The organism is Bacillus sp. NPDC077027 (genome assembly GCF_050269555.1).
In the GTDB taxonomy this organism is placed as follows: domain Bacteria; phylum Bacillota; class Bacilli; order Bacillales; family Bacillaceae; genus Bacillus.
This window is the reverse complement of sequence record NZ_JBNNIO010000003.1, coordinates 613,809-729,151: the sequence shown is the minus strand read 5'-3', so window position 1 is coordinate 729,151 and position 115,343 is coordinate 613,809. Positions and strand designations below refer to the sequence as shown.

Genomic DNA, 115,343 nt, shown 5'->3' with positions numbered 1-115,343 from the left:
CCCACCAACATTTAATTGATACGTATTGGTTATTTCAATTCCACGTGATTGAAGAAGTTCAATTAATGCGGTATGAAGCGTTGTTGCTCCCAAATGACTTCTTAGGTCGTCACCTAAAAGGGGTGTTCCTGTTTTTTCAAACATGCTGACAAATTCGGGATCATTTGCAACGGGTTCAGGTGTAGAATTAATAAAGGCTGTATTTGATTTTGCACAAGCTTCAGCATATACACGAACTGCCTCAAATGAACCTGTTGGTAAAAAGCAAACAAGTACATCAGCAGCAACTTCTGTGAGTCTTTGTACTACATGGTCTGTATTGATATGAAGTGAGTCTGAATGTGGCTGAATACATGCTGACAAATCACCTTCAAGTCCGTCACATAGTGGTCCTGCCTCAACAGTTACTTGTAAGAATGGGAGTTCTATATGTTTTACAGCAGCTGTTGGCTCAGTAAATACAGCCTCTGATAAGTCTTTTCCTACTTTATTTGAATCGACTTCAAACGCCGCCACAAATTCTACATCTGACAATTTGTATCCGCCAATCTCTTCATGCATAATGCCAGAAAGAACTCTCGTATTTTCTTTGGCCTTTTCGACGAACTGAACGATACTTGAAGCACAAGAACCTACTCCTGCAATTGCTACACGAACTTTTGTCATTTTTTCTTCACCCTTTTTTTTAGATTTTATAGAGCTATTTTCCGCTTTTGACGAGATTGTAAGATATACCATTCTTGATAACCGATTTCTTTTAACATGTTCTTCACTTGCAACCAATCATCCGCCACGCGGTTCGGATGATGCGCATCAGATCCATACGTCACTTGAACGCCATAAAATTTGGCACGTTCTAACATATCAATTGCTGGATACCAGCCCCCGCAATCCTTTGTTTTTCCTGACGTATTGATTTCTATGACAGAACCACTCTCCGCAATGGCTTTGAGCGCTTCATCGACTAATTCTGTCTTCACATGTTCAACCTTAGGATAAAATCCTTTCAGCGCATCAATGTGTCCAAGAATATCGAACATATGACTCTCAGCAGATTTTTTGATCAACCGGTAGTATTCTTCCTTTTCTGCTATCAGCTGCTCCTGAGTGATGTTTTCCCAACGTGTTCTATTAAATAAGTCAATCCCATTCGTGACATGAACAGAGCCAATAATATAATCAAATGGATAATGGCGATAAATATTTTGATACAATGCTTCGAATTCAGGGAAATAGTCAGATTCAACCCCTAAAAGAACCTCAATTTTCCCTTGATACGCCTCCTTTAACCGCAGCACTTCCTCCACATAAGATTGAAATTCACTTTTTGCCATTGCAACCCATGGCTTAAAATGATCCAATTTTTCTCCAAAAAATGGAGAATGATCTGAAATGCCGATTACTTGAAGACCCAATTTTATCGCTTCGTTGATATAATCGCTTATACTCCCTTCTGCATGTCCGCAGCGGTTATGGTGTGTATGCAAATCAAACTTCATACCGTTTTAGCTCCTCTACATTGCTGTATAACCGCCATCAATCATAAGGTTTTCTCCCGTTATAAAGCTTGCTTCATCAGAGAGAAGAAAGATGATGGCTGACGCAATCTCTTCCGGATCAGCTGTTCGTTTAAGCATGTGCATCCCCCCGATTTCCGGATGCTGATTCGCTTCATCTCTTGTTAGTCCAAGTTCTTCCAAATGGTAGCGTTCGTTATTTTTGTTCCAAACAGTGCCAGGATTGACTGCATTCACCCGAATGCCCGAATCCGCTAAATCCATTGCCATGCATCGTGTCATATTTGCAACCGCCGCTTTTGTTGCGTTATAGGTTAAATATTTAGGCTGAGCAATGTGACCTGAAATTGATGCAATGTTGACAATCGATCCTTTACCTGCTTTCTCCATGTATGGTGCAGTATGCTTCACACAAAGAGCTTGTCCCATAATATTCATGTCCATAATACGTCGCCATTCTTCAACAGTTGCCTCAAGCCCTCTCATAATAAAGACAGCCGCACAGTTGACAAGCATATCAATTTGTCCAAAATGTGTAGCCGTTTTTTCAGTCATTGACACGATGGCTGCCTCGTCAGATATATCTGTTTCAACAAATATGACATCATGTCCATTCTCTACTAGATGCTGTTCTGCTTCTTTTCCGAATTCAACATGATTATCAGCAATGACAACTCGTGCACCTTCTTTTGCTGCACGTTCAGTGACTGCATAGCCAATTCCTTGTGCACCGCCAGTTACGATCACAGACTTCCCTTTCATTCCGCGCAAATTAGCTCACCTCCTTTACCACTCTAGTTTTTTTCCATCTCTAAAAAATTCACCACTCGGTCCGTCATCAGGAAGCCTCGCAGCCCAGACGATCCCTTTTGCTCCATCCTTTGGGGTTTTCATGCCTTCCCTTGTCCCCATTTCAGTTTGAACCCAGCCAGGGCAAACCGCATTAGCCAGAATAGAAAATGGCTTTCCTTCAAGAGCTGTTACTCGCGTAAGGACATTTAAAGCCGCCTTTGACATTCTGTAATATGGACCGCTTTTTCCATCTCGCCTTACATCTTCAGCATCTATCATTGTGCCAAGTCGCCCCATCCCGCTTGATACATTCACAATTCGCCCAAAACGAGCATTTTTCATATGGGGGAAAAATGCCTTTGTCATTCTGACAGCACCATACACATTTACATCCATCGTTTCGTATAGCTGTTCCATCGAAAGTGAAAAAAGGGAAGGAAATATGCCATCTGATATGTTGTCATGAAAAACGCCTGCATTATTTATCAGCACATCAATTCGTCCAAAGGTGTTGATGACATATTTGGATAAGTCGTCAACAGATTGATCGCTTGTCACATCAAGCTGCAGGGGAATGACCTCTCCGCTCATATCAGACGCTGCTACTTGTGCACTTTCATATTGTCTTGACGTTAAAATGACCCGCATTTGATCCTGAGCCAGCTGTTTGCATACTTCTTTTCCAATGCCTCTATTACCGCCTGTCACAACAGCTACCCTCATGTCGTCATCCCCTTTTTGTGATACCAGCCATCTTTAAGCTGATGAGCGGCTGATTGAAGTGCATGAAAGGACCACTCGATATACCAGCTTAGGAGGTGTGGGACATGTGTGTGCATTAACGTTAAATATCGACCTGTTGGTAAATAGAGAAGCTTTATAAAAGCTGATATAGAGTGCCACTCGTTTTCTGTGACGCTGAAGCCTTGACTATAATCACTTAGAAAACGGACCGTTCTTGGTAAGTCTAAACAAAATGTTCCTCGCTTGACCCTCGTTAGCAAATAAGCTGAAATGGCCACATCATATATACGTGGTCTATAACCAGCTGTATCGAAATCAAGTACCATACACAATCGGTTATTGCGCATTAGTAAATTTCCAGCATGAAAGTCGCCATGTGTGACAGCATGTGGCAGTGAGTCATATAAGCTAGGTGTTAAACATAATAGAACGTCTTCCAGTTGCTTTTCATATTCTCTCAGTAGAGAAACAGCTTTTTGAGAAGAAACGCACATTTTCAATGCACTAGCTGTATGTTCAAGCGTTTTTTCAGGCTGAGAGATCCAGTTTTTCAATTCACAATTCGGATTTTTAGGTCCTTTCGGCAAATCCTTCAACGAATGAAGCTCTTTTAAGACCCTAATTGCTTCTTGTTCATCCGCTTGATTGCCCATCTCATAAAACCTTCCTTCTGAAAACGGCCGAAGCTGCCAAAAAGCACCTTTTTGCAAAACAGTTCTTTTATGATGCTTTGATAGGACCATTGGTTGAATAGGAAAGCGGTGGCGAATCAAAGCATCCGTTAAATCTTCTAAATAGTGAAGCCATTCATGATCATGATTCCTTACACATTTTTTTAGGACAAACCGATTATTTGCATATTCAACAAGCCACCCGAGATTCGGACTTCTTCCATTCAAAGGAGACAGTTTTAGCGGTAATTCGGTAAACCAATGACTTAGCACTTCTTGAATTTCAGGCACGTTTTGACGCTCCATTGCATTTGCCATGTCATCACATCTTTTCTTCAAGGTGTGCGGATTGACTTTTCATTTCCTCTACGATTTGCTTGAGGCAATCAGGCTTTCTCACTCGAAGGCATTGCACACTTGATTTTTGATCTAGTGTGTGAAAAAGTTCTTCATTATGACGGATCACCTTTGGATAAATATGAAAAGCATACGCAAAAAATTGGAGTGCGTTGGTTACTTTTTCCCGATTTCCATTCCATAACTTCTGCCTTGTAACAAGCCGTTTAAAAGTCCGCTTGACTAGCCGTGGGAACGTATTTCTCCTTTGGAAATCAAGCCAAATAATCGTATCGGCATACTCGGCTAATATGTTGTGCACAGATGTATATTGACCATCTACTACCCATTTGTCTTTTTTCGCTAGGTGGTCTACAGCATCTAAAAATTGTTGCTTCTCTGTCTTTTCCCAGTCTGCCTGCCAAAAAAGTGCATCTAATTCATAATGCGGTATATCTAAATCATGCTCTATTTGATCTGCTAGTGTGGTTTTACCAGAGCCAGGAGGACCAACAATCCAAATTCGGTTGCCAAAGGTTCTTTTGTTCATGATGTTTTCCTCCGTTACAATATGCTCATACGTTTAGGGATGGCATGTTGTACTTTCAACAAAAATTGGATGGCTTGATCCCAATTGAGACTCTCTGTCAGTTCAAAAACAGGTGTCTCATTCAACGTATCTGTTCCGATCAAAGCATCATCACATAACGAATCTAATTCTTCTTTTGAGAAGCCGTTCATCTGCAATAGATGCCCAAATTGTGTTTGGTGTGGTGTGAGAGAATCTCCAGACTCACTAAAGTATCGAATGAGTCCTGCCATTGCCTCTACAGGCCCAGGTGATAAATGAATGCCATTAAATCGTGTACAAATATTTGATAGACCTAGCCTTTTTTGATCGTTCAAAAGCATATGCTTGAAAGAACCCGCTCTTGCTTCCTTTGGATCTGTTGCACCAATGAATGTTTCTCTCATGTCATGTACCGATACTTTTGAGAAACACTCAAATACAACAATTGATTGAAATGGTGCGGTGAACCATTCAACTTGACAAGGATGAAATGGATTGAGCACCAGTATTTTTTCACCATCAATATCAACATGAATGGCATACGTACCTGCACCAAGTTTGTCTACTTTTACATTTCTCGTTAATAGCTCTAATCCATAAGGAGTCAGCTCTTGATGTTTTGCTAAAAATTGATGGCCACCATATATGAGATGTTCTTGTTTCTCATATTCAGGGTATCGTTTAGCAATCACTGTTTTTGCTGCTTCAGATACTTTTGCTAAGCCATGTCTTGAAATTGCGTTTAACATCCCATATTGTTTTTCTAACAAATGCTCTTTTTTCAAATATAAGGATGATAAAACACGTACTGCTCCCACTTCAATGCCGGTTTTTGATAGGCGTGTAAACAATTCATCTAAAATCAGATCTAAACGTACACCGTTTGTTATATTTGTCAATTCAGGCTTTAACATCATGAGTACGTGGTTTTGTTCTTTGAATTGATTCTCTTTAAAAACATATGGCTCTATGGTAAAGGCGAGTGGGTCTCTTGTGGCGGCACAAGCTTTAACTGCGTCAATAATTTTCTCTTTCATCATGTGTTACCACATTGTAATCCCTTTAAAGATAAGATCCTTTGTGATATCTCCCATCGCATGAACTGCACTTGTCACAATTTCCTCTACTCTTTTCTTCTCACTTGCATCTTCGTTCCAATTCTGGATACGAACAGCAATCTCATCAGGATTGTGAAGTGGAGCCTCTTTCGAAGTGAAGATGTGCACTTCTGCCGGCTTTTGAATTTCTTCATAAATTTGATCTGCAAGTCTTTGAGCAAGAACGCCATATAATTTCCCAGTATGATCAAGAGGGTTTTTGCCAGCAGGTGCTTCAATACTCATTGAACGCATTGGAGTAATAAGACCATTCAACCTATTGCCTCTTCCGACAACACCCACATCTCCAGTATCAGCTACCGATCCAAGTGCCGTTAAATATGGACGACCATTACGATCTGTAGCATTTAACATCAGATCTGGCGTCAACCCTAATGTTTCGTGGATATAATGAGCTATTTGCTCCTGACATTCTTTTTTACGTTCAAAATATTGGTCGAGGCTATGAATATCCTTGGCTAAAAATGGCATATTGACGATCAACTTAAAGTCTTCTTGTCGTCTACTTCCAAAGATTTTCACGTCCCAGCCTGTATCAGGATTTTCCTTTTTGAAGATGGGCCCATTCACATATCGCTCTGTATATAACACTAGTTTCTCAAGACGGCTGAGCGGTGCGTGAGCATGAAGTAAGTTACAGTCATTCGAGACAAGCTTTTGATCACCAATTTCAATCAATTCTTCTTCTTTCATTGGGCGGTATCTAGAATTTTTTCGTCCAGCTCCTTGATGATCAACAATTCTGCAATCTATCACAAGATGATTCTCCGGATCAAAACCAGTTGTCACCTCTGACAAAACATCCTTTGCTGCATCAAATAGAATCTGTTCAAGTGGAATCGGGTGATCGGCATAAGCATATGCACCTTTACCAGCAAACACAACTTGATACGGTTTCACCATTGTCCCCTTACCGTACTGAACATCGGCATCGCCGCCAAGAAGCATCACCTTGTCAAACCAGTGGTGCGCCACTCTACCGAAATGCTTCATGCAGTATTGCGCGTAATATTGAGAGGCTCTCTCTGCGATCGCATCACACATCGTATCGGGATGCCCCACACCTTTTCTTTCCACAAGTTCATAAGGAATTTGTTCAATATCCTGACTATCGTCCTTTAAAATATCAAGAATTGTTTTTGGAATTGTTATCATCACATCTCGCCCGCTTTCTTTTGATTTAAATGAGTAAAACATACATATTTTTCAATAATTAAAAAATGACACTTTTTAAAAACAAGACATTTGGTAAAATATATATATTCTAATGGAAAGAGGTGCTCATGTTGGAAGATGAAATGATGATTGAGCGTTTACAAGAAAAAGAAGCAGAGTTGAAGGAATTGCTCAAACAGCATCAAATTCCAGGATGTTCCATTTGTGTTTCTCACAATGCTCAGACAATCTGGTCTTTACATCATGGCTTTGCTCATACGCAAGACGATATACCAGTCACAAAAGACACCATTTATCGTGTAGGTTCTGTAACAAAACCTTTTACTGCCATGTTAATGATGCAATTACGAGACAAAGGGCTGTTTAGGCTCGACGAATCGCTTTCTACATATGAACCATTGCTAGATTTAGTGAAAAGAAACTTTTCAGATTCTGTTCCTATTACCTTTCGAATGGTAGCATCACACATCTCGGGTTTACCTAAAACAATCGAACAGGCAGAGGATATGCGGCAGATGACAATGGAAGAATGCATTGAAATGTTGACGATCCTCACACCTCCGTGGTCTATCATCAATTATTCTAGTCTTGGCTACTCGATTTTAAGCAAGGTGCTAGAGAGGGTAGCTGGATCATCATATCGACAGCTTGTCGCATCCAATATTCTTGAACCTCTACAGTTGAAACAAACAGGTTTTATCGAAACCGCCAATGTAGCGCAAGGTTACACACTTTCTCCATCCGGACTAAAGCAAATCTCCTACCCAAGTACTCAGCATCCCTCATGGGAAGACGGTACAAGTGGTCTTTTTTCAACAGCTGAAGATTTGATTCGATTTATCCATGCCCAATTTGAAGGAAGTAAACTGCTCAATCGCTATTCATTAAAAGAGATGCAAAGTCCAGTGATGCTTGAGCAGGATTTCAGTAGAGGGACTGGCCTTGCTTGGTTTTTAAGACCTCTCAATGGCTTCACCATTGCTGAACATGGCGGAGAAGTTAAGGGCTTCACCTCCTATATTGGGTTTGTACCGAACGTAAAACTGGGTGTATGTGTTCTCTTAAATTCTGACGAGCGACTAGCACGGCGCATCGGCCAAATGCTTCTTGACATCATGCTTCCAGCAAACAAAAATGAGAGCAGTAAACGAAAAGAGAGGCTAAATCGTTTACTTAGGCAGACAACAACTTAGAAGGCAGTACTTGCTTTCATTTTTAAAAGCTCAGGGATGGCTTCCTTCAGCTTACGTGGGTCACCTTTTAAGTAGAAACACGGCATTTGAGACAAATGAGTGATCAGCTCAGATGCCTTTTCTTCAAGATAGGTATCTGAGACATCACGAAGGCCTAGCCATCCCTTTAAATAATCCGGATCTTCAGGCTCTCGGATATTTGACAATAAAATGTCCTTCGCTTTTTGATCATCTTCTTCTACTGGAATAAGCCTTATGTCACCTGAACCTATTTGGAGTTCAGGGAAAATAACAACATTGACATTCGTAGAGCTGCGGATGGTTGTTCCAGTGATTTCAGCTGCTTCCTTTGGTGTAATTTCAAATTTACAGTCACTTGCCCACTTCTGTTTTGCTTCTTCTTCAGTGGAGATGGCTTCACTCCAAATTCTTTCATCTTGTTTTCGGCTAAATGTTCTATTGCGCAATTCTCCTAGGTCCACAGTCGCTTGAACAGTACCTAACCCAAGTGCTAGACACATCGGCCAGCCGTACACAGTAAGCGTATTGTTTTTTAAAAGAGAGATGGAACGGTCATTTGTAATAAAATCCGCTTGTCCAAAAAGCAGAAATTGCCACATTGTTGTTGATTTGCCTGCTCCTTTATCTCCTATAATCAATGCCCCTTTTTTTCCTTCTTCAAAGGAAACTGCTGCCGCATGTGTAAAGCAGCCACCTCTGTTTTCTAATGTTCTAAGCGCAACCTCTCTTACAATTCGAAGTGGGCATCGAATGGCCGACTCCGTTTTGCTCTCTCCAATCACTGCAAAACGTCCGTCATCAACCACCACACTGTGAGGCGTATCTCCTTCATAAGAAGCAAATAACACGGTAGATTTCCTTTGAAGGCGCTTGTAAGTAAATTTTCTTTTCGCTGTGATGGTCTCACCTTTAAAACACTGTGATCGGATCTTTTGTTCAAGCGATTGATCCACAGCGAAACGTATTTCAATGAATGAATCATGAATATTTTCCAAATTCAAAACTTCAGGCGAAATATAATGGTCAATATCTTGAATGACTTCAGGTTCCATTGATAGCACCTTGAAATGGATACCGGCAAAAACAAAAGATTTTTGATACGGAAAGTCACTTTCTGGCTTTGTTAAAAACACTTCTAACTCCATAACGATCCCTCCTATTTAGCGGTTGTTACCTCTCTCTGGAAAAAGCTGTACTTCCGGGATTTCTTCGATTTCATCTCGGTTATCAAGGCTGAAAAACCGCTCAACAAAGGATTTCTTCCAAACCTTAGATGAACCGTAGTCGTTCATACCATATCCTTCTAAAAACGATTGATCGTTGATATGAAGGAGCTTAATTTTATCAACATAGTGTTCATGATAGAGCTCATCTAAAAAAGTAAACGTGTAATAGAGCGCCTCATTTGCTCCCACCTCTATTGCCCTTTTTTGCAAAGCATCCCAGTCAAGCTGACCCTTTTTTTCCAGATACAGCATGTATTCTCTTACATCACAAAACTTGATCATGTTTAAATCGGCATGTAGATACACATACTGTACATTTGTTGCCTCCTTATATAAATGAAAGGCAAGATGGATCAGAAAATCGAGCGGTTGAAGTAGATAAGGAGTTGTATCAAATAATTCATTTTCTTCAGCAGCTTCAAGCAGTGCACCAGTTGCTTTATAATCTTTCTTTAGTTCAACATCATACGAAAAGTCTACACGGTGTACTTTTAAAAATTCTTCTCCGCTTCGTTTGATGTGCGAATAGAGGTTGCCAGCATTCATTCTCCACATCATTTCCTCTTCACGGTTGACGGGTATCTCTTCATCCTTCACCCAGTCATATTTACCAATGGTATAGCCTTCATCTTTTAGCAATTGCGAAGCTTTTTTTCGATCTTCTGGACGAATTAAAAAGTCAATGTCTGACATCATCCTCAGTCCATAGTCTTTGTAAATAAGTGGTGTCAAAAGAGCACCCTTTAGCGGGATCACTTTCATCTTAGAACGCTTAAACAAGTTCAGTAATCTCTGGAATTCTTTAAATCTTTCTACATTCTTTTGACGGTTGCCTATATAGTTGTAATGGAGCAAAAATTTGTAGGATGTACTGATATGTTTCCCTTCATCTAGCCGGATCAAATGCGGTGTGATGAGCTGAAGCACTTTATGTCTGACCGCAAGTGCAATCAGTTTTGGCATTTCAATTCCATCTTTCAGGATGTTCTTTACAGCTTCTTCTTCTTGTTCAGTTAATTGAATACGTGAAGCTAACAGTAACAAAAACTGCTCCTTTGTTAACGTCGTATGATCCAAAGTGAAGGTCATGTGCATTCCTCCTTTTCATAAAGCTGCTTAAACCTGCTTAAAAAACGAGTTCTCTTGCCCTTTCGATTTGTCGGTATTTCTAAACCATCTGTTAATTTTAAAAACCAACTCTTTGCTTCCTCAGATTTCTCACTTTCAAATTCAATCTCAAGCTCATAATCTGTTACACCAAGATAACTACTTTTATCTAGATCAGCTTTAACCCCCTCTTCTAAAAAGAAGGTCTGCCGCTCAGTGACCAATAAACCGAGCAGATCGGCATCACATGATACTGTGGCAGGCAGAGTGTTCAGCCAGTCCTTTAAAACAAGTTTTTGCGGAAAGTAATCAATAGGTATAGAAGTTTCATCTCTCATTCTTTTGTATCCCTTTGTATGACTAGGGCTTTTGACATCAAGTGTTAGCTGGTCATGAACTTGACGAATGCGAACGGTGTAGCCATTCTGTTCAAATGCGAAATCTGGCGTATCATAGTAGTAATTGAAATTCAGTACATACAATGGCTCATATGATTTCTGTAGCAATTGGTGAATATCATCATACGCTTCCTTTAAAAGTAAATATTTATATTCTAGCTCGATCATGCCTCACCTCCAGATTGCTTTAGACCACTATGTCAGATCGTTCAAATAGTTCACTAATAAGAGCTGTCCCTTTCTCCAAAGAGGAAAAAGATTGTTTTAATGAGTAGCAAGGAATCCGCTGCGACAGTTTTTCAAAGAATGGCACCATGGATTCTTTTTCTGGGAGTGAAAAAAATGGCAATAAAAATTCATTATGTCTTCCGGGGTTAATCACTGCATGCTGTTTTAAACGTTCTGCTGCTTCTGCTTGAGTAATTCTTTCGAGAGTCGCCCCGGTTTTCTCGTAAGGTAGAAACGTTGGAAAAACAATCGCATGAACCCTCCCATCTGTTTTAATAGGTCGTAAAAACCATTTTTCAAGCTCCTCAGGGTATACAAAATGATATTGTTTGTTCTCTTGATTGTAAGGGTGCAAAGAACTGGAAAGGCGATACTTGGACCCTAAAGATTCAATGGCATCAAATGAATCTTTTCGAATGCTCATCGACCGAGGCCATCCCGTTCCAAAATAAGCTTCATTCTTGTGTTCAATCCCAATATCATCATTTGTGATGTAACGGGCATCAGTTAACGCCAATAAAGATAGAATGGTAGAAGTCTTTCCTGCTCTTGATCCGCCAATAAACACAATCCCTTTTTCATTCAACTCCATCATTCCGCCGTGCATATAGATAATTCCACTTTGATAGCACATAAGCCGAAGCAGTACCCTGATCAAACGAAGGGCATGCTGTGCGACCCAGCGGACATCATCAGGTTGATCGATCATGATAATTTTTTTCTCCCCGTTATACAAATAGCGACAGCGTGGCTCCATTTCAGTGTCATAGAACACTTCTTTTAAATGGATCTCCTTGTTCAGCTGAAGCTGATATGATCCTGTTAGAATGGTCCAAGCGGATGATTCGTGTTTTCTGTCGGTTTGCCTGTATTGAATATAGGGCCGAACTTTACTCATCACAATCTCTTGAACCTCTGTTTCTGCACCTAAAATGACGTTGACATCGTTTTTTTGATAGCTTACATATGGCAATGACATCACAACCCCTTATAAAAGATTTGTAAAACCAATTGCATTTTTTTCCTAAATCACCCAAAATATAATAGATATTGATCTTGATAAGAAAGGAGCAGCGACATGAATGAAATGAAAACGTCAGAAGTAGAAAGTAAGATTATCAAACTCATCATGGACAAGCTATCGCTGGCTGAAAAGCCACACAGTGATGATAGCCTAAAAGCATTAGGTTTAAATTCTGTTCAAATTGTCTCCTTTGTTATTTCACTCGAAGACTTATTCCATGTTGCGTTTGAAGATGAAGAATTACATCCCGATCATTTCCGCACCTTAGAGCAAATTGTCACTTTAGTGAAAAGCAAACTTGCTAAGACGCTGTAACGACCTGAGCCTGGAATAAAGCGCGATATCTCGGGGAGTTTTTCATCAACTCCTCGTGAGTACCGCTATTTTCCACTTTTCCATTTTCAATCACATAGATCAAATCTGCATTTTGAATGGTCGACAGTCTATGGGCAATTACAAGCATTGTTTGCCCTTTTTGGTTGTCGTCAATTCCCTGCTGGACAAGAAATTCGGTTCGACGATCAAGTGCAGAAGTAGCCTCATCCAAAATCAACATATCGGCATTTTTCAACATGGCTCTAGCGATTGCTAATCGCTGCCTTTGGCCTCCAGATAAGGAGATTCCTCTTTCACCGATAACGGTTTCATATCCATTTTCAAGCCCTTGGATAAAGCTTAAAATCTGGGCTATCTCACACACATGATCAAGATGTTCATTTGTGATATTTGCAAGACCCATGACCAAATTTACCCGAATCGTATCAGGGAAAAAATAAGGTTCCTGCGGCACAACAGCCATTCGTTTTAAATAAGTTGTGTGATTGATTTTTGCTAAGTCAATGTCGTTCACTAAAATATGACCGCTTGCTGGCCGATAGAGTCCAGTAGCAAGCTTTGAAATAGTAGATTTTCCACTTCCGCTTGCGCCAACGATGGCTACTTTTTTTCCTTGTGGAATACGAAGACTGAGAGAGGCAAGAGCACTTTGAGTTTCTTTTTCATAAGAGAAAGATACATGGCAAAACGCTATGTCTTGAACAGCTTCAGTTAACTCAATCTCTCCCACATTTTCTCTTTCTGTTTTTAACACATCGGCTATACGATGGACAGAAGCACGATTGTTATAAAATTCAAACACAAACTGAAACAATTCTTGATAACTTTTCATCAACTGCGAAGCGTATTGATATACCACTACAAATAAGCCAATCGACATACTGCCAGCTGCGACTTGATAAGTGCCAAAAATGAGAACAGCAAGTATGCCTACCCACTTTAAAGGCTCTGTTAAAAAAAGAAGCTTATTTTGAAATTTCCCTTCTTTGATCACAGAAGCCATCATCTTATTGAACAGTCTTTCATACAGGCTTATTTCCCAGTTGCGTCTGTCGAATGCAACAACTTCCCTTGTCGATGAAATGCCTTCTTCAATGTGAACAAATAAAGCTGACTTTTTTTCTTGCACGTCCTTAGCAATATTCGTTGCCGAATTCCCCATTCTCTTTCCAATCCAAAAATAGCAGGCACTTGTTCCAAGAAGGAGGAAAAATAAGATTGGACTGACAAAGACAAGAATCACTGACAAAATAGTAGCTGTGAAAATCGTTTGTACACTTTTTGGCACATGCAATGCAGCTGTAGCTGCCACTGTTTTCACATCTTGGTTCAGCTTGTGCAAATAATAGCTTGCTGGATGCTTTTTGAATGATTGCATCGGGGTATGTTGCAGACAGTCCATCATGCTTTGTTGTAGCGAGTGATGAATCGCCACATAATTTTTATGCATGACATATGGACTTAGTGTAAACATCAGCACATACGTCAAAAAGATAAACGCAAATTGTAGCAGGATTGTTTGAAAACGTTCACTTCCTCCACTAAGAAGGACATCGTCAATGAGCCATTTTTGTAAACCAATCATCGCTAAATTTGCGACCGCCTCGATTAGAACGAAGATAAAAGATAAGAAAAACAGCCACTTTTGTTTCGCTATAAAGGAGATGAGCCAGTTTTTATTCATGAAACGCCAGCCTCCTTCATCGCTTGATCTGATGCCAATCGATAAAAATGCCCTCTTATACTCATCAGTTCTTCAAAGCTACCAGTTTCCACGATGCGACCACCTTCCATAAACAAAATTCTGTCAAAATGTTTGATGGTTGATAGTCGGTGAGCAATAGCAATAACCGTCCTGTTTTTAAAAATATTCTGAAGTGCTTGCTGCACTTTTTGTTCACTTGCGCTGTCAAGAGACGCTGTCGCTTCATCAAGGAGGACAATTTTTGGTTTTCTTGCGATAAGTCTAGCAATGGCGATTTTTTGCTTCTGCCCTCCAGAGAGCTTCATTCCCCTTTCACCAAGTACAGTGTCATAACCGTTTTCCATTTCAGTGATAAAGGAGTCACAATCTGCTTGTTTTGCTGCTTCGATGATTTGCTCATCTGATAGATTAGGCTGACCAAAACGAATGTTTTCCTTCACACTCATGTTAAATAAAAAGGTTTCCTGAAAAACAAATCCCATCGCACCTCGTAGCGTGCTAAAGCTTAAATGACGCAGGTCAACTCCGTCGAGTGATATCACACCAGATGACGGATCATAAAATCTGCCAATGAGCTTGAGCATTGAGGTTTTGCCTCCTCCACTCTCTCCTACGAGGGCAATTTTTTCTCCAGACTTTATATGTAAATGGATGTCTTTCAAAAGAGATGGCTGGCTAGGATAGTTAAAATTCACATGGTGAAAGATAATATCTCCTTTCACATGATCAAGTAAGGTCGGCTCCTCAGGTTCGATGATATCGGGTGTTTTTTTCATAAAGTGATAAAGTGGTTCAATTTGATAAGTTAGGATGCGCTGTTCTGTTAAAATGGTGACAAGAGAAGTCAACATGTGCATTGCGGAGAAATAGTAAAGTGTGTAAGCAACAAATCCACCTGTTGAGAGCTGACCATTTTGAACAAGATATACACCTACACCGAATGTCGCCAGTGCACCAATATAGTATGTTAAACGACGGTTGCTTCCTCGAAGATATGCGAAAAACACATTTTTTTCATGGCTTTTCTGTACTTTTTGATGAAGGTCACGTATTCGTTGCGTATCCCAGTTTAGAAAACCGAGCATTCTGAGTTCTTCCATTGAGGCAAGACTTTCATACAGCTTCGTCTGTAAACTACGAAAACCTTCGGCACTTTCTCTGCCATAAACGGTTGCTTTTTTTTCAAGTAACGGACCAAAGACATAGTAAAGTAAAAAGCTTGGAATCATTAATAAAGTGAGTTGGATGGATATTTGCAACATAAAATAAAGGGAAATAGCAATAAATAGTGCTTGATTAATAAATTGAGGGAAATAACGTCTGTAAATTTCTTGTACAGCTCTTATTTGTGTATTCACGAAGGAGAGTGTTTCACTAACAGAATGTTGTTCGTAATAGGAGAAACCGAGTTGGCGTATTTGCTGAAAGGCAGCAAATTGTGAATCTCTTGAGGCTTTTTCTATTAATTTTCTTTGCCACAAATTGCGTACAGCTGTCATCACGATACCTGTTCCAATCAGGCCTGTCAGACCTAACAGTAGTACATTGACCTTTGAAAAATCTCTGTTTGGCAAAATGGTTTCAATAAAATATTGAATGAATTTAGGGATAACCAGTTCACTGAGGGTGATGACTATACCACTTATGATGATCAGTATCACCTTTCCTGTATAAGGCTTTAAAAATGAGAGTGTCCATAAATACACCTGAAGCAATTGTTTCGACGATTTCTGCGGTTTTTTCAATTCATCACCAGCCTTTTGCTCATTTTCAACAAAAAACGGAATTTTTTTACATAATATATTATCTATATTTGGATTATATAGGATGTTTTTTGACATGACAATGTGCATTTTGTCTCATTATAGAAAAAAAAGCAGTGACTTCCATCACTGCCTAATTGTCCTATAATTCTCACTATTATCTTAATATCGTGCATACCAAATTGGCTCAAGTTGCTTAAATTGTTCATGATCTTTTACTACTTTTTTTAGTCTATCCATCATTTCATTCATTTGTTGTGGATCAAATTTAATGACCCACATAATTGAAGAAAATACACTCATAGCAACATAAACAGAATATAGCAGCCAAAAATCTTTCGGAATGTTATCTGCAAAATATCCATTGATTTGACCAACTGAAAAGGCAACGCTTTTTTCTCTGCTAAACAAGGCGACTTTATAAAAATCATGGATGGGATCTCCCCAATCATAATTGTTAAAGTCAATAGCTCCAGCATATTGCTTTTGATGCACAATAATATTTCCGACATGAAAGTCGTCATGTTGGAATTGATTTGGTCGATCTTTGACGATATTTATGTGCTGTGCAATAAAATCAGCAATCTGTGCATCTCCTTCAAACTTCATTCCGCTTAATTTGTAGGCATCTAAATAGCGATGATGCTTTTTGATCACACGTTTCTCCCACGGTTCAATGTCAGGTGGTGCCGGATACTCGTGCATTCTCTTTAAATCCTTTCCTGCACTCACACCAAGTTGATACTGCTCTTTTTCTGTCAGGTGTGTCAGAATTTCTTTCGCATCCTTCCCTTCTACAAAAGATAAAATATTGTAGGAAAGCTGGGGCTTATCCAATAGACCCAGTTCAATTGGTTGAGGACATTTGACATGGCGTTTTCTCAGCTCAGTAAGTACTTCAAATTCTGTTTTCTTTTTTTCATTATTCGCAGTATCGGTTAGCCTCAGTACGTACTTTTCACCTGACGGCATTGTGACCAAATATTTTTCATCATGTGAATATCCCTTGTGAATTTGTGTAAGCGATTCCGCTCTTTTTAATAATGGTATGTGGTCTGATAGTTCAGCTATATGAATCAATCTCTTCATCCCTTCCCTGCTCTTTTTTATCCACTCTACCAAATTTTTCTTAGAAAGAGAATGACCGTCAGTCACAAATTATTCAGAAACAGCTTTACAATGTTTTTTCATTCTACTATAGTTAATTTATGTAAATCATATCAATGATCAAAGAAAAGGAGCGTTGCTGGTGAGTGAAATGACAAATGTCCAATCGTTGTCCAGTCAAGTAAAAGAATTGGTCCTCCGTTCTTTAGGCCATGAGCCCAAGTCGACAATTGGTGTCGATGAAGAGCTCGCCAATCATGGCTTGGATTCTATTAAAGCAGTCTCCCTGATTTTAGAGCTAGAAGAAGTCTTTGATATTCAATTTGCAGATGAAGAGCTTTTGACAGAACATTTTTCTACGATCAACAAAATTGTCAGCCAGCTTCAAGAGAAAATAGCTACAAATTAATTTTCTGTATTTTGATCATTTTCCACACAAAAAAACGGCAAGCTTCTCATGAAGTCCTGCCGTTTTTGCTTCTTTTTATGCTGATGGCATATCACCTGTTGGGCTAATAAGGGAAAGTGCATAATCTTCTGTGAAGATGCGTTTAGACAATGTATTCACACCGTCTAACGTCACTTTATTAATTTCATCAATGATTTCATCTAGAGTGCGGTGTTTTCCAAGAAGTAGTTCATTTTTACCATTTCGGCTCATTTTACTGTTTGTGCTTTCAAGACTGAGCATCAGATTCCCTTTCATCTGCTCTTTGCTGTTCTCCAGCTCTTTTTTCGTAATGCCATCACGTTTTAAGATGTCTAACGTCTTTAAAATCGTTTCTGAAAGGAGGTTCAACTGATTTGCGCCTGTTCCTCCATAAATTGTGAGCATACCATTATCCGCATAGGAACTATGATAACTGAATACGGAATAAGCAAGTCCTTTATCTTCTCTGACATCCTGGAATAGTCGGCTGCTCATGCTACCGCCAAGTACATTATTCAGTACAATCAGATCGTAAATGCTCTTGTCACCAACTGGAAGACCATTGAAACCTAAACATAAATGTGCCTGTTCTGTTTCTTTTTTTCGTGCCATTTTGCCGTAATGGAATTCAGGTGCCTGCATGGAACGTTTTTGCTCGTTTCCTTCGTAAGAGCCAAATAGCTTTTCAACTTCAGATATAAATGTATCTTCCACATTCCCCGCAACGGAAATGACGACACGATCAGGCGTATAGTATTCGTCCATGTACTTTCTCATCGAGTCACCATTAAACGTCGAAAGTGTCTCTTCCGTTCCTAAAATCGGATACCCTAATGAGTGTTCGCCATAAACCGCTTTGCTTAAAAGGTCATGAACAATATCATCAGGCGTGTCCTCATACATTTTAATTTCTTCATAGACGACATTCTTTTCTTTTTTCAGCTCTTCTTCATCGAAAGCAGAATGAAAGAACATATCGGCAAGTACATCAAGCGCATAGCCAGCGTGAGAGTCAAGTACCTTAGCATAATAACAAGTATACTCTTTTGATGTAAATGCATTTACTTGACCACCAATTCGGTCAAAGGATTCTGCAATATCACGTGCTGAACGAGTTTTTGTTCCTTTGAAGAACATATGCTCTAAAAAGTGTGATATTCCATTAATTTCTTTTGTTTCGTGTCTCGATCCTGTTCCGATCCAGACACCAATTGCTACAGATCTAACAGTGGGGTTGTTTTCAAGTACGATCCTTACTCCGTTTTGGCAAGTATACGTTTTGACCAAATTTTGCTCCTCCTATTCACAAACAGATCCATTTAAGGTTGTCTTTTTTCACTTAGGAGTTCAGAAACGGTTCCTAACTCAAAACCTCTTTTTTTGATTCCTAAAATGAGTGCATCAAGACTTTTAGCGGTTGAATCTGTTGGATGCATTAATATCATCGCCCCATTGTGGATTTTCCCTAGTACCCTGTTTTGTAATACTTGTGGTGATGGTTTTTGCCAATCAATGGTGTCCACCGTCCACATAATGGTTTCCATTCCTTGTTGTGCTGCCAGTTTCACTGTCTCTTGTTTAAAACTGCCACTCGGGGGCGCAAACCACTTCGGTTTTTTCCCTAGGGATTCTTCAATTTGGCGATTTGTTTTCATTAGCTGCTCTTGTGCTCGTTCTCTTGTCAGTGTGCGCATATCCGGGTGATTGTATGAGTGATTCCCAATTTCATGACCATCTGCTACGATTTTTTTTGCAAGCTCCGAGCGATTTTTAACCCATTTCCCCTCTAAAAAGAAAGTCGCTTTGACTTGGTGTTTTTTAAGTGTATCTAACATCACGATTAAATACTCATCACCCCAAGCAACATTGATTAAAAAGGCATTCATCTTTTTATCTGAATGTCCTTTATAAATCGGCTCGGCACCAAGGTCCTTTAGGTGTACGTTCGGTTTTGATTCTTGAAATACGAGCAGTTTTTCATCGAAAGTTGCACTTTTTTTCATTTGTTCATATGATTTTTCAATATCAACCGTACGACCATTTAACCCGGGTATCTTTTTCCACACTTTATCAATCTTAGCATTTTGTGCCTTGACTTCATAGTCAGAAGACTTGGATTCAATTTCTTTATATAAGGCATCTTTTGAAGCCGATGCAGGCACAGTTTGCTCCTTCATCGACTCTATGTATGTCAAAGTTGCCGGCTGTTTCATGGTTTGAAATGACACGAGCAATAAAAATACAAAGACAATGATCGGCAAAGTTCTTTTCAATGTTTGTCCCTCCTCTATAACACAAAATATGTTGGAGAGAAACAAGCTAGAACTAATGATGCCTCTAAGAAAAGAAAGAAGCCCGGCATGAAAACCTGGCTTCTCTCCTTGTCATTCTTAGCTCTTCATGACTCTTGCTGTTCTTTTTCCTTTTCTTCGCGTAAAACGGCTTTACGTGAAAGGTTCACACGACCTTGTTTATCAATTTCAGTGACTTTAACGAGCAGTTCATCACCGATCTTGACAACATCTTCGACTTTTCCAACACGTTCAAGCGCAAGCTCAGAAATATGAACAAGGCCATCTTTACCGCTGAAAATTTCAAGGAATGCACCGAATTTTTCAATGCGTTTGACTTTACCTAAATACATTTGTCCAACTTCGACTTCTCTTACAAGATCTTCAATAATTTTCTTCGCTTTGTGGTTCATGCTTTCATCAGTTGAAGAAATAAAGATGGTTCCATCTTGTTCGATGTCGATTTTAACACCTGTATCTTCGATAATTTTATTAATTTGTTTTCCGCTTGGTCCAATGACATCGCGAATTTTATCAGGGTTGATATGCATTGTTAAGATTTTTGGTGCGTAGCGAGACAATTCTCCTCTTGACGATGGAAGTGTTGCCAGCATGCTATCTAAAATTTCCATTCTGCCTTTTTTCGCTTGTTGAAGGGCTTCTTCTAAGATGTCTTTTGATAGTCCATCAATTTTAATGTCCATTTGAAGTGCAGTTACACCTTTAGATGTACCCGCTACTTTAAAGTCCATGTCTCCAAGAGCATCTTCCATACCTTGAATATCTGTCAGAACAGTGTAATGCTCACCAGATTTCACAAGCCCCATTGCAATTCCTGCAACTGGTGCTTTAATTGGTACACCTGCATCCATCATCGCAAGAGTACTTGCACAAATACTTGCTTGAGATGTAGAACCATTTGATTCTAACACTTCTGAAACTAAACGTACTGTATAAGGGAAATCTTTTTCAGATGGAATAACTGGCTCTAGTGCACGTTCTCCTAATGCACCATGTCCAATCTCACGTCGGCCTGGTCCACGCATTGGGCCAGTTTCACCAACACTAAACTGTGGGAAGTTGTAATGATGCATGAAGCGCTTCGACTCTTCAACACCAAGACCATCTAATATTTGTACATCACCTAGTGCACCTAACGTACAAATACTAAGTGCCTGAGTTTGTCCTCTTGTAAACAAACCGGATCCATGTGTTCTTGGCAAAAGTCCTACTTCTGAAGAAAGTGGGCGGATTTGATCAACACCACGACCATCTGGACGTACTTTTTCTTCTGTAATTAAACGACGAACTTCGTTTTTTACAAATTTGTTCAAAATATTTTTGGCTTGCTTCATTGTATCGTCATCACGTTCTTCTTGCTCAAACTTTTCAATCACTGCTTTTTTCACTGTGTTAATCGCATTTTCACGTGCATGCTTTTCATGAACTTGGATTGCCTTCAGTAAATCAGCTTCAGCAAGCTCTTTTACTTCTTTTTCAAGTGTTTGATCGACTTCATATAGTGGAATATCGACCTTTTCTTTGCCGACTGCTGCAATAATTTCTTCTTGGAAGGCAATTAAGCGTTTGATTTCTTCATGACCAAACATGATCGCTTCAAGCATGGTTTCCTCAGGTACTTCATCAGCGCCTGCTTCAACCATGTTAATTGCATCTTTTGTCCCAGCTACAACAAGGTTGATGTCGCTTTGTTCAAGCTGTTCAACTGTTGGGTTGACCACAAGTTTTCCATCGACACGCCCAACCGTTACACCGGCAATTGGACCTTCAAATGGAATATCAGATACACAAAGTGCTAATGAGGAACCAAACATTGCAGCCATTTCTGATGAACAATCTTGATCCACACTCATCACGATACTGATGACTTGAACTTCATTTCTGAAGCCGTCAGCAAATAGCGGGCGAATAGGTCTATCGATCAAACGGCTAGCAAGAATCGCTTTTTCGCTTGGTCGTCCTTCTCTTTTGATAAATCCACCTGGAATTTTACCTACTGCATATAATCTTTCTTCGTAATTGACAGTAAGCGGGAAGAAATCAAGTGGTTTTGGTTCTTTAGAAGCTGTTGCAGAGCTTAGTACTGCCGTATCCTCGTAGCGTACTAAGACTGCTCCGTTTGCTTGCTTTGCAAGCTGGCCAGTTTCAACTGTCAGTTTACGTCCGGCCCAGTCTATGGAAAAGACATGTTTCTCTTGTCCCATTCTGTGAAAAACTCCTCTCTTATCATGAGATTTTTTAGGTTATACTTATTATTATGAACAAAATGATTTTCACATATCAATATGAAAGCTGTATGTAGAAGGGTATTTGTCATTCTTTCAACATTTTAACCAAAAAATATTGGTGATTATACGATAAAAAAGCGGGAATCCTCCCGCTTTTTACGATTATCGACGTAAGCCTAGTTTGTTAATTAACTCACGGTAACGAGTTACGTCTTTATTACGTAGATACGTAAGAAGATTACGACGTCTACCTACCATTTTCAAAAGACCGCGACGTGAGTGGTGATCTTTCTTATGAGTACGTAAATGCTCGTTCAAGTTGTTAATTGATTCTGTTAGGACAGCGATCTGAACTTCTGGAGATCCAGTGTCAGATTCGTGTGTTTTGAACTCGCTGATTAATTGAGTTTTACGCTCTTGAGTAATAGCCATCCTGATTCACCTCCAAATATTGTTAGCCCCAACTACCTCGCAACCGTCGGTGAAGTCGGCTTGCCAAGTAAGTGGTTTTAAAGCTACAGGAATTATCATACTAAAAATACGCCCAATATGCAAATAATAGAGGGTATTTTCTATGATTTTTTTGATTGATTTGCTTGTTGTTCTTTTGCTTCTTTGAAAAATTGAATAGCTTCCTTTTTGTCACGGGCAATTTGAGCTGTTAATTCTTCAATTCCGCCAAATTTTTGCTCACTGCGAATCCGTTTATACCATTGCAATTTAATCGGTTCACCATATATTTCTTCATTGAAATCAAATAGGTTCACTTCGATTGCTGGTTGGTCTGGACGTTTTTCATAAAAGGTTGGCTTGTAGCCAATATTGCAGACACCGTCATATTGCTTGCCTTTTAATTCCGCTCTCACAGCATATACGCCTGTTGGAGGGATAATGTATTCGGCAGATAATCCAATGTTGGCGGTTGGAAAGCCAATGGTTCGTCCACGCTTGTCGCCGTGAATCACAATTCCTCTTAGCTGATACGGTTTTCCAAGAAGTTCACTTACATATTCTACGTCCCCGTTTTTTAAAGCTGAGCGAATGAGTGTTGAGCTAACTTTACGGTCTTGATTTGATAACTTAGGAACATTTGTCGAAGCAATACGTCCCATTCCATATTCGTCAAACGTCTCCATCGTCCCTGCTCCAAAACGACCAAACGTAAAATCAAAGCCTGCGACTGCATGCCGGACATTTAATTCGACTAAATATTGATCTACAAATGCTTGTGGTGATAAAGCCGCGAAGCTTTCACTAAATTGAACGACATATAAAAACGTTGCACCGAGTTTTTCAATAAAATCAATTTTATCTTCAAGAGGTGTAATTAAATCTTTCGGCTCACGTGCTTTTTGCAACACGTGTGACGGATGTGGGTGAAAGGTCATGACCGAAAGAGCGATCCCCTCTTTGTTTGCGATCGTTTTGGCTGTTTCTATCACCTTTTGATGACCTAGATGCACACCGTCAAAATAGCCTAAAGCCATTACGGATGGGACTTGATCTTGTTTATTCAATGTATGTGGATGTGAAATATGTATGGTTTTCACGAGATGGTCACCTTTTCTTTAAGATTGCTTGTCCTGAGATAAGATCTTTGCGGGCTTCACAAGGCCAGGTTTGGTTGGATGCTTCATATAGATGGCGATGCAATGACCGGTAGAGGTGAAAACAGCCACGCGATCCTCCTCCGTCAGATGAGCCAATTCATCAGATACTGGAAGGACTGCACCGTTCTTCACTTTACTAGCTAATGTATCATTTATCTCCCATTTCGGCAAATGATTGAGCGCCCGTTCTATAGACACAAGATGATCTCCTGCTTTTCCTTCCTCACTCAAAGCCTGGATCTCATCAAGTGTCATACATTCTTCCAATGTAAAGTCACCAGAGGCTGTTCGAATCAGATGAGACATATGAGCAGGATATCCTAGCATTTTACCTATATCGACAGCTAGTGTTCTTACATAGGTGCCTTTTGAGCAAAGGACAGTAAAGCGAAACGTTATTTTGTTGTCTTCAAAAGTGACAGCTGACGTTCGTTTGATTTTGTGAATCGTAATCTCACGACTTGGGCGTTCGATTTCTATCCCTGCTCTTGCATATTCGTATAGCTTTTTCCCACCAATTTTGATAGCTGAATACATTGGCGGAACTTGCTCTATCGTACCTTCTAATCTTTTTAAGACAGCGTCGATTTCAGCCTCAGTGATGGGCTGTTCTACTTTCTTTTCTTCAACCATTTCACCGGTTTGGTCCTCTGTTGTCGTGGAAAAACCAATCGTGATTTCTGCATCGTATGTCTTTGACTTGTCTGTTAAGTATTCGACGATTTTTGTTGCCCTACCTATACAAATTGGCAGTACACCTGATACCTCTGGATCTAAGGTTCCTGTATGTCCCACTTTTTTTGTTCTGAGTAGCTTTCTTACTTTGATGACACAATCGTGTGAAGTCATTCCTCTTTGTTTATGTACTAAAAGAACGCCATTTAACAACTGCATTCTCCCCTTTCATAAACGATGAAAAAGGACAGACGAACATTCGCCTATCCTCATTTCAACGTCTTATTCGTGATCTTTTGTGTTTAGTTCTGCAATCAGACTTTCAATTCGATTACCGTAATCAACCGATTCATCGAATTCAAAGTAAAGCTCAGGCGTTTTACGAAGTCTAATTCGGTTGCCAATTTCAGATCGGATATACCCTTTTGCTTTTTCAAGCCCTTTTAAGGTTTCCTCTCTTTTTTTCTCATCTCCAAGGACGGAAATAAAGACTTTGGCAATTTGTAAATCACCGGTGACCTCAACATCTGTCACCGTTAAGAAGCCAATTCTTGGATCTTTCAGTTTTCTGCTGATGATCTCGCCTAGTTCTTTTTTCATTTGCTCACCAACACGTGTCGCTCTCATACTCATGATCTTATCACCTCTTGTTAAAACCACTCTGTTTTCGTGACCGTTCGTTCAATTTCGGGAAAAGAATCAATAAAGCTTAGTACACGCTGAAGTTCTTTCTCCACCTGAACCCGAGTAGAAGAAACCGCGGCGATTCCAAACAAGGTACGCTGCCATGTATCCTGGTATTCCATTTCAGAAATGGTTACATTGAATTTTTGGCGCGTCCTTGTCAAAATACGCTTTAGAACCGCACGCTTTTCCTTCAGTGACGCTGCATCGTAAATGATGCACTCACATTCGGTATAACCGATCATTTTCTTTCGATTTCTTGCATAACGAATGATTCCATGACATCGCCTTCGCGAATATCATTGTATTTCTTAATCGTAATACCACATTCGTATCCTTGTGAAACTTCTTTCACATCGTCTTTGAAGCGTTTTAAGACATCGACTTCACCTTCAAAGATGACAATACCATCACGGATTAAGCGGATACCGCTGTCTCTCGTAATTGTGCCTTCGGTGACATAGCCACCTGCAATTGTACCAATTTTTGATACTTTGAATATTTGACGAACTTCAACTTGACCAATGACTTTTTCTTCATATTCAGGATCAAGCATCCCTTTCATCGCAGCTTCAATTTCGTCGATGACTTTATAAATGATTCGGTGAAGACGGATATCAACATTTTCTGTTTCTGCAGTGCTCTTCGCATTTCCATCAGGTCGGACGTTAAATCCGATCACAATCGCATTAGATGCACTTGCTAAGATGATATCAGATTCTGTAATTGCACCTACACCCGTATGGATGATCTTCACTTTCACGCCTTCAACTTCAATCTTTTGAAGGGCTGCTGTTAACGCTTCGGCAGTACCTTGTACATCAGCTTTCACAATGAGGTTGATGTCTTTTACTTCACCTTGTTTAATTTGTTCAAACAAGTCATCAAGGCTTAGTTTTGCTTTATCTGTACGCTGTTCATCAAGTTGTTTGGATGCACGAGCTTCCCCAACTTGACGAGCTGTTTTTTCATCTTTAAATACAAGGAATTGATCGCCTGCATGTGGTACCTCGTTTAAGCCAGTAATTTCAACCGGTGTAGATGGACCAGCTGTTTTAACGCGGCGGCCGACGTCATTAACCATTGCACGAACACGTCCAAACGTATTCCCAACAACAATTGGATCTCCAACACGAAGCGTTCCAGTTTGAACAAGAAGGGTTGCAACTGAACCTCTCCCCTTATCAAGCTCTGCTTCGATGACAGTTCCTTTTGCAGCACGATTCGGGTTCGCTTTTAGCTCTTCTACTTCACTGACAAGTAGGATCATTTCAATCAGTTCATCGATCCCTTCACCTGTTAATGCAGATAGCGGAACAAAAATCGTCTCTCCACCCCATGCCTCTGGTACAAGACCATGCTCAGTGAGCTCCTGCATGACACGATCAGGGTTTGCAGTTGGTTTATCCACCTTATTGACTGCAACAATAATTGGTACTTCAGCCGCTTTCGCGTGATTGATCGCTTCTACTGTTTGCGGCATCACACCATCGTCAGCTGCAACGACAAGAATGGTCGTATCTGTTACTTCCGCACCACGTGCACGCATTGTTGTAAATGCCGCGTGTCCTGGTGTATCAAGGAATGTAATTTTCTTACCATTTTCTGCTTCAATTTGGTACGCACCGATATGCTGCGTGATACCACCTGCTTCACCTTCAACAACTTTTGTTTTACGAATGCTGTCAAGAAGGGTTGTTTTCCCGTGGTCAACGTGTCCCATAATCGTTACAACTGGTGGGCGGACTTGCATATCTTCTTCTTTGTCTTCTATTTCATACTTTTCAAGCTCTGTTGCTTCTAAGACGATCACTTCTTCTACTTGAACCCCGTATTCAGAAACAATTAGCTCAACTGTATCTTTGTCAAGCTCTTGGTTAATGGTTGCCATGACGCCAAGCGCCATCAGCTTTTTAATAATTTCTGCTGATTCTTTTCCAAGCTCTTCAGCTAGATGACCTACTGACATTGAATTTGTAAATTCAATTTTTTCAGGCAGTTCTTTCTTTGGCTTTACAGGTCTCGCTTGTTGGTGCTGCGCTTTGTTGCCTCCACGCTTATTTTTATTGTTGTTATTTTTTTTGTTTTTATTAAATTGATTATTCTGCACGTCATTCTTCTTTCTATCATTGATTTTGTTTGTTGATTGTTTTTTTTGTTCTGCGGGTTTCTCGTTAGTTGTCTCTTTCGCATTGCCGCTTTTCTTGAATATGGCATCGAGCTTTTTCACAGTCTCGTCTTCAAGCGTTGCCATATGGTTTTTCACTTCCACGTTCATACCTTTAAGCGCTGCTATAATATCTTTACTTGAAACATCTATGGCTTTTGCGTATTCGTAAACTCTCACTTTAGCCATTCGTTCACCCCCAAATAAATTAATCGAGCAAGCTTATGAGCTTCTTTGCGAAGCCTTGGTCAGTAACAGCGACGACTACGCGGGCTTCTTTCCCGATGGAACGTCCAAGAACGGAACGATCTTCAACAGTTCTAATCGGAACATTGTAAAATTTGCATTTGTCAGATACCTTTTTTTCTGTATTGAAAGAGGCATCTTTTGCAAGAAGAACAAGCTTTGCGCGCGCATGTCTAATCTCCTTGATCACAAGATCTTCCCCTGACACGACCTTACGAGCTCGATTTGCTAGACCAAGCAAAGGATACCATTCAGATTCTGTCATGTGGTTTATTCACCTTTTCAGCTAGTTCTAGTAATTCTTCAAATATTTGTTCGTCGATCTGTGTTTGAAACTGCTGCTCCAAACTGCGTTTGTTCTTCGCCGCAAGAATGGTTTCTTTATCGAGAGAAACGTAAGCACCACGGCCGTTTTTCTTGCCCGTTGCATCAACTGATACTTCGCCTTCCTTAGAACGGACGATGCGAATCATCTCTTTTTTTGGCTTCATTTCTCCCGTGACAACGCATTTTCTAAGCGGGATTTTTTTTCGGCTTTTCACCTTTTATATCACCTCTTATTCGCCAGATTCCTCAGTTTCTTCTGGTTCTGCCTCTAAGAAAAGAGATTCAGAGTCTTCATCTGCTCTTGGGAAAATACCGAGTTCTCTTGCATCTGTTTCGCTTTTAATATCAATTTTCCAGCTCGTTAACTTAGCTGCTAGACGAGCATTCTGGCCTCGTTTCCCAATAGCAAGTGAAAGCTGATAGTCAGGGACAATGACAGTTGTTGCTTTTTCTTCTTCGCTCACGATGACATCAATCACCTTAGATGGGCTTAGAGCATTTGCAACAAATTCTACAGGATCATTAGACCATTGAACGATATCAATTTTTTCGCCTTTTAGTTCATTGACAATTGCTTGTACACGCTGACCTTTTGGTCCGACACAAGAACCGACCGGATCGACATCAGGATCATCAGTGCGAACTGAGATTTTAGAGCGATCTCCTGCTTCCCTGGCCACCGATTTTAATTCTACAGTACCATCATAAATTTCTGGCACTTCAATTTCAAACAAACGCTTTAGGAGACCTGGATGTGTTCTAGATACATAAATTTGAGGTCCTTTTGTCGTCTTTTCTACTTTTGTAATAAAAACTTTAATGCGGTCATGTGGTTTGTATTCCTCATTTGGCATTTGTTCGTTGACAGGAAGAAGCGCTTCGATTTTGCCCAGTGACACGTAAATAAATTTACTGTCAATACGCTGCACGATGCCCGTCATAATATCTTCTTCGCGATCAATGAACTCTGTATAGATGACACCGCGTTCTGCTTCTCTCACGCGCTGCGTAACGACTTGCTTTGCAGTTTGCGCTGCGATGCGTCCAAAGTCTTTTGGTGTGACTTCAATTTCTACAACATCCCCAACTATATAGTTAGGATTGATATTCACCGCATCATCGATTGAGATTTCAAGACGTGAATCATAGACTTCATCTACGACATCTTTTCTTGCAAAAACACGGATTGTGCCTGTATCACGATTCAAATCAACACGTACGTTTTGTGCTTGATTGAAGTTTCGTTTGTATGCAGAAATGAGTGCAGCCTCAATAGCTTCAATAATAATTTCTTTACTAATACCCTTTTCTTTCTCCAGAACAGTCAGGGCATCTAACAACTCACTACTCATTTTTATGGTTTCCCCCTTATATCAATTAAAAGGTTAATTGAACGAAACTGCTAATCTGGCGTTAGCGATTTTTTCGTATGGAATATTGATCTCTTTCTTTCTTGTCTTGATCTTCACTGTCACTGTTGCGATCTCACCATCAAAGCTTGTAAGCTCACCTTCAAATGCTTTTTCACCATCAATCGGCTCGTACGTTTTAATGAAAACATTTTTTCCAAGTGCTTTTTCAAAATCAGCTTTTTTCTTTAATGGGCGCTCCGCTCCAGGAGAGGATACTTCAAGAAAGTAGTTTTGGCTAATCGGATCTACCTCATCGAGCTTTTCACTCAAGGCTTCGCTCACTTTGGCACATTCTTCAATATCGACGCCTGTTTCAGAGTCAATAAACACGCGAAGGAACCAGTTTTGACCCTCTTTGACAAAATCAATGTCAACGAGTTCAAGCTGTAGGTCTTCTACAATTGGCTGCACCATTTCGCTTACGATATCCACTACTTTTTTGCTCATTCTCTTCCTCCTTGTGCTTTCGATAAACGCTCTTATCAATCATTCTGCATAAAAACCCTGCTTTATGTGAGCAGGGGGAGCAGAAACGGATGAATAATGTCGAGACAAAAATTGCCTGTTCAATACAAAAGAGCGGGTTTCCCCACTCTTGTCTCGGTAATCGTTAGCATTTCCATAAAAACTATACCATATCCATTTTTTTTATGCAAATGAAGTTACTTTAAAAAGAACGCTCATTATCGGCTTTTTTCATTCATTTTCTTTGCATGTTCACTGATGAGAGAAGCGGTTGAACTTGGCTGTATAATTCGGAAGCCGTCATAATCCGGATAAAGCGTGTCATCATCTTGAATACTTGTTAAAATCCAGAATTGACTGCCGGCGCCTTCAAGTCGTTCAACAGTCGTCAGCCAGCTATGATAGACCTCATCACGAGCTGACTGTTTTTGATAGCCAAACTCTTCTAACACAACAGGTTTTCCTATCGCATTCCCGCGTGAGATATGGTCTTCAATCCATTTCACTCCCCACTCAGCAGATTTGTTCCAATGATCTGGGTACAAGTGGTATGTGCCGTAATCAATATTCGGAAGTGCCGTCAAACGGTCCCAATCAACGCCTTCTCCGCCTCTGTAAAGCCAGTCTTCATGTCCTTCAATCCTAAAGAATCCTTCATCACCTACTGCCACGAGATGATTTGGATCTATTGATTTGATAAATGAGCTCATTTCATTTGCCCAGTTTACTAATGTGTTTCCTGATGTGTCAGACTGCATGCGAGGTTCATTGGCAAGCTCCCATGTCATGATTGCCGGATCGTTTTTGTATTGAACACCTGTATACGTATTGGTTCTCTCAAGTACATAGCGAACATACTGTTTATAGGCTTGTTTTATATTTTCATTTATATAAAAAGCATCATGTGAACCTGCTTGAAACCACCTGACGTATTGATTCATTCCGCCAAAATCATCCCAGTTGTTGACAAGAGGAATGACAAGCTTAATTCCTTCCTGTCCCGCTTTATGAATCGCATAATCCAGTTTGCGAAAGCCAGATTCTTCATAAACCCCTGGACTAGATTGCAAGACTGAATTCTCCTGAGGTGCGCCGTCATGAAACCCCCAAATACGTATGACCTTTAGATTCATTGCTTTCATATCATCAAAAACAGCATCTACCATTTTTTTTGATTTATAGTGGAAATAATAATTGTTTGTGCCGGCAAAGTAAAAGGGTTGATTGTTTAAAACAAATTGTGTACCTAATGTTTTCACAAATGAGGAGGCTGCACTTACGTTTGACGGGAGAAATCCAGTAAGTACAGTCAGTACAAGCATCAAACATGTCACTTTTTTAAACCATCTAGTCATCCAAATCCCCTCACAATCCATCAACGTGCATGTACGATCATATCTAACTCAAGCGGTGTCGGTTCACTTGAATGAAGATGAATCGTCTGGTGCTTCAATATCTTGCTTTCTTGTAAGATCCGTATCTCATATGTGCCATGAAATGCTTGGCATGTGACTTTGCCACGATTGTCTGTTTTTTCAATTCTCTGTGTCGTCCACTCATTGAGAAGTTTCTCATAACGCTTCCCTGCCTCATTCAGCGACCAATCATAATTCACTATGGCCGCATTTTCACCTCGCCAATGAGCCCCTGCCCAGAAACCCCACATTAATACACCTTTTACTGCAGGATGACTGAATGCGACGCGATATAGAGCCTCTAAGTTATCCGCTCGTCTATTGGCATCTGGGTGAACAGAATCATACTCTGTGACCCAAATTGGTAAACCAAGCTCAGCAAGCACATCCAGCCTCTCTTTTACAACGACTGGATCCACCCGATCACCAAAATGTCCTTGCACACCAATTGCTTGAACGGGCGCACCTAACTGACGAAGCTCATTGATATGGGCTTTATAAGCATGATGCTCACCATAAGAGATCACATTATAATCATTCACAAATAATAACGCCTGTGGATCAATTTTTTTCGTTTCTTCAAACATCCATTTCCAGATGTTTTTTCCAAAACGGTCTTTAAAGAATGACCCATGCATCATTTCGTTGTTCACATCCCAATGACGAAACCTTCCTTTGAAATGATTCCCTGCATGTTCAAGCCGCCTTTTCATTGCTTCATACACTTCATGATTCGGCAATGACCTGAGCCAACTCGGATTAGCATCTTCTACCTCCCAAAACAAAGCATGCCCCCTGACAGGCAGGTTGTGTCTTTCAGTAAAGTTAAGCATTGCATCTGCTTTTTCGTAAGTGATTTTTCCTCTTTCTGGCTCATTTGCATACCATTTCGCCTCATTTTCAAAGACAGCCCAATTAAAATGCCTGACAAAGAAATCCGCATAGGATTGATTAAACAATACTTGATCATTCATTGCCGAACCGAATGCAAATTCATGACGTATTTGCTTTATTTCGATGGCTACACCTGGTATTGGCTTCTTTTCACCATCAGTTACGTTTACAACAAGCTCTCGCTGTCTATGTTGTAAAATCCGGTCATCTGCCTCTTTCCTCCAGCTTTGATCGCCTTGCCCTAGTGAGCTTGTATCTTCAAATTTCAATTGATGATCAATAAAACTTCTCTCTTTGACCATTATGGAGTCACCTTCACTTTCACTTCAAATTGAGTACCTTTCGGGAAAAATTCAAATGTAAATGTGGCATCACTTTTTAACACCTTTAACACTTTTTCCTTTAAAATGACATGCGTCCGATTCGATGTAAAATCGTCTTCTGCATTCATATAAGGGGTCCATGACCACTCATCCTCTAGAACTGGACGGCTTGTCGCATCTGTCACTCCTTTGACAGTGGCAAGGCGTGTTCCATTGAACTGGACTGGGATGTTCAAATCACCAGATATCGCTGATTTAGAAATTGTCACTTCCTTATGATCAGGCTTTGGCTCATCATATAAAATAACTTTCAGTTGCTGATTGGCTCCTTCAGAAAAGATAAAATGAAGTGTGTCTTTCACACCAAAAGAAGAGTTCGTGACAATTCGTTCAATCAATGAACGCTTCAATGTCACTGTATCGCCATCAACTGTATAGTCGACTCCTCTATTTAACTGAGCTGAGCCAAGGACAAGATGTGATAGCGTATTCCCATTTCGTTTCATTTTCATCGTCTGATCTTGATGCTCACGCCCCGTTTTTATCCATAGTTCACCAGGGTCGATGAGGGCATTCTTTTTACCAAGACTTCCTTGAACAATGATGTCTTTGACGACTTCATCACGCCACCTTCTTGCCTCTCGGTCAAACTGGTCATTTCCATTGTCCCACCACATCGTTGCCATTTGATATTCTCCAGCCACTTGAATCAACGTATGATGGTAGAACCTTTTGCTATATTGATCAGTGTCCGCGAGCGTTCCATATTCACCGATGATGACTGGATAGCCCTTTGACACAAAGCGATCATAAACAGGTTTGATCTCATTTCTCATTTCACGCACATCTTGCTCACTTCCCCATGTTGTGCTTCCCCACCAGTTCGATACAAAATTCCAAGGCGAGTAGAAGTGAAAGGTAAGAATGAGATTCGGATCATCTGGCAATTGAACGTTGCTGACAAGCTCCTGTGCATTGTCTTGAAGCCCACCAATAATCGTTAGCCGCTCTTTATTCTGGCCACCTGTACTTCGAATCGTTTGCAGCATTTGTTGATTTAAGAGATTCAGCTGATAAGCACTCATCCCATCAGGCTCATTCACAATTTCAAAGATTAAACGATGACTTCTATTACCAAATCTCTCTGCAATTTGGCGCCATACTTTTTCTAGTTTTTGAAATGTTTCTGCCTGTTTTGCACCTGCTTGATTGATCCAAAGCCATGAATCGTGATGGACGTTTAATACCACATAAAAATCACGCTGTAATGCCCAGTCTGTTACCTGCTCGACTCGCTTCATCCATTTTTCATCTATTGTATAATTTGGGGCACTGCCAATATGAGCGTCCCATGTCACTGGAATACGCACACTTTTGAAGCCTGCTGCCTTTATGTCATCAAACGTGCGTTCAGATACCGGCGGGTTGTTCCACGATCCTTCTGTAGGAACCGCATCAAGGGTATTTCCTAAATTCCAACCTGGCGCCATTTGATCCACAACCTGCTGAGGTGTTCGTGTGTTATTTACATTTTGCTGAGATTCCTTGCTTGCTTTAGCAGACGATGATGTTAGAAATGGACTTGCCGTTCCGAGTAAAAGTAGCACAACCAACAGACGAAGTGATTGATGAGATAGCTTCTTGAAAACAAACATATGCTTCTCTCCTTTTAAGACTGCCGGCAAGAAACGCCGGCAGCTTGATTCTTCATCACTAGCTGATCAAACGATGATACTCTGCATAGGCTGTTGCCATATCTACCTGCGACCAAAAACGATGGTAGGTGAAAACTGGCGCTCCATTTTCCCATTTCCCAGTTGATTCATTGAAAGAAGATTGATACTTGCTCTGGAGTGCTGACCATGCTGGATCTTGCTTAATTTTTGGACGAATGTCTGCAAAGCTCGCATAGACTCCATTGCCTCCACGCTGTGGATCAGACGGACTGGTGTTTGTTCCTGGAATTTGATTCCCTTGACCGAATGTTCCGTTCCAGCCATTTGGGAAATACACTTCTTTCTTAAAGAAACGATGATAATCTTCCCTTTCTTCCGGTGTAACAATTCCAATACCATCGTTATAATTCCATGCAACCTCAAGGAGTTGTGCGGCCACATCTTTTGCTTTAGTGCCAAGAGCAGTATAACTTCCTGTCTCTTCTTTTGTACCAGCAGCAAAGAATGTTAGGGCTTTAATCAAACTTCCTAGCACACCTGTATCTTGATTAGGATCTTTTGTCACAGTCGTTAAGTTTGGATTGCCTGTTGCAGATTGGAAACCATTCCATGTGTCAGGCTGCCCGCTCCATTCTAAATTGCCAGGAATCCAGAACTCTCCCTGCGCACTCGTTGTAGCAACGGTTACATTCGTCCCTCCTAGAATTCTTTGCCCCTGAGCATTTAAGAAGTAGCCTTGATTATCTGTGACAGGACGTTCGTTGACAAAGGTGTAATCTAATGTGTAATCGACCCATTTAGAAATGGCGGATTTAGCCATTTGGAAGTTCTCTGACGTTTTGTCTCCATCTTTTGCGAAAATGTAATATAGCTCTGCTACACGCTCCATCGGCCATGCCTGCATCCCAAACCAATTATTAGAAGGTGGATCATGGTAAACAGGTGCATCGTCATATGCCATTTCATAAAATGTGCTTCTTCCTGCAGGATACGCACTGTAGTCTCCATTCCAACTATTTGTTGCGCCTCCAGCAATTGCTCCCTCCTTCGATTGTAGCCATACGTAAAACTCGAGCTGTCTTTTTAATGATTTCTCCCAATCGCTTGCTCCGGTAGCAGAGGTTGGCTTTAGCCCCCCTTTATCCGTTGATAAAGCATAAGCAGCCACTGGGTTTTGATAGCCTTGATGGTTGTGGCTTGCGCCGATGCGCCACGCCCAATTCGCGTAATCTCCAAGCCCGCCGCCCCATGCGGTGTACCATGCCATTAAGTAATGACATGCAGTTTTTCCATTTCCAGGAGATGGTTGACCTTGTTTTCCACTCCCGATCGTTTGAAAGTATTTATCGTACATTCCATAGCGCAGGAAATCGCCCATTTTTTTCGCTTTATTCAGATAAACTGAATGATTGTAACCTAATTCCTTTGCCCAGTACATCACTTGAACGGCACGTGCATCAGCATCCGACGCATTTGTATAGCGCCACTGGGCAGCAGGTTCTTGATTTTCCTTTGTAAATAGGCTCATAAAGCCTTCATTTGCTTTACCGAACGATTTATCATCTTGCGATGGGTGAGGGATTGCCTCCCATACTGATTCCTGAGGTCCGCGTTGGAACGTATTCACATATGTGGCCGTATGAGATGGATGAAGGAAGTTCCCATACTCATACCAATTGTCTACGTCAAGTAGCCAATGCATTAAATACGTTTCATTTGTACCGTACGTTGATTTAAGCTCAGCATCGAGTGGATCTTGACCAGCGGGACGAACGCCGCTGAGAGCACTAGGATATTGATCGGGATATGGAAATTCAGAAGCATACGTCGCAGGACTATTGGAATTGTAAGAGCCCATATGAGGCTGTTCGTCAGTACCATCCTCATTGACTGGAATGATGTGCTTTTCCATGTTATCCCATGCTGCTTCTAATTTGCTCCAATCCCCTGTGTAATGTCCATATAACGCTTCAAGCCACAACCAATAACTATACGCTTCAGATGTGGTCATATGCCCATAATCAGGCGCTTCACACATTAACGTTTCAATTGAGTGATAAGGGATCCCCTCTGGTGAAAAATAACCATTCGCTTCGTTTTTCAATTGATGATATAACGTTAAAAATCGTTCTTTGTTTGCCATTTTTATCGTCCTCTCACGTTTATTCATACTGTCTTAACTTGGTAGTGTGCCAAACACTTTTACACCGCTGTCAAAGACAGGGATTTTCGTTGTTTTTTGCATGTTGGATGTTAATCCTTGAAAGGAGTGATCATTTGTAGCATCCCATGCATTTGTTCCATTTGGCGCTGATAGGCGAAACTGTATTTCCTTTTTGTGTTCAGATTCTCCTCCTGGAAACAGCGTCACTCCTGTAAAATCGATTTCTGTAAAATAAATGTGGGATGATGCGTCATAGACCTTTAATGGGGATAGGGAAGCGCCTTCATTATAAGATGCTGTGATTTGTATATGCTTCTCTGTATATCCCTTCGCAAAAACTTCACTTAGGTTAACGTAATACCTGAAAGAAAGTGATTGACTACTTCTTGCCGGCCAGCCAGAGCGATTATATAAAATGGCTTTAATTTGTGTGGCAGCTGTATCGTTACTCATCACCGCTGCCTCTACATAAAATTCATCCTCCGGCGTTTCTTGAGGTGGAAAATTGGGTAATTTTGATTGGTCCTTCCCAAATAGCTGAACCATTTTGGCTACATTTCCAGTGAAGGCAGCGTTATAGTCAGTCGCTACCTCATTTGATACATAGTCAGAGATGTCGTCTACATATTGATCTTGCGCATCAGGCCCTCCAACAAGTGCTCCGTACAGCGTGTGTCGGTGAGTTGAAGGGTGCGTGAGTTGATTTGACCATGAGCCGTGTGCTGTTCGGTGATGAGGATGAACAGGTGGATTTTTCCCAAAGCCAACTACATAGCTCCTATTTTGTGGATTGTCTCCGAGCATGTAATGAGTTTGCTTGATTGCAAACGTCCGATATCGATCTTTTTTGGCTTGATCAGAGATCCAATCAGCATATACAAATGCAAGAAATGCAGCATTTGCGGCATAGCGAAGCGAGCCCCATTGATCAAGCCACGCAAGCCCGCCTGGAGTATACTTAATTCTTTCTGTTTGCCCATTTCGAACAAGGCCTGTTGACCAATAATCTAAGTTTCGCTCGGTAGAATCAATAAACCTTTGCTCTTTCGTTATTCTTGCAAGTAAGATTTGCGAAGCAAAAAATGTGTTATCCCATGACATTGTATACGTGTAATCCCAATTTTTTGGCCATTCGTCTACTGCCTTAAGGGCTTGATCCAAATACGTTTGCTCATTTGTCGCTAGATACAGCCAAATTCCACCCCAAATGAGTTCATCAACGTATCCGCTCCATGATTTGTAAAAGGATTGTGCATTTGTCACACAATTTGAGTACACACCACGATATTGATCGGCAAATGCATACAGCTGTTTCGCATGTGTTAGAAGCTCATCTGAGTATGCCGAATCTGTCTGTTTAAAAATGATAGAGCTCGCAGCTAGTGCTGCTGCAGTTTGTGCTGCCACTTCTGTTCCCGGACAACTTTCATCAATTTTAAATGCAGGTCGGCTCATAGGCATTACTTCTGCCGGCCCCCACCAGCTATGATCAACATGCCCATCTCCTACTTGTGCCCAAAATTCATTCGGGGCAGTATGAGCTTTGAGAAAATAATCTGTTGCCCATTTGATTTGATCTAAGATGTCATCAAGTAGCTCTGCCTCTTCATAGGCCTCTCGATACTCATACACTGTCCACGCAAGCACAGTTGCTGAGTATGCCATTGGAAGCCCAAACTTCACGTGATCACCGGCATCATACCAGCCTCCGGTTAGGTCATGACCGACATCCTTTCCATCTTCTAATCCAGAATCTCCTCGCCAATTTAAGCGATTGTTTTCAGGAAGCCTGCCCGATCGTTGTGCTTCATAAAACAAAATTGATTTTTGTAGTGCCTCTACATAGTTGTAAGACGACATATGTCTTTACTTCACCTCTCCTTTTTCTGTTGAACGCTTATCAAAAAAGAGCATCACCTCCTTACTTCTGCTGACCCTACTTGATTGTTGACTTGTAACGATTTTCAAAGAAAAACGATATCTTTCAAAAATAGGCATAGTAAACAGCAATCAGCTTTGCGCTCATCGTCAGGTAATCTCTCGAACTAAAACATCTGCACCATACCCAAAAGAGCATATGACGTAGAAGAACGTTTCAGACGATGAAATGCTCTTTTTTGCTCTAATTGGGTAGAAAGGATGACACCCCATCTCTTCTCTTAAAAAGTCACGATAAATCAAGATATATGAAAACGCACACAAAATATTCCAAGGAAATGGAAAATCGAATTAGTTTACATAATAAAATTATTGTTAATAAATAAAATAAGCGCCCCACATTCGGGCGCTTTTTCATAAATAAACCTAGAATAAAGAAAGCTGATTTTGATCTGGAAGTGCTTCTAAACAGCCATGTCGATCCAAGTACTCAAGAATGGTTTTTGACACTTTTCCACGCTTTTGCAAGTCTTCTTTTGAAAGAAATTCCCCTGCTTCCCTTGCGTTTACAATATTTAGTGCAGCGTTTGTTCCAAGACCAGGTATTGAGTTAAATGGCGGAATAAGGCTATGACCGTCGATAAGAAATTCTGTCGCACTTGAACGATATAAATCGACCTTATTGAAATGATATCCTCGTTCACACATTTCAAGTGCAAGTTCTAAAACGGTTAATAGGTTTTTCTCTTTTGGCGATGCATCGAGGCCTTTTGAATAAATCTCGTCCATGACCGCACGTATGGCATTAGAACCTTTTGTCATTGTCTCAATATCAAAGTCATCCGCACGTACTGTAAAATAGGCTGCATAGTAGAGAAGTGCATGATGAACCTTAAAGTATGCAATTCTTACTGCCATCAATACATATGCAGCAGCGTGAGCTTTAGGGAACATGTACTTAATTTTTTTACAAGAATCAATGTACCAGTTTGGCACTTGATTATTCTTCATTTCTTCTTCCCATTCAGGTGGAAGTCCTTTCCCTTTACGAACAGATTCCATAATTTTAAAGGCAAGAGAAGGTTCTAATCCTTGATAGATTAAATACACCATAATATCATCACGACAACCAATTACTTCACTCAATTCACACGTTTTGTTGTGAATAAGCTCTTGTGCATTGCCTAGCCAAACGTCTGTACCATGCGATAGTCCAGAAATTTGAACGAGCTCTGAGAAGGTCGTTGGCTTTGTATCCTCTAGCATTTGTCGAACGAATCTCGTACCAAACTCTGGGATCCCAAGGGTCCCTGTTTTACAGCCAATTTGCTCTGCGGTCACACCAAGTGATTCAGTCCCTTGGAAAATCTTCATGACCTCTGGATCATCTGTTGGAATGGTTTTAGGATCGATGCCGCTCAAATCCTGAAGCATCCGAATGACAGTTGGATCATCGTGTCCGAGTATATCGAGCTTCAGTAAGTTGTCATGAATGGAATGGAAATCAAAGTGGGTTGTTTTCCATTCCGAACCTGTTGCATCAGCTGGAAATTGAATAGGCGAAAAATCATAAATGTCCATATATTCTGGAACAACGATAATTCCCCCTGGATGCTGACCGGTTGTTCGTTTGACACCTGTACAGCCTTGAACAAGTCGGTCAATTTCTGCCCCTCTCATGTGAAGGTCATGGTCACTTGCATAGCCTTTGACATAGCCATATGCCGTCTTTTCAGCAACTGTACCGATTGTTCCGGCACGATACACATAATCTTCACCAAATAAATCTTTCGTATAATTATGGGCAAGCGGCTGATATTCTCCTGAGAAATTCAAATCAATATCGGGAACTTTATCTCCTTTAAAACCTAGGAACGTTTCAAAAGGAATATCGTGTCCATCTTTTTTATACGGTGTGCCACATTCAGGACAGTTCTTATCAGGAAGGTCAAAGCCTGAACCAACCGATCCATCATTAAAGAATTCTGAGTGCTTACAGCTTGGGCATACATAATGTGGTGCAAGTGGGTTTACTTCAGTAATCTCTGTCAATGTTGCGACAAGAGATGAACCTACAGATCCCCTTGAACCGACAAGATAGCCATCATCTAGAGACCTTTTGACAAGTTTATGAGAAATTAGATAAATGACCGCAAATCCATGTCCGATAATACTCTTTAATTCTTTCTCAATCCGTTCTTCTACGATTTTAGGAAGATCATCCCCGTAGATTTTACGCGCCATTTGATAGCTCATCTCACGAATTTCTTCGTCTGCTCCTTCAATCTTCGGTGTATAAAGGTCATCTTTAATCGGCTTTATGTCTTCTGTCATATCACACACTTTTTTCGTGTTCGTGACGACGATTTCTTTTGCCTTTTCTTCTCCTAAAAATGAGAAAGCTTCAAGCATCTCATCCGTTGTTCGGAAATGAACCTTCGGCAACTCATGCCTATTTAAAGGATTGGCGCCTCCCTGAGAAGAAATTAAGATTTTTCGGTAAATCTTATCTTCAGGATGTAAATAATGCACATTCCCTGTTGCAACAACTGGCTTGTTCAATTTTTCGCCAAGCTTTACAACATTGGTGATAATTTCTTTTAATGCTCGCTCGTCTCGGACAAGTTCAAGTTGAAGCAAATGTTGATACACCTCAGGTGGCTGCACTTCTAAATAATCATAGAATGCCGCAGCATCTTCAACCTCATCGGGAGACTTTTGCATCATCCCTTCAAAGACTTCACCTTTATCACAGGCAGAGCCAATCAGCAGGCCTTCACGATGTTTTTCAAGCTGTGAGCGTGGAATACGCGGAACACGATAGAAATAATCAATATGTGATAACGATACAAGCTTGAATAGGTTTTTGAGTCCTATTTCATTTTGCGCAATGAGCGTTGCATGATATGGACGTGAACGCTGATATGCATTGGACTGACCCATATTTTCATTTAATTGATCGTGATATGAAATCTCTTTTTCCCCAGCATCTTTTAACATACGCAAGAGTAAGTACCCTGTTGCTTCTGCATCATAAATCGCTCTATGGTGCTGTGTGAGTTCGATATCAAACTTTTTACATAACGTGTTCAAGCGATGGTTTTTGAATTGCGGGTACAGGAATCTGCCTAACTCCAGTGTGTCAATTACAGGATTTGAAGCTTTGTCCGTTTTTAAAAGCCTTCTATATGCCGCATTTAAAAAACCCATGTCAAAGCTTGCATTGTGCGCCACTAAAATATCTTGACCAATCCACTCTTTAAAATCTTTGGCTACATCGGCAACATCTGGCGCATCTCTAACCATGTCGTCTGTAATACCTGTTAATTCAATCGTTGTTGCTGATAGTGGATGATGGGGGTTAGCAAACGCTTCAAAACGATCAACAATTTCCCCATCCTTTATTTTCACTGCTGCAAGCTCAATGATCGTATCATATACAGCAGAAAGCCCTGTCGTTTCCACGTCAAATACAACAAAGGTTGCCTCTTCTAACAAACGATGCTCTGGATTGTAGGCAATTGGTACACCGTCATTCACTAGATTGACTTCAACGCCATAAATCATTTTAATCCCATGTTTTTTACTTGCTGCATAGGCATCTGGAAAAGATTGAGCGACTGCATGATCGGTCAGTGCAATGGCTTCGTGCCCCCACTTTTTTGCCTGTTCTACAAGTTGACCAATTCCTGTGACAGCATCCATTTGACTCATAGGTGAGTGCAGGTGAAGCTCAATTCGCTTTTCGCCCTCTGGTGCTGTATCCTCTCTAAGCTGCGGCTTCATTTCATTCACATCGTTGGCAATCATGACAAGATCTCTAACAAATGTATCGTTTTGAATGCTTCCTCTAGCTTTCACCCACATTCCTTTTTTAAGCGTCTTCATGAGCTGAGCATCTTCTTTTTCCCTTGCGAACATTTTAATTAAGATGCTGTTTGTATAATCAGTAATCTTAAAGATACAAAGCGTTCTGCCGCTTTTTAGTTCTCTCGTCTCTGCATCAAAGACATAGCCTTGAACTGTAATTCTGCGCTCTTCATCCATAATACTGTCAAGCGTTCGTATTTCCTCTGTTTCTTTAATTTGATAACCGATCATGAGAGGTCCACTTGGCGCTTCACCCTGTTCTTCACTTTCTTTCTTCTCCATCTCCGTTAATGCCTGCATCGCTCTTTCCTGATCTTCAGCTAGCTTTTGCTCTCTAAATTTCTGAATCTCTTGATCAGATACAAATGTTTCGGTATCAAATTGAAGCTCCGGAAACCCAACTTGTTTAAAAGCTGCTTGTAGCATCTGACTATATTTTTTCTTAATCGCCAGCGCCTCTGTCTCACTTTTTGTTTTAATGATTAGCTTATGCCCAGTGAGTGTTGGTTTTTGCTGTTGGAGTAAGGAAATGATTGGCGGAGAAATGCCTTGAAGCTCTTCAACACAATGTGTCCAATAGGATTGTACAAGCTCTTCAGATATTTGCTGCTCATCTACTTTAATTGTACAAACAACTTGTGCAATATGTGAGAATGCCCCCTTTAGTCTGCTAACAAACATGGCATAAACGGTATAGGGCAGTAACGCTTGAAACTTAAAGAGAAAATGCCATGTTTTCGTCGTTTTATGAACCGTCAATTTAACGATTTCGCCTTCTTCAAAGTATCGGCTGAGGTCATCATCTGTCATATTAATTTGTTTGAGAAGTATATGAAACTGCCGTCGATTCATCGGTAATTGTTCCTCCAAGACAGGTCCCTCCCTTTTTGTAAATCACAAAGGTACCTCTTTCTCATTAGGAGGTACCTTCATTTTTTTGTTCATGTATAAGGCGTAATTGTTTTATGCCTTTTGAATAAATGAAACGAGCTCATCTACTTTTACTTCATGTGACTCGCCTGATTTTCTAAATTTGACTTCCACGATACCTTCTTCTGAACGTTTTCCGCAGCTAATACGGATAGGAAGACCAATCAGGTCGCTATCTGCAAATTTAACACCTGCGCGCTCTATGCGATCATCATAAAGCACATCATACCCTTCTTGTCTAAGACGCTCATATAGCGTTTCAGCAAGTTCCTTTTGTGCTTCATTTTTCATGTTTAACGCCAAAAGATGGAGATCATAAGGAGCCACAGATGCCGGCCAAATAATTCCTTTATCATCATGATGCTGTTCGACAATTGCAGAAAGTGTTCTAGAAATCCCGATACCATAACAACCCATCATCATCGGCTGTGTTCGGCCGTTCTCATCCAAATAGGTTGCTTCCATTGCTTCAGAATAGCGAGTACCAAGCTTAAAGACTTGTCCAACCTCTATTCCTTTTGCGAACTGGATGGTTCCCTCGCCATCTGGTGACACATCACCTTCTTGAATAAAACGAAGATCAGCAAATTCTTTCACATCAGCATCACGTGAGAGATTTACATTCTTAAAGTGATGATCTGCTTCATTTGCACCTGCTACTGCATTTGTTAATCCTTTGACAGCGGCATCTGCATAAATGTCTACTTTTCCATCAATTCCGACTGGTCCAACAAAGCCAGGCTCTATACCAAGTACTTCAAGTACCTCTTCACGAGAAGCGAGTTCAACCAACTGAGCGCCTAATAGGTTCTTCAGTTTGACATCATTGATTTCATGATCGCCTTTTGTTAGCACAAGGACAAATTGATCATCTGCTTTAAACAAAACGGATTTAATGCAGGATGAAGCCTCAACTTGTAAAAACTGAGATACTTCTTCAATTGTTTTCACATTTGGCGTCTGCACTTTTTCTAGCTCGTTGAAATCAGTAGGATTCGGTTCTTCTCCTGTGTACACCACTTCCGCCATTTCGATGTTAGCCGCATAAGAAGATGTATCAGAGTATGCAATTGTATCTTCCCCTACTTCTGACAACGCCATAAATTCATGTGTATCTTTACCACCCATTGCACCTGAATCTGCAATAACAGGTCTAAAATTCAGATCGACTTGTGAAAAGACATTCGAATAGGCTGTAAACATTTTTTGATATGTTTCATCAAGGCTTTCAGGTGAAGCATGAAATGAGTAAGCATCTTTCATGATGAATTCACGGCCTCTCAGTAAACCAAAACGCGGTCTTTGTTCGTCACGGAATTTAGACTGAATTTGAAAAAGTGTCAAAGGCAGGCGCTTGTAGGATTTCACTTCATCACGTACAAGTGACGTAATCACTTCTTCATGTGTTGGACCAAGAGCGAATTCTCGTCCATGACGATCTTTCATACGCATAAGTTCTGAACCGTATGTATACCATCTTCCTGACTCTTGCCACATTTCAGCCTGTTGAAGAACAGGCATAAGTAATTCAGCTGCTCCTGCCTTCTCCATTTCCTTACGAACGATAGCTTGGATATGTTGAATGACTTTATGAGCAAGCGGCAAATAATGATAGATTCCACTCGTGTTTTGTCTGATGAAACCGGCTCTTAGTAATAACTGATGACTTTTTGCTTCTGCATCTGCAGGTACTTCACGTAGAGTCGGAATTAAAGTCAGGGATTGTCTCATTTCATTACACCTCATTTATCAATTATGAATTATCATAAAAACTCTTGTTTCCCATGAAAGAGAAACAAGAGAGGATGGTCTTATAAAAATAGTCTTTGGATATCGTTCCACGTCACCACAAGCATTAATAGCATCAGGAAAGCAACACCGATAAAGACAACAAGGGCTTCCTTTTCACGATTAATTGGTTTTCCGCGGATTGCCTCAACAAATAAGAAGAGCAAACGACCTCCATCAAGTGCTGGAATTGGCAATAAGTTGACGATACCTAGGTTAATACTTAGGAAAGCAGCAAACTGCATCAGTGTCAGTACACCTTGCTTTGCGACTTCTCCTGTCATATCGTAAATACCGACTGGACCGGCTAGCATATCAATTGAAAATTGGCCCGTCACAATCTTTTGTAAGTTTGTTAAGATAAGTCCAGCTGTCGAGACCACTGTCGTCGCTGAAGAAGAGATGACTTTTATAAATCCATTCTCCGTTGGCGGATAAGAGCCGAATCGACCAATGGTCTGTCCATCTGCTTTCACAGATTCAGGCGTCACTTCTAGCGTGCTTTCTTTCCCACTCCGTTCAATGACAACATCCATTGCTTTCTCTGGATTTTTTTGAACCGTTTGAACAACATCTGTCCAGGAATTCATTTTTTCACCATTGATGGAAATGATGTGATCTCCCTGCACAAGCCCCGCTTGCGCTGCACGTCCATCTTGCGTGAGCTTACCTAATACAGGATCATCAACTGTGACACCTTGAATAAATCCAAGCGCCACTAAAATGACGTAGGCCAAAATAAAATTCATAATTGGTCCTGCTGCAATCGCCTTGATGCGTTGCCACACAGTTTTAGAACCAAATTGGCGGTTATATGGGGCAACTTGAATTTCTTCACCGTCGGCAATATAAAAGGATGTTTGGCTCACTTGATAACCAGTTAATACATCTTCATTTCCCGCTTCATACCCTGTAATTCTCATTGCATGATCCAGGTCAATATTTTCAACTTCGATGACAAGTGCATCAGGGTACTTATCTTTATCATTTAAAATGATTTTTTCCACTTGATTTTGATCATTGAATAAAAGACCAACAGTATGACCAGGTTTAATTTCAATGACTTCAGGATCTTCCCCAGCCATTTTTACGAAACCGCCCACTGGCAGAAGGCGAATTGTATAGACTGTCTCTTTTCGCTTAAAAGAAAAAATCTTTGGTCCAAAGCCAATTGCAAACTCGCGGCACAAAATGCCTGCGCGCTGTGCCATAATTAAATGGCCAAGCTCGTGGAAAAAAACGAGCGTTCCAAAAATAATAATAAACGCAATAACTGTATTCACGAACATACCACCTTATGTGAGGATTGATTGTACAAAGTCTCGTGTATCTTTGTCCACTTCATGGATATCTTGCAAACTAGGCTTTGAAATCACATGGTGTCTTGTCAGTGCCTTTTCAATCAATTCTTCAATTTGCAGGAACGTTACTTTACCTTCAAGGAACGCCGCAACTGCAACTTCATTTGCAGCATTCAGAGTAGTAGGCATCGTCCCCCCTATTTTACCTGATTCATAAGCAAAATGTAAGCAACGATACCTTTCAAAATCCGCTTTTTGGAAATTAAGTTGTCCAATCTCCCAAAGATTCAAAGATTTTGCTTCTTTTAATGGCGCCCTGTCAGGGTATGTCAATGCGTATTGGATCGGGACTCTCATGTCTGGTGTCCCTAGTTGTGCCATCACGCTTTTATCATGAAATTCAACCATTGAATGAATGATGCTTTCTTTATGAAGCAACACATCGATACGATCATACGGAATATCAAATAGCCAATGTGCTTCAATGACCTCAAGTCCTTTATTCATCATTGTTGCCGAATCAATCGTAATCTTAGCGCCCATTGACCAGTTTGGATGATTGAGTGCTTCTTCCACCGTGACACCAGCTAGCTCAGTTCTCTTTTTATCACGAAAGCTTCCACCAGAGGCAGTCACAATTAAACGTTCGATATTTTTCGATTGTTCACCTTGAAGACACTGAAAAATGGCCGAATGTTCACTATCAACTGGAAGTAATGGTACATCATACTGTTTGGCATACTCTTTTACAATATGACCAGCTGTCACAAGTGTTTCCTTATTTGCCAGTGCGATCACCTTTTTTTGTTCAATGGCTTTTAAAGTGGGGACAAGTCCTACACTTCCGACAACTGCATTTACAACGACATCGACTGAGTCATATGTTGCCGCAACAATATTTGCTTCATCACCTATACCGATCTCAATATCAAAGGAAAATGAATATTCTTTGAGTTTTTGGTATGTATCCTCATCTAAACACCCAACATACTGAGGTTTAAATGATTCTATAATAGGAATTGCTTTTTCAACATTTCGTCCAAAGGTCATAGCTGTAAGCTTAAATTGCTCTTGGTGTTGTTTGATGACATCTAATGTTTGTTCTCCTATTGATCCCGTTGCGCCTAATAGCGAAATATGTTTCAAATTGCCACTCCTTTTCCGGCCTGTTTGTTTTCTATTGTTTAGCTAGCGAAGGTTGCCAGCAGTAAATATAAAAACGGCAGAACGAATAAAAAGCTGTCAAACCTGTCCAAAATTCCACCATGTCCAGGTAGGATATGTCCAGAGTCCTTCACCTGATAATGGCGCTTTAAAGCGGATTCCACAAGATCTCCAAGTTGTCCAAATATACTTAGCAGCAGTGTAATAAACATAACAAGCAGATATGATGGCAAAAATCCGGTTACCGCCTGAAAAACAAGTGACAACACGACCGCAATGACAATACCGCCAATAAAGCCTTCTACTGTTTTATTAGGGCTAATTTCTGGCCATAACTTGCGTTTCCCCATTGACTTTCCTATGAAATAGGCACCAGAATCGGTGGACCAAATAAGCACCGCAGCGAAAAATATCGCACTCATGCCATACAAGCCTCTAATTTGAATAAAATAATAAAAGCTTACGCCGATGTATAATGTTGCTAATATGACAAATGCAACTTCATCAAATGTGAAAGAGTTTTTGGTTAGCACCGTATATGTTAATAGAATTAACACTGCAAATAAAGCTATTTGCATTTTAGATGCGTCCACATGAGTGAAAAAGCTATTTTCCCCACCCATTAAAAGCCAAAGTAATACTAAACTAACTATGCCAGGAAAACTGAAAATTGAAATCTTTTTCATCCTCAGTAGCTCAAAGAGAGCGACACTTCCCATTAAATAGATCAAAAGTGTAAATGGCATTTGTCCGTAGATGACTGCGAGTAAAAATACAGCAGCTGCCAACACACCTGTCAAAATTCTTTGTTTCATCTGCACCACCCTCTAAATTCCACCGAACCTCCGGCCGCGACGCTGGTACTCTCCGATAGCGCCTATTAGGTGCTTCTCAGAAAAGTCAGGCCAAAGCACATCCGTAAACACAAACTCGCTGTACGCAATTTGCCAAAGCATAAAGTTGCTCAATCTGATTTCTCCACTCGTACGTATGAGCAAATCCGGATCTTGAAGAGATTCTGTCATTAAGTAAGCTGAAAACATCTCTTCTGTGATGTCCTCTGCCTTTATCTTGCCATCTTTGACTTTTTCAGAAATTTGCTTGCAAGCTGCCACAATTTCTGTCCGTCCTCCGTAATTGAGTGCGAAGTTCAGCACAAGTCCGTCATTGTTCTCAGTACTCTTTACTGCATGCTCCACCGCTCTTTTTGTATGTAGCGGAAGACCTTCTGAATCACCTGTTAAACGTACGCGGACATTTTCCTCGATGAGTTCAGGCAAGTAGATGTTTAAAAATTCTTCTGGTAACTTCATTAAGAAGTCTACCTCAAGCTTTGGTCTCTTCCAATTTTCAGTTGAGAAAGCATACAAAGTCAGCACTTTGACATTGAGCTGATTTGCAAGCTTTGTCATGCGCTTGACGACTTTCATACCTTCATGATGTCCCGCTACCCGAGGAAGAGCACGTTTTTTTGCCCATCTTCCATTCCCATCCATAATAATGGCGATATGTCCAGGAATTTCTCCATTTTGTATATCTTCTTTTGTCAGGCTGTCTAAGTTGGAAGCTGCTGTTTGCTGATTCTTCCAATTTTTGAGTATATTGAGCATGAGATTCCTCCATCACCCAAAAAGGTTGCGTTCCCGCTAATAATATAGTCACCAACAGTATTAACAAAAAAACCCCCTGTAAACATGAAGAGGGTCTTTTCACTATTATCTATTGTACATAGTTTTTTCTTAAACTTCCATGATTTCTTTTTCTTTGTTCTTCGTCACGTCGTCAATTTTAGACACATATTCATCTGTCAATTTTTGCACGTCATCAGAAGATGATCTTAGTTCATCTTCAGTAATGTCGCCATTTTTCTCAAGCTTTTTCAAATCATCGTTAGCATCTCGACGAACGTTACGAACTGCAACCTTCGCTTCTTCAGAGTACTTTTTGATCACTTTTACAAGCTCTTTACGTCTTTCCTCTGTTAAAGCAGGAATGGCAATACGGATGATATTCCCATCACTTGTAGGTGTAATACCAAGGTCTGATTTTTGAATCGCCTTCTCAATGTCACCAATCGCTGTTTTATCGTATGGTGTGATGATGAGCATACGCGCTTCTGGCACTGTAATAGATGCGATTTGATTAAGTGGTGTTTGAGCACCATAATATTCAACTGTCACCTTGTCTAGTAAAGAAGCATTAGCTCTTCCAGCACGAACTGTTGCTAACTCACGCCCGTAAGCAGCAACCGCTTTTTCCATTTTATCTTTTGTTTGGTTTAAGACTTCTTTTGACACGTTATTTCCCCCTCACAATCGTTCCGATAGATTCGCCATTAACAGCACGTTTGATGTTTCCTTCTTCCATAATCGAGAATACGATTAGCGGAATATCATTATCCATACATAATGAAGATGCAGTAGAATCCATTACAGCAAGCCCTTCTTTTAATACATCAAGGTATGAAAGCTTATCATATTTTACTGCATTATCATCTATACGAGGATCGGCACTGTAGACACCATCCACATTATTTTTCGCCATGAGGATGACATCTGCTTCGATTTCTGCTGCACGTAATGCAGCAGTTGTGTCTGTTGAGAAGTATGGATTCCCAGTACCTGCTGCAAAAATGACCACACGCTTTTTCTCAAGATGACGAATGGCTTTTCTTCTTATGTAAGGTTCTGCAACTTGTCTCATTTCAATAGAGGTCTGCACTCTAGATTGTATGCCAAGTGTTTCAAGACTGTCTTGTAGAGCGAGTGAGTTCATGACTGTCGCAAGCATCCCCATATAATCAGCGGTTGCTCGGTCCATTCCTAAATCACTGCCCGTTTTGCCGCGCCATAAATTTCCTCCACCAACAACAACGGCCACTTCGACGTCAAGTTCTGCAATTTCTTTCACTTGTTTTGCGATTGAATGAATGACAGTAGGGTTAATTCCATTACCTGCATCACCAGCTAGTGCTTCGCCGCTTAGCTTCAGTACAATGCGTTTATATTTCGGTTTGCTCATGATAACCTCCAAGTGTAAACTATGCCGCCTCTTATTATGCAAAAGAAACTGTCGTTTGTAAATCAATATCCTCTAAAAAATAGGGAACACAGTACTTGTGCTCCCTAAAAAAGCCCCGGAGAGCTTTTCAAACATTATTTTTTCACTTGGTTCATTACTTCTTCAGCGAAGTTTTCTTGGCGTTTTTCAATGCCTTCTCCCACTTCATAGCGAACAGAATTTTGAACTGTTGCGTTTTTCGCGCTAAGTACTTTTTTCACTTTTTCATCTGGGTTTTTAACAAACGCTTGATCAAGTAAGCAAATTTCTTCGAAGAATTTGTTTAAGCGACCTTCTACCATTTTTGCTACAATGTTTTCAGGCTTGCCTTCTTGAAGTGCTTGTTGTGTCAATACTTCACGCTCACGATTTGCTTCTTCTTCAGAAACTTGGTCGCGAGAGATGTATTTAGGGTTGACAGCTGCAACATGCATTGCGATGTCTCTTGCAAGCTCTTCATCAGTTGTTCCATTAAGAACAGTTAATACACCGATGCGTCCGCCCATATGTAGGTAGGCACCGAATGCAGCGTTATCTTCTTTTGTTAGAATAGAGAAACGGCGAAGCGTGATTTTTTCTCCGATTTTTGCAATCGCAGAAGTAATGTACTCTTCAACTGTTGAACCATTCTCCATTTTAGAAGCAAGTGCTTCTTCAACTGTAGCAGGCTTTGCAGCAAGCAAGTGATCAGCTAGATCATTAAGAAGCGTTTTGAATCCTTCATTTTTTGCAACGAAGTCTGTTTCAGAGTTCACTTCAAGAATGACACCTGTGTTGCCATCAGTTTTAATGATTGTTAAACCTTCGGCAGCAATACGGTCTGCTTTTTTCGCAGCTTTTGCAATGCCTTTTTCTCTTAGAAGGTCGATTGCTTTTTCGATGTCACCATCAGTTTCAGTTAACGCCTTTTTACAATCCATCATACCTGCACCAGTTTTTTGGCGCAATTCTTTTACTAATTGAGCAGTAATTGCCATTTTCATTTCCTCCTTCTATATCAAACACGGATTACTAGGTGAAAAAAAGGTGATAAAAGGCATTTCCCTCTTATCACCTTTTGAATAGGTTAAGCAGTTGTTGTTTCAGTCTCTGTCGTTTCTTCTACAACAGCTTCTTCTTCGCCTTGTTTAGACTCAAGAATTGCATCTGCCATTTTTGCTGTAAGAAGTTTTACAGCACGGATTGCATCATCGTTTGCAGGGATCACTACATCAATTTCATCTGGATCACAGTTTGTATCAACGATACCGATGATTGGGATGTTTAATTTACGAGCTTCTGCAACCGCAATACGCTCTTTACGAGGGTCAATAATGAAAAGTGCATCTGGAAGACCTTTCATGTCTTTAATTCCGCCCAAGAATTTCTCAAGACGCTCTAATTCTTTTTTCAATTGAACGACTTCTTTCTTAGGAAGAACCTCGAATGTGCCGTTTTCTTGCATTTTTTCGATATCTTTCAAACGCTTGATACGTTTTTGGATTGTTTCAAAGTTTGTTAAAGTTCCACCCAACCAACGTTGGTTGACATAATACATTCCAGAACGGATTGCTTCTTCTTTCACTGAATCTTGTGCTTGTTTCTTAGTACCAACGAAAAGAATGTTTCCTCCGTCAGCTGCAAGGTTTTTTGTGAAGTTGTAAGCTTCTTCTACTTTCTTCACCGTTTTTTGAAGGTCGATGATGTAGATACCGTTACGTTCTGTAAAGATGTAACGCTTCATTTTTGGGTTCCAACGGCGTGTTTGGTGACCGAAGTGAACACCAGCTTCTAGCAATTGTTTCATAGAAATAACTGACATTGTATTTCCTCCTAATATAATGGTTTTTTTCCTCCGCTCAAGTCATATTCATGTAGAACTACGCCAAGGCAGCACCTTCACACGAATCATTGAGCGTGTGTATTTAACACCAAGAAATAATATAACACATGATGAACTGACAATCAAGAATCCTTTACAGCTTTCCGCTAAATTTTAATAAAAGCTCGATTTCTGTCTTACCAGTCTTTAATTCTCTTGCTATTTCCTCTATCGACAGACCGCTTTCATACAGTGATCTCACTTGATTGTGAAATGCATCGTCTTCTACTTTTTCTGAAGGTTGCTCATTTGCTTCAACATCTGCTTTTTGGACTGTATGATTCACTGTTTCTTCCTGCACTTCAACTTCACTTAAGAGAGCTGAAAGATGGTCAGGAACTGGATCTTCACTTTCGTCCGACTGTTGGGATTCAGTTTGTGGTTGTGGATGTTTTGCTTTCTGAGGAAGAGGAACTTGGTCTTCTTCAACTAAAGAATCAGGGGAAGAGGCCACAGATTTTGACAGTTTGTCATTCTCTTCTTTCACTTCTATCAAAAATGCGGCCAGTGTATTTTCCGTTTCTTCTAAAAGCTCTCGTTGTTTTTGCTCAGTAGCCTTGAGCGTGTTCATTCTAGTATATAAAATGATGACAAAATAAATTAACACTGCATGCAGCGTAAAGCTAATCAGCCATAACATATTCTTCACTCACTCACTTTTTAGGATTGAATGGCTTTATCAAGCAAGTGCTTTAACTTGAACAGCGCTTTAGAATGAATTTGAGAAATGCGGGATGTAGATAAACTCAAGACTTGTCCGATCTCAGTTAATGTTAATTCTTCTTTGTAAAACAAACTGATGACCAGCTTTTCTTTTTCAGACAGCTCTGTTATTTTTTCAGCGAGCTGCTCAATTAATTCATCCTTCAACATTTTTTCCTCTGGTGTCACCGTTTTCTCATCACGTATCATGACTTGGACATTTTCGCCATCCTCTTGATCATGTAGTTTCTCATCGATGGAAAGTAGATTGGCAAAAAAGCCTTCATTTATTGTCGTGACTACATCTTTTTCACTCATTCCCAGTTCTTCAGCCACTTCTGTCGGTGTCACATTGCGTAAATAGCGTTGTTCAAGTTTTTCAACCGCAGCTTCTACTTTTTTTGTTTTCTCTCTTGATGTGCGAGGCAGCCAGTCCTCTTTACGAAGACCGTCGATGATGGCCCCGCGAATCCTAAAGGATGCATACGTATCAAACTTCAGGTCTCTGCCAGGATCAAACTTTTCAAGGGCATCATACAAACCGAGCATCCCAAGACTAATTAAGTCTTCTTTATGCACTGACTTCGGAAGACCGATGGAAATTCTTCCGACATGATATGTGACGAGCGGCATGTAACGGCGCATTAAATCATCTCCAGCAACTGGGTCCTTCCACTCTTTCCATCTAGCCCATAGCGCCTGATCTTCGTAATTTAAGGATTGCATCTTTCTCCCCCTATACTTCCTTAGTTATATCTTGATAATGCCTTGTTTTACAGTGCGGATCTCTAATTCAGTTGTTAGCGGATCAAACTCGATCGTTCGTCCGCTACTCCCGCCCGTATCCTCACTGATAATCGGGATATTATAAAGAGACAGATGTTCTTTTACTGCTGATACATTTCTTGGTCCAATTCTCATAAGGTCGTTGCTTGATTTAAACTTAAACATCTCTGCGCCTCCAGCCATTTTTGCCTTTAGCGCATGTTTTCTTGCTCCTTCTTTTAGCAGCAGGTCAATCGTATACTTCACGCCTGTATCTGCATACTTCGCATAATTCTCAACCGCACCTTTTGCAAGCGATGAATCTGGTAGCATAACATGGACAAGACCAGCAATTTTTTTCTCTTTATCAAATAACACAAGTCCAACACACGAGCCAAGTCCAGATGTGCGAATTTTATCTGGTGTTTTCACCAGTTGAACATCAGCGATACCAACTTTAACAACAGTAGGTGACTGCACGTTCATCACAGGTTACCTAATGCTTTGAATAGCTTTTCAAACGATTCAAAGTCTGGCAAAAGAAACATGTTACCTTTTAGCTCTTGTTTGTTTTGATCATCAAAGATGGATGTATCGACCACGATTGCTTGATCTCCTAATGGACTGAGCTGCATTAAGCCTTCACTAATGACTGCACCAAACATATCGAGTGTGACATCAGGAACACTTGGGTATAACTTCAACTTTGTTAAATCAGCGAGCGCTGATAAATAGGAACCGGCTAAAATATTTCCTAGTTCATGTAAAGCAGAAGTGCCTAACAGATGTTCATGAATTGTATCAATATCAAACGTTGGATCTTGTACTAGCTCTCTGACAAGTTGCTCTGCTTGCTCAAAAGGCATAATGAAGAAAATTGAGCCCGTCAAATCACCTTCCATGCGTAGGAAAATACTCGCAACAGGTAAGTCTGCACCACCGAAAAACTCCATTATATCTTCAAACGAAAGCACTTTAACAAATGGTACTGTCATGTCAATTTTCCGATTTAGCAGATTGGCAAGAGCAGAAGCCGCATGGCCTGCCCCGATGTTTCCAACCTCTCTTAACACATCAAGCTGTTCATCTTTTATTTCGCTGAAAATGCTCATGTGACATCCCCCTTAATGAACAGTTGCATCTGAAGTTTGGCTGTTTTTGTCAAGAACTGCACCAGCATGAATGATATTAAAAAGACGCTGGTCATGTTTAATGATGCCTGTAACCCATGATAGACCGTCTTTTTCAGTTGAGTCTGGAGCAGCTTCTACTTCTTCTTGATGAACTGTAATTACATCATTTGCTTCATCCACGATCCAACCTACTTCAATATCACCGACAGACACAATGATCATTCTTGTTTCTTCTGTGATGTCCTGATCGTTTGATCCGAGACGTACTCTCAAATCAATGACTGGTGTCACGACTCCTCGCAAATTAATCACACCGCAAATATATGGTACAACCCCTGGAACCCTAGTTGGTTGTTGCCATTTTTCAATGGACTTCACTTCTGATACTGAAATGGCGTATTCTTTTTTGTTTACGACAAACACAATCATCTTTTCGCCAGTTTTGATATCTGTACTCATTTCAGACCGCTCCTCTATTGTTTTTTACTTAATCAGTGCGTTACAGTCAACGATGAGTGCAACCTGACCGTCACCTAAGATTGTTGCTCCTGATATAGCAAATACGTTTGTTAAATAGTCACCTAGTGATTTAAGCACGACCTCCTGCTGACCAATAAATGAATCAACAACAAAAGCAGTCAGCTTGTCTCCTTTTCGGACGACAATGATGTGTAATTCATCTTCTAGTTCATTTGCATTTGGTACTTGGAATTGCTTTTTCAAGTACACAACAGGTACGATGAATCCTCGGAAATCAATGACTTCACGATCATGGGTTTGTAAAATATCACGTTTCTTGATAACAGCCGTTTCAATAATAGAAGAAATCGGAATGGCATATGTTTCTTCTTCAAGCTTCACAAGCAACACAGAAATGATCGACAGTGTCAGTGGAAGCTGGATAGAAAAGAGTGATCCTTGCCCTTCTGTTGAGCTAATGCTCACAGAGCCGCCAAGAGACTCTAGTTTGTTTTTCACAACGTCTAGTCCTACACCACGACCTGAAATATCAGAAATTGTATCTGCCGTTGAGAAGCCTGCTGCAAGTATGAGTGAATCAATTTGATGATCTTCAAGCGTTTCAGCTTCTTTTTCGGTAATAACACCGCGCTCAAGTGCTTTTTCAAGAACTTTTTTACGGTTGATCCCCCCACCATCATCTTCTACTTCAATGAAGACATGGTTTCCACTGTGGTATGCCTTTAAAAGGACGGTTCCCTTCTCTGGCTTGCCTTTTTTCACACGTTCTTCTGGCGATTCAATGCCATGATCTAAGCTGTTTCTTAATAGATGAAGAAGCGGATCGCCAATTTCATCAATGACTGTTCGATCGAGTTCTGTTTCAGCACCTTCAATAATTAGCTCGATTTTTTTATTGAGTTCTTTTGTGAGCTGGCGAATCATCCGTGGGAATCGGTTAAACACTGTTTCAACTGGTACCATTCGCATGTTCAAAATAATTGATTGTAGATCACCAGAGATACGCGTCATTCTTTCTACTGTATCTGTTAATTCGTTGTTCTCTAGCTCTTTAGCAATCTGTTCTAAACGCCCTCTATCAATCACTAATTCTTCAAACAAGTTCATTAATGAGTCGAGTCTATCAATGTTTACACGAATTGTTTTTGTAGCATTGGCTGCCGCTCCATTACCACCAGATTTCGGTGCATCACTATTTGTTTCTGCCTTTTTCACAGGGACTGGTGCGTCTGCTTTTTTCTCTTCAGACTTTGGCGATTTATTTGTAGCTGCCGCTGCTCCTTTAAAGCTTGGCACTTCAGAAACCTTTACTTTTTCAACTTCAGAGATGGTCGTGACAATTTTTTCAACTTCTTCTATTGATTGTTTTGATAAATAAGAGATGCTGAATTCAGATTCAAAATCTTCTGATTCTAAAAGCTCTGAGTTCGGAACGGTTTTGACGACCTCTCCCACGTCATTTAAACGCTCAAAAATCATGTAAACACGAACAGCTTTTAGTAAGCATTCTTTACTTAATGTCACAATCAGTTCATAGCATTTGAAGCCTTGTTCTCTTGCCTCATCAAGGACTGTTCTTTCAAATTCATTATAGTCTATATCACTTTTTATTTTTTCTGCCCCTGCTGCTTCTATCGCTGGAGCCACCTCTTGTTGACTACCCGTAACATCTAGTTTTTTACTAATCTCAGAAACATCACGCTTACCGTCTCCACCTTCAGCGATCGATTGTACCATGGCTTCAAGATGATCAAGCGCTTCGAACATGATATCCATTGATTCAGGAGTTACAACCATTTGCTCATTTCGAATGGCATCAAACATATTTTCTAGGTGATGCGTTAAATGTGCCATGTCATCAAAGCCCATTGTTGCGCTCATTCCTTTTAGTGTATGAGCTGCTCTAAAAATATCATGAACTAGCTGCAAATCAGTCGGGTTCTTTTCTAATTCAAGAAGCTTTTCATTACAACTTTGTAAATTTTCTCTGCTTTCATCTAAAAAGATATCTAAGTATTGGTTTACATCCAACGTGTTCACGCCCTCTCTTTATTCATGGAGCTAATTATTGCATGTGCAATGTCATCTACGTGCCTTGTTTCATGGGCAAGGCCTGCTTTTATGACCGATTTAGGCATTCCAAAAACGACACATGATTCTTCATTTTCTGCGATAACTTTTGTATGTCCGCTCGCAAGCATTTGTTTGACACCTTCAGTGCCATCGTTTCCCATACCAGTCATAATGACAGCAATTTTTTGATAACCTTTTATTTCACTAATTGATTCAAATAAATAGTTAACAGAAGGTTTGTGTCGACTAGACGTATCTTCTGTTGACAGCTTAATCGTTAAAGCTGAACCATGATCATGAAGTGACATATTCTTTCCACCAGGCGCAATATATGCCACCCCGTTTTTGGCGGTTTCTCCATCTACCGCTTCTTTAATGGTAATTTGAGATAAATGGTCCAGTCTTGTGGCAAGAGATGCAGTAAAACCAGCTGGCATATGCTGAACAATCAAAATGGGCGCCGCTATGTTTTTTGGAAGCTTTGTGACAACTCTTTGCAATGCCCTCGGCCCTCCTGTAGAAGTTCCGATTGAAATAATCTTTCGGAGTGGCACCTTAAACATCTCTTGTGGTCGAGACTGTATACTCGGACTCGCCACCTTCATCACTGGCTGTGGTGCGATTTTTTTCTCAAGACGTGTTCTTGACATGCCAGCGGCAAGGACACGCTCTACAATTTGTCCTCTCACTTTGTGTAAATCAAGTGAAATACTTCCCGATGGTTTTGTGACAAAATCAAAAGCACCGAGTTCTAAGCAATGGATGGTTAAATCCTTCCCTTGCTTTGTCTGGCTTGACACCATGATGACGGCAAGGTCGTGTTCAGCCAGAATTTGTTTTAGTGCCTCGGTTCCATTTAAAACGGGCATTTCGACATCAAGCGTGACAACATCTGGATTCAGTTCTTTAATCCGGTTTAATGCATCTTCGCCATTTCTGGCCGTTCCGACTACTTCAATCTCCTGCTCGGCATTTAGGAAGTCACTAATTAACTTTCTCATAAATGCCGAATCATCTACTACAAGCACTCTAATCATTACTCTACTTTTCTCCTTTTAAAAAAAGAGGACAACTTATCTATAAACGTATGCTGCTCTTTTCGTGCCTCTCTTATCTGCTGCTGATAAAGTGTATCTGCCAGAAGTTTTACCGTTTTACTTAACCTTGAGTGAGGCTGACTCAGATAAAATGGCATTTGCTCACTTACAGCTTTTGGAACCGCCACATCATCCGGCACAGCACCAGCAAACACAATTTTTTTGTGTAAAAACGACGATACAACACTAGCCAATTTCCGATAGGTAACTGCTCCCTCTGAAGGAACAGTACATCGATTGACAATAATTTTTACAGACTGATCAAACTGATTTAATGCAAGGTGTTTGATTGCACTATACGCATCCATGATAGATGTGGGTTCTGGTGTCGTAACAACCACGACCTCTCCTGCCGATAATACAAAAGGCAGTTGATCTTTCGAAAGACCTGCACCCATATCGAAAAAAATGCAATCAAACTCACGAACGACTTTAGCCATCTCATCTAAAAAGAATGACCATTTGTTCGCATCAAGCGAAAACATCTGCTCAAGCCCACTTCCACCTGAGATGTAATAAAGGTTGTCAGCTCCTCTAGTAATCGCACTTGCAAATGGTTTGTTCCTCATCAGAACATCAAGAATCGAATGCTCTGATGATTTTCCAAGTAAAATATCAATGTTTCCCATTCCGATATCGAGATCAATGATCAATACTTTTTTACCTGTTTGCGCAATAGCTAATGCCATATTCAGTGTCAAATTTGATTTCCCGACACCGCCTTTTCCGCTCATAATGGCAATTGTTTTTGCTTGTCCACTCGAAGCTAAAGGAGTTGGTGTCATCTGAGTGCTCTGCTTCACTAACCTTCTTAAACCTTCCGCTTGGTCTGGCTTCATCATCTCAATACCATCCTGGTTAAATCTAAAGCTGTACTTTCCATGATATCTTCAGGTACATTTTGACCATTTGTCATAAAACCTAGGCCAATTTGTGATTCTGCGATGATTTGAAAAACAGTGCCAATTGTGTCTGTTTCATCAATTTTTGTAAAGATGAATTGATCAATCGGTACTCTCTCAAATCTCTTCACCATCGCTTTCATATCTTGATATTTTGATGTTGCACTCATCACAAGGAAGCTCTGAATGCTTTTATCAAATGGGATGATGTCTGTCAGCTCTTTGATGTACGCTTCTTCTTTAAAATTGCGGCCTGCCGTATCAATAAAAATATGATCATAATCCTCAAACGTCTTTTGCGCCTGAAGAAAATCCTCTCTTGAGTAGCAGACTTCAAGTGGTGCCTGTAGTAGCTCTGCATATGTTTTCAGCTGCTCGATTGCCGCAATTCGATACGTATCAGTTGTGATAAATGCAATTTTCTTTTTATGCTCAATTGCTGTTTTGGCAGCGAGTTTTGCAATTGTTGTTGTTTTTCCAGCTCCCGTTGAACCAAATAAAATGACGTGCTTTGAACGGATTGTCTGCTCATTCGAAGTGTCTATTGGCAACATGTTTGAAAGAAGCTGTTCTAACTCTCGTTTAATTTGCTCTTCCTTTACAGCACCAGCCGTTAAAAGTCCTTTTAAACACAGATCTCTAATGGCATCATCGAGTCCTTGATCTTTCAGCTTTTGATCGGCTTCTTTTAGCGAATCAGGTAATATGCCTACATGCCGTTCATTTCGGTTGTACTCAATCGGCGTCGTCTGTACTTTCAGCTTCTCTTGAACGATTGGTACTTGCCTATCTTCAAGTCCTTTGTTGCTTTCTTTTTTAGGAAGAATTGGCGTAAGAGCCGAGCGTTTATTTGAGACATTAGCTCTTTCCTCAAAATCCTGGTCAAGCACAGCAATTACCTCAACCATTTGCTGTTTCTTTAAGCCAAATAATCTACGTTTCACAACCGTTTTCGAATTTAAAATAACGGCATCTTTTCCAAGTTGCTGTCTTATTTGAACGGTTGCCTCCTGCATGGAATTCGCTGTGATTTTTTTCATTTTCATTAGATATCCACCACTCCGATGCTCTGTACTTCAACATTGGCTTCTAGCTCGTTATAAGATAATACCGGCAGTTCTGGGAAATATCTTTCTAACAATTGCTTGACGTACATTCTAATAGGAGGTGAACATAAAAGAATCGGCGTCTCTTGACGAAGAGAAAGCTGTTCGATTTCTTTTGCCACCGATTGAATGACACTCTCAGATGATTCAGGATCAAGTGATAAGTAATTGCCGTGCTCTGTTTGCTGCACACTGTCAGCAATAACTTTTTCAACACGTCCTGAACAAGTGACCACTTTTAACGACTCGTTTTCTCTCGCGTACTGTGCAGTAATTTGACGGGCAAGTGCTTGTCTGACGTATTCTGTTAATAAATCTGTATCGGTCGTCAGTTTTCCATAGTCTGCCAACGTCTCGAAAATAGTCACAAGGTTTCGAATAGAAACTTTCTCTTTTAAAAGCTTCGCAAGCACTTTTTGAATATCGCCGACTGCTAGTGGATTTGGCGTCACCTCATCCACCAAGACTGGATACGTTTCTTTTAAGTGATCGATTAGCTGCTTCGTTTCTTGTCTTCCTAATAGTTCATGTGTATTTTGCCTAATCTTCTCTGTAATGTGAGTAGAGACAACAGAAGCTGGATCAACAACTGTATACCCAAGCATCTCAGCTTGATCTTTTTCCGACTCTGAAATCCATTTTGCCGGTAAACCAAAGGATGGCTCTATTGTCTCAATGCCCTCAATTGGGTCATCTTCAGGTGTTGGGGACATTGCCAAATAATGATCGAGCAAAAGCTCACCTTTTGCTACTTCATTCCCCTTTATTTTCAGTCTGTATTCGTTCGGATTAAGTGCTATATTGTCCCTAATTCGTACAACTGGAATGACCAGTCCAAGTTCAAGAGCGAGCTGTCGCCTGATCATGACAATTCTGTCTAATAGATCTCCGCCTTGATTGGCATCAGCTAGTGGAATGAGTCCATAGCCAAATTCAAATTCAATGGCATCCATTTGGAGAAGATGGATAACACTTTCAGGGCTCTTCAACTCTTCCACTTCTGCTTGTTCCTCAAGTACCTCTTCAATCTCTTCCTGATCTTGTTTGTTTTTCGACATCATGTAAGCGCCAAGTGTGAGTAGCCCTGCGATTGGCCCTGTCAAAAGTATACCGATTGGTGTAAACAACCCAAGAAGAAAAATCGTTCCTGCTGTTACATAAAGCATGATTGGAAATGCAAAGAGCTGTTCGGTAATGTCAGAACCAAGGTTTCCATTCGATGCCGCTCTCGTTACGACAATCCCTGTCGCAGTTGAAATAAGAAGTGCCGGAATTTGCGAAACAATTCCGTCCCCTACGGTTAGAAGTGTGAAGTGTGATGCTGATTCTTGAATAGACATGCCTTGCTGAAGCATCCCAATGATGATTCCGAAAATAATATTGATGATAACAATAATAATTCCCGCAATGGCATCCCCTTTTACGAATTTACTCGCTCCATCCATCGCTCCGTAAAAGTCTGCCTCTCTCGACACTTTTTCACGTCGAGTTCTCGCTTCACTTTCCGTTAGCATTCCCGCATTCAAATCAGCATCAATACTCATTTGCTTACCAGGCATTGCGTCGAGTGTAAACCTTGCCGCAACCTCTGAAACACGTTCAGCCCCTTTGGTAATGACGATAAACTGAATGACGATCAGAATGAAGAACACAACAAGTCCAACGAGCACATTTCCTCCAACAACAAATGAACCGAACGTTTCAACAACCTTTCCTGCATCTCCAGTTGATAAAATAGAACGTGTTGTAGAGATATTAAGTGCTAAGCGAAACAACGTCAGTAATAGAAGTAAAGATGGAAAGATTGAAAATTGAAGCGGTTCTTGCATGTTCATTGTGGTGAGAAGCACGATAAGCGCAAGAGAAATATTAATAATGATTAAAATACTTAAAAGAACGGGCGGAAACGGAATGACCAGCATCGCCACGATTAAAATAACACTGAATAAAACAGATAAATCTCTTGCTGACATGCCTGTTCTCTCCTTTTAAAACCAAAAATTCACAAAACCTTTTGTTTCGTTTTGTATACATAAGCCAAAATTTCAGCAATTGCTTTGAAATATTCTTCTGGAACAGCTTGATCAATTTGGACTTGATCATATAACGCGCGAGCAAGTGGTCTATTTTCAACTGTCATGACATCATGCTCTTTCGCAATTTTTCTAATTTTCAATGCGAGAATATCTATTCCTTTTGCCACAACAAAAGGTGCATCCATTTTTTCCTCATCATATTTAAGCGCGATTGCATAATGCGTTGGGTTTGTAATGATGACATCTGCTTTCGGTACTTCCTGCATCATTCGTCTCATCGCCATTTCCCGCTGCCTTTGTTTAATTTTTGATTTGATGAGCGGGTCACCCTCTGATTTTTTATACTCATCCTTAATGTCTTGTTTTGACATCCGTAAGTTTTTTTCATAATCAAATTTCTGATACATATAATCTAATCCTGCCAGTAGAAGTAATGCGCTGGCTGCATACAGCCCCATAATCAAGGTCATTTTTGCGACAAAATGGAGCGTTGCTTCAGCAGTTAAGAGTGGCAATCGTAAGATTTCATCAAAGTGCATCCAGAGCGCTAAAAATGTCGCAAATCCAATTAAACCAATTTTCAAAATAGATTTTAACAGTTCAACGAGTGCTCGAATGCTATAGATTCGCTTAAACCCCTTAATTGGGTCGAGTTTTTCTAATTTTGGTTTAATGACTTCTGGTGAAAAAAGAAAGCCAACTTGTAAATAGTTACTCATCACACCTGCTAGCAGACCAACTCCAAGAATTGGAAGGAGCAGAAATGCTGTTTCCTGAAGTAATTCGAGAAATAATTGATGTATGTTAGACGTGCTCACATTCATCAACATCGTTGTTGAATAAAAACGTTCAATGAGCGCAATAATTCGCTCTTTCATAAAAGGCCCAATAAAAAAGAATGATAAAAAGATTAATAAGAATGAGATGGCTGTATTCACGTCGGTGCTTTTTGCAACTTGTCCCTTTTTACGTGAATCCCGTCTTTTTTTAGGCGTTGCTTTTTCCGTTTTTTCACCGGCAAAGAACTGCAAATCTAGTCTGAGTCTCATACTCACTGAGAACCACCGACCAATGCTAAGAAATTCCTCATCGTAATAATGATTGTCTCAAAGGTGTTCTGTACAACACCAAAAATGACCCCCATACAAATAATGATCATAATAAAACTCACACCCATTTTAATCGGTAATCCAACAACAAAGACGTTCATCTGTGGCACTGTTCGAGCAATGATTCCGAGCGCAAGATCAACTAAGAACAAACTTGCAACAACGGGTGCTGAGATTTGAAAGGCGACGATAAACATTTGGTTAAAGCTTCTTGCGATAAAGTACGCAAATGATTCTTCGCCAAACTTTAGTTGGTATTGATCGAGCGCAATGTATTGAAAACTGTAATGAATGCCGTCAAGCAGAAGATGATGTGCATTTGTCGCAAGCATTAACAGTAGTGTCACCGTATAAAAGAACTGCCCCATAAGAGGTGTTTGAGCACCTGTTTGAGGATCAATAACATTGGCAATGGCAAACCCCATCTGAAAATCAATAAATGACCCTGCAATTTGAACTGCTGAAACCATCATGTAGGCGATTAAACCAAGTAACAGCCCAACCATTGCTTCCTTTATTGCCAGCATCATATACAATCCATCTATCTCTAGCATCGGCGGGTCTTTAATCGTGCTTAAACTAATCAATGCTAGAAAAAGTGAAAAGCCAATCCGATGCATAGCAGGTATTGTTCGGTGCGCCAGAAGTGGGACTGTGACGAAAAAGGCTGTGATCCGAATGAAAACAAGCAGAAAAGCAGGGAATAATTCAATGATGGACATACCTAATTAACCTGCAAAACGATCTAAATTCGAGAACAACTCTGTCGTAAAAGATAAGATCGTAGACAGCATCCATGGACCAAATACAACAAGTCCAATCAGGACAGCAACAATCTTCGGGATAAACGCGAGTGTTTGTTCTTGAATTTGGGTAGTAGCCTGAAACACACTGACAATCAATCCGACAATTAATGCAAGCGCAAGTAGCGGACCACTGATTAGCAAAACAACATATACCGACCTTTCAGCCAGGGTAATAACAAATTCTGAACTCATTTTTAAGCACCTACTCTAAAAGCTTTGCAGCAAAGATTTAACGATCAAATACCATCCGTCAACTAATACAAATAACAAAATTTTAAAAGGGAGCGATATCATAACCGGCGGAAGCATCATCATCCCCATCGACATAAGTACACTGGCAACAACCATATCGATGATTAAAAATGGAATAAATATCATAAATCCAATTTGAAATGCCGTTTTCAACTCTGAAATGGCAAATGCCGGAACCATTGCGGTTAAAGGAATATCTTGAATGGATTCTGGCGTATCCATTTTTGCGTAATTGAGAAACAACGCCAAATCTTTTTGTCTCGTATGTTTACTCATAAACTCTTTAATTGGCACTTCTGCTTTCTCATACGCCTGATTTAATGTGATATCATCATTCATCAATGGCGTTATTGCTTCTTTATTAATCTCTGAAAAAGTAGGTGCCATGATAAAGAAAGTGAGAAACAACGCAAGACCAACAAGCACTTGGTTTGGCGGCATCGAGTTGGTTGCAAGTGATGTTCTGACGAAAGACAGGACAATCACAATTCGTGTAAAACAAGTCATTAAAATTAAAATGCTTGGCGCAACCGAAAAAACGGTCAAAAGTAAAAGAAGACGGACAGAAGTGCTAATATTCCCCGCACCACTGGAATTAAATAAATCAATAAACTCATTCATTTTGTTTCGGGCCTTTCTTTCTGACTTCTGATTGGGTCTTTTTCAATTCGGCTAGCTGTGCTTTTAAGTTTTCTGAAAAAGAAGAAGTAGTCGCTTTACTATTCGCCTTCACCTGTGAAGTGAATTTTTGAACGATTTTCGGCAAGTCTGATTTGCTTTCCATTGCCTCTTCGTATTGCGATACAATTGCTTCACATTCCTGTTCATCATCAATTTCCTTCAAAAGTTGAATCGAATCAGCGACACCGACAACTAGCACCCTTTTGCCCACTTTAATAAGCTGAACCGAACGGTTTTGACCGACAGAGGTTCCTCCGATGTTTTCAACATACCGAAATGGTTTAAGCAGTCGATTTTGCTTACCAACAAACTTCACTAAACCGTAAATCAACAGTATGACAAAAAGCAATGCACCGATCATCTTGACAAAATCCATAATGGAGACAGAAGAAGAGGGAACTTCTTCTGCCGGATCCGTTTGATTGTCTGTGCTTTTCTTTTCTGTATCTTTTGTGCTTTTTTTCTCATCTTTCAGCCATTCATTCACTGTACCGCTTTCTGCATCTTTATTTTCAGCAAAAAGTGAAGTTGGCTGCGCTGTAAAGAAAAGCATAAAACTGATCATTGCTATACATATCAAACGTTTTTTCAACAAGTCTTACACCCTTTTTTAGCCTAACGTTTTGTTAATTGCTTCAAGTACACGATCTGCTTGGAACGGCTTTACGATAAAGTCTTTTGCCCCCGCCTGAATGGCATCAATAACCATTGACTGTTGTCCCATTGCAGAGCACATAATGATTTTTGCAGAAGCATCAATTTGTTTAATTTCTTTTAGTGCTGTAATCCCGTCCATTTCAGGCATTGTGATATCCATTGTGACAAGATCTGGTGATGTTTCTTTAAATTTTTCAACAGCTTGTGCGCCGTTTTCAGCTTCTCCTACTACGTCAAATCCGTTTTTCACAAGAATATCCTTGATCATCATTCTCATGAATGCTGCATCGTCTACGATTAAAACCTTAATAGCCATTTAAGTATTCTCTCCCTATATGTTTGTTTATTTTAAATTTTGAAGTCTTTCTGATTGACTTAAAATATCTGTTACGCGAACGCCGAAGTTTTCATCGATGACAACGACTTCTCCTTTGGCAACTTTTCTTTTATTCACCAAGATGTCAACTGGCTCTCCAGCGAGCTTGTCAAGCTCAATAATGCTGCCTGCAGAAAGTTCCAATACTTCCTTGACACTTCGGTTTGTTCTACCAAGTTCGACCGTAATCGAAAGCGGAATATCCATCAGCATATCAAGATTACCAAGTTGGTTCGTTGAATGCTGTGGTTCACTAAACGCTTCAAATTCTACTGGTGTGACATTCACTGGTGCAGCAGGTTTAGGCTTTGCTTGTCTTTTTGGAGGTGCTGCTTGTGTTGGTGCTGACTGAGCAGGAGCAGGCTGTTCAGCTTGAACTTGTTGCTGAGGTTCCTGAACCGGTTCCTCTTCTTCACTTGATCCTGTCAGCTCCGTGATTAAATCTTTCGCAAATGTGACTGGGTATAACTGCATGATGTTTGAATCAATAAGCTCTCCAATCGTGAGCCTGAAGGAAACTTTGACAAGTAATTCTTCAGCTGGAATACGATCTGTTCCTTCACCTTCGTTGACATCTAATAATTCAACTCGAGGCGGAGAGATATCAATTTTTTTATTAAATACTGTAGACATGGAAGTGGCTGCTGAACCCATCATTTGGTTCATCGCTTCTTGAACAGCACTTAGATGAATTTCACTGAGTGACGGATCTGCATTCGTTCCATCTCCACCCATCATCAGATCAGCTATCACAGCTGCATCTGTTTGTTGAATAACTAGGAGGTTACTTGCACTAAATCCTTCTGTGTAATTCACCTCTATTGCAACATATGGATGTGGAAACTCTTCATTTAATTTACTTTTTTGAATGACTGTCACAGTCGGCGTTGTAATTTCCACTTTTTGATTGAGTAGAGTTGATAGCGCCGTTGCTGAGCTACCAAATGAGATATTCCCAATTTCGCCAATTGCGTCTTGTTCCATTTCGGAAAGGACTGTATCTGGCTCTATTTCATCACTGTTACCTCCTTTAAGGAGGGCATCGATCTCGTCTTGTGATAATTTACTGCTGTTATTCTCCATCTTCTTCACCTCTTATGTCGTGATCTAGAATTTGAATCGCCTGTTTCCGATTCACGCGGCCGGCCTGTCCCAAGAATTTCGGTTTATCTCCGACCATAACAGTAAGAGGCGCATTTACTGGTTTGTCCAAGGTGATACAATCTCCAATTTCCAAATCCAAAAGCTCTTCAATCGTCATTTCAGATTTTCCGAGTTCTGCTACTACCGGAATCTTTGCCTTCATAATCCGCTTTTCAATCGCTTTCGTTTCCTCAAGTTTCGGTTCATTTCGATCTGACTGCATCCAATAATGGACGGACAGTTTTGGGATGATAGGTTCTAATACGACATGAGGGATACATAGATTAATAACTCCACTCACATCACCTATTAAGGTGTTAAGCGAAATGACGACGACTGTTTCATTCGGCGAGACCATTTGGACAAACTGGGGATTCACCTCGAAATCTGCCATTTCTGGCTCGATGTCGGTTATGGACTGCCACGCTTCTCTGTAATTTTCCAAAGCTCCCTCAAACATGTTTGAGATAATCTTTGTTTCGATTTCTGTCAGTGAATCTGTCTTATTATGACTAATGCCGATACCACCCATCAGTCGGTCCATCATGGCGTAACCAATCGTAGGGTTCACTTCAAGCATAATTCTTCCTTCAAGTGGGCTTACATAAAATAAGTTTAATAGTGTCATATTTGGAATAGAACGAATAAACTCCTCATATGGCACTTGATCCACTGAGCTAACAGAAATTTGAATATATGATCTGAGTTGTGCCGAAAAGTGAGTGGTCAATAGTCTAGCGAAGTTATCATGTACTCTCGTTAAACTACGAATCTGGTCTTTTGAAAATCGAAGTGCACGTTTAAAGTCATACACTTTGACCTTTTTCGTTGTCTCTTCCTTTTTCAGCTCATCCGCATTCATTTCACCTGTCGAGATTGCGGATAGCAGCGCATCTATTTCATTCTGGGATAGCACTTCTCCTGACATTTCTTCACCTCCGTCTTGTCAATTAATCGCCTCTATTGCAGATTAAAGGAGGTTATATATACTTCTTTCACCTTGCCATCTAGCAAATAGCCGTTCACCTTATTTTTCACTTTTGTTTTAAAACTTTCTCTGCCTTTTTTTCCATCAAGCTCTTCGGCATTCGTTTCGGATAAAATATCAATTACTGCATCTTTCACTTGAAAATCTCTCTTTTCAAGTTCTTCCTTCGCTTTCACTGAGTCTGTTTCAATTTTAAGAACGAGACGAACAGCGTTGCCTTCAGATTTCAAATTTGTTGTTATCTCAGGGATTTCAACGGAAGCTTCTACAACTTCATCTGCGGTAGGCTCTTTTTCTGCATTTGCCTCATCCGATCCATTTAAGAGGAAAAATATAGTTGCTCCGATTCCGCCGATCGCAATAACCATGATTAGCATTACTACTACTAGCTTATTCTTCATTCAAACTCCTCTATTCCTTGATTCAATGAAATGATTTGAATTCTTCTGTAAAATGATATAATTCTTTCTTCAATCTGTTCTTGATCTTCTTTTACGATGAATTTTTTCCCGTTTGCCAATGTAATCGTTGTGTCTGGAAAGCTTTCGATTTGCTCGATATGGAGAGCGTTGATCATAAATTCCTTGCCATTTAATTTCGTCACTGCAATCATGTTAAGCAGAGAAGCTACAATACACTCCCCCTACCTCCTATCGTTTCAGGTTGACAAGCTCTTGTAGAATTTCATCAGATGTCGTAATGGTTTTTGCATTTGATTGGAACCCACGCTGAGCGATGATCATTTCTGTAAATTCATCCGTTAAATCAACATTGGACATTTCTAATCTTCCTGTTTGAATTACACCTGTTCCTTCTTCACCAGGAATGATTGCGTTACTCGGTGCCCCTGAACTTAATGTTTGACGATATAAGTTATCGCCAACTTTATCAAGACCACCAGCGTTACGGAATGATACGAGTGAAACTTGTCCAACTGTACGTGGTACGTTATTTTCCACAACAGAAATCGTTCCGTCCGCACCAACACTAACACTTGAAACATCTTTAGGGATTGTGATTCTTTGTCCATCCATGCCTAAAAGGTAGTTGCCGTCTGGAGTGACAAGGTTGCCTTGTCCATCAGGCTTAAAGTTCCCTGTTCTTGTGTAAAGGATCTCGCCTTGATTTTCAATTCTGAAGAATCCATCACCGTTAATGTAGAAATCATAAGGGTCATCTGTATTTTGAGAAGCACCTGATGTCATAATCTTATCAATGGATGAAAGTGAAGATCCGAGTCCAACTTGCTTTGAATTGACAGAACCCGAATTATTCGTTGGTCCCCCAGAGCTTGCAATCGTTTGGCTGACAATATCCTTAAATGTGATTCGGCTTTTTTTATAACCGTGTGTGTTCACGTTGGCAACGTTATTTGCAACAATATCTAGTTTTGTTTGGAAGTTTTTCATTCCACTAATTCCTGAGTAAAGTGAGCGTAACATGTATTTTCCTCCTCGTTTTTTCTTACGATTTTTCTCCAACAGTTGTAACGTCCCATGGACTAACTTTGGTTCCGTCTTCAAGAACTAGATAATATTCGTTATCTATATTTTTGACAGATTTCACAATGCCTGAAATGTCTTCGTCTTCTTTCTTCCCTACAACTTCTTTTCCAATCCAACCTACATACGTCGTAAATGGATCTTGGTGTGCAACATATGCCGACATGATCGTATTTAGCTTTTCAATCGATTCACTTGTGTTCATTTGCTGCTCTAAAGAAGAGAATGTCGCAAGCTGAGTTACAAATTCTCGGTCATCGACTGGGTTGGTTGGATCTTGGTTCTGTAGCTGCGTGAGCAAAATCTTCAAAAACTGATCTCTTCCCAGTGTATCTGCTCTCTTCTTTGTACTTGAAGATGTGTCAGTCGTCGTTGTTGCTGTTGCTGTTGCTGTTCTGAGGTTATTATCAACAGTAGCCATTACATCTCCTCCTGCCCTTCATCAGTTAAAACGAGTTCATCCAATAAATCTTGAAATTCTGCTTCTTGTTCTTCAGACTGTTTTGCATCTTGATGTTTTTGTTGTTGCTGCTTGTTGTCATCTGTAAACTGTCCTAAAAATGGTTGTTCATTTGATTGAAGCGGAATATTAAATCGATCAATTTGAACAGACATATTGGGAAGTGCCTGCTTTAATTGTGGTAAATGGTGCTCAAGCAACTCTTTTGCAGCCTGGGTTGAAGCCGTAATTCTACTTGCATATACACCGTTTTGCTTGGTCAATTGAATCGTAATAAATCCAAGATTTTCTGGATTTAAACGCACTGTAAAGCTTCCACTTGATTTACCAAACGGTGTGAACTTCATTTGCTTCCAGGTACTGAGAATTTGCTGGTCGACCGTAGCTGGCCTTTCCTCCGTCTGTCCCGTTAACTGAACTGGTGATGTCGATTGGACTTGGAAGAATTGTTTATGTCCCGGCAAGAAAAGTTGTGTGTTAGGTTTGCTTTCAGAAGAGGACTGACTAGACGCCTGGGTACCGCCTAACTCTTTACGTAAAAGCCATTCTAATGATGATGTCCCTTTTGATTGAGAAGGAAGAGAGGGTTCAAAACGAGGAGAGATGCTTTCTTTTAATTCTCCCATTGAGATTTTCCACTCTTTCTCTGATCCCTTTGTTAGCGACATCATATGATCTATTAGTTGATTGAACTGCTTCAGTTCTCTTTGAGACATGCCTGTTAGCTTTGATGATGAGTCCTGTGAAAAAAACTGTTCTTTTAATTGTTGAATCAGTTTTTCATCTGCACCATTTTCCGCAAGGAAACCAAGGAAGTCAGAACCTTTTTGTTGAACCTCCTGTATAAGCGAGTCGTTGTTTCCTAACTGATTTTGGTTCAGTACGTTATATAAGAAAAAGTGAACTTGGATTAGTTGTTCTTGATCAACCAATACCGTTTTCTCTTCATCCTTCTCCCCATAAACGAGGGTTTCCATCTTCTTAAAAAGCGCTTCTAGTGACTGAAGCTCTGACTCATCAAGTGAATGGCTTTGCAAGGCTTCTAGCGCTGCAATCAAATCATCATTTAAACCTTCTTGTGGTGATGTGAGCCATTTTTCAATGAGGTCCATTGCTTCATCGGCATTTAAGGTTGTGCCTTTGCCTGTTAATGCTTGATTTGATTGATTGAGCGTGGCAACTCCACCTCCAAGCAATTGCTTAAACAAGCCGCGCGCTGCATTTGCATCGCCTCCTTTAAGCCCAGATAAGCTTTGAGAAGATTGTTGCAATGCACCAATATCAAGTAGCTTCACTTATTATTCACCCCCATTTGCACTTTCTTCTTTTTTCGCTAGTTCCTCTGTGAACTTCGCCGCTTTCTGAGGTGTCAATTTCGCTAATATCTCTGTCAATTTATTTTTGTTAAGTTCTTCAAGGATTTTTAATGCCTCTTTATCGCTTAACTCAGCTAAAATTTTAGCTGATTTTCCCGCATCCATGCTTTCATAAATGCTGATAACCTTGCCTTTAGTTTGCTTATCTGATGATGAGTCATTTGATGTGCTTGAATGACTATTGGAAGCGGTACTGCTTCCAGCATCTGTTGATGATGTATCTTCAGTTGTTTTTTCAAGTGAATTGATCTTTTGAGTCAATCTCTTAATCTCTTCATCACTTGTTTTTAAATCCTTTTGTGCAATTTCAAGTTCGTTTTTTTGTTCTTTCATTGTCTGCTTCAGTTCTTTAATTGTTGTATCCTTCGGATCATTATTAGAAGATGATGTCTTCGAATCATCACCGCTATCGACCAAATGACTGATAACCGGTATGTTTTGTAAAGGCTTTTTAAAATCATAGCCCGCAATGTAAAGAATGATACCCGCAACAATGATTAGCACTGTAAGTGGAATGATGACAATAAACAAAATCCATTGAAATTTACCGCCTGAGTCCTTCTTTTTTTCCTTCTTAGGCATTCTTCTCGACTCCTAGTGTCCTTGAAACATGAATTGGCTGATAGAGATATCATCCATTTCTTTCATTTCAATTGCCTTATGTTCAAGGGAAAACTTTTCAAATTGCTTTTCTTTCATTTTTTCAAACTTTTTAAACTCGATATTCTTTTCAGTTAAATCAGACTGCTTTTCATTCATTTGATGCCGTTTCATGATCACAAGCTGCTGATAGTGATGGATTGTGTTATCTAGATTCGTGACAAACTGCTGAAAATGGCGCATTTCTTGAACGCTCATTCCACTTTTCAGCTTCTCTTCTTTGCTTTTTTCCATTAGCTCTTTTTTGTTCATATTCTCATAGAGTTTTTCAGCAACTTGCTCAAATGCCGAAACGGATTGCTGATATTCTGCAAGTGATTTGTCCTTTTCACTTTCTTTCAGTTCTAAGAGCTTTTGAAATTTGTAGTGATAGTTCACGGGTTAAGTCAATCCTCTCTATTTATCAAACCGAGTAACACGCTAACACTGTCTTCAAGCGAGGCCGCTTCTTCCACATCCTGTTTCAAAAAGGAGATAAGGCTTGGATAATAATTCATTGCTTCATCAATCTCTTTTGAAGAGCCCTTTTTATACGCACCAATGTTAATCAAATCTTCGGCATTTTGATAAGTTGACAGCAGCTGTCTAAAGCGGTTCGCAGCTGCTTTGTGATCATGATTAGCAACATTATTCATGACGCGGCTGATGCTTTTTAAGATATTGACTGCAGGAAACTGTCCTTTATTGGCAAGTGCCCTGTCGAGTACAATATGACCATCTAATATTCCTCTGACTGAATCTGCAATCGGTTCATTCATATCATCACCATCAACAAGCACTGTATAAAAAGCAGTGATTGAACCGAGCTGATTTCTACCAGTCCTCTCAAGCAATTTTGGCAGTATAGCGAACACTGAAGGCGTATATCCTTTCGTCGTTGGCGGTTCGCCAGTTGCAAGTCCAATTTCCCTTTGTGCCATGGCAACCCTTGTGACAGAATCCATCATGAACATGACATTCTTGCCTCTATCTCGAAAATACTCTGCAATTGCAGTCGCGGTATACGCTGCTTTGAGTCGGGTTAATGCGGGTTGATCTGAAGTTGCGACCACAACGATCGATCTTTTCAAACCTTCCTCACCCAAATCCTTTTCGATAAATTCTCGAACCTCACGTCCACGTTCTCCAACGAGCGCGATGACATTTAGGTCAGCTTCGGTTTGCTTGGCGATCATACCCATCAGTGTACTTTTACCAACACCACTCCCTGCAAAAATACCAATTCTCTGGCCAGTACCTACTGTCAGAAGACTATCGATGACTCTGACACCAACTCCCATTTTTTCTTTAATTGGGGGTCTGTTCATTGGATTAGGCGGTGCTTGCTCAGTAGAAACTGGTGCTAATCCTTTCGGAAGCATCCTGCCATCAAGTGGATCTCCAAAAGCATCGACGACCTCGCCTATCAGGCCCGTTCCAACTTTTACTTTCAAGGATTCCCCTGTCGCTTCGACGAGACTACCTGGGGAAATGTTAGATGCCTCAACATATGGCATTAATAAGATATTTTCATCTTTAAAGCCGACCACTTCGGCTTTAATTGGATGATGCATACTCCCCTTTTTATGTATGAGGCAGACATCCCCAATTGAGCTATCAGGTCCTTTTGATTCAATCATCAGCCCTACAACTCGACTAACCTTTCCAAATCGCTTATAAGAATCGGCCGTCTCAAGTACTTCTTTCAATACACTTATGTTCATTTGTGTTCACCTGAATTTATCACATTCAGTAGTTTTTCCTTCAACTGATTCATTTGAGTATCAACACTGGCCTCCACTTTCCCAAAGCTCGTTTCCACATAACAAGTACCTTTTGGCGCTTTTTCATCAGTGTAGATGGACAAGTGTGTATCTCTTTGAAGAATTCTTATTAATTCCTCTTTGTGATTCATGACATGCTCATAATGGTCTGGATCAACATATACGGAGATGTCATCATATTCTTTCACCTCTGCAATGACTTGTTTCACAAGTGAAAAGAAATCTTCTTTACAATCTTCTTTTGCATACCATACACGTTTTGCCAATTCAAATGCGAGTTCGACAATCTCTTCATCTGAACTCTCTATTTTATCTTCGTAATCACTTTTCGCGAGACGAATGATTTCATTACCTTTATCAAGGAATGATCGATATTGTGCTAACGCATCTGCTTCACCTTTTTGAAAACCTTGCGTGAAGCCATCTTGTTTCGCTTCTTCAATCAATTGTTCTCTCTCAGCTTCAAAGTCAGAGCGTTTTTGCTCTATTTCAGCTAAGGTCTTTTCTAGCTGACTGTTTGCCTCTGCCAAAATGCGATTTGCCTCATCCTCTGCGTCACTTAAAATGACCTGAGATGCTTTCACTTTCTGTTCAAGGTCTTCTACTTCTTTCTCCTGCTCGTGTTTAAACACAACTTGATGCAAAGAGATTTTTCGCCGTTCCTCACTTGGAACGACAGATGATTCATTTTTAATGATCTTAGACAATGATATCGTCTCCCCCGCCTCTAGCTATGACGATTTCTCCAGCTTCTTCAAGTCGTCTGACGATGCTAACAATTCTTGTCTGTGCTTCTTCTACATCTCTAAGCCTTACAGGGCCCATAAACTCCATTTCTTCTTTGAATGTTTCGACCATCCGTTGAGACATATTTCGGAAAACAATTTCTTTGACTTCTTCGCTTGCCACTTTGAGAGCAAGCAAGAGATCATCATTTTCAACATCACGGATCACACGCTGAATGGCTCTGCTATCAAGCGTAACAATGTCTTCAAAGACAAACATACGTTTCTTGATCTCATCAGCAAGTTCAGGATCTTGAATTTCAAGTGTATCTAAAATGGTTTTCTCTGTGGCACGATCAACACCATTTAGCACTTCAACGACTGCCTCAACACCACCCGTTTGGGTGAAGTCTTGCGTAAAGGTTGAAGAAAGTTTTTGCTCAAGGATACGTTCCACTTCGTTAATAATTTCTGGAGATGTACGATCCATTAAAGCAATTCTTCGGGCAACCTCTGTTTGCACTTCCTCTCCTAGTTCAGACAAAATTTGTCCAGCCTGAACTGGGTCTAAATAAGAAAGAATAAGAGCAATGGTTTGTGGATGCTCGTGCTGTATAAAGTTGAGAATTTGTTCTGGATCAGCCTTCCTTGCAAAATCAAATGGTTTCACTTGAAGCGAAGATGTTAAGCGATTCAAGATACTATCTGCTTTATCTTCACCGAGCGCTTTTTCAAGCACCTGTCTTGCATACATAAGACCACCTTGAGAGATGTAATCCTGTGCAATGGCAATGCTATGAAATTCTTCAATGATTTCATCTTTCTTGGATGTATCCACACTTCTAACATTGGATATTTCTAATGTTAGCTTTTCAATTTCGTCTTCAGACAGATGTTTGTATACAGATGCTGACACATCTAGCCCTAAGGAGATCATTAGGATCGCTGCTTTTTGTCTGCCTGTTAGTCGATTTGGATCTTTTCTCGGCATTTGTTTTCCTCCTAATCCTCGGTCAGCCAGCTGCGGAGCAATTTAGCAAAGTCATCTGGTTTTTCTTTTGCCATTTTTTCAAGCTGTTGTTTTCTAACCATTTCTTCTGTTTCTGGTTCAGTATCTAAATCAGGAACATTGATTGGCTCTCGTTCTTCAAATTCAAACTCTTCTTCTTCGTCTTGTCTGCGTTTACGCACAAGCATCACAATAAGAGCAATGATTGCAATTAATAGCACGCCACCTACAATATATACCCAAAGCGGAATGTTACTTGAGGGTGTATCTGTCGTTGTTTGCTGTTTGCCATCAAGCTTTGAAACTGAAAGAACAATTTTGTTATCCAAGTCAGCTTGCGCTAACGCTTGGCCATTTGTGTATTCTTTATCAATGGATGTACTAATAATTGTTGAGAGAATCTTTCTAATATCATCCTGTCTTTCAGCTGTTAATGAGTTTGGATCATTTGCTGTTGGCGGTTCAACAAGTGCTTGAATGCCAACATCTCTGATTTTGTAAGGGCTCTCTATGATTTCTTTATGGATGCGGTTCACTTCATAGTTGATGCGATCTTCGCTCTTTTCATAATCACCGCTTCCATTTGCACCATCAGTCTCCTGATAGTTCGTGACATCATCATCACCAGTACCAGCTGTTCCACCTGCTGCTGCTCCATTACCTGAATATGTTTCAGCAATTTTTTCAGCACTAACTGCGATCCCTTGCATATTTTCTTCATCAACTGGTTCAACAATATCTTCTTTTCTTTTTTCTTCTGTGAAATCAATGTCTGTCGTAACCGATACTGCCACTTTTTCCTGACCTATCATCGTTCCTAGTAGCTGTTGGATTTTTCTTTGAAGATTCTTTTCGATCTCTTCTTTTTTCTGTTGCTGTGCATCCATTCCACCTGCATAAGAATCAGTACTGTTGTTTAGGTCATAGTAGTTTGAATCTTGGTCCATGATGACAATGTTTTCTGTTTTTAAATTCGGCACACTTTTTGAAATAAGATGATAAAGACCTTTTACTTGTTGCTGTGTAAGTGTGTAGCCAGGCTGAACTTGCAACACAATTGATGCCGATGCATTACTTTGCTCTTCCCCAACAAAAACGGAATCTTTCGGAAGGTTAATCATAACCTTTGAATCTTTAATCCCGTCAATCGTATTGACCAGATTAGATAATTCTGTTTGAGTTGCGTCTACTTTCAGAACATCAAATTCATTGTCAGTTAAACCAAAACCAGAATTATTCGCGAAAAAGGAGTAATCAATACTTCCTGTTTTAGGAAGCCCTTCTGCTGCGAGTGTCACTTTTAGAGAGTCTGCTTGGCTTTCTGGAACAAGAATTGTCGTTCCGTTGTTTGCAAGTTCCGATTTTACGCTTTTGCCATCTAGTTCCTGCTTGATTTGTCCAGCCTCTTCTGCTGACAGATCTCTAAATAACGGAACCATTTTTTCGGAAGAAGCAAAGATGCTAACAATCGTAATCACGATTGCTAGGGCAGCAACGCCGCCAATCATGAGTATCTTTTGTAATTTTGATCGATTTCGCCAAAACTCAACTGTTTTTGTTCTTAATTGCATTAAAGTACGATTCATCTTAACCCCCGGTCATTCCATTCAGTCTTTTTTTGTTCGCCAGCACCTCCTACATTTGCATTCTCATAATCTCTTGATATGATTCAACTGCTTTGTTTCTAAACTCAGTAGCAGCCGTGAGCGTCACACTCGCTTTTTGTGCAGCAATCATGACTTCATCAAGATTCACGTCTTTTCCTTGTGCAAGAGCATTTGTATACTGGTCTGATTTCAGCTGTGATTGATTTAGTGCCTCAATGGAATTTTTCAACACATCAGAGAAGTTCGTTTGACTTGTAGGTGCGGCTGCCTGAAGAGGCGATGCATTCGTCAATTCACTTGCTTGCTGAGCGCTTTGAAGCTGTAAAGGAGATATTGCATTAACCAATTGTTTTCACCTTACTTTCCTATTTCTAAAGCTTTCATCAGCATGCTTTTATTCGCATTTAGTGCGGTTACGTTCGCTTCATATGACCTTGTGCTGCTGATGAGATCAACCATTTCTTTTAATGGGTCAACATTTGGCGTTTGAACATAACCATCTTCATTGGCATCGGGATTTGTAGGGTCATATTGAAGGTTGAATGGAGTTTCGTCTTCAGTAATTTTTGTCACTTTGACACCACTACCTAATTTGCTGCTTGAATTCATTGAAGAATTCAATATAGATGAAAAGGATTCACCTGCAGGCTGAAGCGTGACAAGTTTACGTCTGTACGGCTCCCAGTTGCCATCTACCTGTCTTGCCCTTGTTGTATCCATATTTGCAAGGTTGGAGGATACAACATCCATTCTAAGCCTCTGAGCTGTTAATGCTGAGGCCGAAGCGTTAACGCCTGAAAAAATCGACATCACTTACCTCCTGTCAAAACTGTTTTTAGAGAATTGAGTTTTCCACTCATTCTTTCAACCAATGCATTGTACTGAATTTGGTTTTTAGCGAGTTCACTCATCTCTTGATCAATATCGACATTATTTCCGTTTTCTTGATAAGAAGTACGGTTGCTTGAGACGACTGAATAATTAGACCCTGTTTTTGAAAAATCAATATGTCCTTGATATGTTTTTTCAGCATCTAATTTAATTGATTCGTCATTTAGCATATCGTTAAATGTGACTTTTTTCGACTTGTAGTTCGGTGTGTCTATATTAGAGACATTGTTGCTTATGACTTTTTGCTTAACATTCGCTCTGCCCAAGGCATTTTCAAGGTTGCTTATCGTTCCAGAAAATATATCCAAAACCATATCCCTCCAATCTTATGTATTTCATTCCAATTAATCTTGTCGAGATTTGTAAATCCATATGCTTATTGTAAGAAATAATAGGATTAAAGTCTATGATGTATCTGTAAAAAAAACTCGTAATATATATCTATTTTATGGATAGGTACAAAGACCTAGATTCAAAGAACTACAGATTTGTAAGGGGTTTCTTGGAAAAATAGTTGTCGTTTTTCCGACAAATTTCCATTTTCCCTACCAAAAAAGCCCCTTTCGGAGAATTTCTCTCCTGAAAGAGGCATTTCGTCAATGTGATTTTAAATTTTCAAGTTCGATTAAAAATTTGTTATTTAACACTTTAATGTATGTTCCCTTCATGCCAAGGGAACGAGACTCAATTACTCCTGCACTTTCAAGTTTGCGAAGTGCGTTTACAATCACTGAACGAGTGATACCTACACGGTCAGCAATTTTACTTGCAACAAGCAAACCTTCATTACCATCTAATTCTTCAAAAATGTGCTCAATCGCCTCAAGTTCACTATAAGAAAGAGAGCTAATTGCCATTTGTACGACCGCTTTACTTCTTGCTTCTTCTTCAATTTCTTCCGATTTCTCACGAAGGATTTCCATTCCAACAACCGTTGCTCCGTATTCAGCAAGAATAAGATCATCATCCGTGAATGTATCTTGAAGACGGGAAAGAATAAGTGTCCCTAAACGATCTCCCCCACCGATAATCGGCACGATTGTCGTAAGACCTGATTGAAACAGATCACGATTTTCAATAGGGAATGCTGTGTATTCACTGTTAATATCCAGATTTGAAGATGTGACTGGTACATTGAACAAGCTCTTTGTATATTCTTCTGGAAATTGACGATCTTCAAGCATTTTTTTCATTCGAGCATTTTCAATTTGTTGATTGATCGAATAGCCAAGGAGTTTTCCTCTTCTGCTTAAAACGAAAGTGTTTGAATCAATCACGTCTCTAAGCGTTTCAGCCATTTCTTTAAAATTAACCGGTTTTCCCGCTGCTTCTTGCAGCATCGAGTTAATAATTCTTGTTTTTTGTAGTAATGCCATATTCATGATCCTCCTAGATTACTTTATTCATTTGTTAAAGTATGAATTGACTTAAATCTTTATTGTTTGCAATCTTTCCTAGCTTCTCTTCCACATACTGAGGTGTAATCGTGACTGTCTCCAGTGTGACATCCGGTGCCTCAAACGACAGCTCTTCAAGCAATTTTTCAAGTATGGTATGAAGCCTTCTTGCGCCAATGTTATCAGTGTCTTGATTAACATGATAAGCGATTTCGGCAATCTTATAAATAGCATCGTCAGAAAATTCAAGAGATATACCTTCTGTTTCAAGCAATGCTTTATATTGCTTCAAAAGTGCATTATCAGGTTCCGTTAAAATCTTCACAAAGTCTTCTATACTTAATTTATCTAATTCCACACGAATTGGAAATCGTCCTTGAAGCTCTGGAATTAAATCAGACGGTTTTGCCATATGGAAGGCACCTGCGGCAACAAACAGAACATGATCTGTTTTCACTGCGCCGTATTTTGTCATCACTGTTGAGCCTTCAACAATTGGTAAAATATCACGCTGTACACCTTCGCGTGATACATCAGCAGAAGCTGTACCACTGCTTTTAGCAATTTTATCAATTTCATCAATGAAAATAATGCCTTGTTGCTCAGCTTTTTGAACTGCCTCATGACTAACTTCGTCCATATCAATCAACTTTGAAGCTTCTTCTGCAGTTAAGGCTTTTCTTGCCTCTTTCACTGTAAGCTTTCGTTTCTTTTTCTTTTTCGGCATCAAATTACTGAGTGCATCTTGCATATTCATGCCCATTTGTTCCATGCCAGAGCCTTGAAGCATATCAAACATGGATGGTTGCTGCTCTTCTACTTCAATTGTGACATAGTGATCTTCAAGTTCTCCCATTGCAAGCTGATGTGCAATTCGCTTTCTTGACGTTTCAAGATCTGCTTCTTCATTTGTTTCATGTTTATCACGATCTTCATCATCAGATCCACCAAAAAGCATTTCAAATGGATTTTTCACTGCATGATTCTTTTTCTTTCCTGGAACAAGCAGGTGGACAATTCGTTTGTTTGCTTGCTTTTCAGCTTCTTGCTTCACATCATTCATTTTTTCTTCTTTGACAAGTCTCACAGCAGTCTCGACAAGGTCTCTAACCATTGATTCTACATCACGACCAACATATCCGACTTCTGTAAATTTTGTCGCTTCCACTTTAATAAACGGAGCGCCAGAAATACGTGCAATTCTGCGGGCTATTTCTGTTTTCCCAACACCTGTTGGTCCAATCATTAAGATATTTTTTGGAACGACTTCATCTTTCAGCTTATCATGTAAAAGACTTCTTCTGTAACGGTTTCTTAAAGCCACCGCCACTGCTTTTTTCGCATCGAGCTGACCAATAATATACTGATCAAGCTTTTCAACTATTTCTCTTGGGGTTAACGGCTTTTTCTCCATACGTCTCATGTCCTTTCTATTCAAGCTCTTCTAAAGTGATTTGATCGTTTGTGTAGACACAGATTTCCCCAGCTGTTTCAAGTGCTGCTCTTGCAATATCTATAGCAGAAAGATGGTCACCAGCGTGCTTTTTAAGTGCTCTTCCAGCGCTGAGTGCGTAATTCCCACCTGATCCGATTGCTAGGATGCCATCATCTGGTTCAATGACTTCTCCAGTACCTGATACGAGTAGGATACTTTCTTTGTTCATGACGATCAGCATAGCTTCAAGCTGTCTAAGCATCTTGTCGCTGCGCCATTCTTTCGCAAGTTCAACTGCCGCTCTCTTTAAATTCCCGCCATATTCCTCAAGCTTTGTTTCAAACTTTTCAAAGAGTGTAAAAGCATCTGCAACTGATCCTGCAAACCCCGCTAGAACCTTTCCACCGAAAAGACGGCGCACCTTTTTAGCTGTGTGTTTCATCACGACAGCCTGACCAAATGTGACTTGACCATCACCAGCCATTGCACTCTTCCCTTTATGCTGAACTGCAAATATGGTTGTTGCATGAAAAGATGACATGGAAAAACCTCCTTTTATGATCGTTTAAACGCTCTCGGATGATGAGACATGTATGTTTTTCTTAAAGAATCCTTTGATACATGTGTGTACACCTGTGTAGACGATAAATTCGAATGGCCGAGGAGCTCTTGGACACTTCTTAGATCCGCTCCTTCATTTAGCAGATGTGTTGCAAATGTATGTCTTAACATGTGCGGATGGATATGTAATGTGCCAGATGCTTTTTTCATGAGTTCTGTCAGAATATACCGAACACCTCTATCAGTAAGCGGTGCACCACGCTGATTCAAAAACACATCCTGATGTCCTTTTCGCCCCTTGCTTAGTAATTGCTTTCGGCCATCTTCCAAATACCTGATGAGTGCTTCATGGGCATAAGACCCAAATGGTACATACCGCTGTTTTTTGCCTTTTCCATGAACAAGTACCGTATCCATAGTTAGATCGAGATCAGGTTCTTTTAGTGAACATAACTCACTTACCCTCATTCCTGTTGCATAAAGAAGTTCTAAAAGCGCCTGGTTTCTTTGTCCGAGCGGAGAACTCAGGTCAGAAACAGTGAAAAGCTCTTTTAGTTCCTCTTCATACAAAAATGAAGGAATTCGCTTATCCTGTTTTGGCAGACTTACGAGTAAAAAAGGATTTTCTTTCACAAGCTGTTCTCTCAATAAAAATTTATAAAAGCTGCGAAGTGCAGATATCTTCTTACTAATGGTTCTTCTTGTAAGGCCTTTTTCATACGCTTCTGTTAAATAAATTCTCGTATCTTGATAGGATACCTCTTCAAATCCGTTTATTCCTTGAATGTTCATAAATCGGACAAACTCTTCAATCGCATCTGAATAGCCTGAGACCGTCAAAGCTGAATAGTTTTTCTCAATTTGTAAATATTCAATGAATAAGTGGACAAGACGCTGTATATTCGTCATTTTTACACCTCTTTAAGGCTTTTAAATGGTATCACATATCATGCTTTTCATGCAATCTTTTACTACAGAGATTTCGAAATAGTTTGAATAGTCTCGATTGCACGTTTAGCGTATTCCGCATAACGATCTTGTTTATTTTTAATTTTAACGCCAAGTTCTTTTAAAAGTCCAAAATTTGCATTCATTGGTTGGAAACTTTTTTTGTTTGTTGTTGTGATGTAATGTGCCATGCTACCAATAGCCGTTTCCCCTGGTAATGTTACAAGGTCTTCTCCTTTAACGAATCGAGCAGCATTGATTCCAGCAACCAATCCTGAAGCAGCAGATTCAACATAGCCTTCAACCCCTGTCATTTGGCCAGCAAAGAATAAGTCATCTCTTTTTCTAAACTGATAGGTTGGTTTAAGTAGACTTGGTGAGTTAATAAATGTGTTTCGATGCATCACACCATATCTGACAATCTCTGCTTGTTCAAGACCTGGGATTAAACGAAACACTTCTTTTTGGTCGCCCCATTTCAAATGTGTTTGGAAACCAACAATATTATATAGTGTCCCTGCAGCATCATCTTGTCTTAACTGAACGACTGCGTATGGGCGTTTGCCTGTTTTCGGATCTTCAAGTCCTACTGGCTTCATTGGTCCAAAAAGCATTGTTTTTTTGCCTCTTGTCGCCATTACTTCAATTGGCATACAGCCTTCAAAGAAGATTTCTTTCTCAAATTCTTTCAGTGGTACTGTTTCTGCAGAAATCAGTGCATCATAGAATCGGTCAAATTCTTCTTCTGTCATTGGACAGTTTAAGTAGGCGGCCTCACCTTTATCATAACGAGACTTCAAATATACTTTGTTCATATCGATGCTATCTTTTTCCAAAATCGGCGCTGCTGCATCATAAAAATATAAGTAATCTTCTCCTGTTAATGATTTTAGCTCATGTGAGAGTGCTTCCGATGTTAGTGGACCAGTTGCGATAATGGTTGGCCCTTCTGGAATACTTTGCACCTCTTCATGAAAGACTGTCACATTCGGATGGTTCTTCACACGATTAGTGACACTTGCTGCGAATTCATGACGATCAACTGCAAGTGCGCCTCCTGCTGGTACGGAACATTCATCTGCTGCAGCGATAATGGCAGAATCTAGATACCTCATTTCTTCCTTTAATACACCGACTGCATTAGTCAGAGCATTTGCGCGAAGTGAATTGCTACATACAAGTTCTGCGAATTGATCTGTATGGTGTGCAGGCGTTTGTTTAACAGGCCTCATTTCATAAAGATGAACCTTGATGCCTCGTTTGGCAATTTGCCATGCCGCTTCACTTCCTGCTAAACCTGCTCCGATCACATTAACAAATTGATTCATTTTGCAACTCTCCTATTTCGTAAGTTCTATTTGATGACATAAAAAAGCAGGTGAACAAGGATGCTCACCGCTATTTTTGTTGTTCCTCTTTATAATCACAATTCACACATTGAACTTGAATGCCTTTTTTCAACTTTTTCTCTACAAGCATTTTTTCACACTTCGGACATTTTCTTTCAATTGGTTTGTCCCAAGAAACAAATTCACACTGCGGGAAACGATCGCATCCGAAGAAAATACGGCGTTTCTTTGATTTTCTTTCGACGATATTTCCTTCGTGACAGGACGGGCATTTGACACCAATGTCTTTTACGATCGGCTTTGTGTTTCGACAGTCTGGGAAATTGGAGCAGGCCATAAACTTTCCATATCTACCCATTTTATACACCATCGGATTTCCACATTCTTCGCAGTCAACACCAGCGTATTCAGGTTCAATTTCAACCTCTTGCATTTCCACTTCTGCTTTTTCAACACGTTTTGCAAAGTCTTTGTAAAAGCTATCAATGATTCGAACCCATTCAATTGTCCCTTCCTCTACGCTATCGAGTTCTTTTTCCATTTTTGCGGTAAACTCAACATTGATGATTTCCGGGAAAAACTCAATGATTAAATTGAATACAATCTCACCAAGCTCTGTTGGTAAAAATCGTTTATTATCAAGAGTCACGTAGCCACGCTTTTGAATCGTATCCAAAGTAGGTGCGTACGTAGAAGGTCGACCAATCCCTAGCTCTTCAAGTGTTTTGACAAGCCTTGCCTCTGTATAACGTGGTGGCGGCTGTGTGAAATGTTGTTCAGGTTCAATATCTTTTGAAAGAACTGTGTCTCCCTCTACAAGATCAGGAAGCATCTTATCCTTTTCTTCAAGCTGATCGTCCTTTCCTTCAACATACACCTTCATAAAGCCAGGAAACTTTACTTTGCTTCCATTTGCACGGAAAGTCAGCCCGTTGTTTTCAAGATCAACACTCATGGTGTCAAGAACAGCAGGTGCCATTTGACTTGCAACGAACCGCTCCCAAATCAGCTTATAAAGACGAAGTTGATCTCTGCTTAGGACATGCTTTAAATCAGCAGGTTTCCTTAATGTAGAGGTTGGACGGATCGCTTCGTGAGCATCTTGCGCGTTTTCGTTCTTTTTAGCAGGGCGTTTCGCTGATGCAAGAAAGTCATTTCCGTACGTTTGATCAATAAATGCAGACACTTCTTCAATCGCAGTATTTGAAACACGAGTTGAATCTGTTCTCATATATGTAATCAATCCGACAGTTCCTTCTTTGCCAAGATCAATTCCTTCATACAGCTGCTGAGCAATCATCATTGTTTTTTTAGCACGGAAATTTAATTTTCTTGCTGCCTCTTGCTGTATTGTAGAAGTAGTAAACGGGAGAGCAGGGTTACGTTTCCGCTCTTTTTTCGTCACTTTGTCTACAGCAAACTTATTTCCTTTTAGCTTTGAAAGAATTTCTTTTACATCATCTTCTGTTTTAAGAGGATGCTTCTTACCCTTTATCCCAAAAAAGCTCGCTTCAAAGGCTTCTTTTCCTTTCAGGAATGTCCCATCAATCGTCCAATATTCTTCTGGTTTAAAATGATTGATTTCATTTTCACGGTCAATGATAAGTCTTAATGCAACAGATTGAACACGTCCTGCACTTAAGCCTTTTTTGACTTTTTTCCAAAGGATTGGACTTATCTTGTAGCCGACTAAACGATCTAAAATTCGTCTTGCTTGTTGGGCATCAACTAAATCCATGTTAATGACACGTGGATGCTTAAATGAATCTTTTATGGCATCCTTCGTAATTTCATTAAATACAACTCGGCAATCGGATGTAAGGTCAAGGTCAAGACTATGCGCTAGATGCCACGCAATCGCTTCTCCCTCTCTGTCGGGGTCAGCTGCGAGATACACTTTTTTTGCTTTTTTCGCTGCTGTTTTCAGCTCTTTTAAAACTGGACCTTTCCCGCGAATCGTGATGTACTTTGGTTCGAAATCTTGTTCTGTGTCAACGCCTAATTGACTTTTCGGTAAATCTCTTACATGTCCCATTGAAGCTTTTACTTTATATTTTTTTCCAAGATAACGTTCAATCGTTTTCGCCTTTGCTGGCGACTCAACGATGACTAAATAATCAGCCATACCTAAAATCCCCCTTAAGAGGTGTTCTCTCTTTATACATTACACAATTAATATTTATGTTAATTGATTTGTTAATCAGACATTTGTTGAAATTCTTTATGATGAACATCATTATAAACATGAAAATCAAAGTGTAAACTTAAATCCTCACTATTATTAAATATTCCTGTGTCGTTTGTCAAACGATATTTCTATAAGAGTTCCATATATTGAACGTTTGCCACAGTGAATTCCTCTAAAATATCACTTGTGGAATGGACAAGTTTTGCACCTTGTTGAATTAATCTGGCTGGTCCTGCTGAATTCGGATCGAATATGGGGCCAGCGACAGCAAATACTTCTTTACCTTGTTCCAATGCCTGATACGCTGTAATCAGTGAACCACTTTTTTCTTTGCATTGGATGACCACTGTCCCTTTTGTAATACCACTAATCAATCGATTTCTCATAGGGAAGTGCCATTTCTCAGGCCTGACATATGGCGGATGCTCTGACAACAACAAATGGTGCACCCCCATGTATTCTGCCATTTGAACATTCTCTTTCGGATACAAATGGTCAAAACCTCCCGCCACAACCCCAATTGTTTTTCCCTTTTTCTTGATACATTTTGTATGAGCAAGTCCATCAATTCCTTTTGCTAGTCCACTGACAATGATCCAATTGTCTTTCACGAGATCGCCAACAATCTGTTTAACACACTCTTTTCCGTAGATAGAAGGAATACGCGTTCCAACAACCCCAAGACTTTTTTCTTCATTTAAATAAGACAGTTTTCCTTTTAGGAATAATACTGGGGGAGGGTCATAAATGTTCTTTAAATTTTCAGGGTACAGAGGTGATGTGATCGGAATCATGTGAATGTTCTTTTTCAAATAAGATTGAACGATGTTTTGAAAAATGGGGAATTCGCTTTCCTCAGCTTGTTTTAATCGGGTGAAATCAATCGTTTGAAGTGTTCGATCCTGTTTAAAATGATGTTTTTCTTCATTTATATATAGGTCAGGATCAGCTTTCCACCATTTGGTAAGCAAAGAGGGTGAAATGAGGCCTTTTAAGCGGTGAAAGATGACTCTATCCGATGCATTCATTGTACATACCATTCCTCCAAAATGAGATAGAAAGAAGAAGACTTGCATCAAAACAAGTCTCCTTTAGAAAATTAATGCGTTTTGCATACTTCAAAAAGATTTTTCTCTTTTAACACTTTAATCAGTGTCTCTCCCATGACAGATGGCGTTTCTGCAACTTCAATGCCACAGGCACGCATTGTTTTCACTTTCTCTTCAGCAGTTCCTTTACCACCAGAAATAATAGCGCCAGCATGGCCCATACGTTTTCCTGGAGGAGCTGTTTTACCACCAATAAAGCCTACAACCGGCTTTGTCATATTTGCTTTGACCCATTCAGCAGCTTCTTCTTCAGCTGTTCCGCCGATCTCACCTATCATGATGACCGCATGCGTCTCTGGATCTTCGTTAAATGCTTTTAATACATCAATAAAGTTCGTCCCATTAACTGGGTCCCCACCAATACCTACTGCAGTTGATTGACCAACACCAGCCTCTGAAAGCTGATGAACCGCTTCATATGTAAGTGTTCCAGAACGAGATACAACACCAACATGACCTTTCTTATGAATGTATCCAGGCATAATCCCTATTTTACATTCTTCAGGTGTAATTACACCTGGACAGTTTGGCCCAACAAGTCTTGTCTTTTTACCTTCCATATAACGTTTCACCTTGACCATGTCAAGTACAGGAATATGTTCAGTAATACATATGACCAGTTCAACTTCTGCATCAACTGCTTCTAGGATAGCATCTGCCGCAAACGGTGCCGGTACATAGATAACAGAAGCATCTGCTCCAGTTGTCTGTACAGCTTCAGATACAGTATTAAACACAGGAACTCCTTCTACTTCAGTTCCACCTTTTCCAGGTGTTACACCGCCAACGATATTTGTTCCATATTCAATCATTTGTTTTGTGTGGAACAATGCGGTTGAACCCGTGATCCCCTGAACAATTACTCTCGTATTTTTATTAATAAATACACTCATTTAGGTTCCCTGCCTTTCTGCTCTACTTCACTAAAGATACAATCTTTTCTGCGCCGTCAGCCATTGACTCAGCAGAAGTGATATTTAAGCCTGATTCACTAAGGATTTTCTTCCCTAATTCAACATTTGTTCCTTCCAGACGTACAACGAGCGGTAACGTTAAACCAACTTGTTTTGTTGCTTCAACTACACCTTCTGCGATAACATCGCATTTCATGATGCCGCCAAAAATGTTAACGAAAATCCCTTTTACATTTTGATCAGATAAGATGATTTTAAATGCTTCCGTTACTTTTTCAGCTGTTGCACCGCCACCTACATCAAGGAAGTTGGCAGGGTCTCCGCCGTAATGCTTGATGATATCCATTGTAGACATTGCAAGTCCTGCTCCATTTACCATACAACCAATATTACCATCTAGTGAAATGTAGCTAAGATCATATTTCGATGCCTCTATTTCCTTCGGATCCTCTTCATCAAGATCACGGTATTCTAATATATCTTTTTGTCTATATAATGCATTGCTGTCAAAATTCATTTTTGCATCAAGCGCCATGACTTTACCATCACCTGTTACAACAAGTGGGTTGATCTCTGCAATAGAGCAATCTTTTTCTACAAACGCTTTGTACAGACCTGCCATAAATTTAACTGCCTGTCCGACTAGTTTTGTTGGAATATTGATTTTAAAAGCAACTTCTCTTGCTTGATAAGCTTGAAGGCCAATCGCTGGATCAATGATGACTTTGACGATTTTTTCTGGCGTTTTTTCTGCCACTTCTTCAATTTCAGTTCCGCCTTCTTCGGACGCCATCAATACAATTCTTGACGTTGCTCTGTCTAATACAAGTCCAACATAGTATTCCTTTTTAATATCGCAGCCTTCTTCAATAAGTAAGCGTTTTATTTCGCGTCCCTCAGGCCCTGTTTGATGAGTGATAAGTGTTTTGCCGAGCAATTCCTCTGCAAACTCTTTCACTTCATCTTTTGTTTTTGCAATTTTTACCCCGCCTGCTTTACCACGGCCACCTGCATGAATTTGTGCTTTTACGACATAAACAGAGCTTTCTAGCTCTTCTGATGCTTTTACTGCTTCATCAGGTGTAAATGCTACTTTACCATTTGGAACTGAAACCCCATATTTTCTTAGGATTTCTTTCCCTTGGTACTCATGGATATTCATTTCCCATCCTCCCAACATATGTAGAAACAAGAATTAATAAAATAGACTGCGCTTTCATTTTAAAGAATAAAAAAGAGAATGTCTAGGGTTCTATGTAAAATCGTGAAATCCTTCTAAACATTCAAACTTTTATTTTATTAAAAATATAAATTTTTCTGTCAAATTCTTGTTTTTCCTTATTTTTTCATCTTTTTATCCAATTTGTAGATAAACGAAAAAATTTCTGCTACAGTATCATATAAAGCTTCTGGGATTTCCTCATCTAAGGTTAAGTGCCTCATCAGCTCAACTAAATTCGGATCTTCTTGAATGGGAACACCTGATTTTTTAGCTTCTTCGATAATATTATCTGCAACAAGTCCAGTTCCAGTTGCGATCACTTTTGGTGACTTTTGTTTTTCTTCGTCATAATGCAAAGCGACCGCTCTTCTCAGCGGTTTTGAATCCTTCATACTCGCATGTCCAGCCCTCTCTCGCTGATTTTATGAAAGTGTTCATCCAAAAATTGCGATGGATCTACTTGCTCTTTTCTCTTTTTCGCTGTAATACCCGTTAAACTGTAGCCCAGTTCATTTAAATTTTCCCTGACAGTCGGAATCATAGGATTAATGGTTCCTTGCAGTTCAAAATCAGTCTCTACTGTAATCGCCATAACCTTTTTTTGAATGGTACAATCTATGAGCGTTTCATCTAAATTTTCCATATTTAAGTAGAACATTAATCGGCACTGAGAGAGATCAATTGTACCATCTTTGTTCTTATGCCCCTTCAGCATGAAGGTTAAATCTTGCACACTATGCTTTGAAAAAAGTGGATAAGACACAACCATTTGGTTAACCGTTTGATTTTCTTGTTGGATGAATAATTGGCCATTTAACCGATGAAACACTTGGTCAACATCCCTCTTCACTTGCTCTGGAAGATCCGCATTTTTCGCATCATTCAACACCAATTTCAGCTGATGAAGATCTTGATTTTTGATGTCTTGGTTTCCTTTTTCAAGGAGTTTAATCATTCCTAATTCATCTCTCACACCCATCGCTTTTTTTATGGTCATAATCAAATCTAGCACGTCGGTTTTATTTGAGAGATTAGGTTCAATTTGTTTGATTGTTTGAGCGAGTGTTCTTGCTTCTTCTTTTGTTAGGAATGGGAATTCCTTTTGAAGCGCTGATGCTTGCGATTCTATATTTGAACCAGCCTGTTGTAAAGCTTGAATCAATGTTGTAACCTGCTTTACCAGTGTCGTTTGAGTCGTATCTGCTTTTTGTGAAAAGGTCGTCAGCATGTGCTCAATTTTGCTCCCAGGGATGCTGTCTAGCTTTTGCACTGTATTCCCTTGTATGGGTTGACTAAGCGTCGTATCTTGATTCACTTGCTGGGTACTTCGATCAGACAAGAGTAGCGCATTTTCCGCCTGCTGAGACGGTTTTATCCCACTATTCATCACGGCATCGGCAGATTGCTTTATTCCCTCTCTAGAAGCAAGGAGTAGTGATAGTAATTTATCTGCATGTACAGTTGGTTCTGCTTGTACAACAGCTTTTATCGCTTGGGTAAGCTGCTGGGTTGCCTCTGTTTGCTTCGGAAGCTGCTCTAGGCTAGTTAGCAGTGTTGCCATATCTTGATGCAGGGCAGAAGGTGATTTAACCGCTAAAATGGACTGTAGTACACCTTGTTGAATGGGCAAATCTTTTTTCAGGGCAAAAAGGAGTGCCTGTAGTCCTTTTTTAACATCAGTTGATGGAAGCTGTTCGATCCATTTGACAGCTGTTTTCAAATCAACTTCACTAATGGAAGCTTTTTCTTTTAAAAATGCTGTCGCTGTTAAAATCGTTTCAAGCCCGTTTTTTAGCGATAAACCCTCTATCAATTTTACCGCTGCATCTTTTAACGTTTTGGGATCTTGATCAAATTGCTGAACTGGACGAAGTTTATTGAGACCGCCTGCTTCCCCTTGTTCAAATGCAAACCAGTAAAAAGAATCGGCTTTTAATTGAGCTGCGAGCTGCGCTTTCATTTTTGTCGCACCTATCTGAACAAGTGCTGTATCTTCTCCAAGCATCTTCAGCACCTTCCCAATAACGAGTCGATGGATATTTTCTTTTCCCTCTCCATTTAAAGGTGCGGATTCTAAAGTGTTTAAGCGGCTCTTCAGTGCTGTATGTATGTCTTCAAGTCTTGTCATGATCAGGTAGCCTCCTTTTTTCTCAAGTTGATGAGATCTCGGATCGGATTGGGGCGAACGATGTCCGGTGAATAGGTGTGAGACCATGTTTTTTTATTGCTGCCAAATGCTCCTTTGTACCATATCCTTTATGTTTCTCGAATTGATACTCGGGATATTTACGTGCATAGTCTTCCATCATTCTGTCTCTTGTGACTTTTGCAATACATGAAGCAGCGGCAATAGATACACTTTTCGCATCTCCTTTTATTATCTTCTCCTGCTGACACTCTATCGGAAGTGTCATAGCATCCACGAGAAGATAATCAGGTGTATGTGTTAAATGTTGCACTGCTCTCACCATCGCCAGTCTTGATGCTTCATAGATATTTATTTCATCAATTGTGTCTGCATCAACAATGCCGATCCCGATATCTAGTGCTTCGTCTTGAATCAAATGATAAAATTCTATCCGTTTTTTCTCAGATAATTGCTTTGAATCATTCAGGCCGAGTAATGTCCTATTTTCTTTTAATATGACCGAAGCGGCAACAACAGGGCCGGCTAGTGGACCTCTGCCAGCTTCATCAATCCCCGCAATAATGGTGAAGCCATTTGTCTTCGCTTTTTTCTCATAAGCAAGCATCTCGTCCCATTTCACTTTTAGCTCTTGCTCCTTGGCTCTTTTTTTCTGCCACTTTTCAAAAAGTTGTTGGACGCTTTTTCTTGTATCTTCTTTGACAAGGTCAGAAATGAACATTTCATCATGTTCGTTTTGTTCGATTAGCTCTTTGACTTGCTTTACGTTATACATGTATGAATCGGCCCCCCATTTATATCGGCTGTTTTTCACAAAAAATAAAGACCCGCATGAGCTGCGTGTCTTTTAGCTTATAGGCTTCTCAAATGATAAGGGACCGAACTTCTCAGTTCGAATATCTCTAATAATGAGTTCTGTCGTTTTATCGTAGTTGATAAGCCCCCCGCTCATGAGACAGCCCCTTCTTGTTCCGATGGCATCAAATAGCTCTGCTATATCGTCTGGAATGTCTGTGAGCTCATATCGCTTTTTCAATCGTTCTGGATAATGCTGCTCTAAAAACCGCAGAGCAAATACAGCCACATCTTGCAAATTGATAATAGAATCTTTGATGGCACCCGTTACGGCAAGCTTTAAACCGACTTGCTCATCCTCAAATTTCGGCCATAAAATTCCCGGTGTATCCAGCAATTCAAGCTCCTTACCTACTTTGACCCACTGCTGCGAAGTCGTCACTCCAGGTCTGTCCCCAGTCTTAGCAATATTTCTTTTCGCAAGGCGGTTGATCAGCGTCGATTTGCCGACATTGGGAATGCCGATAATAAGGGCACGAATCGCACGAGGTTTTACCCCTTTCGCCTTCATTCGATCAAATTTTTCCTTTAAAATATCTTTTGAGGCCGCAATAATTTGATTTAAACCTTGTCCATCTACAGAGTTAATTGCCAGTGCACGCACGCCCTGACGTTCAAAATGTGCCTGCCACTCTTTTGTCACATGTAGATCTGCTTTATCTGCTTTATTTAATAACATGATTTTTGGTTTATTTTGCAGGATTTCCTCAATCATCGGGTTTCTTGATGACATGGGAATTCTCGCATCTGTTAGTTCAAATACAATATCAATCAGCTTTAATTTTTCTGTGACCTGACGTCTTGCTTTTGCCATATGGCCTGGAAACCACTGAATCGTCATATTCGCACCTTCTTTCTCGATGATTTCTATACACTATACAAAAAAAGAGCCTGTTACGGGTAACAAGCTCTTTCCTTTGATATCATTATCGTCTGATTTCTTTGATACGAGCCGCTTTACCGCGAAGTTCACGTAAGTAGTAAAGTTTCGCACGACGGACTTTACCGTAACGTACAACTTCGATCTTAGCGATTTTTGGTGTGTGTACAGGGAATGTACGCTCAACGCCTACACCGTAAGAAATCTTACGAACTGTGAAAGTTTCGCTGATTCCACCACCACGACGCTTAATTACAACACCTTCAAAGAGCTGGATACGCTCACGAGTACCCTCAACAACTTTTACGTGTACACGTAAAGTGTCACCAGGACGGAACGCAGGAAGATCAGTGCGTAATTGTTCTTTTGTGATTTCTTCAATCAATTTTTGCATCGTTTTCAACTCCTTCCAACAGATGCTCTTGTCCTTCTTTCCATTTGCAGCGGAACATCGTTTTCAAACTTGAAACGGCATGCCGTCCAAGTCACAAGTAGTATCATATCACACCTAAGAACAGTGTGCAATACAATCTAGTCATTATGAAGCTGCCATAGCCATCTTTTTTCTTCATCGTTTAATGTTTGGCACGATTCAATTAAATCTGGCCTTCTGACATAGGTTCTTCTCAATGATTCTTTACGTCGCCACTCTTCAATTTTTGCATGATTGCCGGAAAGTAGCACCTCTGGTACTTTCATTCCCTTATAGTCAGCTGGTCTTGTATAATGTGGATGCTCTAGCAGTCCTGTACTAAATGAATCTTCGATGTGGGATTCTTCTTTTCCAAGCACATGAGGCAATAGCCTGACCACACTGTCAGCAATCATCATCGCTGGCAGTTCTCCGCCTGTGAGGACAAAATCCCCGATTGAGATTTCATCTGTGACAAGATGTTCCCTGATGCGCTCATCATACCCTTCGTAGTGACCACAAATAAACATGAGGTGCTCCTCTTTTGAAAGCTCTTCTGCTTTTTTTTGTGTGTATCTTTCACCTTGTGGACAAACGAGGATAATGCGGGGCTCTCTGTCAGCCTCTGCTTTTAAATCAGCCACAGCATCAAATACCGGTTGTGCTTTTAACACCATACCTGCACCGCCGCCATATGGATAATCATCGACTGTTTTGTGCTTATGATCCGAATAATCTCTAAAGTTTACGACATTGAATTCGACAGCTTGTTTTTCTTGCGCTTTTTTTAAGATCGATGAATGAAGGACGCCATCAAACATTTCTGGAAACAGTGTAAGAAAATCTATTTTCATTCGTCAATAAGTCCTTCCATGACTTCAACGTGAATGGCTTTATTTTCGATATCAATGGTTTTAACAACCGAGGGGATATAAGGAATAAGTACATCTTTTTTGCCTTTTCTAGCAACAACCCACACATCATTTGCCCCTGGAGTCAGAATTTCCTTAATACGCCCGATGAGTGTTTCGTTTTCATCATATACATCACACCCAATGATCTCATGAAAATAAAATTCGCCCTCATCTAATGAACCGAGATTTTCTTTTTCGACCTTTAGGATAGCTTCTTTCAATTGTTCCGCCTCATTTAAAGATTCGATTTCTTCAAAAGTTAAAAGGTCAAACTGTTTGTGCTGTCTATGCGATGAAACAGTCACTTTGGTTGGCATGTCCTGTCCTTTTTTAAAAAGGTATAGTGTGTTCCCTATTTTATAACGTTCTTCTGGAAAATCCGTTTTTGAAATGATCCTCACTTCACCACGAACTCCATGAGTATTAACGATTTTCCCAACATTTAACCAATCTTGTTGCATCTTTTGTATCACCCCTGACGTATTTCAACAACAGTGCCGTCTTTGACCACGATGACGTGTTCATGCGTCTTGTCGCCCCACCGGTCACCTATCTGAATATCTATTAATGCATCAACTTCTGTTTCTTTGATTTCACTTCCAAGCGGCAATGTGTTGAGCTGCTGAATTTGAAAATCAATATTGCTTATTTTCTCTTGTCGTTTCTCAATCGCTTTTTGAAATTGGGAAATGACATCTTGCTGCTGCGGTTCTTTTTCATGTTTTTTCAATTGGAAATATAATTGATTGCATTCACGTTCTAGTCTTTCTTTTTTTTGCATAAAAGTCGTTAACAGTTTGTCCTTGCTGCTTTCAGTTAATACTTGCATAACGGTGACATGTTGAATGATCTGCATCTTTCCTTTGTCCCCCTATCTGAAGGCATTTTCTTTTAGAATATAACAAAAAATAGATTTAAACGTGTAAAAAAAGGGGAGGTCCTATGCCCTCTCCCTTTTTTAGTCAGCAATCTCAAGTTGAACTTTCTTAGAAGATTCTGCACCTGCTGCAAAAATGACTGTCCGTATCGCTTTTGCTGTTCGTCCCTGCTTTCCGATGACTTTACCAGTATCTTCTGCATTGACAGACAGTGTATAAATCACTTGCTCATCTTTTTTGGCAGAAGATACGTTAATATCTTCTGGATAATCAACGAGCGGCTCGACGATGGATACAATCAATTCTTCCAAGGACAGTTCATTCATTATTTGCTGTTTTTCGCATTATGAAATTTTTCAAGAATTCCTTGGCTAGAGAAAAGGTTGCGAACTGTATCAGATGGTTTCGCACCATTTTGAAGCCATTTAAGCACTAATTCTTCGTTGATTTTCACCTCAGCTGGTGATACAACTGGGTTGTAAGTTCCAACTGTTTCGATGAAACGACCATCACGTGGTGAACGAGAATCTGCTACAACAATACGATAGAAAGGAGATTTTTTTGCTCCCATACGTTTTAAACGAATTTTTACTGCCATTTTACTAGCACCTCCGAAAATATTTCAACAAGATAGTATATTAACAATGATAAAAGGGTTTGTAAAGTGTTTTTTCTTAACAACGGTTTTATCATGTATAACCAATTACATAAATGGTAATTTAAAGCCTTTTTTCTTTCCTTTGGTCATGTTCGTCATTTGCTTCATCATCTTTTTCATTTCGTCAAATTGCTTTAAGAGGCGATTGACTTCTTGTACAGATGTTCCGCTACCTTTTGCAATCCTTTTTCTGCGGCTTGCATTGATGACCTCTGGTTGCTCTTTTTCTTTTGTGGTCATTGATTTAATGATCGCTTCAATGTGATTGAGCTGTTTTTCATCGACTTGGACGTTTTTGAGCCCTTTTATTTTACCGGCACCCGGCATCATTTGAATCAATTCATCAAGTGGACCCATATTACGAACTTGACCGAGCTGCTCAAGGAAATCATCAAGCGTGAAACTCATGGTCCGCATTTTTTTCTCAAGCTCTTTTGCTTTATCTTGGTCAACGTTTGCTTGCGCTTTTTCAATCAGCGTCAGCACATCGCCCATGCCAAGAATTCTTGATGCCATTCGTTCTGGATGGAACGATTCAAGCGCATCGAGCTTTTCTCCTAGTGCGGCAAACTTGATTGGCGTGTTTGTTACAGCTCGAATAGAAAGTGCTGCCCCACCTCGTGTGTCACCATCAAGCTTTGTGAGAACAACGCCTGTTAAACCAAGCTGTTCGTTAAAGCTTTTAGCTACATTGACAGCATCTTGACCTGTCATTGAGTCAACGACAAGGAATATTTCCTCTGGATTTGCCACTTCTTTCACTTTCTGTAGCTCATCCATCAATTCATGATCAATATGGAGCCGTCCAGCTGTATCCAAGATCACATAATCATGATGTTCTTCTTTCGCTTTTTCAATTGCCTGTTTGGCAATTTCTACTGGACTCACTTGATCACCGAGAGAAAAAACAGGCATATCAAGCTGTTTCCCAAGCGTTTGAAGCTGTTGGATCGCTGCCGGTCTGTAAATATCCGCCGCGACCATCAGTGGTTTGCGGTTATGCTTTTTGCGAAGTAAATTGGCGAGCTTACCAGTTGTTGTCGTTTTACCTGCCCCTTGAAGACCAACCATCATGATGACTGTCGGAGATTTTTTCGCTACTGCGATCTTACTCTCTTCTCCACCCATCAATTCTGTCAATTCTTCTTTTACAACCTTTATGACCTGTTGTCCTGGGGTAAGGCTCTTCATCACTTCTTGCCCAACTGCTCGTTCGCTGACCTTTTTCACAAAGTCTTTAACGACTTTGAAATTTACATCAGCCTCAAGAAGTGCAAGCCGAACTTCACGCATCATTTCTTTTACATCTTGCTCTGATACTTTTCCTTTGCCGCGGATTTTTGAAATCGTCTGCTGCAGTCGGTCGGCTAATCCTTCAAATGCCATACTATGCCGCCTCCTAATCTAATTTCTCAAGCGATTCAATTAAAGCTTCTGCTTCTTCCTTTTGTCGGGTTTCAGCTAAAAGCTCTCTCATTTGTTTGAGAATGTCTTTACGCTCTTTAAATTTCTTAAACAAGAGCAGCTTTTCTTCATATTGTTCAAGCATCGCTTCAGTCCGTTTAATATTATCATAAACAGCCTGTCTAGATACTTCATATTCATCCGCAATTTCACCGAGGGAAAAATCATCTAGGTAGTAAAGCGACATGTAGCTTTTTTGTTTTGCGGTCAACAACGATTGATAAAAGTCAAACAAGTAGTTCATTCTCGTTGTTTTTTCAAGCGACATGAGCTCTCTCTCCTTTGTTAAGCTTATTCCCTTTACACAAACTAAGTTTACATGCTTATTTTGATCGTGTCAAGTTTTTATCTTGTCACTTCATGCCGTGATTTGCAAAGAAAAAATGCCAGCAATTGTGCCGACATTTTTTCTTTTAGTCTTCTTCTTTATCAATTAAATCCGAAAATAATCCATATACGTATGATTCGGCATCAAATTTCTGCAAGTCATCTACTTTTTCACCGAGACCAACGAGCTTTACTGGAATGTTCAATTCATTGCGAATCGCAAGAACAATACCGCCTTTTGCTGTTCCATCAAGCTTCGTAAGGGCAATACCAGTCACATTTGTTGCTTTAGAAAATTCTTTGGCTTGTGCCATCGCATTTTGTCCTGTTGTCGCATCAAGGGCTAAGAGCACTTCGTGTGGCGCTTCAGGTATTTCACGTTCGATTACACGCTTTACCTTTTCTAGCTCTTTCATTAAGTTGACTTTATTTTGAAGTCTTCCTGCCGTATCACAAATGAGAACATCTGCATATTTGGCCTTGGCAGATTGGACTGCATCAAAAATTACAGCTGCAGGGTCAGAGCCTGCTGTTTGCTTCACAACAGGAACACCTGAACGCTCTCCCCATACTTCAAGCTGTTCAATTGCACCTGCACGGAAAGTATCGCCAGCAGCTAAGACGACTGATTTCCCTTCATTTTTCAGTTTACTCGCAAGCTTTCCGATCGTTGTTGTTTTCCCAACGCCGTTTACACCCACAAATAAAATCACATTTAGGCGACCTTCTTGTATATTTAACTCCGATATTTGTTCCTCGCCACTATGATAAATTTCAACGAGTTTTTCAGAAATGACCGATTGAACTTCTTTTGGGTCTTGGATGTTTCTTAGCTTCACTTCTTTTTTTAGTTCGTCAATCAGCTCCATAACGGTTGTAAAACCAACATCCGCTCCGATCAATACTTCTTCTAGCTCCTCAAAAAAGTCCTCATCGACTTTTCGATAGCGAGAAATAAGGTCGTTCACTCTTCCTTGAAATGAGTTTCTTGTTTTTTCAAGACCGTCTTTAAACTTCTCGGAAACTGAGTCTGTTTGCTGAGTAAATTTGTCTTTCAGTTTTTTAAAAAAGCTCATAGAATCAAAAAACCTCCTCTAATTACTAAACAAGCTCTTTCGTATCTTCTAATTTAACTGATACGAGTTTAGATACACCTGATTCCTGCATGGTGACACCATATAGTACATCCGCCTCTTCCATCGTTCCTTTACGGTGTGTAATGACAATAAATTGTGTTTCCTCGCTATACTTCTTTAAATACTGTGCGAAACGGAACACGTTAGCTTCATCAAGTGCCGCTTCAACTTCATCAAGCACACAAAATGGGACTGGTCGCACTTTTAATATCGAGAACAGTAGTGCAATCGCTGTTAATGCCCTCTCCCCGCCTGAAAGTAAGCTGAGGTTTTGAAGTTTCTTCCCTGGAGGCTGTGCAACGATTTCGACACCTGAGTTCAGAAGATCGTTTGGTTCTGTGAGACGAAGGTCAGCTCTTCCACCACCAAACAATGCTTGGAAGACTGTTTCAAAGTGCATTCGAATTTGAGAGAACGTTTCAGAAAATCGTTTTGTCATTTCCTGATCCATCTCATCAATCACTTGAAATAAGGTGTTTTTCGCCTCAGTCAGATCATCGCGTTGTTCTGTTAAGAAGAGAAATCGTTCGTTGACCCTTTCGAATTCGTCGATGCTTCCAAGATTGACCGTTCCTAGTTCTTCAATGGCTAACTTGATGAGTTTTACTCGTTTTCTCGCTTCATCTGGTTCAAAACTCAACTGATGCATTTCTTTCGCTCCCTCGAACGAGAGAGCATACTCTTCTCTGAGGTAGGCAATAAGATTATCAAGCTCTACTTCCATACGTCCAAGCTTAATTTCCTCATCTTTTAAACTTGTTGTTAATTGCTTATACAAACGTTTTTGTTCTTTTAATTCTCTTTCAGCAAATTCTAAGCCTTCCGAAAGCTCCATACGTTGCTTCCGTCTAGCTGAGATCAGCTCAGTCGTTTTATTTTTGTCATGCAACTTTTCTTTCGCCGCTTCTTCAAGCTGCTCTGCACCACTTGAGCTAGAGTTCATTTCACTATTTAAAAGTGACAAATCCTCTTTTATTTCAACAAGTGCCTGTTCTGCCTCTTGTAGTTCGTCTGTTAAAGCAGACAGTTTTTCCTGTTCGTTCGCAAGGGATTGCTCTTTTTTCGCAAGGTTGACTTTGAGCTCTGTTAATTCAGAAGTAATCGCTTCTTTCGTAGTGCTTTGTGTCTGTTTACGTTTAGTGAGTGTTTCTATTTCTTGATCAAGGTTTGTGAGCTTGTCAGCAATTGACACTTCTAAAATAAGCAGTTCCTTGTCCTTCTGTGCTGACTCATTGGCGCGTATACCTAGTTCTTCTTTTTCTTGATCATATAATTCAAGGTGTGAATTGATATTTTTTTCTGCCACTTGCAGTTCATAGAGCTTCCCTCTAAGTTCTTGCTGCTTTTCTCTTAGAGCTTCTCCATTTTGGCGAAGATCATTCAAGTGGACTTCTGCTTCTGAAATGGATTGTTTGATGTCTTTCGTTTCTTTTTCCAGAATAGACGTTTTCTCTTCCATTTGTGTGAGCTGCTTTGTAATCGTTTCGATCTCTCTATTCCTTGAAATAAGCGAATTGTTCTTTTTTTTGACGCCGCCTCCTGTCATCGAGCCTCCAGGATTCACGATATCTCCATCAAGTGTCACAATCCGGTAACGATGACCAAGTAGCTTCGCTAATTCATTGGCTCCTTTTAATTCCTTGACAATCAAGACAGTACCGAGTAAATTTCGAATCACATTTTGATAGGTGATGTCATATGAAACTAGCTCACTTGCAACACCGATAAATGATTCATGTCGAACGGCCGTTTCAACATCTCGATGTTGAACTGTTCGCTCTTTAATGACTGCCCTTGGTAAAAATGTCGCTCGTCCAAAGGAGTGCTGTTTCAAATAGCCAATGGCCATACGTGCTGAAGCCTCGTTTTCAGTCACAATGTGCTGGGCAGCTCCACCTAAGGCTATTTCAATCGCTGTCTCATATTGCTGATGTGTGGTAATGAGCTCTGCAATCGCACCATGAATCCCTTCAAGCTTGTTCTTTGCCTTTAATACTTCTTTGACACCTTGGAAAAAGCCCGCAAAATCTTCCTGCATGGATTCAAGCATCTCTTTTTTCGATTTTGCCTGTTGAACATATTGGTACGCTTGGTATAAAGCAGATTCTTTCTTGTCGTATTGGCGTTTCATGTGCTCAAGTTTTTGTTCTCTGTCTCTGAAACGTTTGACTTGATCCAAAATCTCTTCTTCTACCTTTGAGATATCTTGTTCACACGCTTCTTTGTTCTCTTGAACTGCCTCACGTTCTTCGATATGTTTCTGATTATTTAGAGTCAAGCGATCCAATTGTACGGTTGCCTGCTTCTCTTGATCTTGAAGTAGCTTTCGTTCATTGCGAATCGAAGCTTGTTCATTTAATAAATCGAAATAATCGCTTTTCAGTTGTTCAATTTGACCTTCAACATCCTCGCTATGAAGAGTGAGCTGATGCTGAGCAGCTTTGACTTCATCCTTTAACCTTTGCACTTCTTCTCGCAAGCGGTCACGCGTGATTTGCTGCAGGGCAATCTTTTTATTCAATGTTTGTTGTTTATTAGATAAACGGACCACCGTTTCTTCTAGTTGCCCTTGGTTGGCTGCAGCATTTTTTTTGCGTTCTTTTAGGACTTCTTTTTTCCCTTCAAGCTTTTCTAATTCTTCACTTGTGAAAAGCAAAACTTGCTGAAGATCATCAATCGATTCATCGAGTGCCTGAATTTTATCTCTTGCCTCTTCGATCTTTGCTTCCTTCGTCTGAATGTCTGTTGCTTGTCTCAGTTCATCATTCTTTAACTGATCAACAGTTCTACCAAGGCTCGTCCACTTTTCATTCAGTTCTTCTATATCATGCACTGTTAGTGCGATTTCAACGTTTTCAAGCTCTTCTTTTTTGGCTAAATAATCTTTTGCGATAGACGCTTGGATTTTAAGCGGCTCTACTTGATCCTCGAGTTCATGAAGAATATCTTCTACTCTATTTAAATTATCCTGTGTTTCAAACAGTTTGTTCTCTGCTTTTTTCTTTCTTGTTTTATATTTCAACACGCCTGCGGCTTCTTCAAAAATGCTTCTTCTCTCTTCTGCCTTACTTGATAAAATCTCTTCTACTTTCCCTTGACTAATAATCGAAAATGCTTCTTTGCCGAGTCCTGAATCCATGAAAAGGTCAATGATATCCTTTAAACGAACGGATTGATTATTAATCAGAAATTCGCTTTCACCAGAACGATAAACCCTTCTTGTGACACTGACTTCGTGGAAGTCAATCGGCAAAAAGTGATCCTCGTTATCGAGCGTTAAAGTCACCTCAGCAAGATTCACTCGTTTTCTAGAGTCACTTCCTGCAAAAATGATATCTTCCATTTTCCCTCCGCGAAGGCTTTTGGCAGATTGCTCACCTAATACCCAGCGAATTGCATCTGTAATATTACTCTTACCGCTTCCATTCGGTCCAACAACAGCTGTAACCCCTTTAACAAAATCGACGGTCACTCGTTGTGCAAATGATTTAAATCCTATCACGTCTAAACGTTTGAGGAACATGAGAGTGATCCTCCTTATGTATTTAAAGTACTATCATCTTACCATATGATATGACAAAAGATGACCGAAAACAGAGTGAAATCCCCCTAAACTGACAAGGGGGATTTTATTGACTCATATGGTGTTTCTGCAACTTAGCAAGTGCTTCCTGTGCAGCATGCTGTTCTGCTTCTTTTTTAGACCGTCCATTTCCAATCCCGAGCACTTCGCCTCGTAGTGAGACATCTGCTTCAAATTCACGATTATGAGCAGGTCCTTTTTCATGAAGAATCCGATACTCAAGAACACCCTTACCATCTCGTTGAACGAATTCTTGGAGCTGGCTTTTAAAGTCCATCACATGAGAGAAAGCCCCGTCATTGATTTTCGGATAAACGAATTTTTCTAAGAAATATTCGACTGGCTCGAGTCCCTGATCTAGATAAAGCGCACCAATAAATGCTTCAAATACATCAGCTAAAAGTGCGGGACGTTTCCTTCCGCCTGTCATTTCTTCCCCTTTCCCTAATAGGACAAGGTCACCAAAGGAAAGTTCGTGAGCAAGTGAAACAAGTGATGGCTCACACACGATGGCAGCTCTTAATTTTGTCAAATCTCCCTCACTCATAGCTGGATATTTGGCAAATAAAAATTGAGAAATGGTCAATTCAAGTACAGCATCTCCCAAAAATTCAAGACGTTCATTGTCTTCATATGGCTTTTTGCGATGTTCATTTACATATGAAGAATGTGTAAATGCTTGATAAAGGAGTTTTTCGTTTTTAAAGTGTACTGAAATACGCTGTTGAAAATCTTTGAACTGCTCTAGTTTTTTGTTGTGTTTATGTTTGTCTTTATAGTGCGAATGTCTTGGCATAACAACCTCCAGTTAGGCTTATTCGCCTTTAAACTTACTCTTTCATCATCATGGAAGAATCTCTCTTTCTACATGCGGGGAAACCCATGCTCCCAGCATCTGAAAAAGGCTGACCATTCATCCGGTAGACTTCGATGAAACTAACATAAATTTTCAAAGTCCCGTCTCGAGTAGACGGGACTTTTTTACACTTATTGCTGTTTATTTATGTAGTTCACAGCGTCACCGACTGTTGCAATTTTTTCAGCATCTTCGTCAGAAATTTCCATATCGAACTCATCTTCAAGTTCCATAACTAGCTCAACTACATCTAGGGAATCAGCGCCTAAATCTTCTTTAAATGAAGCTTCCATTTTCACGTCAGCCTCATCAACGCCAAGGCGGTCTATAATAATTTTTGTTACACGCTCTAATACGTCTGCCATTGCCTTTCACCTCCCCTCAAGTATTATAGTTGATTCGTTTTTAAAAAACTAGAGAAAACAGCATGAAATTTTGATATTTCTTAGGACATGACCATTCCACCATCAACTTGAATGGTTTGACCTGTAATATAACCCGCTTTTTCTGAAGCTAAAAACATGACAACACTGCTAATATCTTCAGGTGCGCCAAAGCGTGCGAGTGGAATTTGTTTTAGCATTTCTGTTTGAACATTCTCTGCTAGCTTGTCTGTCATATCTGTAGAAATAAAACCAGGGGCTACAGCATTTACGGTAATATTTCGGCTAGCAAGTTCTTTTGCTGTTGTTTTTGTGAGCCCGATGACTCCTGCTTTTGCAGCGACATAGTTGGCTTGTCCAGGGTTACCACATATGCCAACAACAGAAGCAACATTGATGATTCTTCCGTTTTTTTGTTTCATCATTTGGCGAGTCACTGCTTTTGTGCAGTTAAAGACACCCTTTAAGTTTATGTTAATGACATCATCCCATTCATTTTCTTTCATTCTCATCAACAGATTGTCTCTTGTGATCCCTGCATTATTCACTAAGATGTCAATAGAACCGAATGTATGAACTGTTTCCTTCATTAAAGCTTGTACTTCTTCTGCATTGGACACATCCGCTTTAAGTGCAAAAGCCTTTTGTCCAAGTGCTTTAATTTCATCAACTACTTCGTTTGCTTTGGCTTCATTTCCAGAATAATTCACCACAACATTTGCACCGTTTTTCGCTAGATCCATTGCAATAGCTCTTCCGATGCCACGAGATGCTCCAGTAACGATCGCTGTTTTATTTGAAAGCATTACTGTTCCCCCTTTATTGTTTGAATCGCTGCTTCGATGGTTTCTTTATCTGAAACGGCAATGGTTGTTAAACGTCGATTGACTTTTTTCACAAGTCCAGAAAGAACTTTGCCAGGCCCGATTTCAATGAATGTCGTCACACCTAAATCAATGAGACGTTCAACACTTTCTTCAAATCGAACAGGTGAATACAGTTGTTCGATTAATTTCGTTTGAATTTCTTTATGGTCTGTTAACACATCAGCTGTCACATTTGAGATAATTGGTGTTTTCGCATCTTCAATATTGATTTTTGCCAATACATCCTCAAATTTTACTGCTGCTGGTTTCATCAGTGCCGAATGAAAAGGTCCACTCACTTCGAGTGGAATGGCACGCTTCGCACCTTTTTCTTTTGCCTTTTCAGAAGCAAGCTCAACGCCCTTTGCTGTACCAGAAATAACAATTTGTCCAGGACAGTTCAGATTTGCCAGTCCAACAAGGTGACCACTTTCTGTCACTTCGTTTGTAACGTCAAGAAGAGCTTCTTGATCCAAGCCTAAAATCGCTGCCATTGCTCCTTCACCAGCGGGAACGGCTTCATTCATTAATTCTCCACGTTTTCTGACAGAATAGACTGCATCTTTAAAAGAAAGCGCACCGGCGGCAACTAAAGCGGTATACTCTCCGAGGCTATGTCCTGCTGCATAGTCTGCTTGAATGCCGCTTTCCTCAAATTTTTTCAAGATTGCAATACTTGTTGTTAAAAGAGCTGGCTGCGCATTATAAGTAAGTGTTAATTCATTTGCATCGCCTTCAAAAATCATAGTTGAAAGATCCAGACCAAGTGTTTGATTTGCTTCTTCAAACACCGCTTTAGAAGTGATCTCCTGATCAAATAAATCCTTTCCCATTCCAATCTTTTGAGAGCCTTGACCAGGGAATAAAAATGCGATTTTACCCATGCTGTTTACCTCCATTACGACTCATTTGTTTTTTCTTTTTGTACCTCTTGATGAATAATGGCCGAAACGTCTTTTTCAACGATGTTGCGAGCTTGACGAATCGCATGGAATATAGCATTTTCGTCAGAAGAACCATGTGCTTTAATCACAGGTGCTTTTAAACCAAACAAAGCTGCTCCACCATATTCAGAGTAATCCATTTTCGCTTTCATCTGCATGAGTTTTGGTTTCATCATGCCGGCTGCAATTTTTGCTGTAAAACTTGACGTTAGTGTCTCTTTTAGCATTTTAAACACAGAAAGTGCTGTGCCTTCAATTGTTTTTAACGCAATGTTACCTGTAAAACCGTCAGTTACAACAACATCGGCGACTCCTTCAAGTAAGTCTCTAGATTCGACGTTCCCAATAAAATTGACATTTGATTCTTTTAATAAGTCAAATGCTTTTTTCGTAAGGTCATTCCCTTTTTTATCTTCTGTTCCAACGTTTAAAAGTCCAACACGAGGATTGCTTTTTGGAAAAACACGCTCTGCATAGATAGAGCCCATCATGGCATATTGCACAAGGTGCTCTGGTTTTGCATCTACGTTTGCACCTACATCAAGTAATAGGAACCCGCTACCATCAAGTGTTGGCAGTGTCGGGGCAAGTGCTGGACGATCAATTCCATCGATTCGACCCACAATAAAAAGACCCGCTGTCATAAGCGCCCCCGTGTTGCCTGCGGAAATGCAGGCATCTGCTCTACCTTCAGAGACTTCCTGCGCCATTTTGACCATTGAAGAGTCTTTTTTACGTCTAACAGCACGTACAGGTTCATCTGTCGGTTCAATGACCTCTTTTGCATCTAAGATCGTGATGCGTTCATGGTCTGTTATGTATTGCTTGATTTTTTCTTCATCGCCGACAAGTGTTATTTCAACATCTTGAAACGTTGCTAAGCTCTTTTGCACACCGTCAATGATTGCTTTAGGGGCATGATCTCCCCCCATTGCGTCAACTGCAATTTTCATTTTATGTGCCACCTTTTATTTTTGTTTTGAGCGATACATGACAAAGTCACCTGAGAAAACGACTTCCTCACCCACATAGCTGTTTACTTCAACAACTGTTCTGCCCTTTTCTTTATCATGTGAGATCACTTTCGCTTTGGAGACGACCCGTTCTCCTTGCTTGACCTGTCTTGTAAAACGAATATTCGCTTTTGCTGTTAGGGCAAGTTCATCATCAATCACAGCAACTGCAAGTGAGTTTGCTTGTGCAAAGAGATGATGACCTCGTGCAATTTGATTACGGCTGAATACATGTTCTTTTCTTACTTCAAAAATGGAGATGGCTTGATCGTCAAGTTCTACGTCGATCATCTCTCCAATGACTTCATCCAGCGGAAGGGATTTGACTTCATCCTCTAATGTTTTTTCGGCAACATGTTTGATTCTTTCACGCAATTCAGGGATCGACAGCTCCAAACGGTCAAGACGAACAGTCTGTATGCTGACACTGAATTTGTTTGCCAATTCCTCATCAGTAATGAACGGAGTCGAGCTGATTGTTTGCTGAAGGAGTCGTTGACGTTCTTTTTTGTTTAGTTTCATATGCAGACACCATCCGTACATTTATGACTAGGTACTAATAGTAGTATATAATTACATAGATTATAAATCAATCCTTGTTTCAAAAAGACAAGAAAAATTCTCCAATTTTTTCTAAATCAGCTCAACTTTTCTCCGTCCAGTACACCGCTTGATAATAACGTTTGACGCAAATGATCGTATTCAGGGTCTGTCCAAAACGCTTCTGAGGCGACGAGTTCCGCAGCATCTCTTCGTGCTGTTTCAAGTGCTCTGTAATCATGGACCATGTCGGCAACCTTAAACTCCGGCATCCCGCTTTGCTTTTTGCCAAAGAAGTCACCAGCCCCCCTTAATTCTAAATCCTTTTCAGACAGTTCAAAGCCATCTGTTGTTTCTGACATGATTCTCATACGTTCTTTTCCCGTTTCCGATTTTGGATCAGCCATTAAAATACAAAAGGATTGGTGCTCCCCCCTGCCGACACGTCCTCTGAGCTGGTGAAGCTGAGACAAACCGAAACGATCGGCATCATAAATCACCATAATGGTGGCATTTGGTACGTTTACACCTACTTCAACAACTGTCGTTGACACGAGAATTTGGACCTCATTCGCTGTGAAGGCTCTCATGACCTGATCTTTCTCATCTGATGCAAGTTTCCCATGCATTAAACCAATCTTCCATTTCCCCTCATATGCATGTGTGAGCATACTATGGACATCAATGGCGTTTTGCACATCAAGTTTGTCTGATTCTTCTATGAGCGGACAAATGATATATGCCTGCCTTCCCTTCCTTAATTCCTTATCCACAAAGGAAAGAATCCGGTCGAGCATGTCGTGTTTGACCCAATATGTTTCGATCTGCTTTCTTCCAGCAGGTAGCTCGTCAATGACAGAAACATCCATCTCGCCAAATACGGTAATGGCAAGTGTTCTTGGAATCGGTGTAGCTGTCATGAAAAGGACATCAGGATCTTGTCCTTTACTGCGTAGTTTTTTTCGTTGCTCTACACCAAAGCGATGTTGCTCATCTGTAATCACGAGCCCAAGGCGTTGAAATTCGACTTCATCTTGTATCAGTGCATGTGTGCCAACTAAAATATCAATTTCCCCCTGTTTCAGCCGCTCAAGCAGCTCTCTTCTCCGTTTTCCTTTGACAGAGCTTGTTAAAAGCGCAATATTTAATCCCCATTTCTCAAACAACACATAAAGTGAATCAGCGTGCTGCTCTGCTAAGATTTCTGTTGGAACCATTAGTGCTCCTTGGAATCCAGATAAGTGAGCAGCATAAAGAGAAATGGCTGCAACAGCCGTTTTCCCAGAGCCTACATCACCTTGCAATAATCGATTCATTGGATAAGGAGATGCCATGTCTGCCATCATTTCATCAAGCACTCTCTCCTGCGCTTTTGTTAAAGGGAACGGCAGACTTTGCACAAATTTAAATACAGCATCTTTAGAAAATGAGTGTTGGACACCTTTGGTTTGTTCGCGCTCCATTTTTCGAACGGCTTGCATTTTCAGCTGAAACATTAAGAATTCTTCGTATACAAAACGGCGCCTTGCTTGTTTGAGAGCGTCTCGCGTTTCTGGGAGGTGAATGGCCTTAACTGCTTCTTGATAGGAAGCGAGCTTATAAGCAAATAGAAGCCTCTCCGGCAGCGGGTCATGTGCATCATCCAAATAGAGAGAGATTGCTTGTTTGACATAGCGCCTCATCATCTTGACTGTGACGTTCTCCTTGACTGAATAAACAGGTTCAATGCTACCGTCTTGTTCATGTGTACCTTTTTTAAATTCCTGAACCATAATGGATTGGCGGTTTTTATCCCATTTACCAGTGACGGAAACAACATCACCTAGCGTTAGACTGCGTTTCAAGTAAGCGCGATTAAAACAAATCGCTGTAATAAGAAAACGACCGACAAGCAGCCTGAAAGTCAGCCTGCTTCGTTTCTTTCCATAATAGGTGAGGACTGGCTCACTGTGTACTTTCCCCTCCACCGTTACACGTTCATCGTGTTTCACTTCCTCTAAGTTCCGAAGTTCATAATCATCATAACGATAAGGAAAGTAGCCGAGAAGATCAGCTATTGTATAAATTCCAAGCTCGTTCATCGTTTTTTCTGTTTCTGTACCAATTCCTTTTAAGACAGAGATTTTATCTTGCAGGTTCTGTGTCACGAGATGATGTCACACCTCCGAAAATTTTCTTCTCTAATTCTCTACCCGTAGGTGTTGCAGCAAGACCTCCTTGGGCGGTCTCTCTAAGTGCAGTTGGCATTGTTTGCCCGATTTTATACATTGCATCAATCACTTCATCACATGGAATGCGGCTTGTAATACCAGCAAGCGCCATGTCAGCTGCAATCATCGCATTTGAAGCACCCATCGCATTTCGTTTCACACATGGCACTTCAACAAGCCCTGCTACTGGGTCGCAAACAAGGCCTAGCATGTTTTTCAAGGTAATCGCCATGGCTTCAGCACACTGTTGCGGTGTACCTCCTGCCATTTCAACAATTGCCGCTGCCGCCATACCTGATGCAGAGCCTACCTCTGCCTGACAGCCGCCAGCTGCTCCAGAAATACTTGCATTATTCGCTACAACAAAACCAAACGCTCCTGATGTGAACAAGAATCGAACCATTTGCTCTGTAGTCGGCTTCAGTGTTGCTTTAACTGCAAATAATGTCCCCGGTACAACCCCTGCCGATCCTGCTGTTGGTGTCGCACAAATCGTCCCCATTGCCGCGTTGACCTCATTTGTTGCTACGGCTTTACTGACTGCATCTAAAATTGTATGACCTGAAAGGCTACGACCTGATGCAATGTATGCTTGAAGCTTTACTGCATCTCCACCAGTTAAGCCTGATAGTGACTTCACACCTTTCAGTCCTTTTTCGACTGCCTGTTCCATTACTTCAAGATTCCGCGTCATTTGAGTGAAAATTTCTTCTCTTGACCTACCTGTTATTTCCATTTCCTGGGTTATCATGATTTCTGAAATGGAGGTATTTCGTTCTTCTGTCAGCTGTATGAGTTCCTTTACGTTCTTAAACATGTGCAAACCTCCTGTCGTTACTCCGCAATTTGTGTCACTTGAATGATATTTGGTAATGTTTCAAGCTCTGATAAGACAGCTGGGTCAATGTTTTGATCAACCTCAATCGTCATTAACGCTTCTTGTCCTACTTCTTTACGTGCCACTTCCATGTGACCAATATTAATCGCAAATTTCGCTAGGACATTTGCAACCGCCGCAATCGTGCCATATCGATCATTGTGTACAACAAGAATGGCTGGGTGATTTCCCGATAGCTTCAACTCGAAGCCATTTAATTCTGTAATTTCTATCTTTCCACCGCCGATTGAAATACCTGTTAGTTCAAGTTTGCCATTCGCATCAGAAATTTCAACTCTAGCTGTATTCGGATGAGCTGGTACTGCATCCTCTTCCTTGAATACAATGTCAATTCCTTTACGATTTGCAATATCAATCGCTGTTTTGATTCTTTCATCAAACGTGTCAAAATCAAGGACGCCCCCGATGATCGCAACATCTGTCCCATGACCTTTATAGGTGTCTTTAAAAGAACCATAAAACGAAACGACAATTCGCTTCGGTTCCCTTCTAAATAAACTGCGGGCAACTCTTCCAATTCGTGCTGCACCCGCTGTGTGCGAGCTTGATGGACCAATCATTACAGGCCCAATAATATCAAACACACTTCTATATTTCATTAGGAATTCTCCTCTCATTCTTCAACAAACTGTATCGTCTCTTCCTTCAGACTAATCGATCCTTCTTGTCACCGCAACTGATTTAAACCGTTACCGTGCATGTAAAAAAAAGAATAGAAGGGCTCTTATGCCCTTCTATCTTTACTCAACAGCAATAATATATGAATAAAGTGGCTGTTTTCCGTTATGGACTTCAACCTCTATATCTTCAAAAGATTCTTCAATAAAGGCTTCAAGTGCTTCCGTTTCTTCTAATGAGGCATCTTCACCTTGGATAAGGGTGACAATTTCATCATCCTCTGTGACCATCTGAGACAGCAGATCTTTCGCTGCTTGTAATTGATCTTTTGCAGTCAGTGTGATTTTGCCGTTTAAAAGCCCCATGTAATCGCCTTTTTCAATATCAATCCCATCAATTTGTGTATCCCTTACAGCAAAGGTGATTTGACCGCTTTTAACATGTTCAATCGCTTCTAGCATAGCTGCTTCATTTTCTTCATGCGAAGCTGTTTCATTGAGAGAAAGAAGGGCTGACATTCCTTGAGGAACAGTTTTCGTCGGAATCACGATGACCTCACAACTGGAGACGCTTGCCGCCTGTTTAGCTGCCATGACAATATTAGAATTATTAGGTAAAATAAAGACGGTTTCGGCATTTACGCTATCAATTGCTTTGACAATATCTTCAGTACTTGGATTCATCGTTTGTCCACCTTCAATGACAACAGAAGCCCCGATACTTTTAAATAAGTCAGAAATCCCTTCTCCCATTGCAACACTTACGACGCTATAGCGCTGCTTTTCAGTAGCTGGTGTTTCCTTTTGAACTGGCGCGGTATTCTTTTCTTCATTGACGATGGAGCTGTGCTGCTCTCTCATGTTCTCTATCTTCATGTTGATTAAGTCGCCATAGCGCTGCGCATATGATAACACTTCTCCTGGCTGCTCAGCATGAATGTGAACTTTCGCTAAAGTGTCGTCTGCCACAACAAGAAGAGAATCACCAAAACGGCTCAAATCCTCTCTGAATGCATCTTCTTCGAAAGCCTGTTTATCTCCTTCGAATTTGACCATAAATTCAGTACAATAGCCATATTCTATGTCTTCTGTATTCATGTGACTTTGTGCGCTTTTATGATGCTCTGCACTGACGAGCTCTTTTAAAGTAGGTAATGACGCTGTCTTTGGCAAAGCTTCCCCTTTGAGAGAAGCAAGGAAACCTTCATAGACATAAAGAAGCCCCTTACCGCCACTATCGACAACCCCTACTTCTTTTAACACTGGAAGGAGATCTGGGGTGCGTTCAAGTGACGCCTTAGCTTCTTCAATCGTAAGCTCAAGCACACGCTCGATGTCTTCTTCTGCTACCGATACAGCAACCGCTTTCTTTGCTGCATCTTTAGCAACTGTCAAGATCGTACCTTCGATAGGCTTCATTACCGCTTTATATGCTGTATCTACTCCAGCCTGCAAAGCAAGTGCAAATTCCTTAGCATCAATCGTTTCTTTTGGTTCGATATATTTGCTGAATCCTCTGAAGAGTTGTGAAAGGATTACGCCCGAATTTCCCCGTGCGCCCATCAGCAGTCCCTTTGACAAGGCGATCCCAACTTTACCGATATGGTCAATATTTATTTCTTCAACAGCCTTTGCACCTGACGTCATCGACAAGTTCATATTTGTTCCTGTGTCTCCATCTGGCACTGGAAAAACGTTTAACGCATCGACAATTTGTGCGTTTTGAGAAAGATGGTGTGCACCTGCAAGAATCATTTTTGCAAATGTCCTGCCATCAAGATTTCTAATAGACAATATTTTTCCTCCTTACTACGGGTTCGTAACTTTTACTCCTTGTACATAAATGTTAACTGACTCAACAGAAAGTCCGACCGTATGATGAATCGTATATTTGACTTTTGTTTGAACGTTATGTGCGACTTCTGAAATTTTCGTACCGTAGCTTACAATGATGTACATATCAATATGAATTCGGTCTTCTTCTTGGCGCACAAGAACACCCCGGCTGAAATTCTCTTTACGGAGAATATCCGTCAAGCCGTCCTTAATTTGATTTTTGGACGCCATGCCGACAATACCATAGCAATCGATCGCAGCGCCTCCTGCCACCATTGCAATGACTTCATTTGATATATCAATTTGCCCGTACTTCGTTCTGAGTTCAATGGACACATTGGTTCCCCCTTTTTGAGAAATTGCCCTGAGTTATCACTATTTTACTATAAGACCCTTCTTTTTAAAAGAAATCATTCAATCCGACCCAATCCTACTTATACTATAGCCAGATCATTTTTTCAAGATGTCAAGGTATTTTTCTTGAAAGCAAGTGAAACAATCCTTGCAAACCCCTAGAAGCTGTGTTAAATTATTAAAGTATCTTGAGGTATCTCTAAGAACGTATATGAATAATGATGATGTTTTCGCAGTTAGGAGGGAAACAAATGGCACGTAAATGCGTAATTACAGGCAGAAAAACGAAAGCTGGGAACAATCGTTCTCACGCAATGAACTCTTCAAAACGTACTTGGGGCGCGAACGTTCAAAAAGTTCGTATTCTAGTGGACGGTAAGCCTAAAAGAGTATATGTATCAGCTCGAGCTTTGAAATCTGGTAAAGTTGAGCGTGTATAAGCAAAGTTAAACGCCTGCTACACTTTTGTTGTAGCAGGCGTTTTTATGTGGAAAATAAGACAGATTTCTGATCAATCTTTCTTAAATGAACCAAGCATCGCGCGGACAATGCCGCCGAGAAACCTAGGCAATTTGATGGTATAAAATTTCATTTTGTCCCCCTCCTAAAAGTACCGCTTGCAGCACCATTGAACTTAATTGCCATCCACTTTCGATAGGTTGGTCAATCTTTACTTCTTATCATTATTAATATGCCGTCATGAAAAGAAAAAGTACCACTTGAGTGGATGAGTTCGTTACTAATACATAGTGTGGAACCCGGCTCAATATGACAATTTTTAAGAGGATATTTGAAACCTTTTAAAGTTAGGTTTTCAACACTTGTTCCAAACGGAAGGAAAGAGACATACTTTTTGTCTGGATCATTCTTTATCTCATATGAGCCTGGTGAAAACATTTGAATGATATTTTGCTTGTCTATGAGGAAAACAGGCTGCTGATGTTTAATGCCTTTATACAGTAGCTGAAGGTTACCAAGGAAATGATCCGCTCTTCCGCCAGTGATGCCATATATTTGAATGAACGTAGGTTTTTGCTTAATCGCCCAGTCTAAAGCAAGTTCAAGATCTGTTTGGTCTTTCTCAGCCTGAAACAGGTGTAATGCTGGAAGTTGTTTTTGTAGATCGCGTAGCTCTTGTTCTGTCACACTATCAAAATCACCAAATGCTTCGGTTGGCACGATATGATTCTCTAATAAATAAAGCGTCCCACGATCTACACCAACCCAGCATACTTCACTTTTGGTATGTTCGGTTTGAAGAGGCGGTATATATTCAAAAGGACCGCCAGCCACGATATTTATTTGCATAAAATACGCTCCTTTTCACCTAAAAAAAGAACCAAAGATCAATAAGACTTTGGTTCTATGCTTCTCTAATTGCCGTAATCGCTTCCGCACGGTTTTCTTTTCCGTATATGGCTGATCCAGCCACAAGCATATTGGCCCCTGCTTCCTTACAGTTTTTTGCCGTTGCTTCGCTGACACCGCCATCAATTTCAATTAACAAATTCGTTAATCCTTTTTGCTCACTCATCTCTTTCAACTCTTTCACCTTTGTGAGCACAGAGGGAATGAAGGCTTGCCCACCAAAACCTGGATTCACCGTCATGAAAAGAACAAGATCAACGTCATCTAAAACATGCTGAATATGTGAAACAGGTGTGTGTGGATTTAACACAACACCTGCTTTTACCCCTTGCTCTTTTATGAATTGAATGGTGCGATGAAGGTGAGGACAGGCTTCAACATGAACAGAAATAATATCTGCACCCGCTTTAGCAAACGCAGGAATATAACGATCTGGTTCTTCAATCATCAAATGAACGTCAAGCGGAAGCTTTGTATGAGGCCTTACCGCTTCAACAATAAGTGGACCAAACGTTATATTCGGTACAAAATGACCGTCCATCACATCAATATGAATATAATTTGCTCCGCCTTGCTCCACATCTCGAATGTCTTTTCCTAAGTTTGCAAAATCAGCTGATAAAATGGAAGGTGCAATATAAACCATTGTTTAGTACCTCGGCTTTCTGTCTTTAATTTCTGCTAAAAATTCTAAATAATGCTGATAGCGATATTTCTTCAACAGACCATCCTCTACAGCTTGCTTGACTGCACAGCCAGGCTCTTTCACATGCAGACAGCCTCTAAATTTACAATTTTCACTTGCTTCTTGGATTTCTAAAAAATATAGACCTAAATCCTCAGCTTCAATACCTGTAAATTCAAGCGAAC

117 protein-coding genes (2 of these 117 cut by a window edge) are annotated in these 115,343 nt (G+C 40.3%); 4 read left to right on the top strand and 113 right to left on the bottom strand.

The window, feature by feature from the left end:
* The 8 genes in view from ACQKEZ_RS14160 to ACQKEZ_RS14125 are tightly spaced (at most 26 nt apart) and all read right to left on the bottom strand, a layout consistent with a single transcriptional unit that may run on beyond the window.
* Positions 1-666: the 5' portion of an inositol-3-phosphate synthase gene (locus ACQKEZ_RS14160; protein ID WP_427301741.1), read on the bottom strand. 417 nt of this gene lie to the left of the window's left edge; the window shows 666 of its 1,083 coding nt (coding positions 1-666); the start codon lies at positions 664-666; its stop codon lies beyond the left edge, outside the window.
* Between the two features lie 26 nt (positions 667-692).
* Positions 693-1,499 (bottom strand): histidinol-phosphatase, encoded by an 807-nt coding sequence (locus tag ACQKEZ_RS14155; protein ID WP_427301739.1) that lies wholly within the window; start codon positions 1,497-1,499, stop codon positions 693-695.
* 15 nt (positions 1,500-1,514) lie between these two features.
* A complete protein-coding gene (locus ACQKEZ_RS14150) occupies positions 1,515-2,279 on the bottom strand; it encodes an SDR family NAD(P)-dependent oxidoreductase (RefSeq protein WP_427301971.1) in 765 nt (254 codons plus the stop codon).
* Between the two features lie 24 nt (positions 2,280-2,303).
* The gene (locus tag ACQKEZ_RS14145; protein WP_427301737.1) at positions 2,304-3,032 is read right to left on the bottom strand and encodes an SDR family NAD(P)-dependent oxidoreductase; all 729 of its coding nucleotides are present in this window, start codon (positions 3,030-3,032) and stop codon (positions 2,304-2,306) included.
* On the bottom strand, positions 3,029-4,042 hold the full coding sequence (locus ACQKEZ_RS14140; RefSeq protein ID WP_427301735.1) for a phosphotransferase enzyme family protein: 1,014 nt from the start codon (positions 4,040-4,042) through the stop codon (positions 3,029-3,031). Before ACQKEZ_RS14140 ends, ACQKEZ_RS14145 begins: the two co-directional genes overlap by 4 nt.
* A 4-nt stretch (positions 4,043-4,046) precedes the next feature.
* Positions 4,047-4,610 (bottom strand): AAA family ATPase, encoded by a 564-nt coding sequence (locus ACQKEZ_RS14135; protein ID WP_427301733.1) that lies wholly within the window; start codon positions 4,608-4,610, stop codon positions 4,047-4,049.
* 14 nt (positions 4,611-4,624) lie between these two features.
* Positions 4,625-5,671, bottom strand: a complete 1,047-nt coding sequence (locus ACQKEZ_RS14130) for a hypothetical protein (RefSeq protein WP_427301731.1) — start codon at positions 5,669-5,671, stop codon at positions 4,625-4,627.
* Positions 5,672-5,674: 3 nt separating this feature from the next.
* On the bottom strand, positions 5,675-6,904 hold the full coding sequence (locus ACQKEZ_RS14125; RefSeq protein ID WP_427301729.1) for a methionine adenosyltransferase: 1,230 nt from the start codon (positions 6,902-6,904) through the stop codon (positions 5,675-5,677).
* Positions 6,905-7,032: 128 nt separating this feature from the next.
* Here ACQKEZ_RS14125 and ACQKEZ_RS14120 point away from each other — a divergent pair, with 128 nt between their 5' ends.
* Complete coding sequence (locus ACQKEZ_RS14120; RefSeq protein ID WP_427301727.1) at positions 7,033-8,118, top strand: serine hydrolase domain-containing protein; 1,086 nt, start codon at positions 7,033-7,035, stop codon at positions 8,116-8,118.
* Here ACQKEZ_RS14120 and ACQKEZ_RS14115 read toward each other — a convergent pair.
* From ACQKEZ_RS14115 to ACQKEZ_RS14100, 4 genes are read right to left on the bottom strand one after another with little or no spacing between them, the layout of a single operon-like run.
* The gene (locus tag ACQKEZ_RS14115; protein ID WP_427301725.1) at positions 8,115-9,284 is read right to left on the bottom strand and encodes a hypothetical protein; all 1,170 of its coding nucleotides are present in this window, start codon (positions 9,282-9,284) and stop codon (positions 8,115-8,117) included. The two genes, ACQKEZ_RS14120 and ACQKEZ_RS14115, sit on opposite strands and share 4 nt — an antisense overlap.
* Before the next feature lie 15 nt (positions 9,285-9,299).
* The gene (locus ACQKEZ_RS14110) at positions 9,300-10,454 is read right to left on the bottom strand and encodes a nucleotidyltransferase domain-containing protein (protein ID WP_427301724.1); all 1,155 of its coding nucleotides are present in this window, start codon (positions 10,452-10,454) and stop codon (positions 9,300-9,302) included.
* Positions 10,451-11,038, bottom strand: a complete 588-nt coding sequence (locus ACQKEZ_RS14105) for a CYTH domain-containing protein (RefSeq protein WP_427301722.1) — start codon at positions 11,036-11,038, stop codon at positions 10,451-10,453. Before ACQKEZ_RS14105 ends, ACQKEZ_RS14110 begins: the two co-directional genes overlap by 4 nt.
* A gap of 19 nt (positions 11,039-11,057) precedes the next feature.
* A complete protein-coding gene (locus tag ACQKEZ_RS14100; protein ID WP_427301720.1) occupies positions 11,058-12,077 on the bottom strand; it encodes a hypothetical protein in 1,020 nt (339 codons plus the stop codon).
* Positions 12,078-12,176: 99 nt separating this feature from the next.
* On the opposite strand from ACQKEZ_RS14100, the gene ACQKEZ_RS14095 reads away from it, so the two are divergent.
* Positions 12,177-12,437, top strand: coding sequence for an acyl carrier protein (locus tag ACQKEZ_RS14095; protein WP_427301718.1), 261 nt, complete (start codon positions 12,177-12,179; stop codon positions 12,435-12,437).
* On the opposite strand, the gene ACQKEZ_RS14090 is transcribed toward ACQKEZ_RS14095, so the two are convergent.
* The 3 genes from ACQKEZ_RS14090 to ACQKEZ_RS14080 form a co-directional block, all read right to left on the bottom strand.
* Positions 12,424-14,142, bottom strand: coding sequence for an ABC transporter ATP-binding protein (locus ACQKEZ_RS14090; RefSeq protein WP_427301716.1), 1,719 nt, complete (start codon positions 14,140-14,142; stop codon positions 12,424-12,426). The two genes, ACQKEZ_RS14095 and ACQKEZ_RS14090, sit on opposite strands and share 14 nt — an antisense overlap.
* On the bottom strand, positions 14,139-15,908 hold the full coding sequence (locus ACQKEZ_RS14085; RefSeq protein WP_427301714.1) for an ABC transporter ATP-binding protein: 1,770 nt from the start codon (positions 15,906-15,908) through the stop codon (positions 14,139-14,141). The genes ACQKEZ_RS14090 and ACQKEZ_RS14085 overlap by 4 nt, the downstream gene beginning before the upstream one ends.
* A 180-nt stretch (positions 15,909-16,088) precedes the next feature.
* On the bottom strand, positions 16,089-17,015 hold the full coding sequence (locus tag ACQKEZ_RS14080) for an aminoglycoside phosphotransferase family protein (RefSeq protein ID WP_427301712.1): 927 nt from the start codon (positions 17,013-17,015) through the stop codon (positions 16,089-16,091).
* 169 nt (positions 17,016-17,184) lie between these two features.
* Between ACQKEZ_RS14080 and ACQKEZ_RS14075 the strand changes: the two genes are divergently transcribed.
* Positions 17,185-17,442, top strand: coding sequence for an acyl carrier protein (locus ACQKEZ_RS14075; RefSeq protein ID WP_427301970.1), 258 nt, complete (start codon positions 17,185-17,187; stop codon positions 17,440-17,442).
* A gap of 75 nt (positions 17,443-17,517) precedes the next feature.
* On the opposite strand, the gene ACQKEZ_RS14070 is transcribed toward ACQKEZ_RS14075, so the two are convergent.
* From ACQKEZ_RS14070 to ACQKEZ_RS13605, 94 genes are all read right to left on the bottom strand, one after another.
* Positions 17,518-18,750: a M16 family metallopeptidase gene (locus tag ACQKEZ_RS14070; protein ID WP_427301710.1), complete on the bottom strand. Its 1,233-nt coding sequence runs from the start codon at positions 18,748-18,750 to the stop codon at positions 17,518-17,520.
* Between the two features lie 32 nt (positions 18,751-18,782).
* Positions 18,783-19,676: a polysaccharide deacetylase family protein gene (locus ACQKEZ_RS14065; RefSeq protein ID WP_427301969.1), complete on the bottom strand. Its 894-nt coding sequence runs from the start codon at positions 19,674-19,676 to the stop codon at positions 18,783-18,785.
* Positions 19,677-19,861: 185 nt separating this feature from the next.
* On the bottom strand, positions 19,862-21,979 hold the full coding sequence (pnp, locus tag ACQKEZ_RS14060) for a polyribonucleotide nucleotidyltransferase (protein ID WP_427301709.1): 2,118 nt from the start codon (positions 21,977-21,979) through the stop codon (positions 19,862-19,864).
* Between the two features lie 186 nt (positions 21,980-22,165).
* Entirely contained in the window at positions 22,166-22,435 is a 270-nt protein-coding gene (rpsO, locus tag ACQKEZ_RS14055) for a 30S ribosomal protein S15 (RefSeq protein ID WP_012009997.1), read from the bottom strand.
* Between the two features lie 140 nt (positions 22,436-22,575).
* Entirely contained in the window at positions 22,576-23,553 is a 978-nt protein-coding gene (gene ribF, locus ACQKEZ_RS14050) for a bifunctional riboflavin kinase/FAD synthetase (protein ID WP_427301706.1), read from the bottom strand.
* A gap of 18 nt (positions 23,554-23,571) precedes the next feature.
* A complete protein-coding gene (gene truB, locus ACQKEZ_RS14045) occupies positions 23,572-24,501 on the bottom strand; it encodes a tRNA pseudouridine(55) synthase TruB (protein ID WP_427301704.1) in 930 nt (309 codons plus the stop codon).
* 69 nt (positions 24,502-24,570) lie between these two features.
* Positions 24,571-24,921, bottom strand: coding sequence for a 30S ribosome-binding factor RbfA (gene rbfA / locus ACQKEZ_RS14040; RefSeq protein ID WP_427301702.1), 351 nt, complete (start codon positions 24,919-24,921; stop codon positions 24,571-24,573).
* 17 nt (positions 24,922-24,938) lie between these two features.
* Positions 24,939-25,217, bottom strand: coding sequence for a DUF503 domain-containing protein (locus tag ACQKEZ_RS14035; RefSeq protein ID WP_427301701.1), 279 nt, complete (start codon positions 25,215-25,217; stop codon positions 24,939-24,941).
* Positions 25,214-27,328, bottom strand: coding sequence for a translation initiation factor IF-2 (infB, locus tag ACQKEZ_RS14030; protein ID WP_427301699.1), 2,115 nt, complete (start codon positions 27,326-27,328; stop codon positions 25,214-25,216). Before infB ends, ACQKEZ_RS14035 begins: the two co-directional genes overlap by 4 nt.
* 19 nt (positions 27,329-27,347) lie before the next feature.
* Positions 27,348-27,650, bottom strand: a complete 303-nt coding sequence (locus ACQKEZ_RS14025; RefSeq protein ID WP_427301697.1) for a YlxQ family RNA-binding protein — start codon at positions 27,648-27,650, stop codon at positions 27,348-27,350.
* On the bottom strand, positions 27,637-27,927 hold the full coding sequence (gene rnpM, locus ACQKEZ_RS14020; RefSeq protein WP_427301695.1) for an RNase P modulator RnpM: 291 nt from the start codon (positions 27,925-27,927) through the stop codon (positions 27,637-27,639). Before rnpM ends, ACQKEZ_RS14025 begins: the two co-directional genes overlap by 14 nt.
* Before the next feature lie 15 nt (positions 27,928-27,942).
* Positions 27,943-29,064 (bottom strand): transcription termination factor NusA, encoded by a 1,122-nt coding sequence (nusA, locus tag ACQKEZ_RS14015; RefSeq protein WP_427301693.1) that lies wholly within the window; start codon positions 29,062-29,064, stop codon positions 27,943-27,945.
* Positions 29,065-29,097: 33 nt separating this feature from the next.
* Entirely contained in the window at positions 29,098-29,571 is a 474-nt protein-coding gene (rimP, locus tag ACQKEZ_RS14010) for a ribosome maturation factor RimP (RefSeq protein ID WP_427301691.1), read from the bottom strand.
* Between the two features lie 236 nt (positions 29,572-29,807).
* Positions 29,808-30,944, bottom strand: coding sequence for a glycoside hydrolase 5 family protein (locus ACQKEZ_RS14005; protein WP_427301689.1), 1,137 nt, complete (start codon positions 30,942-30,944; stop codon positions 29,808-29,810).
* Between the two features lie 20 nt (positions 30,945-30,964).
* On the bottom strand, positions 30,965-32,200 hold the full coding sequence (locus ACQKEZ_RS14000) for an endo-1,4-beta-xylanase (protein ID WP_427301687.1): 1,236 nt from the start codon (positions 32,198-32,200) through the stop codon (positions 30,965-30,967).
* Positions 32,200-33,876, bottom strand: a complete 1,677-nt coding sequence (locus ACQKEZ_RS13995) for a cellulase family glycosylhydrolase (RefSeq protein ID WP_427301686.1) — start codon at positions 33,874-33,876, stop codon at positions 32,200-32,202. The genes ACQKEZ_RS14000 and ACQKEZ_RS13995 overlap by 1 nt, the downstream gene beginning before the upstream one ends.
* A gap of 58 nt (positions 33,877-33,934) precedes the next feature.
* Entirely contained in the window at positions 33,935-36,040 is a 2,106-nt protein-coding gene (locus ACQKEZ_RS13990) for a glycoside hydrolase family 48 protein (protein ID WP_427301684.1), read from the bottom strand.
* Between the two features lie 33 nt (positions 36,041-36,073).
* Entirely contained in the window at positions 36,074-37,921 is a 1,848-nt protein-coding gene (locus ACQKEZ_RS13985) for a glycoside hydrolase family 9 protein (protein ID WP_427301682.1), read from the bottom strand.
* Between the two features lie 444 nt (positions 37,922-38,365).
* Positions 38,366-42,661: a PolC-type DNA polymerase III gene (locus ACQKEZ_RS13980; protein WP_427301967.1), complete on the bottom strand. Its 4,296-nt coding sequence runs from the start codon at positions 42,659-42,661 to the stop codon at positions 38,366-38,368.
* Positions 42,662-42,772: 111 nt separating this feature from the next.
* On the bottom strand, positions 42,773-44,470 hold the full coding sequence (locus tag ACQKEZ_RS13975) for a proline--tRNA ligase (protein WP_427301680.1): 1,698 nt from the start codon (positions 44,468-44,470) through the stop codon (positions 42,773-42,775).
* An 80-nt stretch (positions 44,471-44,550) separates the two neighbouring features.
* Entirely contained in the window at positions 44,551-45,816 is a 1,266-nt protein-coding gene (gene rseP / locus ACQKEZ_RS13970; protein WP_427301678.1) for an RIP metalloprotease RseP, read from the bottom strand.
* A 6-nt stretch (positions 45,817-45,822) separates the two neighbouring features.
* On the bottom strand, positions 45,823-46,974 hold the full coding sequence (gene dxr / locus ACQKEZ_RS13965; protein WP_427301676.1) for a 1-deoxy-D-xylulose-5-phosphate reductoisomerase: 1,152 nt from the start codon (positions 46,972-46,974) through the stop codon (positions 45,823-45,825).
* A gap of 38 nt (positions 46,975-47,012) precedes the next feature.
* A complete protein-coding gene (locus tag ACQKEZ_RS13960; protein WP_427301674.1) occupies positions 47,013-47,807 on the bottom strand; it encodes a phosphatidate cytidylyltransferase in 795 nt (264 codons plus the stop codon).
* A 12-nt stretch (positions 47,808-47,819) separates the two neighbouring features.
* Positions 47,820-48,602, bottom strand: a complete 783-nt coding sequence (locus ACQKEZ_RS13955) for an isoprenyl transferase (protein WP_427301672.1) — start codon at positions 48,600-48,602, stop codon at positions 47,820-47,822.
* A 129-nt stretch (positions 48,603-48,731) separates the two neighbouring features.
* A complete protein-coding gene (gene frr / locus ACQKEZ_RS13950) occupies positions 48,732-49,289 on the bottom strand; it encodes a ribosome recycling factor (RefSeq protein WP_427301671.1) in 558 nt (185 codons plus the stop codon).
* Position 49,290: 1 nt separating this feature from the next.
* Complete coding sequence (gene pyrH, locus ACQKEZ_RS13945) at positions 49,291-50,013, bottom strand: UMP kinase (RefSeq protein ID WP_427301669.1); 723 nt, start codon at positions 50,011-50,013, stop codon at positions 49,291-49,293.
* 134 nt (positions 50,014-50,147) lie between these two features.
* The gene (tsf, locus tag ACQKEZ_RS13940) at positions 50,148-51,029 is read right to left on the bottom strand and encodes a translation elongation factor Ts (RefSeq protein WP_427301667.1); all 882 of its coding nucleotides are present in this window, start codon (positions 51,027-51,029) and stop codon (positions 50,148-50,150) included.
* Between the two features lie 89 nt (positions 51,030-51,118).
* On the bottom strand, positions 51,119-51,853 hold the full coding sequence (gene rpsB, locus ACQKEZ_RS13935) for a 30S ribosomal protein S2 (protein ID WP_427301666.1): 735 nt from the start codon (positions 51,851-51,853) through the stop codon (positions 51,119-51,121).
* Positions 51,854-52,007: 154 nt separating this feature from the next.
* A complete protein-coding gene (locus ACQKEZ_RS13930) occupies positions 52,008-52,553 on the bottom strand; it encodes a Swarming motility protein SwrB (protein ID WP_427301664.1) in 546 nt (181 codons plus the stop codon).
* 20 nt (positions 52,554-52,573) lie between these two features.
* Positions 52,574-53,341, bottom strand: a complete 768-nt coding sequence (locus ACQKEZ_RS13925) for a FliA/WhiG family RNA polymerase sigma factor (RefSeq protein ID WP_427301663.1) — start codon at positions 53,339-53,341, stop codon at positions 52,574-52,576.
* A 24-nt stretch (positions 53,342-53,365) separates the two neighbouring features.
* Entirely contained in the window at positions 53,366-53,866 is a 501-nt protein-coding gene (locus ACQKEZ_RS13920) for a chemotaxis protein CheD (protein WP_427301661.1), read from the bottom strand.
* Entirely contained in the window at positions 53,866-54,492 is a 627-nt protein-coding gene (locus ACQKEZ_RS13915; protein WP_427301659.1) for a chemotaxis protein CheC, read from the bottom strand. The genes ACQKEZ_RS13920 and ACQKEZ_RS13915 overlap by 1 nt, the downstream gene beginning before the upstream one ends.
* 12 nt (positions 54,493-54,504) lie before the next feature.
* Complete coding sequence (locus ACQKEZ_RS13910; RefSeq protein ID WP_427301657.1) at positions 54,505-54,972, bottom strand: chemotaxis protein CheW; 468 nt, start codon at positions 54,970-54,972, stop codon at positions 54,505-54,507.
* Between the two features lie 24 nt (positions 54,973-54,996).
* The gene (locus ACQKEZ_RS13905) at positions 54,997-57,024 is read right to left on the bottom strand and encodes a chemotaxis protein CheW (RefSeq protein WP_427301655.1); all 2,028 of its coding nucleotides are present in this window, start codon (positions 57,022-57,024) and stop codon (positions 54,997-54,999) included.
* A gap of 5 nt (positions 57,025-57,029) precedes the next feature.
* A complete protein-coding gene (locus tag ACQKEZ_RS13900) occupies positions 57,030-58,103 on the bottom strand; it encodes a protein-glutamate methylesterase/protein-glutamine glutaminase (protein WP_427301653.1) in 1,074 nt (357 codons plus the stop codon).
* Positions 58,103-59,005 carry a MinD/ParA family protein gene (locus ACQKEZ_RS13895; protein ID WP_427301651.1) on the bottom strand — a complete coding sequence of 301 codons (903 nt, stop codon included), beginning with the start codon at positions 59,003-59,005 and terminating at the stop codon, positions 58,103-58,105. Before ACQKEZ_RS13895 ends, ACQKEZ_RS13900 begins: the two co-directional genes overlap by 1 nt.
* The gene (gene flhF, locus ACQKEZ_RS13890; RefSeq protein WP_427301650.1) at positions 59,002-60,111 is read right to left on the bottom strand and encodes a flagellar biosynthesis protein FlhF; all 1,110 of its coding nucleotides are present in this window, start codon (positions 60,109-60,111) and stop codon (positions 59,002-59,004) included. The genes ACQKEZ_RS13895 and flhF overlap by 4 nt, the downstream gene beginning before the upstream one ends.
* Positions 60,111-62,144 carry a flagellar biosynthesis protein FlhA gene (flhA, locus tag ACQKEZ_RS13885; RefSeq protein WP_427301648.1) on the bottom strand — a complete coding sequence of 678 codons (2,034 nt, stop codon included), beginning with the start codon at positions 62,142-62,144 and terminating at the stop codon, positions 60,111-60,113. Before flhA ends, flhF begins: the two co-directional genes overlap by 1 nt.
* 29 nt (positions 62,145-62,173) lie before the next feature.
* Entirely contained in the window at positions 62,174-63,256 is a 1,083-nt protein-coding gene (flhB, locus tag ACQKEZ_RS13880) for a flagellar biosynthesis protein FlhB (RefSeq protein ID WP_427301966.1), read from the bottom strand.
* Positions 63,257-63,258: 2 nt separating this feature from the next.
* The gene (gene fliR / locus ACQKEZ_RS13875) at positions 63,259-64,038 is read right to left on the bottom strand and encodes a flagellar biosynthetic protein FliR (RefSeq protein WP_427301646.1); all 780 of its coding nucleotides are present in this window, start codon (positions 64,036-64,038) and stop codon (positions 63,259-63,261) included.
* Positions 64,039-64,044: 6 nt separating this feature from the next.
* Positions 64,045-64,314 (bottom strand): flagellar biosynthesis protein FliQ, encoded by a 270-nt coding sequence (fliQ, locus tag ACQKEZ_RS13870; protein WP_427301645.1) that lies wholly within the window; start codon positions 64,312-64,314, stop codon positions 64,045-64,047.
* Positions 64,315-64,329: 15 nt separating this feature from the next.
* A complete protein-coding gene (fliP, locus tag ACQKEZ_RS13865) occupies positions 64,330-64,995 on the bottom strand; it encodes a flagellar type III secretion system pore protein FliP (protein ID WP_427301644.1) in 666 nt (221 codons plus the stop codon).
* Positions 64,988-65,647: a flagella biosynthesis regulatory protein FliZ gene (fliZ, locus tag ACQKEZ_RS13860; RefSeq protein ID WP_427301642.1), complete on the bottom strand. Its 660-nt coding sequence runs from the start codon at positions 65,645-65,647 to the stop codon at positions 64,988-64,990. Before fliZ ends, fliP begins: the two co-directional genes overlap by 8 nt.
* A gap of 18 nt (positions 65,648-65,665) precedes the next feature.
* Positions 65,666-66,028 carry a response regulator gene (locus ACQKEZ_RS13855; protein WP_427301641.1) on the bottom strand — a complete coding sequence of 121 codons (363 nt, stop codon included), beginning with the start codon at positions 66,026-66,028 and terminating at the stop codon, positions 65,666-65,668.
* Positions 66,029-66,055: 27 nt separating this feature from the next.
* Positions 66,056-67,171, bottom strand: coding sequence for a flagellar motor switch phosphatase FliY (fliY, locus tag ACQKEZ_RS13850; protein ID WP_427301639.1), 1,116 nt, complete (start codon positions 67,169-67,171; stop codon positions 66,056-66,058).
* The gene (gene fliM, locus ACQKEZ_RS13845; RefSeq protein ID WP_427301637.1) at positions 67,161-68,159 is read right to left on the bottom strand and encodes a flagellar motor switch protein FliM; all 999 of its coding nucleotides are present in this window, start codon (positions 68,157-68,159) and stop codon (positions 67,161-67,163) included. The genes fliY and fliM overlap by 11 nt, the downstream gene beginning before the upstream one ends.
* 32 nt (positions 68,160-68,191) lie before the next feature.
* Entirely contained in the window at positions 68,192-68,620 is a 429-nt protein-coding gene (gene fliL, locus ACQKEZ_RS13840; RefSeq protein ID WP_427301635.1) for a flagellar basal body-associated protein FliL, read from the bottom strand.
* Positions 68,617-68,832, bottom strand: a complete 216-nt coding sequence (locus tag ACQKEZ_RS13835; protein ID WP_427301633.1) for a flagellar FlbD family protein — start codon at positions 68,830-68,832, stop codon at positions 68,617-68,619. The genes fliL and ACQKEZ_RS13835 overlap by 4 nt, the downstream gene beginning before the upstream one ends.
* 37 nt (positions 68,833-68,869) lie before the next feature.
* Positions 68,870-69,661 carry a flagellar basal body rod protein FlgG gene (gene flgG / locus ACQKEZ_RS13830; RefSeq protein ID WP_427301632.1) on the bottom strand — a complete coding sequence of 264 codons (792 nt, stop codon included), beginning with the start codon at positions 69,659-69,661 and terminating at the stop codon, positions 68,870-68,872.
* A gap of 22 nt (positions 69,662-69,683) precedes the next feature.
* Positions 69,684-70,142, bottom strand: coding sequence for a flagellar hook assembly protein FlgD (gene flgD / locus ACQKEZ_RS13825; RefSeq protein WP_427301630.1), 459 nt, complete (start codon positions 70,140-70,142; stop codon positions 69,684-69,686).
* Entirely contained in the window at positions 70,142-71,476 is a 1,335-nt protein-coding gene (locus tag ACQKEZ_RS13820; protein WP_427301628.1) for a flagellar hook-length control protein FliK, read from the bottom strand. Before ACQKEZ_RS13820 ends, flgD begins: the two co-directional genes overlap by 1 nt.
* Before the next feature lie 3 nt (positions 71,477-71,479).
* Positions 71,480-72,139 carry a MotE family protein gene (locus ACQKEZ_RS13815; protein WP_427301627.1) on the bottom strand — a complete coding sequence of 220 codons (660 nt, stop codon included), beginning with the start codon at positions 72,137-72,139 and terminating at the stop codon, positions 71,480-71,482.
* A 12-nt stretch (positions 72,140-72,151) separates the two neighbouring features.
* Positions 72,152-72,595, bottom strand: a complete 444-nt coding sequence (gene fliJ, locus ACQKEZ_RS13810; protein WP_427301626.1) for a flagellar export protein FliJ — start codon at positions 72,593-72,595, stop codon at positions 72,152-72,154.
* A gap of 8 nt (positions 72,596-72,603) precedes the next feature.
* A complete protein-coding gene (fliI, locus tag ACQKEZ_RS13805) occupies positions 72,604-73,920 on the bottom strand; it encodes a flagellar protein export ATPase FliI (protein WP_427301624.1) in 1,317 nt (438 codons plus the stop codon).
* Positions 73,917-74,687, bottom strand: coding sequence for a flagellar assembly protein FliH (gene fliH, locus ACQKEZ_RS13800; protein ID WP_427301623.1), 771 nt, complete (start codon positions 74,685-74,687; stop codon positions 73,917-73,919). The genes fliI and fliH overlap by 4 nt, the downstream gene beginning before the upstream one ends.
* Entirely contained in the window at positions 74,680-75,696 is a 1,017-nt protein-coding gene (fliG, locus tag ACQKEZ_RS13795) for a flagellar motor switch protein FliG (protein WP_427301621.1), read from the bottom strand. The genes fliH and fliG overlap by 8 nt, the downstream gene beginning before the upstream one ends.
* A gap of 11 nt (positions 75,697-75,707) precedes the next feature.
* On the bottom strand, positions 75,708-77,300 hold the full coding sequence (gene fliF / locus ACQKEZ_RS13790) for a flagellar basal-body MS-ring/collar protein FliF (RefSeq protein WP_427301619.1): 1,593 nt from the start codon (positions 77,298-77,300) through the stop codon (positions 75,708-75,710).
* A gap of 49 nt (positions 77,301-77,349) precedes the next feature.
* A complete protein-coding gene (gene fliE / locus ACQKEZ_RS13785) occupies positions 77,350-77,667 on the bottom strand; it encodes a flagellar hook-basal body complex protein FliE (RefSeq protein ID WP_427301617.1) in 318 nt (105 codons plus the stop codon).
* Between the two features lie 11 nt (positions 77,668-77,678).
* Positions 77,679-78,131, bottom strand: a complete 453-nt coding sequence (gene flgC, locus ACQKEZ_RS13780) for a flagellar basal body rod protein FlgC (RefSeq protein WP_427301615.1) — start codon at positions 78,129-78,131, stop codon at positions 77,679-77,681.
* A complete protein-coding gene (gene flgB / locus ACQKEZ_RS13775) occupies positions 78,131-78,520 on the bottom strand; it encodes a flagellar basal body rod protein FlgB (protein ID WP_427301613.1) in 390 nt (129 codons plus the stop codon). Before flgB ends, flgC begins: the two co-directional genes overlap by 1 nt.
* 288 nt (positions 78,521-78,808) lie before the next feature.
* Positions 78,809-79,588: a GTP-sensing pleiotropic transcriptional regulator CodY gene (gene codY, locus ACQKEZ_RS13770; RefSeq protein WP_427301611.1), complete on the bottom strand. Its 780-nt coding sequence runs from the start codon at positions 79,586-79,588 to the stop codon at positions 78,809-78,811.
* Positions 79,589-79,622: 34 nt separating this feature from the next.
* Positions 79,623-81,023 (bottom strand): HslU--HslV peptidase ATPase subunit, encoded by a 1,401-nt coding sequence (gene hslU, locus ACQKEZ_RS13765; RefSeq protein WP_427301609.1) that lies wholly within the window; start codon positions 81,021-81,023, stop codon positions 79,623-79,625.
* Positions 81,024-81,039: 16 nt separating this feature from the next.
* Positions 81,040-81,585, bottom strand: coding sequence for an ATP-dependent protease subunit HslV (gene hslV / locus ACQKEZ_RS13760; protein WP_427301607.1), 546 nt, complete (start codon positions 81,583-81,585; stop codon positions 81,040-81,042).
* Positions 81,586-81,599: 14 nt separating this feature from the next.
* Complete coding sequence (gene xerC / locus ACQKEZ_RS13755) at positions 81,600-82,514, bottom strand: tyrosine recombinase XerC (protein WP_427301605.1); 915 nt, start codon at positions 82,512-82,514, stop codon at positions 81,600-81,602.
* Positions 82,515-82,576: 62 nt separating this feature from the next.
* Entirely contained in the window at positions 82,577-83,881 is a 1,305-nt protein-coding gene (gene trmFO / locus ACQKEZ_RS13750; RefSeq protein ID WP_427301604.1) for an FADH(2)-oxidizing methylenetetrahydrofolate--tRNA-(uracil(54)-C(5))-methyltransferase TrmFO, read from the bottom strand.
* 70 nt (positions 83,882-83,951) lie between these two features.
* Entirely contained in the window at positions 83,952-86,027 is a 2,076-nt protein-coding gene (topA, locus tag ACQKEZ_RS13745; protein WP_427301602.1) for a type I DNA topoisomerase, read from the bottom strand.
* A gap of 191 nt (positions 86,028-86,218) precedes the next feature.
* Positions 86,219-87,118: a DNA-processing protein DprA gene (dprA, locus tag ACQKEZ_RS13740; RefSeq protein ID WP_427301965.1), complete on the bottom strand. Its 900-nt coding sequence runs from the start codon at positions 87,116-87,118 to the stop codon at positions 86,219-86,221.
* A 71-nt stretch (positions 87,119-87,189) separates the two neighbouring features.
* Positions 87,190-88,092 carry a succinate--CoA ligase subunit alpha gene (sucD, locus tag ACQKEZ_RS13735; RefSeq protein WP_427301600.1) on the bottom strand — a complete coding sequence of 301 codons (903 nt, stop codon included), beginning with the start codon at positions 88,090-88,092 and terminating at the stop codon, positions 87,190-87,192.
* Positions 88,093-88,114: 22 nt separating this feature from the next.
* Entirely contained in the window at positions 88,115-89,275 is a 1,161-nt protein-coding gene (gene sucC / locus ACQKEZ_RS13730; RefSeq protein WP_427301599.1) for an ADP-forming succinate--CoA ligase subunit beta, read from the bottom strand.
* 176 nt (positions 89,276-89,451) lie between these two features.
* Positions 89,452-89,727, bottom strand: a complete 276-nt coding sequence (locus tag ACQKEZ_RS13725; protein ID WP_427301597.1) for a FlhB-like flagellar biosynthesis protein — start codon at positions 89,725-89,727, stop codon at positions 89,452-89,454.
* On the bottom strand, positions 89,724-91,463 hold the full coding sequence (locus tag ACQKEZ_RS13720; protein WP_427301595.1) for a glycosyltransferase: 1,740 nt from the start codon (positions 91,461-91,463) through the stop codon (positions 89,724-89,726). Before ACQKEZ_RS13720 ends, ACQKEZ_RS13725 begins: the two co-directional genes overlap by 4 nt.
* Positions 91,464-91,485: 22 nt before the next feature.
* The gene (locus tag ACQKEZ_RS13715; RefSeq protein WP_427301593.1) at positions 91,486-92,256 is read right to left on the bottom strand and encodes a ribonuclease HII; all 771 of its coding nucleotides are present in this window, start codon (positions 92,254-92,256) and stop codon (positions 91,486-91,488) included.
* Between the two features lie 72 nt (positions 92,257-92,328).
* A complete protein-coding gene (gene ylqF, locus ACQKEZ_RS13710) occupies positions 92,329-93,177 on the bottom strand; it encodes a ribosome biogenesis GTPase YlqF (protein WP_427301592.1) in 849 nt (282 codons plus the stop codon).
* Positions 93,178-93,262: 85 nt separating this feature from the next.
* The gene (rplS, locus tag ACQKEZ_RS13705) at positions 93,263-93,610 is read right to left on the bottom strand and encodes a 50S ribosomal protein L19 (RefSeq protein WP_427301590.1); all 348 of its coding nucleotides are present in this window, start codon (positions 93,608-93,610) and stop codon (positions 93,263-93,265) included.
* Between the two features lie 137 nt (positions 93,611-93,747).
* Positions 93,748-94,482, bottom strand: a complete 735-nt coding sequence (trmD, locus tag ACQKEZ_RS13700) for a tRNA (guanosine(37)-N1)-methyltransferase TrmD (RefSeq protein WP_427301588.1) — start codon at positions 94,480-94,482, stop codon at positions 93,748-93,750.
* A complete protein-coding gene (rimM, locus tag ACQKEZ_RS13695) occupies positions 94,479-95,003 on the bottom strand; it encodes a ribosome maturation factor RimM (protein ID WP_427301587.1) in 525 nt (174 codons plus the stop codon). The genes trmD and rimM overlap by 4 nt, the downstream gene beginning before the upstream one ends.
* Positions 95,004-95,011: 8 nt before the next feature.
* Positions 95,012-95,398, bottom strand: coding sequence for a YlqD family protein (locus ACQKEZ_RS13690; protein ID WP_427301585.1), 387 nt, complete (start codon positions 95,396-95,398; stop codon positions 95,012-95,014).
* Between the two features lie 102 nt (positions 95,399-95,500).
* Positions 95,501-95,746, bottom strand: coding sequence for a KH domain-containing protein (locus ACQKEZ_RS13685; RefSeq protein WP_427301583.1), 246 nt, complete (start codon positions 95,744-95,746; stop codon positions 95,501-95,503).
* Positions 95,746-96,018 (bottom strand): 30S ribosomal protein S16, encoded by a 273-nt coding sequence (rpsP, locus tag ACQKEZ_RS13680; RefSeq protein ID WP_427301582.1) that lies wholly within the window; start codon positions 96,016-96,018, stop codon positions 95,746-95,748. Before rpsP ends, ACQKEZ_RS13685 begins: the two co-directional genes overlap by 1 nt.
* A 105-nt stretch (positions 96,019-96,123) precedes the next feature.
* Positions 96,124-97,464 (bottom strand): signal recognition particle protein, encoded by a 1,341-nt coding sequence (gene ffh, locus ACQKEZ_RS13675; protein ID WP_427301580.1) that lies wholly within the window; start codon positions 97,462-97,464, stop codon positions 96,124-96,126.
* A 13-nt stretch (positions 97,465-97,477) separates the two neighbouring features.
* Positions 97,478-97,810: a putative DNA-binding protein gene (locus tag ACQKEZ_RS13670; protein WP_427301578.1), complete on the bottom strand. Its 333-nt coding sequence runs from the start codon at positions 97,808-97,810 to the stop codon at positions 97,478-97,480.
* A gap of 145 nt (positions 97,811-97,955) precedes the next feature.
* Complete coding sequence (gene ftsY / locus ACQKEZ_RS13665; RefSeq protein ID WP_427301576.1) at positions 97,956-98,945, bottom strand: signal recognition particle-docking protein FtsY; 990 nt, start codon at positions 98,943-98,945, stop codon at positions 97,956-97,958.
* Positions 98,946-98,970: 25 nt separating this feature from the next.
* Positions 98,971-102,528 (bottom strand): chromosome segregation protein SMC, encoded by a 3,558-nt coding sequence (gene smc / locus ACQKEZ_RS13660; RefSeq protein ID WP_427301574.1) that lies wholly within the window; start codon positions 102,526-102,528, stop codon positions 98,971-98,973.
* A gap of 106 nt (positions 102,529-102,634) precedes the next feature.
* On the bottom strand, positions 102,635-103,384 hold the full coding sequence (rnc, locus tag ACQKEZ_RS13655; protein WP_427301572.1) for a ribonuclease III: 750 nt from the start codon (positions 103,382-103,384) through the stop codon (positions 102,635-102,637).
* A gap of 191 nt (positions 103,385-103,575) precedes the next feature.
* On the bottom strand, positions 103,576-103,809 hold the full coding sequence (gene acpP / locus ACQKEZ_RS13650) for an acyl carrier protein (protein ID WP_427301570.1): 234 nt from the start codon (positions 103,807-103,809) through the stop codon (positions 103,576-103,578).
* A gap of 80 nt (positions 103,810-103,889) precedes the next feature.
* Entirely contained in the window at positions 103,890-104,633 is a 744-nt protein-coding gene (fabG, locus tag ACQKEZ_RS13645; protein WP_427301568.1) for a 3-oxoacyl-[acyl-carrier-protein] reductase, read from the bottom strand.
* Complete coding sequence (fabD, locus tag ACQKEZ_RS13640; protein WP_427301566.1) at positions 104,633-105,577, bottom strand: ACP S-malonyltransferase; 945 nt, start codon at positions 105,575-105,577, stop codon at positions 104,633-104,635. The genes fabG and fabD overlap by 1 nt, the downstream gene beginning before the upstream one ends.
* A 14-nt stretch (positions 105,578-105,591) precedes the next feature.
* On the bottom strand, positions 105,592-106,590 hold the full coding sequence (gene plsX, locus ACQKEZ_RS13635) for a phosphate acyltransferase PlsX (RefSeq protein ID WP_427301565.1): 999 nt from the start codon (positions 106,588-106,590) through the stop codon (positions 105,592-105,594).
* Positions 106,591-106,605: 15 nt separating this feature from the next.
* Positions 106,606-107,172, bottom strand: a complete 567-nt coding sequence (gene fapR, locus ACQKEZ_RS13630) for a transcription factor FapR (protein ID WP_427301563.1) — start codon at positions 107,170-107,172, stop codon at positions 106,606-106,608.
* A gap of 116 nt (positions 107,173-107,288) precedes the next feature.
* Complete coding sequence (recG, locus tag ACQKEZ_RS13625; RefSeq protein WP_427301561.1) at positions 107,289-109,337, bottom strand: ATP-dependent DNA helicase RecG; 2,049 nt, start codon at positions 109,335-109,337, stop codon at positions 107,289-107,291.
* The gene (gene sdaAA / locus ACQKEZ_RS13620; RefSeq protein ID WP_427301560.1) at positions 109,315-110,217 is read right to left on the bottom strand and encodes an L-serine ammonia-lyase, iron-sulfur-dependent, subunit alpha; all 903 of its coding nucleotides are present in this window, start codon (positions 110,215-110,217) and stop codon (positions 109,315-109,317) included. The genes recG and sdaAA overlap by 23 nt, the downstream gene beginning before the upstream one ends.
* A gap of 17 nt (positions 110,218-110,234) precedes the next feature.
* Positions 110,235-110,897 carry an L-serine ammonia-lyase, iron-sulfur-dependent subunit beta gene (gene sdaAB / locus ACQKEZ_RS13615; protein ID WP_427301559.1) on the bottom strand — a complete coding sequence of 221 codons (663 nt, stop codon included), beginning with the start codon at positions 110,895-110,897 and terminating at the stop codon, positions 110,235-110,237.
* Between the two features lie 141 nt (positions 110,898-111,038).
* Positions 111,039-112,709 carry a DAK2 domain-containing protein gene (locus ACQKEZ_RS13610; RefSeq protein ID WP_427301558.1) on the bottom strand — a complete coding sequence of 557 codons (1,671 nt, stop codon included), beginning with the start codon at positions 112,707-112,709 and terminating at the stop codon, positions 111,039-111,041.
* A 15-nt stretch (positions 112,710-112,724) separates the two neighbouring features.
* Positions 112,725-113,087 (bottom strand): Asp23/Gls24 family envelope stress response protein, encoded by a 363-nt coding sequence (locus ACQKEZ_RS13605; RefSeq protein WP_427301557.1) that lies wholly within the window; start codon positions 113,085-113,087, stop codon positions 112,725-112,727.
* Between the two features lie 269 nt (positions 113,088-113,356).
* On the opposite strand from ACQKEZ_RS13605, the gene rpmB reads away from it, so the two are divergent.
* Positions 113,357-113,545: a 50S ribosomal protein L28 gene (gene rpmB, locus ACQKEZ_RS13600; protein WP_427301556.1), complete on the top strand. Its 189-nt coding sequence runs from the start codon at positions 113,357-113,359 to the stop codon at positions 113,543-113,545.
* Positions 113,546-113,616: 71 nt separating this feature from the next.
* On the opposite strand, the gene spoVM is transcribed toward rpmB, so the two are convergent.
* The 4 genes from spoVM to rsgA all read right to left on the bottom strand — a co-directional run.
* Positions 113,617-113,697 carry a stage V sporulation protein SpoVM gene (gene spoVM / locus ACQKEZ_RS13595; RefSeq protein WP_008354550.1) on the bottom strand — a complete coding sequence of 27 codons (81 nt, stop codon included), beginning with the start codon at positions 113,695-113,697 and terminating at the stop codon, positions 113,617-113,619.
* Between the two features lie 71 nt (positions 113,698-113,768).
* Positions 113,769-114,413, bottom strand: coding sequence for a thiamine diphosphokinase (locus ACQKEZ_RS13590; protein ID WP_427301555.1), 645 nt, complete (start codon positions 114,411-114,413; stop codon positions 113,769-113,771).
* Positions 114,414-114,468: 55 nt separating this feature from the next.
* Positions 114,469-115,119 carry a ribulose-phosphate 3-epimerase gene (gene rpe, locus ACQKEZ_RS13585; protein ID WP_427301554.1) on the bottom strand — a complete coding sequence of 217 codons (651 nt, stop codon included), beginning with the start codon at positions 115,117-115,119 and terminating at the stop codon, positions 114,469-114,471.
* Positions 115,120-115,122: 3 nt separating this feature from the next.
* Positions 115,123-115,343, bottom strand: partial view of a ribosome small subunit-dependent GTPase A gene (rsgA, locus tag ACQKEZ_RS13580; protein ID WP_427301553.1) — the end only. 676 nt of this gene lie beyond the right edge of the window; the window shows 221 of its 897 coding nt (coding positions 677-897); the start codon falls outside the window, past its right edge; it ends in the stop codon at positions 115,123-115,125.

Bases quoted from the DNA above. Each gene is read 5' to 3' on its own strand.
- fliR (WP_427301646.1), bottom strand. From the start codon at position 64,038: ATGTCCATCATTGAATTATTCCCTGCTTTTCTGCTTGTTTTCATTCGG.
- ACQKEZ_RS14000 (WP_427301687.1), bottom strand. From the start codon at position 32,200: ATGGTCAAAGAGAGAAGTTTTATTGATCATCAATTGAAATTTGAAGAT.
- ACQKEZ_RS13995 (WP_427301686.1), bottom strand. From the start codon at position 33,876: ATGTTTGTTTTCAAGAAGCTATCTCATCAATCACTTCGTCTGTTGGTT.
- smc (WP_427301574.1), bottom strand. From the start codon at position 102,528: ATGTTCCTCAAACGTTTAGACGTGATAGGATTTAAATCATTTGCACAA.
- ACQKEZ_RS13690 (WP_427301585.1), bottom strand. From the start codon at position 95,398: ATGCAGATCATTCAACATGTCACCGTTATGCAAGTATTAACTGAAAGC.
- ACQKEZ_RS13815 (WP_427301627.1), bottom strand. From the start codon at position 72,139: ATGCCTAAGAAGGAAAAAAAGAAGGACTCAGGCGGTAAATTTCAATGG.
- pnp (WP_427301709.1), bottom strand. From the start codon at position 21,979: ATGGGACAAGAGAAACATGTCTTTTCCATAGACTGGGCCGGACGTAAA.
- ACQKEZ_RS13960 (WP_427301674.1), bottom strand. From the start codon at position 47,807: ATGAAACAAAGAATTTTGACAGGTGTGTTGGCAGCTGCTGTATTTTTA.
- ACQKEZ_RS13990 (WP_427301684.1), bottom strand. From the start codon at position 36,040: ATGGCAAACAAAGAACGATTTTTAACGTTATATCATCAATTGAAAAAC.
- ylqF (WP_427301592.1), bottom strand. From the start codon at position 93,177: ATGACGATTCAGTGGTTTCCAGGCCATATGGCAAAAGCAAGACGTCAG.
- fliI (WP_427301624.1), bottom strand. From the start codon at position 73,920: ATGAACATAAGTGTATTGAAAGAAGTACTTGAGACGGCCGATTCTTAT.
- topA (WP_427301602.1), bottom strand. From the start codon at position 86,027: ATGGCTGATTATTTAGTCATCGTTGAGTCGCCAGCAAAGGCGAAAACG.
- ACQKEZ_RS13985 (WP_427301682.1), bottom strand. From the start codon at position 37,921: ATGTCGTCTTACAACTATGTAGAGGCACTACAAAAATCAATTTTGTTT.
- ACQKEZ_RS14130 (WP_427301731.1), bottom strand. From the start codon at position 5,671: ATGATGAAAGAGAAAATTATTGACGCAGTTAAAGCTTGTGCCGCCACA.
- nusA (WP_427301693.1), bottom strand. From the start codon at position 29,064: ATGAGTAGTGAGTTGTTAGATGCCCTGACTGTTCTGGAGAAAGAAAAG.
- flhB (WP_427301966.1), bottom strand. From the start codon at position 63,256: ATGAGACTCAGACTAGATTTGCAGTTCTTTGCCGGTGAAAAAACGGAA.
- xerC (WP_427301605.1), bottom strand. From the start codon at position 82,514: ATGACGAATATACAGCGTCTTGTCCACTTATTCATTGAATATTTACAA.
- sdaAB (WP_427301559.1), bottom strand. From the start codon at position 110,897: ATGAAATATAGAAGTGTGTTTGATATTATTGGGCCTGTAATGATTGGT.
- flhA (WP_427301648.1), bottom strand. From the start codon at position 62,144: ATGTCAGCAAGAGATTTATCTGTTTTATTCAGTGTTATTTTAATCGTG.
- fliY (WP_427301639.1), bottom strand. From the start codon at position 67,171: ATGGAGAATAACAGCAGTAAATTATCACAAGACGAGATCGATGCCCTC.
- fliM (WP_427301637.1), bottom strand. From the start codon at position 68,159: ATGTCAGGAGAAGTGCTATCCCAGAATGAAATAGATGCGCTGCTATCC.
- spoVM (WP_008354550.1), bottom strand. From the start codon at position 113,697: ATGAAATTTTATACCATCAAATTGCCTAGGTTTCTCGGCGGCATTGTC.
- ACQKEZ_RS14025 (WP_427301697.1), bottom strand. From the start codon at position 27,650: ATGACAGAATCTGAATGGTATCCTTTGCTTGGTCTAGCAAATCGAGCT.
- sucC (WP_427301599.1), bottom strand. From the start codon at position 89,275: ATGAATATCCATGAGTACCAAGGGAAAGAAATCCTAAGAAAATATGGG.
- fliF (WP_427301619.1), bottom strand. From the start codon at position 77,300: ATGAATCGTACTTTAATGCAATTAAGAACAAAAACAGTTGAGTTTTGG.
- ACQKEZ_RS13910 (WP_427301657.1), bottom strand. From the start codon at position 54,972: ATGAGTACAGATATCAAAACTGGCGAAAAGATGATTGTGTTTGTCGTA.
- ACQKEZ_RS13855 (WP_427301641.1), bottom strand. From the start codon at position 66,028: ATGGCTATTAAGGTTTTAATCGTAGACGATGCAGCATTCATGAGAATG.
- rpsO (WP_012009997.1), bottom strand. From the start codon at position 22,435: ATGGCTATTACTCAAGAGCGTAAAACTCAATTAATCAGCGAGTTCAAA.
- pyrH (WP_427301669.1), bottom strand. From the start codon at position 50,013: ATGAGCAAACCGAAATATAAACGCATTGTACTGAAGCTAAGCGGCGAA.
- ACQKEZ_RS14065 (WP_427301969.1), bottom strand. From the start codon at position 19,676: ATGAAACAGCCGGCAACTTTGACATACATAGAGTCGATGAAGGAGCAA.
- ACQKEZ_RS14120 (WP_427301727.1), top strand. From the start codon at position 7,033: ATGTTGGAAGATGAAATGATGATTGAGCGTTTACAAGAAAAAGAAGCA.
- fabD (WP_427301566.1), bottom strand. From the start codon at position 105,577: ATGGGTAAAATCGCATTTTTATTCCCTGGTCAAGGCTCTCAAAAGATT.
- trmFO (WP_427301604.1), bottom strand. From the start codon at position 83,881: ATGAATCAATTTGTTAATGTGATCGGAGCAGGTTTAGCAGGAAGTGAA.
- rpmB (WP_427301556.1), top strand. From the start codon at position 113,357: ATGGCACGTAAATGCGTAATTACAGGCAGAAAAACGAAAGCTGGGAAC.
- ftsY (WP_427301576.1), bottom strand. From the start codon at position 98,945: ATGAGCTTTTTTAAAAAACTGAAAGACAAATTTACTCAGCAAACAGAC.
- ACQKEZ_RS14105 (WP_427301722.1), bottom strand. From the start codon at position 11,038: ATGATCGAGCTAGAATATAAATATTTACTTTTAAAGGAAGCGTATGAT.
- ACQKEZ_RS13835 (WP_427301633.1), bottom strand. From the start codon at position 68,832: ATGATTGCAGTGACGAAATTAAATGGCAAGGAATTTATGATCAACGCT.
- codY (WP_427301611.1), bottom strand. From the start codon at position 79,588: ATGGCATTACTACAAAAAACAAGAATTATTAACTCGATGCTGCAAGAA.
- rpsP (WP_427301582.1), bottom strand. From the start codon at position 96,018: ATGGCAGTAAAAATTCGTTTAAAACGTATGGGAGCAAAAAAATCTCCT.
- ACQKEZ_RS14145 (WP_427301737.1), bottom strand. From the start codon at position 3,032: ATGAGGGTAGCTGTTGTGACAGGCGGTAATAGAGGCATTGGAAAAGAA.
- infB (WP_427301699.1), bottom strand. From the start codon at position 27,328: ATGGCTAAAGTGAGAGTTTACGAATACGCAAAAGCCATAGATGTTTCA.
- acpP (WP_427301570.1), bottom strand. From the start codon at position 103,809: ATGGCAGACGTATTAGAGCGTGTAACAAAAATTATTATAGACCGCCTT.
- rimP (WP_427301691.1), bottom strand. From the start codon at position 29,571: ATGAGCAAAAAAGTAGTGGATATCGTAAGCGAAATGGTGCAGCCAATT.
- sdaAA (WP_427301560.1), bottom strand. From the start codon at position 110,217: ATGTTTAAGAACGTAAAGGAACTCATACAGCTGACAGAAGAACGAAAT.
- ACQKEZ_RS13925 (WP_427301663.1), bottom strand. From the start codon at position 53,341: ATGCAATCCTTAAATTACGAAGATCAGGCGCTATGGGCTAGATGGAAA.
- ACQKEZ_RS13930 (WP_427301664.1), bottom strand. From the start codon at position 52,553: ATGTTATGGCTGATTAGCTTTACGCTGCATGCAGTGTTAATTTATTTT.
- ACQKEZ_RS13955 (WP_427301672.1), bottom strand. From the start codon at position 48,602: ATGCTCAATATACTCAAAAATTGGAAGAATCAGCAAACAGCAGCTTCC.
- trmD (WP_427301588.1), bottom strand. From the start codon at position 94,482: ATGAAAATAGATTTTCTTACACTGTTTCCAGAAATGTTTGATGGCGTC.
- flhF (WP_427301650.1), bottom strand. From the start codon at position 60,111: ATGAAAATGAAAAAAATCACAGCGAATTCCATGCAGGAGGCAACCGTT.
- ACQKEZ_RS14135 (WP_427301733.1), bottom strand. From the start codon at position 4,610: ATGAACAAAAGAACCTTTGGCAACCGAATTTGGATTGTTGGTCCTCCT.
- ACQKEZ_RS14095 (WP_427301718.1), top strand. From the start codon at position 12,177: ATGAATGAAATGAAAACGTCAGAAGTAGAAAGTAAGATTATCAAACTC.
- rbfA (WP_427301702.1), bottom strand. From the start codon at position 24,921: ATGAGTATGAGAGCGACACGTGTTGGTGAGCAAATGAAAAAAGAACTA.
- ACQKEZ_RS13980 (WP_427301967.1), bottom strand. From the start codon at position 42,661: ATGAATCGACGGCAGTTTCATATACTTCTCAAACAAATTAATATGACA.
- rpsB (WP_427301666.1), bottom strand. From the start codon at position 51,853: ATGTCAGTTATTTCTATGAAACAATTGCTAGAAGCTGGTGTTCACTTC.
- ACQKEZ_RS14080 (WP_427301712.1), bottom strand. From the start codon at position 17,015: ATGAAGAGATTGATTCATATAGCTGAACTATCAGACCACATACCATTA.
- ACQKEZ_RS14125 (WP_427301729.1), bottom strand. From the start codon at position 6,904: ATGATAACAATTCCAAAAACAATTCTTGATATTTTAAAGGACGATAGT.
- ACQKEZ_RS13590 (WP_427301555.1), bottom strand. From the start codon at position 114,413: ATGCAAATAAATATCGTGGCTGGCGGTCCTTTTGAATATATACCGCCT.
- ffh (WP_427301580.1), bottom strand. From the start codon at position 97,464: ATGGCATTTGAAGGATTAGCCGACCGACTGCAGCAGACGATTTCAAAA.
- flgD (WP_427301630.1), bottom strand. From the start codon at position 70,142: ATGGCTACTGTTGATAATAACCTCAGAACAGCAACAGCAACAGCAACA.
- ACQKEZ_RS14150 (WP_427301971.1), bottom strand. From the start codon at position 2,279: ATGAAAGGGAAGTCTGTGATCGTAACTGGCGGTGCACAAGGAATTGGC.
- ACQKEZ_RS14090 (WP_427301716.1), bottom strand. From the start codon at position 14,142: ATGAATAAAAACTGGCTCATCTCCTTTATAGCGAAACAAAAGTGGCTG.
- hslV (WP_427301607.1), bottom strand. From the start codon at position 81,585: ATGTCATCTTTTCATGCAACAACCATATTTGCAGTTCAGCATAAAGGG.
- ACQKEZ_RS13725 (WP_427301597.1), bottom strand. From the start codon at position 89,727: ATGAAGGATTCAAAACCGCTGAGAAGAGCGGTCGCTTTGCATTATGAC.
- sucD (WP_427301600.1), bottom strand. From the start codon at position 88,092: ATGAGTGTATTTATTAATAAAAATACGAGAGTAATTGTTCAGGGGATC.
- fliG (WP_427301621.1), bottom strand. From the start codon at position 75,696: ATGCCGAGAAAAGATCCAAATCGACTAACAGGCAGACAAAAAGCAGCG.
- rseP (WP_427301678.1), bottom strand. From the start codon at position 45,816: ATGTTCGTGAATACAGTTATTGCGTTTATTATTATTTTTGGAACGCTC.
- fabG (WP_427301568.1), bottom strand. From the start codon at position 104,633: ATGCTTTCAAATAAAACAGCGATCGTTACTGGAGCATCTCGTGGCATC.
- ACQKEZ_RS14115 (WP_427301725.1), bottom strand. From the start codon at position 9,284: ATGGAGTTAGAAGTGTTTTTAACAAAGCCAGAAAGTGACTTTCCGTAT.
- rnc (WP_427301572.1), bottom strand. From the start codon at position 103,384: ATGCCAAGACATTCGCACTATAAAGACAAACATAAACACAACAAAAAA.
- ACQKEZ_RS14075 (WP_427301970.1), top strand. From the start codon at position 17,185: ATGACAAATGTCCAATCGTTGTCCAGTCAAGTAAAAGAATTGGTCCTC.
- ACQKEZ_RS13715 (WP_427301593.1), bottom strand. From the start codon at position 92,256: ATGTATAACGTAAAGCAAGTCAAAGAGCTAATCGAACAAAACGAACAT.
- rpe (WP_427301554.1), bottom strand. From the start codon at position 115,119: ATGGTTTATATTGCACCTTCCATTTTATCAGCTGATTTTGCAAACTTA.
- fliP (WP_427301644.1), bottom strand. From the start codon at position 64,995: ATGAATGAGTTTATTGATTTATTTAATTCCAGTGGTGCGGGGAATATT.
- rplS (WP_427301590.1), bottom strand. From the start codon at position 93,610: ATGCAAAAATTGATTGAAGAAATCACAAAAGAACAATTACGCACTGAT.
- ACQKEZ_RS13895 (WP_427301651.1), bottom strand. From the start codon at position 59,005: ATGATGAAGCCAGACCAAGCGGAAGGTTTAAGAAGGTTAGTGAAGCAG.
- flgG (WP_427301632.1), bottom strand. From the start codon at position 69,661: ATGTTACGCTCACTTTACTCAGGAATTAGTGGAATGAAAAACTTCCAA.
- flgC (WP_427301615.1), bottom strand. From the start codon at position 78,131: ATGTCGATTTTTTCAGGCGTTAACGCTTCGGCCTCAGCATTAACAGCT.
- ACQKEZ_RS14110 (WP_427301724.1), bottom strand. From the start codon at position 10,454: ATGACCTTCACTTTGGATCATACGACGTTAACAAAGGAGCAGTTTTTG.
- tsf (WP_427301667.1), bottom strand. From the start codon at position 51,029: ATGGCAATTACTGCTCAATTAGTAAAAGAATTGCGCCAAAAAACTGGT.
- ACQKEZ_RS14005 (WP_427301689.1), bottom strand. From the start codon at position 30,944: ATGACTAGATGGTTTAAAAAAGTGACATGTTTGATGCTTGTACTGACT.
- fliQ (WP_427301645.1), bottom strand. From the start codon at position 64,314: ATGAGTTCAGAATTTGTTATTACCCTGGCTGAAAGGTCGGTATATGTT.
- fapR (WP_427301563.1), bottom strand. From the start codon at position 107,172: ATGAAACTAAACAAAAAAGAACGTCAACGACTCCTTCAGCAAACAATC.
- plsX (WP_427301565.1), bottom strand. From the start codon at position 106,590: ATGAAAATTGCAGTTGACGCAATGGGGGGAGATCATGCCCCTAAAGCA.
- ACQKEZ_RS14100 (WP_427301720.1), bottom strand. From the start codon at position 12,077: ATGTCATTGCCATATGTAAGCTATCAAAAAAACGATGTCAACGTCATT.
- hslU (WP_427301609.1), bottom strand. From the start codon at position 81,023: ATGGAGAAAAAGCCGTTAACCCCAAGAGAAATAGTTGAAAAGCTTGAT.
- ACQKEZ_RS13685 (WP_427301583.1), bottom strand. From the start codon at position 95,746: ATGAATGAACTGTCCTTGGAAGAATTGATTGTATCCATCGTCGAGCCG.
- ACQKEZ_RS14035 (WP_427301701.1), bottom strand. From the start codon at position 25,217: ATGATCGGTTATACCGAATGTGAGTGCATCATTTACGATGCAGCGTCA.
- ACQKEZ_RS13915 (WP_427301659.1), bottom strand. From the start codon at position 54,492: ATGAGCATTTTCAGCGAAATAAAAGATGAACAGCTTGATGTGTTAAGA.
- ACQKEZ_RS13920 (WP_427301661.1), bottom strand. From the start codon at position 53,866: ATGAACGTGCAGTCACCTACTGTTGTTAAAGTTGGTATCGCTGATGTT.
- dprA (WP_427301965.1), bottom strand. From the start codon at position 87,118: ATGAATGCATCGGATAGAGTCATCTTTCACCGCTTAAAAGGCCTCATT.
- ACQKEZ_RS13975 (WP_427301680.1), bottom strand. From the start codon at position 44,470: ATGAGACAATCCCTGACTTTAATTCCGACTCTACGTGAAGTACCTGCA.
- ACQKEZ_RS13900 (WP_427301653.1), bottom strand. From the start codon at position 58,103: ATGATTAGAGTGCTTGTAGTAGATGATTCGGCATTTATGAGAAAGTTA.
- rimM (WP_427301587.1), bottom strand. From the start codon at position 95,003: ATGCAACAAGATTGGTTAAATGTTGGGAAAATCGTTAATACTCATGGA.
- fliL (WP_427301635.1), bottom strand. From the start codon at position 68,620: ATGAAGAATAAGCTAGTAGTAGTAATGCTAATCATGGTTATTGCGATC.
- ACQKEZ_RS13670 (WP_427301578.1), bottom strand. From the start codon at position 97,810: ATGTCGCTTGAAAAAACAACGAGAATGAACTACTTGTTTGACTTTTAT.
- ACQKEZ_RS13720 (WP_427301595.1), bottom strand. From the start codon at position 91,463: ATGACAAGACTTGAAGACATACATACAGCACTGAAGAGCCGCTTAAAC.
- ACQKEZ_RS14155 (WP_427301739.1), bottom strand. From the start codon at position 1,499: ATGAAGTTTGATTTGCATACACACCATAACCGCTGCGGACATGCAGAA.
- ACQKEZ_RS14140 (WP_427301735.1), bottom strand. From the start codon at position 4,042: ATGGCAAATGCAATGGAGCGTCAAAACGTGCCTGAAATTCAAGAAGTG.